Here is a 113,533-nt window from a genome sequence, read left to right on the forward strand (position 1 = left end):
GGAGCGTTGAGGACGCGGTAGTCGGTACCTTCGCTGCTCACCGTGGACAAACCCGGTTGGGTCGGCAATGCCTGGGGGAGGTTCGTTGAACTGTCATACCAGCGCTTGCCGTCGCTGCCGGTGATTCGCAGCGACAGGTCAGCCTGTCGGCTCAATTCATCGGCCAGTCTGACTTCACTTTCACTCGACTGAATGTCATGAAGTGCCCGACGCAAACCAATCAACTTGCCGTCCAGCAACTGCTGATCAAGTTCAACGAAATGCGCTTCACTGGCCCGGCTGAACAACACCCCGGCAAACAGCGACACCACGGCGGTGCACGCCGCAAACAGCAGCGCCAGGCGGCTGCTTAACGAAAGTCGACGCATCAGGCGGGGCGCTCTTCAAGGACGTAACCCATGCCACGCACGGTGTGAATCAACTTGTTGGGGAATTCATCGTCGATCTTCAGGCGCAAACGACGGATTGCCACTTCGATGACATTGGTGTCGCTGTCGAAATTCATGTCCCAGACCTGGGAAGCGATCAACGATTTGGGCAGGACTTCGCCTTGCCTGCGCAGGAGCATTTCCAGCAGGGCGAATTCCTTGGCCGTCAGATCGATGCGCTGACCGCTGCGCTCGACCCGCCGGCGGATCAGGTCCAGACGCAAGTCCGCCAGTTGCAGGCTGGTTTCCTGAGGTGTGGCGTTACCACGGCGCAACAGGCTGCGGACCCGGGCCAGCAGTTCGGAGAAGGCGAAGGGCTTGACCAGGTAGTCGTCGGCGCCCAGTTCGAGGCCGTGGACCCTGTCCTCCACCGCGTCTCGCGCTGTCAGAAACAGTACCGGCGTGTCGAGGCCGGCGCCGCGCACCGCTTGCAGAATCTGCCAGCCATCGCGACCGGGCAGCATCACATCAAGAATCAACAGCGCGTAATCGCCGGTCAGCGCCAGTTGCTGGCCGGTGCTGCCGTCCGCCACCAGTTCAGTATTGAAACCGGCCTCGGTCAGGCCCTGGCGCAGGTAGTGGCCAGTTTTCGGTTGGTCTTCGACGATCAGCAGTTTCATGGGCGACTCGAGGTAAATGGAACGAACGCTTTATACCGTGGGCAGCGTGAATACAGGTCAACCTGACAAAGTTGTAATCTGGCTGTCAGGTTATGGGCAGTCGCAGCAGTTTAGAGTTTTCCACAGGCTGAACCTTATCTTGTTGGAGTACGACTATGTTTTTGCGCAAATCACTGATGCGCGTCGCGTGTTTGCTGGCGCTGAGCTCGCCGGCGTGGGCTGCCCCGGCGCATACCTACGACTTTGGCCAACCGGCCCCGGCGACCCAAGCGACTCGCAGCGTTGAATTCGTCATGGGCGACATGTCGTTCACGCCCAAGGCGATTGATATCAAGGCCGGTGAGACGGTTCGTTTTGTGTTGGTGAATAAAGGGCAGTTGTTGCACGAGTTCAACCTCGGTGACGCGGCAATGCACGCCAAACATCAGCAGGAAATGATGAAGATGCAGCAGAGCGGCATGCTGATGCCTACAGGCATGAAGGATATGGACCACGGCGCCATGGCCGGTATGGAGCATGGAATGAAACACGACGACCCCAATAGCGTGCTCGTCGAGCCGGGCAAAACCGCCGAGCTGACCTGGACCTTCACCAAGGCCACCAACCTGGAATTTGCCTGCAATATCCCCGGTCATTACCAGGCCGGCATGGTCGGCAAGTTGACTGTCAGTCAGTAAGCACTCAAAGGCGGGAGCAAAGGCTGGTAGAATCCGCTGATTCTTCAGTCAGGTTTCCGCCATGCATCCCGCAGCCGAACACTCGCCGCTGGGCAAATCCAGCGAATACATCGCCACCTATACGCCGTCCTTGCTGTTCCCGATTCCGCGCACCGCGAAATGGGCCGAGCTGGGTCTGACGGCTGAAACCTTGCCGTACAAGGGCGTGGATTTCTGGAATTGCTTCGAGCTGTCGTGGCTGTTGCCGTCCGGCAAGCCAGTGGTGGCGATTGGCGAATTCAGTATCCCGGCGGATTCGCCGAATATCATCGAATCGAAGTCGTTCAAGCTGTACCTCAACTCCCTGAACCAGACTCCATTTGCCGACACTGCGAGCCTTGAAGCGACGTTGGCCAAAGACCTGTCGGCCGCTGCCGGTAAACCGGTCGGCGTGCGGATTCGCAGCCTGAAAGACGTCGAGGCCGAAGGCGTCGTGGCGTTGCCGGGTGTGTGCATTGATGATCTGGATATCAGCGTCAGCAACTATGAGCATCCGCGCCCGGAGCTGCTGCGTTGCGATGAATCGCGCATCGTGGAGGAGAGCGTGCACAGTCATTTGCTCAAATCCAACTGCCCGGTCACCAGTCAGCCGGACTGGGGCAGTGTGGCGGTGGAATACCGTGGCGCGGCACTGGATCACGCGAGTTTGCTGGAATACATCGTGAGCTTCCGTCAGCACTCGGACTTTCATGAACAGTGCGTGGAGCGGATCTTTCTCGACCTGCAACGGTTGTTGAAACCGGAGAAATTGACGGTGTATGCGCGGTATGTGCGCCGAGGTGGGTTGGACATCAACCCGTATCGCAGTACTGAAGACGTGCAGTTGCCGAACCATCGGCTGGTCCGCCAGTAAGAAAAAAGCCCCGCTATCACTAGCGGGGCTTTTTTGTATCTGACGGGTTCAGATCCCCATGTTGGCCAAGGCTTGCACGATGTTGCGCAAGGTGCCAGCAAGGGTCGGGTGTTCGATTTCGAAGCGTTCGACGGCCAGGTTCACATTGTCGGCGAGGCTGGAGTCCTGGGTTTTGGTTTCGAGCTCCAGTTCCAGTTCGATCTGTTGCATCAGCGCGTGCAGGTCTTCGCGCTCGGCTTCGGTCAGCGGTGGATTCTGTTCCAATTGCTCGCGCAGAGTATTGAGCTGTTGTTGCAGTTCGCGGGCAGGCATGGCGTTCTTCCTTTTATCGATAGGCACTGGCATAGACCGCAGCAGCATGCCAAAGGTCTATGGCTTGACCTTTAGATTAATCCACTCGCGCGCAACCTGCATGATCTCGATCAGGGCTTTTCGCCCTTGAGTCGGCGCAGGCTGATGTCGGCCAGGCAGGTGTCGAGTTCACCGAGGTGATCGATCACCGAATGCACACCCAGACCAAACAGTTGCATCGTTGCCTTGCCGCGTTTGAATTCCCGTTCCTGCTGAGTCAGCGCCTGCCATTCGTTGGGCGCCAGGCCGCAGAGTGAGCCGCAGGACGCCAGCCCAATCGTCCATAATCCGGCATTGAGCCCTGCTTGCAGCAATCGCGGTTCGCCGCTGACCAGCACGCAACCTTCCAGTCGTTCAACATTCAACGTCATCAAGGCTTGCCAGCAGGCGTGCGGTGCCGGCCATGGATTGTTTGTTTCGGATTGTTGCGAGGGTTTGATCCATGAAGGCAAGGCAGCGGCCAGGGAATGGCTGAGGGCAGGGGGGAGTTCATCGAGCCAGGCACAGGGAATCTGCTGATGCTGCAAGCTGCGCAGGCTATCCAGCGCACCGGGCGTGGCCTCGGCGTGCAGGGCAGAGGGGGCGCCATGTGCGCGTGTGCGGGCACCGAAATCCACCAGGCAACCACTGAGGCCGAACAGGACGGCGGTCAGGCTGGGCGCAATGTGGGGCAAGGTTTCGGCGTGCGGCATATCAACGTCCCTGAAATAGCCTCAAGGCTAGGCGGCGAAGGTGACAGTTGGGTGACACTGATGTGAATCCACACGAATGAACTGCAGGCTGCCTTGCACGGTGCTGCCTAAAGCGGCTTTTCCGTCTTATACTAGTCCGCTTAACGCTTGGGCCAAGGGCCCGTGCCAGTACAATCCAAGGAGTTTTTCTATGCGCTGGAGCAATCATCTAGCTCAGTTTTGTGTGTTTACCAGCGTTTTGCTGGTTCCGTTCGTTGCCCAGGCAGCCTCGGAAGACGACCCTTGGGAAAGCATCAACCGCCCGATCTACAAGTTCAACGATGTGCTCGACACCTATGCGCTGAAGCCTTTGGCCCAGGGCTATCAGTTCGTGACGCCGCAATTCCTTGAAGACGGCATCCACAACATGTTTCGCAACGTCGGTGAAGTCACCAACCTTGCCAACGATATCCTGCAGGCCAAACCGGCCGCCGCTGGCGTCGACACCGCACGCTTGATCTTCAACACCACCTTCGGCCTGCTGGGCTTCTTCGATGTGGGCACCAAGATGGGCCTGCAACGCAATGACGAAGACTTCGGCCAGACCCTCGGCTACTGGGGCGTAGGCAGCGGCCCATACGTGATGCTGCCGCTTCTGGGCCCAAGCACCCTGCGTGACGCGCCTTCCAAGTATGTCGACGGCTACACCGGCCCGTACCCGTACATCAACGACGTGCCTGTGCGTAACTCGATCTTTGGCCTGAACATCATCGACACCCGCGCCAGTCTGCTGTCGAGCGAAAAGCTGATCACCGGCGACAAGTACACCTTCATCCGCAATGCGTACTTGCAGAACCGCGAATTCAAAGTAAAAGACGGCAAGGTCGAAGACGATTTTTGATTTCGACCGGTAAAACGATGAAGGCGGCCAGTGGGCCGCCTTCTTTCGTTTGGCTTCCGGGACCGGTTTGGCTCATGGGTTTGAACCTTCCATTACGTTACGGTTTTGCCTGTTCTTATAACTCCCGGTGATTTGAAATCGAAAGACGTCAAGCGACCATCGGCGTGAGCTTGAAACGCCCCGCGGATGGGAGTACCGTCTGCGCCTTAGAAGGGCACCTCTGGTGTACCTGTGTGTAGGGCAAATGCTCGAAAACAGTGCAGTAGAGAGGCTAGAAAGCGAATCCAGTAGTGTGAGCCGGGACAAAGCCCCTGCCTGCTACGCCAACCTAATTCTGGCGCCGTTTGCCCACATGCCAAAAACCAGTGCCACGCTGCTGATAATCGATGATGACGAAGTAGTGCGCGCGAGCCTCGCCGCCTATTTGGAAGACAGTGGTTTCAGCGTCTTGCAGGCCAGCAATGGCCAGCAGGGTCTTCAGGTATTCGAGCAAGACAAGCCCGACTTGGTCATCTGCGATCTGCGCATGCCACAGATGGGCGGACTCGAACTCATTCGCCAGATCACCGAGCTGTCGCCACAAACCCCGGTGATCGTGGTTTCGGGCGCCGGCGTGATGAACGACGCGGTCGAGGCCCTGCGCCTGGGCGCGGCGGACTACCTGATCAAGCCTCTCGAAGATCTGGCTGTGCTCGAGCACTCTGTGCGCCGGGCCCTGGATCGTGCGCGCCTGCTGCTGGAAAACCAGCGCTACCGCGAGAAGCTGGAAAAGGCCAACCGCGAGCTCGCCGCCAGCCTGAACCTGCTCCAGGAAGACCAGAACGCCGGTCGCCAGGTGCAGATGAACATGCTGCCGGTCAGCCCCTGGACCATCGACGAGTTCCAGTTTGCCCACCAGATCATCCCGTCGCTGTACCTGTCGGGTGATTTCGTCGACTACTTTCGGGTCGACGAGCGTCGGGTAGCCTTCTACCTGGCGGACGTTTCCGGTCATGGCGCCTCTTCAGCCTTCGTTACCGTGCTGCTGAAGTTCATGACCACGCGTTTGCTGTTCGAATCCAAGCGCAGCGGTACATTGCCGGAATTCAAGCCTTCAGAGGTCCTTGGTCATATCAACCGAGGCCTGATCAGTTGTAAGCTGGGCAAACACGTCACAATGGTCGGTGGAGTCATCGACGAGGAGACAGGTTTGTTGACCTATAGCATCGGTGGTCATTTGCCGTTGCCTGTGTTGTACACGCCAGACAGTGTTCGTTATCTGGAAGGGCGTGGTCTGCCGGTGGGCCTCTTCAATGAAGCTACCTACGAAGACCACGTGCTGGAGCTGCCGCCGACGTTCAGCCTGACGCTGATGTCCGATGGCATTCTGGACCTTTTGCCAGAACCTACACTCAAAGAAAAAGAAGCGGCTTTGCCCCAACGGGTCAAGGCAGCGGGCGGCAGCCTGGATGGTCTGCGGCAGGTTTTTGGATTGGCCACGCTAGGGGAGATGCCGGATGATATCGCCCTGTTGGTGTTGAGCAGGAATCTTTAATGAGTACCGGTAGAATCCAGTTCGCCGAGCAGGATGGCACCTTCGTCCTGAAGTTCGTCGGTGAAGTTCGCCTGACCCTGTGTTCGGCGTTGGATGCGACTATTGAGCGGATCTTCACGGCGTTGAACTTCAACGCAATCGTGATCGACCTGACCGAAACCCGCAGCATCGACAGCACCACCCTTGGCCTTTTGGCCAAGCTGTCGATCCTGTCGCGGCAAAAGGTCGGCTTGCTGCCGACCGTCGTCACCACCCACGAAGACATCACCCGTCTGCTGCAGTCCATGGGCTTCGAGCAAGTGTTCAACATCGTTGACCGCCCGATCCCGTGCCCTGAGTGCCTGACCGACCTGCCAGACCAGGATCAGTCCGAAGAAGTGGTACGGATCAAAGTGCTCGAAGCGCACAAGATCCTTATGGGCCTGAACGACTCCAATCGTGAAGCGTTCCATGATCTGGTGAACGCCCTCGAGCGCCACTGATTCACTGCATACCTGTGGCGAGGGAGCTTGCTCCCGCTGGGTTGCGAAGCAGCCCCAAAATCGACATATAAAAAAGGGCGAACCCGGTAAGGTTCGCCCTTTTTGCGTTTGCTCTTACTGGATCAGAGCTTGGCTTGCAGCAATGCCTCAAGCTTTTCCTGGTCACGAGCAAACTGACGAATACCTTCAGCCAGTTTCTCGGTCGCCATCGCGTCCTCGTTGGACAACCAACGGAACTGCGCTTCATTCAAGCTCAAACGCGCTTCACCGGCATGACCCGGGGCCAATTTGCGCTCCAGCTTGCCAGTATCCGCCGCCAGCTTATCAATCAGATCCGGGCTGATGGTCAGGCGGTCGCAACCGGCCAGTTGCTCGATCTGATTCAGGTTACGGAAGCTCGCGCCCATGACCACAGTCTTGTAGTCATTGGCCTTGTAGTAGTTGTAGATACGCGTCACCGACTGCACGCCCGGATCATCCGCGCCGGTGTAGTCGTTGCCGTTGGCCTTCTTGTACCAGTCGTAGATACGACCCACGAACGGCGAAATCAGGAACACCCCGGCGTCAGCACACGCCGCAGCCTGAGCGAAGGAGAACAGCAACGTCAGGTTGGTCTGAATGCCTTCTTTTTCCAGGATTTCGGCAGCGCGGATGCCTTCCCAGGTTGAAGCGATCTTGATCAGCACGCGGTCACGGCCAATGCCGGCCTTGTCGTACAGGTCGATCAGACGGTGCGCCCGCTTCAATACGGCGTCAGTGTCGAACGACAGGCGCGCATCCACTTCGGTGGAAATACGGCCAGGGATCACTTTCAGAATTTTCTTGCCCTACCGCGACGCCAAAACGGTCGCTGGCCAGGCCCACATCGCCCTTGCAGTCGCTGACGCAAGCGTTCAGCAACTCGGCATAACCGGGAATGGCCGCCGCTTTCAGCAGCAGGGAAGGGTTGGTGGTAGCGTCCACGGGTTTAACGCGAGCGATAGCTTCGAAGTCGCCGGTGTCGGCAACCACGGTGGTCATTTGTTTGAGTTGTTCCAGCTTGGAAGTCATGGGCGTGCTCTGTCCTATGGGTCTAATGACATTACCCGAGCGCTGACAGCCACTCAAGGGTGCGTGTACGTATCGAGGGCCCCAGCGGCAACAACGTGAAAACGGCTGTTTGAATGGCGGGGCGCGGTATCGGTAAATACGATGCCAAATTCGGGCGCAGGTTCAACCCGGGTGACCGTTAGTACCCAGAAGATCCACAGTCATGACTTCAATTCGCCAATACGTCTCGGAAAACGTCAGGGCGAATAGCGGCGATATGAAGGAGCGATCGTGCAGCCCCGGAAGGGGACCGTCGTCCTTGTTCCCACTCCTGCAGAGTGCGTACGGAAACGCCCAGCAGCTCCGCAAACTTCGGTTGCGATAGACCGGTTTTGCTTCGGGCCTCTGCGGCCTCGGTTACTTCAACTTTGTGAACGTCGCCGTGTAGGCCGGCTTTGACTTCAAGAATCGACGCCAACAGTTCTTCGCCAATATTGCGTTTGGCATCCCGTTCCATCAGTTCTTTTTCAGTCAGGGGCATGATTTAGCTCCTTTGCGATTTTGCGCAGTATATGCGCGGGGATGTTCTCTGTGGCGCCTTTGCCGTAGATCAGCAATGTGACCAAGGCGCCGCTGGCAAGTTGCGCGATGTAGATAATTCTAACCGCGCCACTTTTACCGCGCCCATCCATGCTCCAGCGCACTTTTCGGCATCCTTCCGAGCCGGGGATCACTGCGCCTGTGTCCGGATTGTTCGCCAGATAGGACATGAAGGCACCACGTTCTTCTTCAGTCCAGTAATCCGGCCAGAGTTTTGTAAAAAGCTTGGATTCAATGATTGTCAGCATGGTTACGATCATACGTCTTTGACGTAGTGGCTGACAATTGGAGACTAATTGCCTTTTATTAGATCCGGCGACAGGTTCGGGCTCACAACTCTGATCGTCTTGGACCGCTTGAGATAAGACCTTTGAGTGCATGAACCGAGCCCGTCTTGGCCAAAAATTCAACGCTGCCGTCTCGCAACGTTACAAATTCGACGTGATCACCTGCGGCCAACCCGAGTGAGGTGCGAACCTGCGCCGGAATGGTAATTCGTCCTTGCGTCGTTAGCCTCGCAGTTGCCATCAATGACACTCCATCAACGTAGCTGGGGATTTTCCGGTTACCGCCCCTCCAACAACTCCGCCGCCTGATCCAGCAACACCAAAGGCTCTTTAGCCTTATGAATATCCACCGACAACAACTGCCGAAACTTGCGCGCCCCCGGAAACCCGGTGCCCAGCCCCAACACATGCCGAGTGATGTGGTGCATCGAGCCGCCCGCATCGATGTGCGCGGCTATATACGGCCGCAACTGCGCCAGCGCCTCGGCCCGGCTGATCACCGGTGCCGTGCTGCCGAACAGCTGCTGATCCACCTCAGCCATCACATAAGGATTGTGATAAGCCTCACGACCCAACATCACACCGTCGAACGTCTGCAAATGCTCGTGACAGGCTTCCAGCGTCTTGATCCCGCCGTTGAGAATAATCTCCAACTCCGGGAAATCCGTCTTCAACCGCGCCGCCACGTCATAGCGCAGAGGCGGAATGTCGCGGTTCTCCTTCGGCGACAACCCCTCCAGAATCGCAATCCGCGCATGCACCGTAAAACTCGTGCACCCGGCATCCCGAACCGTGCCGACGAAATCACACAACTCCTCGTAACTGTCCCGCCCATTAATCCCGATCCGATGCTTCACCGTCACCGGAATCGCCACCGCATCGCGCATCGCCTTCACACAATCGGCCACCAACTGCGGATGCCCCATCAGGCACGCACCGATCATATTGTTCTGCACCCGATCACTCGGGCACCCGACATTCAGATTCACCTCGTCGTAACCGTGCTCCTGCGCCATGCGCGCGCACATCGCCAGGTCCAGCGGCACACTGCCGCCGAGTTGCAGCGCGAGCGGGTGCTCGGCTTCGTTGTGACGCAGGAAGCGGTCGTGATCACCGTTGAGCAGCGCGCCGGTGGTGACCATTTCTGTGTAGAGGAGCGCGTGCTTGGAGAGTAGGCGTAGGAAAAAACGGCAATGCCTATCAGTCCAATCCATCATCGGGGCGACGGAGAAGCGGCGGGAGAGCGGGGCGGGTGTGGCGGTGATTGGGGGCATTGGCGGTTCTGAGATGGGTGGGGCTGGGAGGTGGGGAGTTTATCAGGATTGGGGTTGCGGGTTTAGGTGAGGCTTACTGTGATTGTTCAGGAAATCTGAGCAACGGCATGTGAGGAAATCGACTGGATCGGTACGAGTAAATAAGTCTGTCCCCATTTTTCAGTGGAGGCGCCAGCCAGGGTCATCAGAAACGGACAACATTGATCCCGATTCGCGGAAAACGATCTGCCATCATTCAACGCACCTTACCAGAGCGGTTATCATTCACCTCATCAATGACATGGAGCAGGGAATCGAGGGTGGCTTTTAGGAGTTTCCTTACAGTCAGCACCTGGACTTCCCTGTAATGTGAAGCTGCCCCCAGCCTCAGGCCGGGATTCAAAGATGTATCAAGGACGACGAATGATCTCTTCTGCACGACTGGGCGATAAGCATGTCTGCCCATTGCCGGGACACGGCACTACGCCAATTGCCTCCGCCAGCGCTAACACGAACATTAACCTCATGGGCTCGGCCCGTGTTGGTGATACCTGTGGCTGTGGCGCTGTTATTACTACAGGGTTTCCTTCCATTCAAGTGAATGGGCGCCCCATGGCGCACTTGGGTAGCCCTACCAGCCATGGTGGAACCATCATCACCGGGTCAGGCGATGTCGGCGGTGGTTTTGTCATGGGGGCCGCTCCTGGTGCATCAATCATCAACTTTGCCGTCATGGGAGCAATCCGCCCTGATGGCTCCGTGGATGAAGAACGCATGGCAACCCTGCTGGCTGATCCGAAGCTGACAGAGAAGGCCTCTGCTGCGAATGCTTTGGTAGATCCAGCTGCTCAGGCAACCCCATCTCCCGGACCTAAGACAGAAGGGAAGAAACCGGAGCCCGTCGTTTGCAAAGATCCTGACTTAATGGAAGAGGTCGCGATTTACATTGCTGGTGAAATGAACCGCAACATTACTCACCCGTCAGTGGTGAAGATGAAGAAGCTCAACAGCTTTGACGCTGCTACTGAATATAAGAAGCTTCAGCAAAAGGCTTGGTATGCCCGCTTGTCTCCGCCCAACTTCGAAGCCATGGAACTGGGGAACAAGGGCGCCGCGATGGCCCTTTGGGCAGAGCGGGTTGGCCAGAACAGACCGTGGGATCACAAAGTTACGATAGGAGAACAGTTTGGCGGGCCTTGGCAGAAACAGGGCAAGTTTGATTATTTCTATGACATCTGGTCGAACGTACATTACGGATTCGTCGGCATGGCGGGAGGACTTTCCGAAGGCGTTCTGCTGGATGGCGCCGGCGTTGAGCAGATCGCCTCGGACTCGATTCGCAAAATTCAAAAGTGGGATAAAAGACAGGGGCCGCACCGGTCAGCAGACATCGAAGGGATGCGGGCGTGGGATGATGTTGGAGACAGAGTGTCTATCAGCATCGGCGTCAAACTCTACAGGCAGCACCCAAACGGCGGGATAACAGCGAAAATGTTGATGAACGAAGTGTTAGCTCTACCGCGCTCAAGCTGGGGGGATGGCATCCGTGACCACATCTGTAAGTAAATCCCCCCCGCGGCATATCTGGCGCTGGCTGATCATGCTGTTCCTGGCGCCCATCATCTTTTGGCATTTCGCTACGCCTCAGGTGAATTTCTACTTTTCCGAGAAAGGCCAGGGTCGGCTTGGATACATCTTGAATGTCCAGCACGACATCTCCAAGGGCGAAATTTACCCCGGTGAAGTGACTGGAGGTCCCGGTCACATCTTCCCTGATAAGAAGTTTTTCATGGAGTTTGACTGGAACAACGGAGGCAAATCGCACTGCATCCGCGTCAAACCGACATGGCCTAATACTGACATTTACATCGGTCCACAGGGTGAGATTGATAGCCGGACGGACAGTCGCCGCATTGAGCCGTGTGGGCCATTGCCGAAGGGCTAACAATTCTTGTAGAGTGCCAACTATCTCAGGGGCTTATGCCCCTGATTTATCTCCATGCTGCGATGTTCCTCGCAACTCAGCCTTACCATCAGTCATTCTTCGTCTGATGGGTCAGGAGCCGAAAGTACAGGCCAGTTTAAAAGACGTGTTAATTGTTTTCCGATATTTACATTGGCAAGCATAGTAGATAGCTGTTTCTCTAATGCCGCTTTGTCATTGCAATATATAGCTTGATCTCCATAGCTTAGATGGCAAGGGTAACCGTGACTCGCTCGTTCAAATACGGCAAGATCTTCTTCCTTTCCACCGGCAGCTTCGTTGACAGCCACGATATAAGTTTTGAATTTCATCGGTTCTTGGAAACTGTTTGAAATAAAGCCAGCTAACGCTCCCAAGCTATCTCTTTTACGTTTAAAAACGATGCTGATTTTTCCGTCGCTTGCGGATTTTATTTGATCATCCAAGTCTTTGAAAATCAAATCAATTTCCATATTGACTTTTGTGGCTGCCTCCGCGGCCTCTAATCCTTTCTTGAACGAATTTTCGAAATTAATGGCCATTAGGCTACCTCTTTTTCAATTGTCGCATACACCGGGATGTGGTCAAACTCTGACTTAGAATCAATAACCAGCGCGGTTAGATCCGCAATATTAGCGAAGTGCTCTCCATTCTCCAGCAAACTCCAATCGTCACCGCGTGTGAGGGAGGAGGAGAACATGATCTGATCAAATGTAAACCATTTGGAAACTGTTCCACCTTTCCAATAATGACTTCCTAGTGGTCGTTTAAGGTCAGTATTTCTTTGACCTAAAAACCCCCAAAATGGATTGTAAATTAAATGTTCTTTGCGACTCACGAACTCGCGATGCCTACTTGCCTTCAGTTGTACACTGAGGGCTCTACTAAATGGCTCCTCGTTATAATCGCCTAACAGAATTATGTTTGGCTGAGATCCGTCAGGTGTTGTGATATTTCTAGTTGTATCGCGTAAACGAATGCCAAGCTCGTCACGTACCGGGTCGTGCTCTCCAACGTTCAGTCTACTAGGCCAGTGGGAGGCTAAAATAAAGATGGGCTTGCCAGACAATTTCTCGATTAGGGTCAGTTGTTGCGCCACCTTTAAAGTACTGCCTCCGTCAGAGGATGATATGTCCTCGATCCTTATAAGTTCGAATATCTCAGTGTCGTATATGTAGCAGGTGTCGTACTTGGCTCGTCCGGCAGAAGTAATGCCAGATTCAAATTTCATGTTTTTTATTGAGATTAATTGTTCTAGGTGGTTCATGTCTTCAAGCGACATTTCACCTAATGCCAGAAAGGAAACTCTATTGTTTATTAGTAATAGTTTGATAACGCTGGCAGCAGCAGTCCGAAGCCCTTCGCTGGCACGAGTCAGGGCACGCGGTGCAAGACTGGTATTCCACCATGCGACGGTGATTTGATGCTTTTCCTTGAGGGCCGGATCTGCCATACATTTCCTGTGATATTTAGATTGAGAGGAATTCCCTTCAAATCCGCTGTAATCAACGCTTAGCAATGCGCCCTGTCACGGATGACTGCGCTACCTATCCGGAGCAGGAGCACCTGGCAAAGCGTAGTAGCGCCTGCAAATTTCAATCCGAAGAATCAGGCCTGCTTCTCAAATCTACTGCTCAACGTAACCTGAGCGCACCAAAATCTCTTGCAGCTTATCGAAGACCTCTTTGATCAGATAGGCTTCATCTTCACTTCCAGCATTACTCGTAAATTCGAACCAACCCACACGCTTTACAAATTGAGCGAGAGCCAAGGTTTCAGCGTCGGTCAAAAACTCGCTTTCAGCGGCTCCCGATGAGGTAGTGATGGTCAGCTAAGGCTCAAACTGACACGTCTGGAACCCTTGAAAACAGTGGAGCGGGTGGCGGGAATCGAACTCGCGTGATCAGCTTGGAAAGCTCATAACGATCTGTTTGGATGAAAGGAAGGGGGACTGGAAATAAGGTAGGGCTAGTTCGAACGACCGCATTCGACTCAGCCCGTCCGATCGTCGCATCTCGAAAACAACAACCGATTAGAACCCTGCGTCTTCAACGCTGGCTCAGGCACCATTGATTAAGGGAGATGCCAAGAGTAACAATTTCGTTGTGCATCTCGACTGTGCCCTCCAAGACCTCACTTACCCAAAAGCTTTCGAATTTTCGCCGCCCATGCTCAAAGCCTGCTACTTCCGCGCCTCCGCCAAGGTATTCGCCGGTATCCGCTTTGTGCTTCTGCGAGGGTTTGTGTGATATGAGCTGTCGATGCTTGATCGTGTTGCTGAATCCAGCGAGATAGCGAAACCAAGGAAGCCTGGTGACGCGCGTTATCTCCTCCTTCAACTTGCCTTCGGGAAGCCCGTCACGCGCCTTGCCAATAGTGCAGTGTTCGATACATAAGGGCTGGGAGAGTACTAAGGCATTAACTATCTGAGCGAAGATATCAAAGGTATTGCGGGTGATATTAACCGCAGCAATCAGGTTTGCCTCGCTGGCTAGCTTGGCCTCCTCAAACGTCTCATCGGTTCCCATCATCATGACACCGGCAAACAACTTGATTCCATCAGGGTCCTGGTCAATGTGGTAGCTAGCGAAAGCATCTCGAGCCAGATTCTTGTGGTACTGATAGATGTAGAGAGAGTGAGCTACGGAATCAACCGTACTGAGAAGCCAGACCTTCTCCGGCTTGACCGTGTTGATATATCCCTTCAGTGCGACTAAGTCCCATTTTCTGCCCATCATTGCTCCGCGCTAGGTAAATTCATGAGAATGGCTGGGGGTTGTGTGAGGTCTAACGCCTTCAGTCGAGCTAGACCTTGTTTGATATGACCCGCGTTTTCGCCAATTGTGTGAAGTGCCCCCCGCACGTTCTCGCTACCTCTGCAGCGTTTTGCCGCTCTGCCCACAGAGTTACTTCCATCACGGCTGCTTCCAAGGCTAGTTGATTGTGATAAATCCTTTCCAGAACTTCCGCCAGTGAGTACTCGCTTGCCACGGTTGCCGACTCCTTTCGAAAGAACTCAAGCATAGCAGCGACAGTGCTGGTGATTGGCGCCGAAATCGGTTGCTTAATTTTTGCTACAGAGAAGGCGGCAGGCGGAAAGCGGCGGGGGGCGTTTTATCAGGTTGGGTTTGCGGGGGCTTAGACGAATCTTGCAGCAGTTCTTTAGCGCGTGTGAGTGAAGGAAGTCGAGGATTCAGAGAAATTGGCCAATGGGGCGTCCGAGGAGGGCGCCCCTTTGTGACGTCAGGACGGTTCAGCATCCATACGTCTGGCAATGACATCCAGCACATCACACCCATCGCGCAAGGGGATGCAGCAAAGCATTGCGAAGTCGCTGAGTATCACCGAATCCGTGGTGATGTCGCCGCGCATCGCGAGGTTTTCCAGGATCTGCGTTACCGCACCAATTCGGTAGCGGGCGGTGCTAAGCAGTGAGTGCAGCGGTTGGGTGGTGTTTACATACAGCGAGGGAAGGTCGTCGGCGTTGCTGGTTAAAGCCATATATTCTTTCATGAGTGATTACCTTGAAGTGAAGTGAGATCACCTACCACTCGTTGTCGCCAAACAAAGGGTGGTAGCTGTACGCGGGTTGGCGAACCGGACAAGGCACAAACCGGCAGACCCGAAGATCTCCCACGCACAGCCACCAAAAAAGGTAGCCAAGTGCGTTTAGAAACTCTCCGAACTGGCTCGGAGGTTTCTGTGCCTTATCATCGAGTCGCCAAACCCGATACGTCATATGGACGCGGACCGGACTATAGGCCTCGTGACAAAAGCACAGCAATGCGCAAGTGTACGGACAATTCCCAGAGTCGTGTAGGACGTTGCTATTTCGACAGTTTGTCCGGGGAACACTGTAGTGGTCTAATGAAACCGGACACCCATTTAGGCGAGAATGCTCGCCAGATCGAGGTGTCAGATGACCAAACAACGCCGCTCCTTTACTCCTGAATTCAAGCGCGAGGCTGCCGACCTCGTGCTCAAACAAAACTACAGCTACATCGAAGCCAGCCGTTCACTCGGCATTGGTGAGTCAGCATTGCGCCGCTGGGTTGACCAGATTCAGAAAGAACATAAAGGCATCACCCCGCAGAGCAAGGCGCTGACGCCGGAACAGCAAAAAATTCAGGAGCTGGAGGCCCGGATCGCTCGGCTTGAGCGAGAGAAATCCATATTAAAAAAGGCTACCGCGCTCTTGATGTCGGAAGATCACGAGCGTTCGCGCTGATTGACCAGTTGAGTGCCCATGAACCGGTTGATTGGCTGTGCAAGGTGTTGGACGTCACTCGCTCGTGTTACTACGCCCAGCGCCTGCGGCGCCGCACGCCCGATGTTGAACGGCTTCGATTACGTAGTCGCGTCAGTGAGCTGTTCTCGCAAAGTCGCAGCTCTGCGGGCAGTCGCAGCATTCTGTCGCTGATGCGTGAAGACGGTGAGCAGATCGGTCGATTCAAAGTGCGCAGCTTGATGCGCGAGCTTGATTTAGTCAGCAAACAACCCGGCTCCCATGCCTACAAACGAGCAACAGTAGAAAGACTGGATATCCCGAACACATTGAACCGCGAGTTCGACGTGCCAGCGCCCAATCAAGTCTGGTGCGGCGATATCACCTACATTTGGGCGCAAGGAAAGTGGCATTACCTGGCTGTTGTCCTGGATCTTTGTACGCGTCGGATCGTGGGCTGGGCGCTGTCGGAAAAGCCAGATGCTGAGCTGGTGATCAAAGCGCTGGATATGGCTTACGAGCAGCGTGGCAGGCCTTCGGATCTGCTATTCCACTCGGACCAGGGATCGCAATATGCAAGCCGACTCTTTCGCCAGCGGTTGTGGCGATACCGCATGCGCCAGAGCATGAGTCGACGAGGAAACTGCTGGGATAACGCACCGATGGAACGCGTATTTCGCAGCTTGAAAACAGAATGGATACCGACCGTGGGCTATCGAACTGCGCAGGAAGCAAAGCGCGATATCAGCCATTTTTTGATGCATCGTTACAACTGGATTCGGCCTCATCAATTCAACGATGGGTTGGCACCAGCGCAGGCCGAGGAAAAACTTAACGTCGTGTCCGGGATTAGTTGACCACTACACACCCTTTTTTGCATCAGGAAACCGAAGTACCTGAACAATCGCTGTCACCCAACAAAGTTTCATAATTCCCGGCGGGCTTGCGGTATAGGATGACTCCCTAAGGTCACCGCGCTTCCAACCCACAGGAAACTGAAAAATGATCTCGAACCTCGTCAAAGTCGCTCTGGTCGCCGGTGCATTGCTGTTAAGCGCCTGTTCGGGTGCAAGCACCCATAGCGAATATTCGGAAGCCACCCTGCCGTCTGCCGGTTTTGGTCCGGGGCCTACCAACAACCCCAATAAGATGAGTTTCCATGGCAGTGCGCTCGGCAACAGCTTCGGCGAGTACAGTTCGGGGTTGTTGCACGACGATTAACGGCGGAAGTGTTTCCGCCGTTTTGCGTTTTGCCTGATGTGCCGTGTGCGTTGGGTTGGCGACTGCTTCGCAGCCGGACGCAGGCTTCGCCAGCTGCTATGTATGGACTCGCCCCCCACATTCAACCTGCTTTTGAACACTGCTACCCGGTTGCATCTATGTATGAGGCCTGTTCGAGGAAGTCTTGAGCGGCTTCTGGCCAACATTGGGTAAGCTCGCGGTATGCCGATTACAGTAAGGCCTCGAGGGCCAGTAGCAGCTCAGGCATCAATCCGCGACGGTCTGACCTGGGGTCAATGTTCTTAGCATGGGTTGGAGCGCTTAACGCCCCGGTGGCAGAACTCAGTGATCAGTGACTCATCGCAGCCTCCGGCTCAGCGCCCGGCTGGCGACGATAAGTCTGGTCGTTTTGCAGTAGCACCCAGAGGATGCGCAGGTTGCGGTTGGCCAATCGCACCGCCGCTTCCTTGCGACCCAGACGAGAGATCCAGCGCTGGAGACGTTGGTCGTCCGGCTGCTGTGAATCGGGTCGTAGCTGTTTCAAGACGGCGTGGGCACCCTGGATCGTTAGACTGCGCAAGTAAGCATCGCCATGTTTGCTCATCTTGCCCAGTCGAACCTTCTCGCCAGTGCTGTGCTGGCTGGGCACCAACCCGAAGTAGGCGGCGAACAAGCGGGCGTTGGCAAAGCGCTCAGGCTGGGTCTGCTTGGCCAACAGCGCCGTGGCGATGATCGGACCAACGCCGCGCACCGTCATCAGCCGCCTTGCCGTCTCGTCCTCCTTCGCGGCCGTTTCCAGCCGACCGGTCAGCACGTTGACGCGCTCGCCCAGTTGGCTCCATTCGCCCAACAGTTCGGCGATCAGTTCGCGCAGCAAATCGGGCAACGGTTGGGAGGCATCTTCCAGTATCCGAGGCACGAGCTGGCTGACAGCTGTTTCGCCCTGCGCCAGGGCCACGCCATGTTCCAGCAGTAACCCGCGCATCTGATTGCCGACCGCCGTGCGTCGCCGCACATAACCCTGCCGAGCCCGATGCAAAGCCTGCATCGCCAGCGCCGCCGCACTCTTGAGCGGCACGGCCGAAATCTTGATATCGCGGCCTGCGCGCAAGATCGCCAATGCATCGTTGCGATCATTTTTCGGGCCGCTGCGATGATTGGCAACCAGCTGGGCCGGGAGGATGCGGACTGGATTGCCCTGCGTTTGCAGCAATCGTCCCCAGGCCTGAGCGCCTGACCCGGTTTCCACCAACACCGTCACGCTCGCGGGAAGTTTATGAAGAAATGCCTGGAAGGCCTCGCGTGACTTGATTCGATCCTCGAACAACACCCGACCGAGGGCATCCTCCCCGGCCAGCTGAAAGACCCTTTTGGCAAGATCCACCGCAACGGTGGTGCATGCCACCACATCGGCTGACAAAGACTGATTGATCGTCGTATGCTTTTTCATGGCCTCGCCCTCGCTGTCGTTGGCTTCTATAAGAATGCCACCGTGGCGCACAGACGCCTCGGCTTGGGCGAGTCCATTCAATTACAGGGGTTGTGTGCGTGGCGGTTATTTGGGGGCGGGCGTTGCTATCCATTGGCCCAGAACTTTTTGGTAGTTGCCTGTGACTTTGGCCAGGTGCAACCACTGATCGACGTACAACTTCCAGGTCATGTCGTCACGCGGTAGCAAGTAAGCCTTTTCGCCGTACTGCATGAATTGCTTCGGGTTCACCGCGCACAATCCAGGTTTCAGTTTCTGCTGATACAGCGCTTCCGAAGCATCGGTGATCATCACGTCAGCCTTCTTGTCCAGCAGCTCCTGGAAGATGGTCACGTTGTCGTGAAGGCGCAATTGCGCCTTGGGCAGGAAGGCGTGAACAAAGGCTTCGTTGGTGCCGCCGGCCGGTTCGACCAGGCGAACCGAAGGCTGGTTGATTTGCTCGACGGTCTGGTACAGCGCCTGATCTTCGCAGCGCACCAGCGGGATTTTGCCGTCGACGTCGAGCGTGGTGCTGAAGAAGGCCTTTTTCTGGCGTTCCAGGGTGACCGATATGCCGCCGACGCCGATGTCGCATTTGCCCGCGAGCATGTCGGGCATCAGGGTTTTCCAGGTGGTCTGCACCCACTCGACCTTGACGCCCAGGCTGTCGGCCAGCGAGCGGGCCATGGCGATGTCGATGCCCGAGTATTCGCCGTCCTCGGCTTTGACGGTGTAGGGTTTGTAGTCGCCCGTTGTGCACACGCGCAGTTGGCCCTGTTGGATGACGCTGTCCAAGTGCAATGGCTCTGCCTGAGCGGTAAACGATAGTGCGAGCAGGCCACCGAGCATCATTGTGCTTTTCAGGTTGTTCATTGTTATCCGGCTTCCATGATGGAGTGGGGGCTGAGAGTACTGACTTTCTGCTGCCCCGCTCAACATCATCCTGGGTTTTCAACTCGGTCTCGATTCGCGAGCGCTATTGCCCCGCCACCTCTATTTCCGGACTCAACGTCCCCAACCAAGCCACCAACCCCACAATCAATACCGCCGCCGCCAATTCAACCACCACGCTGCGCCGCAACGTATTCGCTGCCACGCGATACTGACCCTCACGCAACGACCGCTGCAAAAACGGCCCCAGGTGAAACCGGTTCAACGCGGCGAGCACCAGCATCCCGGCAAACAGCGCGATTTTGATGGACAGTAAAATTCCGTAGGTACTGAGCAATACATCGTCGAGCGTTGGGCCCACGATGAACAGGTAGTTCACGACGCCCGTGAGCGTGATGACGGCCACGATCACCGCACCTACCCATTCAAATCGGCTGACTGCCCGAGCCAGCAATCTGATGCGTTCCTCGGTTTGCAGATCGTTGATCTTTGCCATCAAGGCAAGCGCGACCAGCGCACCGAACCAGGCTCCCGATGCCAGCAGATGCAAGATGTCAGTGATGAAATGCCAGTAACGACGGTCACCTTCATCCATCGCCCCATGACCGCTCCAGGCCAGGCTGGCCAAGGCGATAGCGCCGGCAAAAGAGGCGATCAGCAGGCTGAATCCGGGCGCTCGGTGATTGAGCATCACCGCCAGGCTGGCGATAACCAGTGCGACGATGCGCACGACCCAGGCCAACCCGACATCGGTCTCAAGCACCATCATCTCGATATGCGGGCGCAGCTCGGCAAAGTCCGTCTCACCGCTCATGGCGCTCGCCATCATCACCATGCTGGCGACAGAAAGCAGCACACCCAGCAATGCCGACCCCGTCAACATCGACCGAAACGGCAGCGCCACCCCTGACACCCGTTCCTGTTCTTTCAGGCTGTACAGCCCAAATAGAGCGAGCCCAAACAGCAGCATCAAATCCACATACAACCCAAAGCGCAGTGCAATGCTGACCGAGTCGCTCATCAATCACTTCACTTTGAACGTGACGTTGCCGGTGATCGGGTGAGTGTCCGAAGACACGGCGCGCCATTCGACTTTGTAGCTGCCGGCAGGCAGTGGCGAAAGCGGTGTGATGACCATGGTTTTCGGATCGCTACCACCGGCGACTTTGGCTTTCATGGGCATGGGGGAGTGCGCCATGCCGGGCATTTCGGTCATGACCAGTTTTGCGCCTGAGAACTGGGTCATGAGGCTTTCGGAAAAGTGCAGTTCGATTTTTCCGGGTGATGCGCCATCCGCGCCTTCGGCCGGGGTGGAGGACAGCAGTTTCGGGTGGGCTTGAGCGAGCGCGCTCATGAGCAGCCCAATGGCAACAGCGGTAGTTTTAATCATGTGCATGCAAGGCCTCTTGCCGCTTTAAGCGGCTGTTTTTTTGGTTGTTGAGTTAATGCGTTTAGAACCACATCCGAACGCCAAGAACGAGGCGTGCTTCGCTGCGATCCTCACCTTCATCGTTGGCGTAGTCGGCGGTTTTGCCGTAGGTGCGGTTCCAGGTCACGCCGATGTAAGGCGCGAATTCCCGGCGGATTTCATAGCGCAATCTAAGGCCGGCTTCGGTGTTGGATAACCCGGAACCGATGCCCCGTTGCGGATCGTTTTTGCCGTAGACGTTGAGCTCGGCGGTCGGCTGCAGGATGAGCCGGTTGGTCAGCAGGATGTCGTAGTCGCCTTCCAGTCGCGCGGCGGTTTGGCCGCCTTCGCCGATGAAAGCGGTGGCTTCGGTTTCGAAGTTGTACAGCGCCATGCCTTGCACGCCGAGCGCGGCCCAGGTTTGCGGGTCGCCGGGTTTGAAGTCCTGACGAACGCCGGTCACCACGTCCCACCACGGGGAGATCGCGTGGCCCCACAGGGCCTGGACTTCGGCGTCTTCGGTTTTGCCGTTGGTGCGTTCGCCTTCGGAGCGCAGCCACAGGCGATCGATGTCGCCGCCGATCCAGCCGGAGAGATCCCAGGCCAGGGTGCTGCCGTCGTCAGCGTCCTGCCATTCGAGTTTTTCGGCGAGCAAGTAATGGTTGAGCGCGGTGTCATGCACCTTGTGGCCGGACGGAGTGGCATACACGGCGGCGCGGTCGGCATCGGTCAGCGCCGGGATCGGCGTGCGGCTTTCGGTCGGCGCGGCGGGCTGCATCTGGCCGTCGTCCATGCTTTGCATTTGGCCAGGGTCCATACCCTGCATCTGGCTATGATCCATGCCCTGCATCTGGCTATGGTCCATACCCTGCATTTGGCTGTGATCCATGTTCTGTATGTCGTTGGTGGCGGCCATCGCCGAAGAGAGAGTCAAGCTCGCGGTCACGAGTGCCAATGAGATTGGAGTGAGTCTGGTCATGGTTAGGCGCCTCATTCTTCCACCCGAACTTCACGGAACATGCCCATTTCCATGTGGTACAGGAGATGGCAGTGATAGGCCCAACGGCCGAGTGCATCGGCGGTCACCCGATAGCTGCGTCGGGAACCGGGCGGCATGTCGATGGTGTGTTTGCGCACCATGAAGTCGCCGTTCTCGTCTTCGAGGTCGCTCCACATGCCGTGCAGATGGATCGGGTGGGTCATCATCGTGTCGTTGACCAGCACCACCCGAACCCGCTCGCCATATTTGAGGCGCACAGGTTCGGCATCGGAGAACTTCACGCCGTTGAACGACCAGGCGAATTTCTCCATGTGGCCGGTGAGGTGCAGTTCAATGGTGCGGCCCGGCTCGCGGCCGTCCGGGTCTTCGAAGGTGCTGCGCAGGTCGGAATAGGTCAGGACGCGGCGGCCGTTGTTGCGCAGGCCCAGGCCGGGATCGTCGAGTTTGGGGGCGGTGGTCATGGCTTGCATGTCCACCAGCGGGTTGTCTTTTTCCGTCTCGGGATGGGACTGCATGCCGGGCATGGCCATGGCGCTGTGATCCATGCCCGCCATGCTGCCGTGGTCCATTCCGCCCATGCCCATGTCATCCATGGTCACCAGCGGTCGAGGGTCCAGCGGCGGTACCGGCGCGGATAAACCGGCTTTCGCTGCAAGCGTGCCGCGTGCAAAGCCAGTCCGATCCATCGATTGGGCGAAGAGGGTGTAAGCCGCTTCGGTCGGCTCGACAATCACATCGAAGGTCTCCGCCACCGCAATGCGAAACTCATCAACGCTCACCGGTTTGACGTGCAGCCCATCCGCAGCGACCACCGTCATTTTCAGCCCGGGAATGCGCACGTCGAAGTACGTCATGCCGGAGCCATTGATGAAGCGCAGGCGCAGCTTCTCGCCCGGCCGGAACACGCCCGTCCAGTTCGCGTTCGGCGCCTGGCCGTTCATCAAGTAGGTGTACGTTGCGCCGCTGACGTCGGCCAGGTCGGTGGGGTTCATCTTCATTTCGGCCCACATCTTTCGATCGGCGACCGTGGAACCCCAACCTTTCTCGCTGACGTCGTGGATGAAATCACCCACGGTGCGCTTGTTGTAGTTGTAGTAATCGGACTGTTTTTTCAGTGTCTTCATCAGGCTGACCGGATCTTCATCGGTCCAGTCGGTCAGCATCACCACGTAATCGCGGTCGTACTGGAACGGCTCCGGCTCCTTGGCATCAATCACCAACGGCCCGTAAACGCCGGACTGCTCCTGAAAACCCGAATGGCTGTGGTACCAGTAAGTGCCGTTCTGCCGGACCTTGAACTGGTAGACGTACATGCCATCCGGCTCGATGCCGTGAAAGCTCAGCCCCGGCACGCCGTCCATGTTGGCCGGCAGCAAGATGCCGTGCCAGTGAATGGAGGTGTCGGCGTTGAGTTTGTTCTTCACCCGCAGCGTCACCGTGTCGCCTTCGCGCCAGCGCAGCAGGGGCCCGGGAATACCGCCGTTGATGGTCATCGCGGTGCGCGGGGTGCCGGTGATGTTGACCGGGGTTTCACCGATGAGCAGGTCGAAATCGGTGCCCGCCAGCACCTGAGGCTCGCCGGGACTGGTGACCGCCCAGACAGGCGTGCGCCATAACCCGAGGCCGCTGAGGAGCCCGCCCGCGGCGAGCCCCTTCACGAAGGTGCGTCTTGATGTGTTGGAATGCATGCCGTGTTCCCGGTCCGTCAGCGAGAGAGCTTGACGACGAGGCTAACGGGCGGTGCCTTTCAGCAGGCTGAGGCGCAGATTACAGTTTTGACAGTTTCAAACTGTGGCTATTGGCGTGAATTGGGCGTTGACGCCGCGGCGACAGTGCCGCCGCCGCAATTGATATACGAAGACGACTTCAACCAGCGTTGGTCCGGATAGTAAGAAAACAACAACTGCCCATCCTTCATCGAATCAATCAACTGATGCGCAATCGCCGGCCGCACAGCAGGACAACCCAGGCTTCTACCGATCCGGCCATTCGCACGGGCAAGAACCGGGCTGACATAAGGCGCGCCGTGAATAACGATCGCCCGCTCATATGCGTTGTCGTTGAAACCCGGCTCCAGCCCTTCCATGCGCAAGGAATAACCGTTCTGGCCGACATAGCTCGACTGGGTGCGGTACAAACCGAGGCTGGTGGCAAAGCTTTCATTCTGGTTGGAGAACTTGACCGCCATGTTCTCGCCGCTGTTGCGACCATGGGCAACCAGTTCGTGGAACAGCAATTTACGTTTCTTCAGATCGAACACCCATAACCGTTGTTCGGTCGAAGGCAATGAGTAGTCGATGACAGCAAGTCTTTGGACAGGTGCTTGACCTTGGGCCAAGCTGCATTGGGTAGCGCGTACGGCCAGCCCGATGACTTTGGCGTTGGCGCCTGGTGCTGCTTTGAGCAGCGCGGCTTCAAGCGAATCGGCGTAGGCTGCCGGTACTGAAACTAACGTCAGCAGCAAGGCCGAGAATAGGAAACCAAAGCGGTCTAGCGCCATATGTAAGTCTCACATTAATGTTTCGAGTCTAGCAGTGTGCAGGATGCTAGCCGTTGAATACGGGGCGATTAAGGATTATCCATGGGGCAGTTATCAAGGTTATTCGTCATAAGCCGCATCTTTTTTATGGGCTTTCTGATCAGCGGCGCAGCGATTGCAGAAACTTCGTCGATTGAGACGGTATCTGCCGTCATCAGCAGAACTGGCGCAGCACCTGACGATTACGTCGCTCAAACGATTCAGGCGGCACTTGAGCCATTGAGTTCATCGTTTCCCCCCTTGCTCACTTCTCGTGGCCATCAACGGGTGGATCCGAGTCGCGTGGTCATGGATTTTTACATGCATCGCAGTTATCGCTCGGCCTGGGCGAACGACAGCGATGTCATCCAGTTATTGAAAAGCCTGAGCGAGATCCAGGCCGATGGGTTGGACCCTGCGGACTTTCATATCGATGAGTTGGCGAAGGCCAGAGCCTCGATGCAGGCCGCAGAACCGACAGTGGCGCAACGGGCGGCGTTCGATATCGCGGCCACCCGGACCTTTGTCACGGCGCTGCTGCAATTGCGGCGCGGCAAGGTTGACCCTTCGCGTCTGGACATCCATTGGAATTTCGACCCAGTCGGCGCCGATCCTCGTGGCGACATGAATAACTTGTTCGCCGCGCTCGATGCTCATGACGTTGCACGCGCCTTTGCGCAGGCGCCACCACAAGAGGCGGTTTACCGCAGCCTGCGCGTGGGCCTGGCACAACTGCGCAAGGTTCTGGATGCGGGCGGCTGGCCGAAGATTGCCGAAGGCCAATCGCTCAAGCCAGGCATGGACGACGCCGCGGTCGCGCAGTTGCGAGCACGTTTGGTGGCGGGTGGTTATCTGGCCCCCTCAAAGAAGCCACGCACTGATTACGACGACAGCGTCGCGGCGGCGGTGAAAAAGTATCAAGCGGAGCAATACCTGGGGGCGGATGGCGTGGCGGGGGCCGCGACACTGGCGGCGTTGAATGTGCCCGTGGAGGCACGGATAGATCAGGTTCGGGTGAACATGGAGCGTGCGCGTTGGTTGTTGTACAAACTTCAGGGCACTTTTGTCGTCGTTGATATTGCGGGTTACAAGGTGGCGCTCTATCGCGACGGTAAAGCGATATGGCGTTCCCGGGTTCAGGTCGGTAAGCCGTTCCGCAGTACGCCGGTGTTTCAATCCGAGATTACTTATGTAACGTTCAACCCCACTTGGACCGTGCCACCGACCATCCTTGTCAAAGACATGCTGCCCAAGATTCAACGAAATCCTGGCTACCTTGCCGCCAACCGTATAAGAGCCCTTGATCGAGAGGGGAATGTGCTCGATCCGGCGACCATCGACTGGGATAACGCGCGCGGTATCACGCTGCGACAGGATGCCGGGCCGGATAACTCGCTGGGGCAGGTGGTCATTCGGTTTCCCAATGAATATTCGATCTACCTCCACGACACGCCGCATCGCGAGTTGTTTGCGCAATCACGCCGTGCCACCAGTTCAGGCTGCATACGGGTGGAGAACCCGCTGCAGTTAGTAGAGCTACTGTTCAACGACCCGGTTCGTTGGAACAGTGCCGGGATACAGGCCCAGTTGGCTAACGGCAAGACCGAAAACATCAGGCTGCCCGTCAAGGTGCCGGTGCTGTTGGCTTACTGGACGGTGGACCTGAGTAACGATGGTCGAGTGATGTTTAAACCTGATGTCTACGGGTACGATTCCGCAGTACTACGGGGACTGAATCTGCCTTCGGAACTGCCCGTTCTGGATGTGCGACGAGCAGGAACTTCCGTTGTCGCGACGGGGCAAAACCGGCAATGGCCGTAAAGGAAGCGGGACTTGCTATCCATATGTAACGAGCTGCTCATCGATGCAAGCGCTCTGCGTCAACCTTTGCGCTCCGTCGCAGATTCAGGGGTTGGTGAAGCCAAAAGGTTGGCTCACCCGTTGAAAACTATCACAATACAAAATAGTCACCGATCATCGAAGTAAAGGGATAGGAAATTGAAGATGGATGTTGCGCAAAAAAAACCGTCACTCCACACGGGTATGCTTGATGTGCATGACCTCGATGAGTGCCGCAACATTCGAAAAGGTGCCGTGTTTATCATTGCCTCGGGGGCGTCCGCTAAAGATTTTCCGCTGGAAAAGTTTGCGGACGTTCCGATGATCACGATGAACGGCGCCATTTCCATGTTCTCCGGGACAGGCATCAAGCCATTCTTTTATGCCTGTACGGATCAAGGCTTTTCCCGGGAGCAACCCAAACTGTTTTCAGAGGCGATGCGCATCAGTCCGCGGGTTGCACTGTGGCAAGAGCACATCTGGCATACGACGGTAGCGCCTGAGGGCGAACTGTATTTGCTTGGCCGAGCACCCAAACTCTCCTGGACAGACCTGGTTTTCAGGGCCGATAAAGAACTCATCAGAAGTCGCAAACTCGGAACTGGCCGTAATAGAACCCTGGGTTTTAGCAAGAACCTTAAACGCGGTTTTTTTGATGCCCGTACGGTGGCCTATCTGGCGGTACAGATTGCCTATCACGTGGGGTTTACCAAAGTGTTTCTGGTCGGCGTCGACTTGAATCAGTCGGTAAGCCGTTTTTACGAAGGGGACGATAATACGTTAGCGTCACCATGCCTGCTCGATCAGCATTTTAATACGAGAATTCTGCCGTCGTTCGAGATCTTGTCGAAGTACGTCGTGAATGATGATTTTCAGGTCTACAACTTGTCTGACTCCTCAAGGATTCCGGGTGAACTCATTCCCCGAGTGACGCTGGATGAGATCGACAAGTTGATCTAAAGGTTGTTCGTGCATTATTGAAATGGGCGCCCGCGAGGCGCCCATTTTTTTTGTGGGCGCGTCGATCCTGGTGGTCTGTTTGGCAGGCTGCGCAACCAGCAGCAGACTCCACCGGTTCCAACATCAGCGATGATGCTGGACGATGAGTAAATGCGCCTGGGGGATGCAGAAAGTGCCCGGGCGCATTTGCACAGTGCGATGCGGCGGCTGGCCAAAGGACATTTGCCGCATACCCCCCCGTAGACTAAGCTCACAAAAAATAAGGGTTTTGGGGTGTTACCCATGCCTTACCCTTACAGGACGCGCTTTTGCCTATCCCTCTTCACGATCCGAACAACGCCACCGGCGTTACGTTGAAACGGTTACCTCTGCGCAAAGCAGCGGTACTGTTTATCGCGGTCGTGTGCCTGAGCCTGTGCGGTTTGCTCTACCTGCAACTGGAGCAGTCGCGCCGGCATGACCTGGCATTGGCGCAAGTGGCGTCATCAAACCTGACGCGGGCCATGGCGCAACAAGCCGAAGACACCTTCATGCAAGCCGATCTGGTACTGACCAGTCTGGTCGACTGGATTCAGGCTGACGGTTTCGGCGCGCCCCAAAAGGCGCGCCTGCAGAAAACATTCGCCCGGCGGGTGCAGGCGCTGAATCAATTGCACGGGATATTTCTGTTCGACCAAAAGGGGCAATGGATTGTTAGCTCCTTCGAAAATCTGCCGCGCGGCCCGGGTGTGGCGGATCGCGAGTACTTCAAGTTCCACCAGCAGAACGCCTCGTCCCTGGCGCACATCGGGCCGGCGATTCGCAGTCGGGAAAATGGCGAGTGGATCATCCCGATATCCAAACGGGTGAACGACAAGAATGGCAATTTCGAGGGCGTCTTGTTGGCCGGTATCAAGATGGCGTACTTCGATCAGTTCTTCAAAAGCTTCAGCATTGATGACAACGGTTCGATGTTTTTGGGGTTGACCGACGGAACGCTGCTGGCACGACGGCCGTTTGTGGAGTCGCTGATTGGCACATCACTGGCCAAGAGCGAGATCTTCGAGAAATTGCTGCCCAACGCGCCTTCCGGTAACGCGATGTTCCGCTCGCTGGTCGATGGTGTTGTGCGGTTGTATGGCTACCGTCAGCTCGACACTTATCCGCTGGTCGTGTCTGCCGCCTCGTCCAGGGATTCGATTCTCAAGGATTGGAACGACACGGCGTTTCGCTCCACGGTCATCGTTGCCCTGGTGGTGTTGGGCGTGGGGCTGTTCGGTTGGATGTTCCTTTATCAGGTGCGTGTCGGCGAACAGGTCGAGGCGGATTTGCGCAAGGCAAAGGAAGCGCTGAAGCTGATCGCGACCCACGACAGCCTGACCGGCCTGGCCAATCGCCGGCTGTTCGAGGGCGCGCTGGACATCGAGTTCGGCCGGGGCGCGCGGAAGTCGAGTTCGCTGAGCCTGATCATGCTCGATATCGATTACTTCAAACGCTACAACGACGCTTACGGCCACGTGGCGGGGGACCATTGCCTGGCTGAAGTGGCGCGGGCGGTGAAGGGGTGCTGCCATCGAAAAGCTGATTTGGCCGTGCGCTACGGCGGTGAGGAGTTTGCGGTATTGCTGCCCGACACGGACATTCACGGTGCAATGGTGATTGCCGAGCAGATCCGCCGCAGTGTCATGGACAAGAACATTATCCACAGCGGTTCGCCTTCGGGCTTCGTGACGGTCAGTCTGGGTTGTTATTCGTTTGTGCCGACGGGGCGGGACAGCATGGAAGTGTTCATCGAACGTGCGGATGCGGCGCTGTATCAAGCCAAGCATTCGGGGCGAAACCGCTCGGCGGTGCTGTCGATGGAGGGCGGTGTCGAGGCGCTGCTGCGTTCGGATCGTTGAGGTGTCTCTGGATGTTGTTTCACCCGCGCAACACCCCGGCCAGCCGGCTGTCTGCCTGTCAGATCCTCTTCAATTGATCGTCTAGAGTTGCGGTAACTCTGCCAATCCCGGCAGGTCTCGCCACCGCACGGATGATCGTCAAAATGTTGATTACTCAAGCATTGACAGCCGTTGCTCTAACCGTTGCAGCCTGCGCCGTCTTTCCGCTCGCGAGCCAGGCTCAATCGAAAGTCACAGCCCAGGAAGCACACGCCATCGGTGTGGATGCCTACGTTTATTTTTACCCGCTGTTGACCATGGACATCACCCGCAAGCAATTCACCAACATCGAATCGGGCAAGGAGTTCGGTAAAGGTCCGATGAATACCTTTGTCAGCGTGCCGCAGTATCCACCTGCCGATTTCAAAGGGGTGGTGCGCTCGAATTTCGACACCTTGTATTCCATTGCCTGGCTGGATTTGACCAAAGAACCGCTGGTGATCGCAGCGCCCGATACGGCCGGGCGTTTTTACTTGCTGCCGATGCTCGACATGTGGACCGATGTCTTCGCCTCACCGGGCTGGCGCACCACGGGCACCGACGCGGGGCAGTTTCTGGTGACGCCGCCGGACTGGAGCGGAACGGTGCCTGCCGGATTGAACCACCTGCCGGCGCCTACGCCCTTTGTCTGGGTCATTGGCCGCACCAAGACCGACGGCGCTGCGGACTACGCGGCCGTGCACAAAATTCAGGCTGGCTATACCGTGACACCGCTGTCCCGACTGGGTAAAAGCCCCGAGCCGGTCAGCGTGAACATTGACCCGGCCGTGGACATGAAGACCCCGCCCAAGATCCAGGTGGACTCAATGTCGGCGGCCGACTACTTCGCCTACGCCGCCGAATTGCTCAAAGTGCACCCTGCGCACATCACCGATCAACCGATCCTGGCGCAGATGAAGCGTATCGGTATCGAGCCCGGAAAATCCTTCAACATGGATGCGCTGGACGCTGAAATCAAAACAGCGCTTCAGACCGTGCCCGAGGACGCGCAGACGCTGATGACGTGGAAGGTTCCAACCCTCGCTCGCGTGGTCAACGGCTGGTCAATGAACACCGACACCATGGGCGTCTATGGTAACTACTACCTCAAGCGCGCGATCGTTGCGCAGATGGGGCTCGGCGCCAACTTGCCCGAGGATGCGATTTATCCGCTGAACATCGGCGATGTCGAAGGCAAGCCGCTCAATGGCGCGAACAAGTACGTGCTGCATTTCGACAAGGGTGAAACGCCGCCGGTAAACGCTTTCTGGTCGATCACCTTGTACGACCCCGAGGGTTTCCAGGTCGGCAATGCGCTCAACCGCTTTGCTGTCAGTAGCTGGATGCCGTTCAAGACGAACGCCGACGGTTCGCTGGACATCTACTTCCAGCACGAAAACCCCGGCAAGGACCTGGAAGCCAATTGGCTGCCGGCACCGAAGGGCGGGTTCAACCTGACCATGCGTTTGTATGGGCCCAAGCCCGAGGTTTTGAACGGCAAGTGGAACCCGCCACCGGTCAAGCCAGCCTAGTCCCACGCTTCAGGCCCAAAAGCAGCCGACGATCATCGGCTGCTTTTACGCGTCCAACTGCCCGTCCCGCCACCGGCACCGCCCGTTCCACCGCCCGCAGCACCCGTGCCACCCCCCGCGCCAGAGCCGCTGTTCCCGGCATTGCCACCATTTCCGCTACCCGACGAGCCCGATCCGCTATTGCCGCTGTTAGCGTTATGGTCGCTCGAGGGGTGGCCAGGATTGTTGTTGGGCACCATGGTCGAGCCGCTGGTTGATCCTGGCTGGGTTCCGGTCGCATCTGCGCCATCGCCAGAGGCTGCAAAAAAACCGACGGACATGGCGGACAGCACTCCAGCCAGTAACAGCGAAGTCATTTTGGTGGTCATCATGGCGCGTCTCCAGGATGAGTCGTTACCTGGCATTCTCGGTATCAAAAAGGTACGCGGGCGATCCATGTAATTACAGGGCAGCGGCCATCGATTGGCAATGGTTGTGTCAACGGTTCTTCAATTGCGGCAATGGCTTGCGTATTCCAGGCGCCAGGGCCCAGCATGGCTGCTATGTTCAATGAACGTTCGGCGAGTGCCCTGGTAAAAAGCATTGCGAGCGTCGCATCCCGATCAGGCAATCGATTGACAGGATCAAGTGCATGGATATGACCGCCGTTACCACCGTCGCCGCTCCCCGTCATACGCCGATAACCCGCAACCTGGTGTTGGTCGTCGGCCTGCTGTTTGTGCTGGGCGTGCTGATCGCCCTGTTGGCTTTGTTCAACATTGCCGGGCGGCTGGACGCCCAGGACCTGGCCAAGACCACGTTCTACACCCAGCGTGCGCTGGAAAACCGCATCACCGCCTCGAAAAGCTACGTCGCCAGTTATGCAAACTGGACGTCCGCCTACGACCATTTGAACGGCGAGGTCGATGTGCAATGGGCCTACGTCGAGCAGAACCTGGGCAAAACCTTGTTCAGCATCGATCACTACGATGGCGTCTTCGTGGTCGATCATCAGCAAACCAAATACGCATTGGTGCGCGGGGTTCAGGTGCAGGAGGCGGCGACCACTTATCTTTCAGCCTCGATGGCGACGCTGATACAGGCAGTCCAGAGTCAGGAAAGCCTCATTGATCCCGTCAGCCAGTTCACGCTGTTCGAGGGCAAACCGGCATTGCTGACGGCCGCCGCGATCGTCCCCAATGACGAAAGGCCGGCGGTCGATCCCCAAAGCACCTCGGTGCTGGTGTTCGTCGACCAATTAAGCCCTGACAAGCTCAGCGCCTTGAGCGCCGATTACGGTTTGCATGATTTAAACCTGGCGCCTGATAACACCCTCTCGCCCGGCAGGCCAGCGGTGGCGCTGGCGGGCACCGGCTACAGCCTGGTTTCCCGACTTGAGCAACCGGGTCACCAGCTACTCTGGTCGCTGCTACCGCCATTGGGCGGCGCGCTGTTGGTGCTGGCGTTGTTAACGGCTTATTTCTTCCGGTATGTCTTGCGCACGTCCGGGCACGTGGATGCCAGCTACACCAGCCTCGATTTATCGAACCAGGCGCTAGAGGCCAGTGAAGAACGTTTTCGTGCCGTGGCTGAGGCCGCGTCCGACTGGATCTGGGAAATCGACGACAAGCATTGCATCTCTTATCTGTCAGGACGTTTCGCCACCGTCACCGGTTTTTCCGATCAGCAATGGATCGGACAGGACATCGAGCAACTGCTCAATTGCGATACGCTGTCCTTGTCGCTGTGGCTGCATAAGCTCAATGAAGAACAGCCCGTCAGCCATCTGCGCTGCTCCTATCGCGATCAGTCGGGGCAACAGCGTATTTGCCGGGTTTCGGCGCGGCCGATCCAACGCAAGGGCGCGGTGCTGGGCTATCGCGGAACGGCCAGCGACATCACCGATGAAGTCGCCGCCCATGCCCAGATCCAGCATCTGTCGTTGCACGATGCCCTGACGGGGCTGCCGAATCGCAACAAACTGGCGCGTTTCCTCGACGAGGCCCTGGCGCAGAAAGAACATTCGGCAGCGCTGGTGCTGTTGATGATCGATCTGGATAACTTCAAACCGATCAACGATTCCCTCGGTCACCCGGCTGGCGACGCCGTACTGCTGGAAGTGGCCACCCGATTGCGCGAGTGCACGCGGGACATCGATCTGGTCGCCCGGCTTGGTGGTGATGAGTTTGTGCTGGTGCTCAACGGCATGGACAGCCACACCGAAATCGACCGGTTCTGCGAGCGTTTGCTCGAGAGCCTGCAACAGCCGATTCATTACGAACATCACGCGCTGCACATTGGCGCGAGCATCGGTGTCGCCTTGAGTCGGCGTCAGGGTCACATTCCCAATGAGCTGATCCGGTGCGCCGACATTGCGCTGTACCAGGCTAAATCCAACGGCAAGAAGACCTGGTGCTACTTTGCGCCGCACATGAACGATCAAATCCAGCACCGCCGGCAGTTGGAAAACGACCTGCGCCGCGCGATCAAGAACAACGAGTTCGTGATGCATTACCAGCCGCGCTACAACATGAGCGGCAAGCAGGTGGTTTCGGTGGAAGCGTTGCTGCGCTGGCAGCATCCGGAGCAGGGGCTGCTGAGCCCCGACGAGTTTATCCCTTTGGCTGAGCGGACTGACCTGATCGTGCCTTTGGGGCGCTGGGTGTTGCGTGAAGCCTGTGAAACGGCCCTGACCTGGCCCGGTGCGTTGATGGTGTCGGTCAATTTGTCGCCTGTTCAATTTGCCCGCAGCGATGTGGTGGAGGACGTCAGGGAGGCATTGATCCAGAGCCGTTTGCCGGCCAGTCGTCTGGAGCTGGAAATCACCGAAAACGTGATGCTCATCGATGTAGATGGCGCGTTGGCGACCATGAATGCGCTCAAGGAACTGGGCGTGCGATTGAACATGGACGACTTCGGTACTGGCTATTCGTCCCTGGGTTACTTGCGCACATACCCGTTCGACGGGATCAAGATCGACAAGCGTTTCATCTCGTCCATGAGCGGCGGCGGCAATGACCGCGCCGTTGTGCAGGCGATCATCAACCTGGGCAAAGCCATGGGCCTGACCGTGACGGCAGAGGGCGTCGAGACCCTGGAGCAACTGGACTTCCTGGTCTCGGACCAATGCAATGAGGTACAGGGTTTCTACTTGAGTCGGCCTATGGAAAAGCAGGCGTTGCTGCCATTGCTCAAGGCGTCGCATGACGAGTTTCCAGTGTAGGGGCGAGCGTTGGAACATGAAGAACCTGAAAATCGCGACATTCAACGTCAACGGCATGCGCGCCCGACTGCCGAACTTGCTGGCCTGGCTTGCGCGAGAGCAACCGGACATTGCGTGTTTGCAAGAGCTCAAGTCAGTCGACAGTGCTTTCCCCGCCGCCGAGCTTGAGGCCGCGGGCTACGGCGCGATCTGGCAAGGTCAGTCTTCGTGGAACGGCGTGGCGATTCTGGCGCGGGATGCGCAGCCGCTGGAGAGTCGTCGAGGCCTGCCGGGTGATGACAGCGACACCCATAGCCGGTATCTGGAGGCCGCCGTGCACGGGATTCTGGTGGGCTGCCTGTACCTGCCCAACGGCAACCCGCAGCCGGGGCCGAAGTTCGATTACAAGCTGGCGTGGTTCGAACGGCTGATCCACTACGCGCAGACGCTTCAGGCCAGTAAGCATCCCGTGGTGCTGGCCGGTGACTACAACGTGGTGCCCACCGACCTCGACATCTACAACCCGCGATCCTGGCTGAAGGACGCGTTGCTGCAACCTGAAAGCCGCGAGTGTTATCAGCGCCTGCTGGCCCAGGGCTGGACCGATTCCTTGCGCCATCTGTATCCGGAGGATCGGCTCTATACCTTCTGGGATTATTTCCGCCAGCACTGGCAAAAGAACTCAGGGCTGCGCATCGATCATCTGTTGCTTAACCCGGCGCTGAGTCCTTATCTACACGAGTCCGGAGTCGATGCCTGGGTTCGCAACGAGCCCCACGCGAGTGATCATGCACCGACGTGGATTCGATTGAGTTCGCGCAAACAGCGTTGATTTTCAGGTGTGTGGCGATTGGCTAAATCAATTGTCAGTCGAACCGCTTTTTCCTTTATACATGGCGCCCATCGGCGGAGAAATCCGGCCCCCTGCATAAGGACTGAGCAATGAGCGAGCCACACCTGAGCAATCTTGCGTTGTACCTGCAACGGCTGGGCTTCGACGCGCCTCCGGCGCCGACCCTGGAAACCCTGCGCCAGCTTCAACTGCGTCACACCGGCGCCTTCGCGTTCGAAAACCTCAGCACGTTGTCGGGCCAGCCGGTGCTCATCGACCTGCCGTCCATCGAGCAAAAGGTCCTGCACGATGGACGCGGTGGTTACTGCTACGAACTCAATAACCTGTTCCTGGCCTTGCTCCAGACGCTTGGCTTTGATGCTCGCGGTATCTCCGGCCGTGTGGTCATGGGCCAACCCGAAGGCGCGTGGACCGCCCGTACACACCGCTTGAGCGTGGTGACCCTGGACGGCGTGCGCTACATCACCGACGTCGGCTTCGGCGGCATGGTGCCTACCGCACCGCTGATGCTCGATACCCCGGCTGAACAGCGCACACCTCACGAGCCCTATCGCATCGAGCAGCACCAGGATGGCTACACCCTGCGCGCCAACGTCGGCGGCGAATGGCGGGCGATGTACATTTTCGATTTGCAGCGCCAGGAAGACATCGATTACGCCGTCGGCAACTGGTACGTCTCGACCCACCCCGAATCGTCGTTCACCCGGCAGCTGATGGTGGCGCGCACCGGCGACGGGTGGCGCCGCACGCTGAACAACGGCAGTTTTGCGATTCATCGAATCGGCCGTGAGACTGAACGTCGGCAGGTTTCTGATGTGGATGAATTGATGGGTTTGTTGCGCAGCGAATTCGACATTCGGGTGCCGCGGGAGACGGCATTGCGCCGGGTTATTGAAGGGCTGATTCAACAACCCTGAGGCACATTTCGCCCCTGAACCTCACAGCTGCAGGCCCTCCTGCACCACCGAAAGCAGAGTGTCTTCGGTCATGGCGATCGCATCCGGCTGTTGCCCGGATTGATCGATCGCCTGCAGCCACCACTGTGTCTCGCCGTGTTCGCTCACGGTTCGCAGCATCGAGAGTGCTTTCCCTTGGGTGCGGATCTCGACCCGCCCGGCACCGTCCTCAGTGAAACGAGCGACGGGGTCGAAGGTGATGCTGTGGTGGTTGCCTTCAATCAGTAACTGGTCGATGGCGTAGTCGTAGGTCGCCCCATCGAGATGGCGCTCGAAGACGTGCGTCGGCACTCGCCGGATGTTCAGCCCGGCCTCGCTGAGCGGCGCCAGCCAGGCTTCGATGAGGTGGTACAGCTCGTAAACCTGTGCAGGCCAGCTGTCTATCTGCTGATCGGCGCAGTGTGTCGTGTCGGCGCTGGAGTGCTGGGTCTGCTTCAGTTTCGCGGCGAGTTGGTCAGCCTTGCTCATGTCGATGTCCTATCGTGGTCTCAATGAGAGCGTACCTCTAACAAGGTAGTGCAGGTCTTGCCTTGCGTCATGTTGCCGGGAGGTTTTGGCTTCATAACAGGGAAGGTACAGCGCAAATATCAGGTGTGGAATGGCCATGTGTCCATCATCTGACTGATTAGTTGTATACAACTCTATAGACATTTGTCCTGAGTCTTGCATACAGTGTGCGCACAACAAAAACCAGGGAACCCCCCAAACCATGAAAACGCCCCATGTTTCACACCAACGGCCTGAGGACGAAAATCTCGGGATCGGCGCGAATATGGCTTACGGCCTGCAACACGTTCTGACCATGTACGGCGGCATCGTCGCGGTGCCTTTGATCATCGGCCAGGCGGCCGGGCTCTCGCCAGCGGACATCGGTTTGTTGATTGCTGCTTCATTGTTTGCAGGGGGGCTGGCGACATTGCTGCAAACCCTGGGTTTACCGTTTTTCGGCTGCCAATTGCCGCTGGTACAGGGCGTGTCGTTCTCTGGTGTCGCGACGATGGTGGCGATTGTCAGCAGTGGCGGGGAGGGCGGGTTTCAATCGATTCTCGGAGCGGTGATTGCCGCGTCGTTGATCGGCCTGCTGATCACGCCGGTGTTCTCACGAATCACCCGATTTTTCCCGCCGCTGGTCACGGGGATTGTGATCACCACCATCGGCCTGACGCTAATGCCAGTGGCCGCACGCTGGGCCATGGGCGGCAACAGCCATGCCCCGGACTTCGGCAGCATGGCGAACATCGGTCTGGCGGCAGTGACGCTGGTGCTGGTTCTGCTGTTGAGCAAGATTGGCAGCGCGACCATCTCGCGTTTGTCGATCCTGTTGGCGATGGTTATCGGCACAGTGATCGCGGTGTTCCTCGGCATGGCGGATTTCTCGTCCGTCACTCAAGGCCCGATGTTCGGCTTCCCGACGCCGTTCCACTTTGGCATGCCGACCTTCCACTTCGCCGCGATCCTGTCGATGTGCATCGTGGTCATGGTGACCCTGGTGGAAACCTCGGCTGACATCTTGGCTGTGGGTGAAATCATCGGCACCAAGGTTGACTCCAAACGCTTGGGCAACGGCCTGCGCGCCGACATGCTGTCGAGCATGATCGCGCCGATCTTCGGCTCCTTCACCCAAAGTGCCTTCGCCCAGAACGTCGGGCTGGTGGCGGTGACCGGCATCAAGAGCCGCTTCGTGGTGGCTACCGGCGGTTTGTTTCTGGTGATCCTCGGTTTGCTGCCGTTTATGGGCCGCGTCATCGCCGCTGTACCGACTTCGGTTCTCGGCGGCGCCGGTATCGTGCTGTTCGGCACCGTGGCGGCCAGCGGTATTCGTACGCTGTCCAAGGTCGACTACCGCAACAACGTCAACCTCATCATCGTCGCCACCTCCATCGGCTTCGGCATGATCCCCATCGCTGCACCGAACTTCTACGACCACTTCCCAAGCTGGTTCGCCACGATCTTCCACTCGGGCATCAGCTCTTCGGCGATCATGGCCATCGTGCTGAACCTGACCTTCAACCACCTCACTGCCGGTAACTCCGATCAGCAGTCGGTGTTCGCGGCGGGCACTGAACGCGTCCTGCGTTATCAGGATCTGGCAGCGTTGCGCGAAGGGGATTACTTCAGCGAAGGCAAACTGCGTGACTGCGACGGGAATGAGATTCCAGTGGTGGAGGCAGAGCATGGACAGGCAGAGCAAAGGGCGGTGCATGCGAAAAACAGCGAGCATGTCTGACTGCACTCAAGGGCGGATCGAGAGTCAGGTTGACACTCGCTCCAATCTTGATTGAAAATCGGACTTGAGGTCTGCAATTGCGCATCCTTGGGCTTGGCCTCCAGTATTGGCCCCCCATCTTGTTGGCAGCAGAGAAGCTGGCTCCCTCTGAAGTAGTGACGACTGGCATGCTGGTCGGATTCTGAACCCAAGGCCTTTCGTGGTCTGGAGCTAAAGAATCGCTGCGACTACTCCTCGAAATATTCAAAAGGCGTCCTTTGGGGCGCCTTTTTTATTGCCTGGAATCTGGTTTGGCAATGGTGCCGACCAAGGTGCCTTCAGCACGCCTCTTGGGATACCAGGTCACGACGTAGTAACCGAAACCACGACGCTCGTTCCTTGGCTCGAGAATGAGTGAACCGGTGGGGTTTTTGAGTACGGCGACTCTGTGATCTCCTCGCATTTCCTTGAATTCGCAGTAGATGGGAGCGCCAGGTACGACCATTTTGGCTATGTGAGTCGCGACATCGTCGATGGTGTGGCAGCCATACTTTGCCAAGTCGACTTTGTGGGCTTCCCAAACATGCCGGACGCCGAACCCTTTGTTGATTCCTTTGTGTATCCCGACCCTCAGGAAAATCTCGCCTCCCCGTAAATCGAACTTGGGTATGTTGGGGAGAGTGCCAAAGCTCAACGAGCCTGAAGGGTGAGGGACAAGGACGTTCTCCTTGAGTTTGAGTAACTCTGACACGCGAACAATCCAAGGCTATCGGTAGGCGAAAGGCGCTATTCATAACGTACAAAATGGCTGATTCACAGGCCGCATCTGGCCATCACCGAAGTCGTTGCTGGCGCTCTGGGCCAAGGTTTACGGGGGTAAAAGAAAAGTAGAAATCTTGGCTACAGAAAGTTAGGAGATTTCCTACTTTCAAGGGCGGGATGATTTGAAGGATTGCGTGTTTATGGCGGCCACAAAAAAGCCCCTGAACCTTTCGATTCAGGGGCTTTTCGATATTGCTGTCTGGCTCCACGACCTGGACTCGAACCAGGGACCCAGTGATTAACAGTCACTTGCTCTACCAACTGAGCTATCGCGGAATGGCGTGTATGTTACTGATTCAAAAAGAGAAGTCAAGCACCTGTTGGTGATTTGGCGGATTCATGGGGACGGACGGTGGTTTATCGACCGTGGGCGGTTACCAGAATCGCTTCAGAGGTCTACCATGGCCGCCCGGAAGTGGTTACACGCGCTGCCGGCCATTCGCCGAAAAGGTACGCGCCATGAATCACCCAACCGCCACACCTCGCCACAACGGGGTGTTCGCATGAGCATCGCTCAGATCATCCTGCCCAAAGGCGTCGGCCCGCACGCCGAAAAACTGTTCGACGCAATCACTCAGGCCAGCACCGCTGACGAATTGAACCGTGCCGGTGGCAAGGCTGAAGGTTTTGTATTGGGCCTGGAAAGCGCCAAGGCCATCAAAAGCCAGGTCGCCGAATCGCTTTACGTCGCCTATGACGACGCTGCCAGCCAGCGCGCAACCGAACTGGTCTAACCGCCGAAGGTGACGGTGGCGAGCATCAGTTTGGCGTACAGCATCGTTGCGGCCAGTTGCACCAGCCACAAGGCCAGGCCACCGAGAAACACGCCGGCAGCGACTTGCATCACCAGGTTGTTACCGCGTTTGGCTGGGGTGCGAGGGACGAAGTGGTCCAGCTCATCGCGGTCAGCGCGTAGGTCATCGTTTTTCATATCGGCTCTCACCAGTTGATAGGTATGCAGTCTAGAGCGCCCGGTCGTCGGGTTGAGAATTTTCTGAGGCAATTAAAAAACGGGAGGCCCAAGGGCTTCCCGTTTTTTTACCACTCGACGACTCAGATCACCGCAACGATGGCCTTGGTCACAACGTCGATGTTGCTCTGGTTCAACGCGGCGACGCAAATGCGGCCGGTGTCCAGGGCGTAGATACCGAACTCGCTGCGCAGGCGGGTCACTTGCTCAACCGTCAGGCCGGAGTAGGAGAACATGCCGCGCTGACGACCGACGAAGCTGAAATCACGCTGTGGAGCTTGCTTCGCCAACTGCTCAACCATCTGGATGCGCATGCCGCGAATCCGCAGACGCATTTCAGCCAGTTCTTCTTCCCACTGAGCGCGCAGTTCCGGGCTGTTCAGTACAGCGGCGACGATGCTTGCGCCGTGGGTCGGTGGGTTGGAGTAGTTGGTGCGGATCACGCGTTTGACCTGCGACAGCACGCGCGCGCTTTCTTCTTTCGATTCGCTGACGATCGACAGGGCGCCCACGCGCTCGCCGTACAACGAGAAGGATTTGGAGAACGAGCTGGAGACGAAGAAAGTCAGGCCCGATTCAGCGAACAGACGCACGGCAGCGGCGTCTTCGTCGATGCCATCGCCAAAGCCCTGGTAGGCCATGTCGAGGAACGGTACGTGACCTTTGGCTTTCACCACGTCCAGGACGTTGCTCCAGTCCGCCGGGCTCAGGTCCACGCCGGTCGGGTTATGGCAGCAAGCGTGCAGGACAACGATGGAGCCGGACGGCAGGGCGTTCAAGTCTTCCAGCAAGCCAGCACGGTTCACGTCGTGGGTTGCGGCGTCGTAGTAGCGATAGTTCTGTACCGGGAAACCGGCCGTTTCGAACAGTGCGCGGTGGTTTTCCCAGCTCGGGTCGCTGATTGCCACGACGGCGTTCGGCAGCAGTTGCTTGAGGAAGTCGGCACCGATTTTCAGTGCGCCAGTACCGCCAACGGCTTGGGTGGTGATGACGCGGCCAGCGGCGATCAGTGGCGAGTCATTGCCAAACAGCAATTTCTGCACGGCCTGGTCGTAGGCCGCAATGCCGTCGATTGGCAAGTAACCACGGGAAGCGTGTTGAGCGACGCGAATCGTCTCGGCTTCGACAACGGCGCGCAGGAGTGGAATTCGCCCCTCCTCGTTGCAGTAAACACCGACCCCCAGGTTGACCTTGTTGGTACGGGTGTCGGCGTTGAATGCTTCGTTGAGGCCCAGGATTGGATCACGTGGTGCCATTTCGACAGCGGAGAACAGGCTCATTTTGCGGCGGCTCTGAATGGAAAGTGGAGGGACGTGTCGCGCTCCAGCCGAATGCACTAGAGCGGTGCACAAACGGGGAGCTAGTATAGAGGCCATCTGCGATTGATGGCGACAGACGATTCGGCTTTTACGGTAAGTTTTTCCGATTATTTCTCGACCGTTAGTCGATTGGCATCGTCAAAGGTTTTACCCGATGTAGGACGTTTGCCTTGAAAGCGAGGGCAATCGGCTCCACATTGAGCACAATCCAGTTTTTTCCTCGGGCGACATCGGTCGTTTGCGGTCTTTCCCGTTGCTGCCCGGTTCGCCCGGTCAGGCGCGAACCCAGAGGTTTTTTCATGTCTGAATTCCAGCTAGTCACCCGCTTCGAGCCCGCCGGCGATCAGCCGGAAGCCATCCGCCTGATGGTCGAGGGCATCGAAGCCGGGCTGGCGCACCAGACGTTGCTCGGTGTGACCGGCTCGGGCAAGACCTTCAGCATCGCCAACGTGATCGCCCAGATTCAGCGTCCGACCCTGGTGCTGGCGCCGAACAAGACTCTGGCCGCGCAGTTGTACGGTGAGTTCAAGGCGTTCTTCCCGAACAACGCCGTCGAATACTTCGTTTCGTACTACGACTACTACCAGCCCGAAGCCTACGTGCCGTCATCGGATACGTTCATCGAGAAAGACGCCTCGATCAACGACCACATCGAGCAAATGCGGCTGTCCGCGACCAAGGCACTGCTGGAGCGCAAAGACGCGATCATCGTCACCACGGTGTCGTGCATCTACGGTCTGGGCAGTCCGGAAACCTATTTGAAAATGGTGCTGCACGTGGATCGCGGCGACAAGCTCGATCAGCGTGCGTTGCTGCGTCGCCTGGCAGACCTGCAATACACCCGCAACGACATGGAGTTCGCCCGCGCGACCTTCCGGGTCCGCGGCGATGTAATCGATATCCACCCGGCGGAATCCGATTTTGAAGCGATCCGCATCGAGCTGTTCGATGACGAAGTCGAGAGCCTGTCCGCCTTCGATCCGCTGACCGGCGAAGTGATCCGCAAGCTGCCGCGTTTCACGTTCTATCCGAAAAGCCACTACGTGACCCCGCGAGAAACCCTGCTGGGTGCCGTCGAAGGGATCAAAGTCGAGTTGCAGGAGCGCCTGGACTACCTGCGCTCCAACAATAAACTCGTTGAGGCCCAGCGCTTGGAGCAGCGCACCCGTTTCGACCTGGAGATGATCCTCGAGCTGGGTTACTGCAACGGCATCGAAAACTACTCGCGCTACCTGTCGGGCCGTGAATCCGGCCAGGCGCCGCCCACTTTGTTTGACTACCTGCCGGCTGACGCCTTGCTGGTGATCGACGAATCCCACGTCAGCGTGCCGCAGGTCGGCGCCATGTATAAGGGCGACCGTTCGCGTAAAGAGACGTTGGTGGAATACGGTTTCCGTCTGCCGTCCGCGCTGGATAACCGGCCGATGCGCTTCGACGAGTTCGAAAGCATCAGCCCGCAGACAATCTTTGTCTCGGCCACACCGGGCAATTACGAGGCGGAACACGCCGGTCGCGTGGTCGAGCAACTGGTCCGCCCAACTGGACTTGTAGACCCGCAAATCGAAATCCGCCCGGCGTTGACCCAAGTCGACGATTTGCTCTCGGAAATCGGCAAGCGTGTGGCGCTGGAAGAGCGGGTGCTGGTCACCACGCTGACCAAGCGCATGTCCGAAGATTTGACCGATTACCTGGCCGACCACGGCGTGCGGGTGCGTTATCTGCACTCGGACATCGACACCGTTGAACGGGTGGAAATCATCCGCGATCTGCGTCTGGGCACCTTTGATGTGCTGGTGGGGATCAACCTGCTGCGTGAAGGCCTGGACATGCCGGAAGTCTCGCTGGTGGCGATCCTCGATGCAGACAAGGAAGGCTTCCTGCGTTCCGAGCGCTCGCTGATCCAGACCATCGGCCGGGCGGCGCGCAACCTCAATGGTCGGGCGATTCTCTACGCGGATCGCATCACCGGTTCCATGGAGCGGGCGATTGGCGAAACCGAGCGTCGTCGCGACAAGCAGATCGCCTTTAACCTGGCCAATGGCATCACCCCCAAAGGTGTGTTCAAGGACGTTGCCGACATCATGGAAGGCGCCACCGTGCCGGGTTCGCGCAGCAAGAAGCGCAAAGGCATGGCCAAGGCCGCCGAGGAAAACGCCAAGTACGAAGCCGAATTGCGCTCACCGGGCGAAGTCGCCAAGCGTATCAAGGCGCTGGAAGAGAAAATGTACCAACTCGCCCGCGACCTGGAGTTCGAGGCAGCGGCGCAGATGCGCGACGAGATCAGCAAGCTGCGGGAGCGGTTGATCACTGTTTGAGTTTGCGGTGCCTGGACGGGCCTCATCGCGGGCAAGTCGGATCGCCGCACCGCCGCTCCCACAAGGATTGAGGGTGTTCACATAATTTGTGTCCACCCACAAACCCTGTGGGAGCGGGCTTGCCCGCGATTGGGGCGCCTCGGTCTCAATGTGCTTCGCCAGCTTTCAATCCCGCCGGCAACGCCTTGGTCAGCAACACCGCCAGCATGCTGATCCCTAGCGCAATCCCGACAAAGTGAAACGCATCGTTGTAAGCCATGATCGAGGCCTGCTGATGCGCGATTTCACTGAGCTTGCCCAGCGCGGCCGTCTCACTGCCAAACCGATCCGTCAGCGACGCCATGCGGTCGGCCACCTGCGGGTTGGTCGGCACAATCGCTTCACGTAAATAATCAAAGTAAGTCTTGGTTCGCGCATCCAGCAGGGTGGCGAGGAGGGCGATGCCAATCGCGCCGCCCAGGTTGCGCAGGATGTTGAACAGGCTCGACGCCGACCCCGCGTCCTGCGGCAGGATGTAGGCGGTAGCGATCAACGAGATGGTCACCATGATCAGCGGCTGGCCCAGCGCGCGGATGATCTGGATTTGATTGAACTGCGGCCCGGCGAAGTCCGGGTTCAACACCCCCGATGAAAAGCTCGCCAATCCAAACAACCCGAAACCCAACGTGCACAGCCATTTCGGCGAGACGTACTTCATCAGCTTCGGCACCAGCGGAATCAGAAACAGCTGCGGCACACCCATCCACATGATCACTTCGCCGATCTGCAGGGCGTTGTAGTTCTGGATCTGCGCCAGGTACAGCGGCAACAGGTAGATCGAGCCGTACAATCCGACACCCATCCCGACACTGGAAATACTCGATAAACCAAAGTTTCGATTGCGCAGGATGCCGAGGTTAATCAGCGGATTGGGCTTGGACGTCTGCACGATCACAAAGGTGATCAGGCTGACCAGCGCAATGCTGCCCAGGGTCACGATCAGGCTCGATTCCAGCCAGTCCTTGCGATGGCCTTCCTCCAAAAACACCTGCAAACAACCGAGGCCGACGCCCAGCGTGAGAATGCCCAGGTAGTCGGTGCTTTTCAGCAGTTCCCAGTGGGCTTCTTTCTTCTCCAGGCCGTACATCAGGCCGGCGATCATGATCAGGCCCGGTGGAATGTTGATGTAGAAGATGTATTCCCAGCCCCAGTTCTCGGTCAGCCAGCCGCCGAGGGTCGGGCCGATGGAAGGGGCGAACGTCGCGGTCATGGCGAACATCGCCATGCCTTTGGCGCGGTGGTGTTCCGGGAGTTTGATCAGGGTGAGGGTGAACGCCAGCGGGATCAGCGCGCCGCCGGTGAAACCCTGTAGCGCACGAAAGACGATCATGCTCTCCAGGCTCCAGGCCATGGAGCAGAGCAGGGAAGCAGCAAGAAACCCGAGAGACACCCACACCGCCAGCCGCCGCGCCGAGAGCAACTGCACCAGCCACGCCGTCAGCGGGATCATGATGATTTCCGCCACCAGGTACGAGGTGGAAATCCACGAGCATTCTTCCAGGGTGGCCGACAGCGCGCCCTGAATATCCTTGAGCGACGAGTTGGTGATCTGGATGTCGAGCACCGCCATGAAGGCGCCGAGCATCACGCTCATCACCGCGATCCAGTCCCGCCGGGTCGGCTCGCCGACCGGGCGGATCAGTTGATCACCGGCCATCGTCAGGCGTGTCTTTGATGTTCACTTTGGCGGTGACTGACATCCCCGGACGAATCTTGCCTTGCAGCGGATTGTTCGCGGCGAAGGTCAGTTTTACCGGAATCCGTTGTACGACTTTGGTGAAGTTGCCGGTGGCATTGTCTGGCGGCAACAGGCTGAACTGCGCACCCGAAGCGGCAAACAGGCTGTCGACTCGTGCTTCGATGGGCGTGTTGCTGTAGGCATCGAACGTCAGCTCGGCTGTTTGGCCGGGCTGCATGTGGCCGATCTGGGTTTCCTTGAAGTTGGCCTGAATCCAGATGTCCTGATCCGGGACGATCGACATCAGGTAAGCGCCGGCCTGCACGTACTGGCCTTCGCGAGCCGCGCGCTGGCCGACCAGGCCGCTGATGGGCGCGTGGATTTCGCTGCGGGTCAGGTTCAGTTCGGCCTGGGCCAGATCGGTTTTGGCGTTGGCGATCATGGCGTCGAGGCGTTTGATTTCGGCGGCCAGGGAGTTGATTTGTTGGCGCTGACTTTGTGCGTCCGCCTGCGCCTTGGTCACTTGCGAACGGGCGATGTGGTTGTCGGCGGAGAGGGTGGTCACCCGTTCTTCCGAGACATAGCCGGGTTTGCGCAGGGTTTGCGCGCGAGACAAGTCGATCTGCGAACGCCCGAGACTCGCCTGGCTGGACGCGACTTGCGCCTCGCTGGCGGCGATCAGGCTGGCTTGCTGAGTCAGTTTGCTTCGGGCTTGCAGGCGTTCGGCTTCACGGGTGGCGAGGGCGGCATTGGCGCGGTCGACTGCAAGGTGGAAGTCATCGCCTTCAAGCTTGATCAGCAACTGGCCTTTCTCGACGTGCTGGTTGTCCTGCACCAGCACCTGATCGATGCGCGCGCCCAATTGACTCGACACGCGGGTGATCTCGCCCTGGACATAAGCGTTGTCGGTGCTTTCATAGAATCGCCCCTTGAAGAACCATTGGGCGAAAAAGCCTCCGGCAATCAGCAGGACGAGCAGCAGGAAAATAAACAGGCGACGCTTGAGTTGGGCAGGCATGGGCAGACTGTAGTCGAGAATTTGTAAGGAAAGTTATCAGTGGTCGAATCTGGCACACAGCGAATGATGGGTAAATGCCATCGGCTGATAATCGGCCATTCACCGAGGCTAGAGCCCGTTGTAGACGCAACCTTGGCTTAAATGCCCTGCTCACTGGAGCCGGGCGGGCAACGCCTGTTACCATTCGCCCTTTGTTTTATCTTCATTTCGAGACTTGCCATGACCACCGTCCGCACTCGCATCGCGCCATCGCCTACCGGGGATCCCCACGTAGGTACCGCTTACATCGCTTTGTTCAACTACTGCTTTGCCAAGCAGCACGGCGGTGAGTTCATCCTGCGGATCGAAGACACCGACCAATTGCGTTCGACCCGCGAGTCCGAACAACAGATTTTCGACGCCCTGCGCTGGTTGGGTATCGACTGGAGCGAAGGCCCGGACGTTGGCGGCCCGCACGGTCCTTACCGTCAGAGCGAGCGTGGCGACATCTATCAGAAGTACTGCCAGCAGTTGGTTGAAATGGGTCATGCCTTCCCGTGCTTCTGCACCGCTGAAGAGCTGGACCAGATGCGCGCCGAGCAAATGGCTCGCGGCGAAACCCCGCGTTACGACGGCCGTGCGCTGTTGCTGTCCAAGGAAGAAGTCGCGCGTCGCCTGGCTGCTGGCGAACCACACGTGATCCGCATGAAAGTGCCGAGCGAAGGCGTTTGCGTGGTGCCGGACATGCTGCGTGGTGACGTCGAGATCCCGTGGGATCGCATGGACATGCAAGTGCTGATGAAGACCGACGGCCTGCCGACGTACTTCCTGGCCAACGTCGTCGATGACCACCTGATGGGCATCACCCACGTTCTGCGCGGCGAAGAGTGGCTGCCATCGGCACCGAAACTGATCCTGCTGTACGAATACTTCGGCTGGGAACAACCGGAACTGTGCTACATGCCGCTGCTGCGTAACCCGGACAAGAGCAAGCTGTCCAAACGCAAGAACCCGACCTCGGTGACGTTCTACGAGCGCATGGGCTTCATGCCGGAAGCGATGCTCAACTACCTCGGTCGCATGGGCTGGTCGATGCCGGACGAGCGCGAGAAGTTCTCGTTGCAGGAAATGGTCGATAACTTCGACCTGAGCCGCGTCTCCCTCGGCGGGCCGATTTTCGACATCGAGAAGCTGTCGTGGCTCAACGGCCAATGGCTGCGCGACTTGCCGGTGGAAGAGTTCGCTTCGCGCCTGCAAACCTGGGCGCTGAACCCGGAATACATGATGAAGATCGCGCCACACGTGCAGGGTCGGGTTGAAACCTTCAGCCAGGTTGCACCGCTGGCCGGTTTCTTCTTTGCCGGTGGCGTGAACCCGGACGCCAAGCTGTTTGAATCGAAAAAGCTGTCGGGCGATCAGGTGCGTCAGTTGATGCAGTTGATCCTGTGGAAGCTGGAAAGCCTGCGTCAGTGGGAGAAGGACAGCATCACCGCAACGATTCAAGCGGTGGTCGAATCCCTGGAGCTGAAGCTGCGTGATGCCATGCCGCTGATGTTCGCTGCGATCACTGGCCAGGCCAGTTCGGTATCGGTGCTCGATGCGATGGAAATCCTTGGCCCGGACCTGACCCGTTTCCGTCTGCGCCAGGCGATCGACTTGCTCGGTGGCGTGTCGAAGAAAGAAAACAAGGAGTGGGAAAAACTGCTGGGCAATATTGCCTAAACGGCATTTGACTCTGTAGGAGCTGCCGAAGGCTGCGATCTTTTGATCTCGATCTTCGGCGCTTCCCCCGAATTTACGGGGGGAGGGCGGTAAGTGATTGTTATGTCGGCAAAAAACTTTGAAATATTTTAAAAATAAGTTTGACAGCTTTCCGATGCGCCATTAAGATTCGCCCCGTCCTCAGCGATGAGGGGCTATAGCTCAGCTGGGAGAGCGCTTGCATGGCATGCAAGAGGTCGACGGTTCGATCCCGTCTAGCTCCACCAATTTACACTTCAAGGTCTGGCCACACCGGCCTTGAAGCGATCAACACTCAGCGTTGATCTGTTGTATAGAAGGGTTTGCGTCCCCTTCGTCTAGTGGCCTAGGACACCGCCCTTTCACGGCGGTAACAGGGGTTCGAGTCCCCTAGGGGACGCCAGTTTTACAGAAGCGATGTTGCAAGATGTCGCTCCGCCGCGAGGCGAAAAATCCGGGGCTATAGCTCAGCTGGGAGAGCGCCTGCATGGCATGCAGGAGGTCAGCGGTTCGATCCCGCTTAGCTCCACCAATTTTACAGTTCAAGGTCTGGCCACACCGGCCTTGAATCGATCAGCTCTCAGCACTGATCAGTTGTATAGAAGGTTTTGCGTCCCCTTCGTCTAGTGGCCTAGGACACCGCCCTTTCACGGCGGTAACAGGGGTTCGAGTCCCCTAGGGGACGCCACGATTACCCGCTCTGCGGGATTTTATAAGGGTCATTCAATTATTGAATGGCCCTTTTGTTTGTCTGGCGTTTGGCCAAATCCCCTATTTCTTTCAAACTGTTCTTCAGACCAGCGGTCACATCCACGACTTGCGTAAAATTATTATGAGAATAATATTCTAGTCGTAATATTCGGAGGCAACGATGAACGATAAAAAAGCTCAAACCCGCGAACGCATCCTCAAGGCTGCCAGCGCAGCGCTCATTCAGCGCGGCCCGGCCGAACCGAGCGTGGGCGAAGTGATGGGCGCGGCCGGCCTGACCGTCGGCGGCTTCTATGCGCACTTCGAAAGCAAGGACGCGATGATGCTGGAAGCGTTCAAGCAACTGCTCGGTCATCGCCGTGGCTTGATCGCCGACATGGACGCCGAATTGACCGGTGAAGAGCGTCGCGCGTTGGTTGCTGCGTTTTATCTGTCACGCAAACACCGTGATTCCTCTGATTCAGCGTGCCCGATTCCGGCTTCTGTCGGTGAGTTGGGGCGCCTGCCGGACGCGTTTCGCGTGGCACTGAATGAGCATGTGGAAATGATGGTCGCGCAATTGGCGGCCAGCCCGGAAGACACCGACAAAGCCTTGGCCGACATGGCCTTGATGGTTGGTGGTTTGGCTTTGGCTCGCGCGTTGGGGCCAGGAGAATTGTCCGATCGATTGCTGCGCGCCGCCAAGTCTGCGGTGCTGTGACCTAAAGGCGTTTGCCTGAGGAGTGAGAGCGATGAGCGCGTTAAAGTGGGTTCGTGGCGTTAATGGCACCTTGGGCTGGTTCGCACCGAAACTGGTCGCGAGCAAAATGCGACTGGCTTTTATGACGCCGCGGGAACTGCCGCCGCGTGATTGGGAATTGCCGCTGCTGGCGAAGTCCGAGCGAATTACTCTGCGTTTCGGCCTCTCTGCGCTGCGTTGGGGGCAAGGCCCCGCGGTGTTGCTGATGCACGGTTGGGAAGGCCGGCCGACTCAGTTTGCCAGTCTTATCACCGCGCTGGTCGATGCCGGTTACACCGTGGTTGCGCTGGACGGTCCGGCCCACGGTCGCTCGCCAGGTCGCGAAGCCAATGTGGTGCTGTTCGCCCGAGCCATGCTTGAAGCCGCTGCCGAGTTGCCGCCGCTGCAAGCCGTCATCGGCCACTCCATGGGCGGCGCCAGTGCCATGCTCGCCGTTCAGTTGGGTTTGCGTACCGAAACCCTGGTCACTATCGCGGCCCCGGCGCGAATTCTCGGCGTGTTGCGCGGTTTCGCCCGCTACGTGCGGCTGCCGCCGAAAGCCCGTTCGGCGTTCATTCGTCAGGTCGAAAGAGACGTCGGCATGCGCGCTGCGGCGCTGGATGTCGCGCACTATCAACTCGACATGCCCGGCCTGATCGTTCACGCCGAAGATGACTGCTATGTTCCGGTCAAGGAATCGCAACTGATCAACGAAGCCTGGTTCGACAGCCGTCTGCTGCGCCTCAAAGAAGGCGGCCATCAGCGGGTGTTGGCAGATCCTCGGGTGATTGATGGCGTTCTCTCGTTGCTCGCCGGTCGCAGTCTGCAATCGCGCCAATCGGCCTGAGCATCCGTTACACTGCCCCGGTGAAAATTTTCTGACCGGGAGTGGGGCATGGGCTGGGATCGGGCAACGCCATTTATCATTGATCTGGAAGTCGGCGCAGAGGACATCGATGGGTTGGGTCACGCGAACAACGCGGTGTACGTGACCTGGCTCGAACGCTGTGCCTGGCGCCACTCCCAGCGCCTTGGCCTGGACCTGGTCGAGTATCGTCGGCTGGATCGGGCGATGGCGGTGGTGCGGCACGAGATCGATTACCTGGCGGCTGCCTATGAAGGCGATGAGTTGCAATTGGCGACCTGGATCGTCGATTGGGACCAGCGTCTGAAAATGACCCGACACTTCCAGTTGAAGCGCCCCAGCGACAACACCACGTTGCTGCGGGCCCAAACCACCTTCGTCTGCATCGAACTGTCGACCGGCAAGCCCAAGCGCATGCCCGCGGAATTCATCGAGGGCTACGGCCCGGCCCTGGAAGTTCTTGTCTGACACAATCTTGTGGCGAGGGAGCTTGCTCCCGCTGGAGCGCGAAGCGGTCCCCTGCAATAGAGAGTGCTGCGCACTCTAACGGGAGCAAGCTCCCTCGCCACAGAGGTATGCGCAAGTCTTTCGCCTGAGAATCCAGTAAACTGCCGCACGTTTTTCGTTGAGTGTGTTTTTCATGCAAATTGCTTTGGCGCCCATGGAGGGGTTGGTCGACAACATCCTGCGGGACGTGCTGACCCGTGTGGGCGGTATCGATTGGTGCGTGACCGAGTTCATTCGGATCAACGATCAGCTGCTCACGCCTGCCTACTACCACAAGTTCGGCCCGGAGCTGTTGACCGGCGCCCGCACCGCATCCGGCGTGCCGCTACGGGTACAGCTGCTCGGTTCCGATCCGGTATGCCTGGCGGAAAACGCCGCGCTGGCCTGCGAACTGGGTTCCGAAGTCATCGACCTGAACTTCGGCTGCCCGGCCAAGACTGTGAACAAGTCCCGTGGTGGTGCAGTGCTGCTCAAAGAGCCTGAGCTGCTGAACCAGATCGTCGAACATGTCCGTCGTGCCGTTCCTTCGCACATTCCAGTGACCGCCAAGATGCGCCTCGGTTTCGACAGCCCGGACGGTGCGCTGGTGTGTGCCACGGCCCTGGCCGAAGGTGGCGCGGCGCACATCGTGGTTCACGCGCGGACCAAAACTGACGGTTACAAGCCGCCGGCCCATTGGGAATGGATCCCCCGGGTGCAGGATGTGGTCAAGGTTCCGGTGTTCGCCAATGGCGATATCTGGAGCGTCGAAGACTGGCGTCGTTGCCGCGAAATCAGCGGCGTCGAGGACATCATGCTCGGCCGCGGGCTGGTTTCGCGCCCGGACCTGGCACGGCAAATCGCGATGGCGCGAGCCGGTGAGGATGTCGTCGAGATGACCTGGGCCGAGCTGCTGCCATTGATTCAGGACTTCTGGCTACAAGCCAAGGCGCAAATGACGCCACGCCAATCGCCGGGTCGCTTGAAGCAGTGGCTGGCGATGCTGACCCGTAATTACCCGGAAGCGGTCGAGCTGTTCACCGTGCTGCGTCGCGAGACCGAACTGGATCAGGTCTCGCGTTTACTGGGTCTTCAGGTGTCCGAGGCAGCCTGAATCCAACTGAAAAAAAATCTGTAAATAATCTCTTGAAAAGTAATCAGCGGTCCTTATTTAAGGATTACGCGATGCCGAATTCGGGTCGCGGAGACAAAAAAACTTGCTGATATGTTTTCAGGAGATTTGAATCATGAGCACTGCATTTTCGATGGCACCACTGTTCCGTTCCTCGGTAGGTTTCGATCGTTTTAATGACCTGTTCGAAACCGCTCTGCGCAACGAGCCAGGCAGCACCTACCCACCCTACAACGTGGAAAAACACGGCGACGACCAATACCGCATCGTCGTCGCAGCCGCCGGCTTCCAGGAAGAAGACCTGGAGCTGCAAGTGGAAAAAGGTGTGCTGACCATCAGTGGCGGCGGCAAGCGTGACGCGACTGAAACCGTCACTTATCTGTACCAAGGCATCGCACAACGTGCTTTCAAACTGTCCTTCCGTCTGGCGGACCATATCGAAATCAAGGCCGCCGGCCTGAGCAACGGTTTGTTGAGCATCGACCTGTTGCGGGTAATTCCGGAAGAGGCGAAAGCCAAACGCATCCCGATCAACGGGACGCAAAAGCCGGCTCTGCAGCACTAAGGCGGAGCAATGAAAAGGGCGCCACTGGCGCCCTTTTTTGTACCCGTCACTTGAGCAATTTCAGAAAATCCTCCACCGGCAGCGGCGGGCTGTGCAAATACCCCTGATAAAAATGGCAGCCCAGCCCCTGCAAGAATTCCAGCTGCTCCGGCGTCTCTACCCCTTCGGCAATCACTTTCAATTCCAGGCTGCGGGCCATGGCAACGATGGCGCGGATGATCTCGGCGTCGTTGGGGTCGGTGGTGGCGTCGCGGATGAACGATTGGTCGATTTTCAGAGTGTCGACCGGCAGGCGCTTGAGGTAGGTCAGCGAGGAATAACCGGTGCCGAAATCGTCCATGGCGAAACTCACGCCGAGTTTTTTCAGGCTGCGCATTTTGTTGATGGTGTCTTCCAGGTTCTGGATCACGATGCCTTCGGTGATTTCCAGTTTCAGCAGCGAGCAGGGCAGACCGTGGCTGAGGAGGCTGTGTTCGATGCGTTCGACAAAGTCATTCTGACGAAATTGCCGTGGGCTGATGTTGACGCACAGGCTGAAATCGAGCGGGTCTATCAGGCCCGTGGCGATCAGTTGTTTGAAGGCGCTGCAGGCTTCGTCGACGATCCAGGTACCCACTTCCAGAATCAGTCCGCTGTCCTCCAGCACCTTGATGAACTCGGTGGGCGATTGCGCGCCGAGGTCCGGGTGGTTCCAGCGCACCAGCGCCTCGGCGCCGACGATGCGGTCGTTCCGGGCGTCCACCTGAGGCTGGTAGTGCACGCGGAACTCACCCCGGGAAAGGGCCAGGCGCAGGTCGGTTTCCATGCGCAGGCGTTCGCTCGCCGCCTTCTGCATGGTGTTGTGGTACATCTGCGCGGTGTTGCGGCCCGAATCCTTGGCCCGGTAGAGGGCGATGTCGGCGCGTTTGAGCAGGTCGGTCGGGGTCGAACCGTGATCGGGAATCAGCGCGATGCCGATGCTCGGGGTCACTTGCAGGCGTTGTCCGTCGAGGAACATCGGCTCCGACAGGAGTTCACGCAAGGTGTCCGCCAGTTGCAGGACTTGCTCGCTGACCTCGTTGCGCGAGCCTTCGAGCCCGCTGAGCAGCACCACGAATTCGTCACCGCCCAAACGCGCGACGGTGTCTTCCATGCGCACGCTGGCTTCGAGGCGCGCAGTAATGATTTTCAGCACGGTATCGCCCACCGGATGGCCGAGCGAATCATTGATGTGCTTGAAGTGATCAAGGTCGAGAAACATCAGGGCGCCGCGCAGGTTGTGGCGCTTGAGCAGGGCAATCTGCTGACTCAGGCGATCCATCAGCAGGGCGCGGTTGGGCAGGTTGGTCAACGGGTCGTGGTAGGCCAGGTGACGGATCTGCGCTTCGGCGTTTTTCAGCAGGCTGACATCCCGCGCGGTCAGCAGCAGGCAGGCGGTTTCGTTGAGGGTGATCGGTTCTACCGAGACTTCGACGGTCAGCAATTCACCACGTTTATTGCGCCCGAGCATTTCCTGGTGATGCACCCGGCCCTTGATCTGGAGTTCGGCGAGCAGCGCCGAACGTTGTTTTTCCTCGGCCCAGATGCCGACCTGATACACCGTACGACCCACCACTTCATCGGCGCGGTAGCCGGTCAGGCGGCAGAAGCCATCGTTAACCTCCAGGTAACGGCCGGTGTCGCGCTCGGTGATGGTGATGGCGTCGGGGCTGGAGTGGAAGGCCTTGGCGAACTTCTCTTCGCTGGCCTTGAGCGCGGCTTCCGAGCGTTGCTGCTGAGTGATATCGCGCAAGTTGGTGACGATGCACGGCTGGTCGCCGACGCTGATCTGGCGGCTGGAAATCACGCAGGTCAGGGCTTGCCCGTCTTTGTGCTGAACGAGGATCGCCACGTTGTTCAGGCCCTGTTCGCGGATGACCTGCTCGATGCGTCGCAGGCTTTGCGCCGAAGCGTCCCATAGGCCGATTTCGTCGGCGCTGCGGCCAATCACGTCGGCGGCGCTCCAGCCGAAGGTCTGGGTGAAGCTGGAGTTGATCTCGATAAATTGGCCGGTGTCCTGACGGGTCACGCAAATCGGGTCCGGGCTGACCTGGAACAGGGTGGCGAACTTCTCTTCGGACGCCACCAGCAGTTGCTCCCGCTCCACCTGATCGGTGATGTCGAGCAGCGTACCGGCCATGCGCAGCGGGGCACCGTTTTCATCGCGATAGAGCCGGGCGCGGCTTTCCAGGTAGCGCGAGCTACCGTCCGGCAGTTGCACGCGGTAGGTCAGTTGATAATTGCCGGCAGGGCCTTCTCGCAGGCTGCGATAGGCATCGCGCATGGTGTCGCGCTCTTCGCCGGGCACGCCTTCGAAAAAGTCGTCGAAGGATTCATGGAAAGGTATGGGGTCCAGCCCGTGCAGCTGGGCGGCGCGTGCCGAGCCGTACAGCATGCCACTGGGAATGTGCCAGTCCCAAGTGCCGAGTTGCGCTGAATCCAGCGCCAGGTCGAGGCGCTCCTGGCTGTCTTTCAGGGCATGTTCGGCGGCTTTGCGTTCGGTGGTGTCAAGGAACGTACTCAGCAGATAAGGCTGGCCTTCGAGTTCGACCTTTTGCGCGCTGAGGATGCCGTCGTGGATCTGGCCGTTGCTGGCACGAAATTGCACCTCCATGCTGACCAGTTCGCCCTTGGCCTTGGTGGCTTTGACGAGTTGCGCCCGTTGCTCCGGATGCACCCAGAGGCCCAGTTCCAGGGTGGTGCGACCAATAGCGTTCTGCACTGGCCAGCCAAACAGGCTTTCGAAATACTGGTTGGCTTCGCTGATCAGGCCGTCTTCCTGGCGTGTCAGCAACACCATGTTCGGACACAGGTGGAACAGCGTGGCGAAGCGTTTTTCCGAACTGCTCAACGCCTGTTCGCGCTGGCGCTGGTGGGTGATTTCACGGATGACGCCAATCATCCGTGGTCGACCGTGTTTGTCCGGCAGCAGGCTGCCGTTGATCTCCAGCCAGTGCAGGCTGCCGTCGGGCCAGCGGATGCGGTGGTGCATCGCCTGTTCCAGCGGGGCGCCGGCGATCACCGCATCGAAGGCGCGAATGGTTTTCGCCCGATCCTCTGGCGGCAGCAAGTCGAGGTATTCCAGATCCGCCGGCAGCGGTTGCCGCGGATCGAAGCCGAACAGCGCCTGGGTACCCCGCGACCAGCTGATCTGCCCACGTTCGATGTCCCAATACCAGGCGCCCAAACGTGCACCGTTGAGGGCTGCAAGCAATTGTGGGGCGCTTTCCCAGCTCTGCTCCGACCGTTTCGGGTCAAGCGCCTGTATACGCGGCATCGTCGGAATACGGTCAACAGATTTCGGCATTGGCAAGCCTTGGCTGAGTGGGGTGTCAGGGACAGTGACTCGATGCTCTATAGAAGTAGCACAGCTTAGCCGAGAGTCCCTGGCAGATCGATTTGTGCATCCAGCAAGGCCATGAAGGCCCGTGCCGCATTCGACAGCGTCCTTTCTGTGTGCAGGATATAGCCTAGCTGGCGAGTGAGTTGTATGCCTGGTAAAGGTATTCGCGCAACCTGATCATCCAGCATTGTGCGCGGCAACACGCTCCAGGCCAGGCCGATAGAGACCATCATCTTGATGGTTTCCAGATAATTCGTGCTCATGGCGATGTTCGGCGTCAGGCCTTGAGCTTCGAACAGGCGCCGGACGATGTGGTGAGTAAAGGTGTTGCCGCCAGGGAAAACCGCCGGGTGCAGGGCAATGTCCGCCAGGCTGACCGGGCCGTGGCTGATCAGCGAGTGCTCCGGGGCGACCACGAAGTCCAGCGGGTCGTCCCACACCGGCGTGGCCTTGACCAGTGCGTGGGGCTCCGGCGCCAGGGTGATGACCGCCAGTTCAGCGCGGCCATGGAGGATTTCTTCGTAGGCCACTTCCGAATCGAGGAACTGAATATCCAGCGCCACTTGCGGGTAACGTCGGGTGAACTCCCTTAATAAGGGGGGGAGGCGGTGCAGGCCGATGTGGTGGCTGGTGGCCAGGGTCAGGCGGCCGCTCACTTCGCCGGTCAGGTTGGTCAGGGCGCGGCGGGTGTCATCCAGCACATTCAGAATCTGATAAGCCCGCGGCAGCAAGGCGCGACCGGCCTCGGTCAGGCTCACTTCACGGCCCAGGCGATCGAACAGGCGCACCTTCAATTGCTGCTCAAGCCCTGCAATGCGCTTGCTGATGGCCGGTTGCGTCAGGTGCAGCCGTTCGCCAGCGCCGGAGAAGCTGCCGGTCTCGGCAATCGCGATAAAAGCATTGAGGTTGGCGAGGTCCATTGCAGTATTCCAGTTGGTTATCCAAAGCATAAAAAATATGAATTTGAGTTATTTAATGTAACCCCCTAGGATCGACCTCACAAGCCAAGGGGTTATTGAATTGTTCAAAGCCCAGGGCATAGAAATACGCTGATGAGGACCGTCTGATGGCCGGCAAAACGCTTTACGACAAGCTTTGGGATTCCCATGAAGTGAAACGGCGCGACGATGGGTCGTCGCTGATCTATATCGACCGCCACATCATCCATGAAGTGACTTCGCCCCAAGCTTTCGAAGGCCTGCGACTGGCCGGGCGCAAGCCTTGGCGCGTCGACTCGATCATCGCCACCCCGGACCACAACGTACCGACCACGCCTGATCGCAAGGGCGGCATCGAAGCGATTACCGACCAGGTCTCGCGTCTGCAGGTTCAGACCCTCGATGACTACTGCGACGAATATGGCATCACTGAATTCAAAATGAATGACGTGCGTCAGGGCATCGTTCACGTGATCGGTCCGGAGCAGGGCGCCACCTTGCCGGGCATGACCGTGGTCTGCGGCGACTCGCACACCTCGACTCACGGCGCGTTTGGCGCATTGGCCCACGGCATCGGGACGTCCGAGGTCGAGCACGTGTTCGCCACGCAGTGCCTGGTCGCCAAGAAAATGAAAAACATGCTGGTGTCGGTCGAAGGCAAATTGCCGTTCGGCGTGACCGCCAAGGACATCGTGCTCGCGGTGATTGGCAAGATCGGCACCGCCGGCGGTAACGGCCACGCCATCGAGTTCGCCGGCAGCGCCATTCGCGACTTGTCCGTCGAAGGCCGCATGACCATCTGCAACATGTCCATCGAAGCCGGTGCTCGTGTTGGCCTGGTGGCTGCCGACGAAAAAACCGTGGCTTACGTCAAGGGCCGTCCATTTGCTCCGAAAGGCGCGGAATGGGACATGGCGGTCGAAGCCTGGAAAGACCTGGTTTCCGACGCCGACGCGGTGTTCGACACCGTGGTCGAGCTCGACGCTACTCAGATCAAGCCGCAAGTCAGCTGGGGCACTTCGCCCGAGATGGTCCTGGCGGTTGATCAGAACGTGCCGGACCCGGCGAAGGAAATGGACCTGGTCAAACGCGGTTCCATCGAGCGCGCCTTGAAATACATGGGTTTGAGCGCCAATCAGGCGATCACCGACATTCAACTGGACCGCGTATTTATCGGCTCCTGCACCAACTCGCGGATCGAAGACTTGCGCGCTGCGGCGGTGATCGCCAAGGGCCGTAAAGTCGCTTCGACCATCAAGCAAGCCATCGTGGTGCCGGGCTCGGGCCTGGTGAAGGCGCAAGCCGAAGCCGAAGGCCTGGACAAGATTTTCCTCGAAGCCGGTTTCGAGTGGCGTGAACCGGGTTGCTCGATGTGCCTGGCGATGAACCCGGACCGCTTGGAGTCGGGCGAGCATTGCGCCTCGACCTCCAACCGCAACTTCGAAGGGCGTCAGGGCGCCGGTGGCCGTACGCACCTGGTCAGCCCGGCCATGGCCGCGGCGGCTGCCGTCCACGGTCGTTTCATCGACGTTCGCGAACTGATCTGAGGAACCGCACATGAGAGCTTTTACCCAACACACCGGTTTGGTCGCGCCATTGGACCGTGCCAACGTCGACACCGACCAGATCATTCCGAAGCAGTTCTTGAAGTCGATCAAGCGCACCGGTTTTGGTCCGAACCTGTTCGACGAATGGCGTTACCTGGACGTGGGCTATGCCTACCAGGACAACTCCAAGCGTCCGCTGAACAAGGATTTCGTGCTCAACGCCGAGCGTTATCAAGGCGCCAGCGTGCTGCTGGCCCGCGAGAACTTCGGTTGCGGCTCCAGCCGCGAACACGCGCCGTGGGCGCTGGAAGAGTACGGTTTTCGCAGCATCATCGCGCCGAGCTACGCCGACATTTTCTACAACAACAGCTTCAAGAACGGCTTGCTGCCGATCATCTTGACCGACGCAGAAGTGGATGAGCTGTTCCAGCAAGTCGAGGCGAATCCTGGCTACGAGTTGACGGTCGACCTGCAAGCCCAGACCGTGACCCGGCCTGATGGCAAGGTCTACAGCTTCGAACTTGACGAGTTCCGCAAGCATTGCCTGGTCAACGGCCTGGACGACATCGGCCTGACCTTGCAGGACCACGAAGCGATCGCGGCATTTGAAGCCAAACACCGTGCGAGCCAGCCGTGGTTGTTTCGCGACGCCTGATTTTGCGTTAAGGCATGACCGCGCCATCGCGAGCAGGCTCACTCCTACATTTGAAATGCGTTCTCCTGTAGGAGCGAGCCTGCTCGCGATGAGGCCAGAATAGACACCCCAAGACTCACCCCAAAAAGGAAGTCCCCATGACCCGCAATGCCCAGCACAGCCAAGTCGTACAAAAGCAATTCGGTGAACAAGCCTCGGCCTATCTGAGCAGCGCCGTTCACGCGCAAGGCACCGAATTCGCGCTGCTACAGGCTGAGCTGGCAGGGCAGGGCGATGCCCGTGTGCTGGACCTGGGCTGCGGCGCCGGTCACGTGAGTTTTCAAGTGGCCTCACTGGTCAAGGAAGTGGTGGCCTACGATTTGTCGCAGCAGATGCTCGACGTGGTAGCCGGTGCAGCCGTCGATCGCGGTCTGACCAACGTCTCCACCGTGCTGGGCGCCGCCGAGCGCCTGCCATTCGCCGACGGCGAATTCGATTTCGTCTTCAGCCGCTATTCGGCGCACCATTGGAACGATCTCGGCCTGGCCCTGCGAGAAGTTCGCCGGGTGCTGAAGCCGGGCGGTGTTGCGGCGTTCGTCGACGTGTTGTCACCGGGCAGTCCATTGTTCGACACTTACCTGCAAAGCGTCGAAGTGCTGCGCGACACCAGCCATGTGCGCGATTATTCCGCCGGCGAGTGGTTGCGTCAGGTCAGCGAAGCGGGGTTGCATACCCGCACCACCGCCCGTCAACGGCTGCGACTGGAGTACACCTCCTGGGTCGAGCGTATGCGCACACCCGAGGTGATGCGCGCGGCAATCCTCGAGTTGCAGCAATCGATGGGTAATGAAGTACGCGAATATTTTGAGATTGAGGCCGATGGTTCGTTCAGCACCGATGTGCTGGTGCTGATGGCCGAGCGATAGCCTCCAGGCGATAGACTTTTTCCGGGTGCGCTCAAGGGCGCACCGACTGATGACATGAGGAAAGCATGAGCAAGCAGATTCTGATTCTCCCAGGTGACGGTATTGGCCCGGAAATCATGGCCGAAGCGGTCAAGGTGCTGGAGCTGGCGAACGACAAGTACAGCCTGGGCTTCGAGCTGAGCCATGACGTGATCGGTGGTGCCGCCATCGACAAGCACGGTGTGCCGCTGGCTGACGAAACCCTGGACCGTGCACGCGCAGCCGACGCCGTACTGCTGGGCGCTGTGGGCGGCCCGAAATGGGACACCATCGAACGTGACATCCGTCCTGAGCGCGGCCTGCTGAAAATCCGTGCGCAACTGGGCCTGTTCGGCAACCTGCGTCCGGCGATCCTGTACCCGCAACTGGCCGAGGCTTCGAGCCTGAAGCCTGAAATCGTTGCTGGCCTGGACATCCTGATCGTCCGTGAACTGACCGGCGGCATCTACTTCGGCGCACCACGTGGCGTTCGCACCCTGGAAAACGGCGAGCGTCAGGCGTACGACACCCTGCCGTACAGCGAAAGCGAAATCCGCCGCATCGCCCGTGTCGGTTTCGACATGGCCATGGTGCGCGGCAAGAAGCTGTGCTCGGTGGACAAGGCCAACGTGCTGGCCTCCAGCCAACTGTGGCGTGAAATCGTCGAGCAGGTGGCCAAGGATTACCCTGAAGTCGAACTGAGCCACATGTACGTCGACAACGCTGCCATGCAGCTGGTGCGCGCACCGAAGCAATTCGACGTGATCGTTACCGACAACCTGTTCGGCGATATTCTTTCCGACCAAGCGTCGATGCTGACTGGTTCCATCGGCATGCTGCCGTCGGCATCCCTGGATACCAACAACAAAGGCATGTACGAGCCGTGCCATGGTTCGGCGCCGGACATCGCTGGCAAGGGCATTGCCAACCCGTTGGCGACCATTTTGTCGGTGTCGATGATGTTGCGTTACAGCTTCAATCTGCAGGATGCGGCCGATGCAATCGAGAAGGCCGTCAGTCTGGTATTGGACCAAGGCCTGCGTACTGGCGACATCTGGTCGACCGGTTGCACTAAAGTCGGTACGCAGGAAATGGGCAACGCAGTAGTCGCCGCGCTGCGGAATCTGTAATCTCTCGGGCCCGCTGCAACTTTCACTTTGAAAGCAGCGGCCCACTTTTTAAAGAAGGTGTAGTTGCGATGAAACGTGTAGGTCTGATCGGTTGGCGCGGTATGGTCGGTTCCGTGCTCATGCAGCGGATGCTGGAAGAGCAGGATTTCGATCTTATTGAGCCGGTGTTTTTCACCACTTCCAATGTCGGTGGCCAAGGCCCGTCCGTGGGCAAGGACATTGCTCCGCTCAAGGACGCTTACAGCATTGATGAGCTGAAAACCCTCGACGTGATTCTGACCTGCCAGGGTGGCGACTACACCAGCGAAGTCTTCCCGAAGCTGCGCGAAGCCGGCTGGCAGGGTTACTGGATCGACGCCGCTTCCAGCCTGCGTATGCAGGATGACGCGGTGATCGTGCTGGACCCGGTGAACCGCAAGGTCATCGACCAGCAGCTCGACGCGGGCACCAAGAACTACATCGGCGGCAACTGCACCGTCAGCCTGATGCTGATGGGCCTGGGCGGTCTGTTTGAAGCCGGTCTGGTCGAGTGGATGAGCGCCATGACTTATCAGGCGGCCTCCGGTGCCGGCGCGCAGAACATGCGTGAGCTGATCAAGCAAATGGGCGCGACCCACGCCGCTGTCGCCGATCAACTGGCCGACCCGGCCAGCGCGATCCTCGACATCGACCGCCGTGTGGCCGAAGCCATGCGCAGCGACGCATACCCGACCGAAAACTTCGGCGTACCGCTGGCCGGCAGCCTGATCCCGTGGATCGACAAGGAACTGCCGAACGGTCAGAGCCGTGAAGAGTGGAAGGCCCAGGCCGAGACCAACAAGATCCTCGGTCGCTTCAAGAGCCCGATCCCGGTGGATGGCATCTGCGTGCGCATCGGCGCCATGCGCTGCCACAGCCAGGCGCTGACCATCAAACTGAACAAAGACGTGCCGATCGCCGATATCGAAGGGCTGATCAGCCAGCACAACCCATGGGTCAAACTGGTGCCGAACAGCCGCGAAGCCAGCATTCAGGAGCTGAGCCCGACGAAAGTCACCGGCACCCTGAACGTACCGGTCGGCCGTCTGCGCAAGCTGAACATGGGCACGCAGTACGTCGGCGCGTTCACCGTCGGCGACCAACTGCTGTGGGGCGCGGCCGAACCACTGCGTCGCATGCTGCGGATCCTGCTTGAGCGTTGATCGGTTGAAGTAATAAAAGAACCCGTGCCTTGCGAAAGGCGCGGGTTTTTTATGCCTGTGATTTATCGGTTGTCTGGTCTGACCTCATCGCGAGCAGGCTCACTCCTACAGGGGTGAGGGTGTACACATGATTTCTGTTCGACATCGACCATTGTAGGAGTGAGCCTGCTCGCGATGGGGCCGGGTCGACCACCGCAAATCCCAGTCAGAATTGCCTGCATCCCAACCACCCGGTAAAGTGCCGCTCCCCCCGTTTCGCCAGAGGTAGAACCATGAGCCAGTCCTTTGATATCGCCGTGATCGGCGCCACCGGTACTGTCGGCGAAACGCTCGTGCAGATTCTCGAGGAGCGCGACTTCCCGGTCGGCAATCTGCACCTGCTCGCCAGCAGCGAATCGGCCGGGCATTCGGTGCCGTTTCGCGGCAAGAACGTGCGGGTGCGGGAAGTCGATGAGTTCGACTTCAGTAAAGTCCAGCTGGTGTTCTTCGCGGCCGGCCCGGCGGTAACCCTGAGTTTCGCTTCGCGTGCCACGGCCGCCGGTTGCTCGCTGATCGACTTGTCCGGCGCCTTGCCGGCTGATCAGGCGCCGCAAGTGGTGCCGGAAGCTAACGCTGAAATTCTCGCCGGTTTGAAAAAGCCGTTCCAGGTCAGCAGTCCAAGCCCTTCGGCCACCACACTGGCGGTGGTGCTGGCGCCGTTGCTCGGTTTGCTCGATCTGCAACGCATCAATCTGACCGCCAGCCTGGCCGTCTCCGCCCAGGGCCGCGAAGCGGTCACCGAGCTGGCACGGCAAACCGCCGAGCTGCTCAATGTGCGTCCGCTGGAGCCGACTTTCTTCGATCGGCAGATGGCTTTCAACCTGCTGGCGCAAGTAGGCAAGCCTGATGAGCAGGGTCACACGCTGCTGGAAAAACGCCTGGTACGCGAGCTGCGTCAGGTCATGGCGCTACCTTTATTAAAGATTTCCGTCACTTGCATTCAAGCCCCGGTGTTTTTTGGCGATAGCTTTAACGTGACCTTGCAGTCTTCGAGCGATATCGACCTGGCAAAAGTCAACGCCGCCCTGGAAGACGCGCCCGGTATCGAGCTGGTGGAAGCCGGCGATTACCCGACACCGGTAGGCGATGCGGTAGGGCAGGACGTGGTCTACGTTGGTCGGGTTCGGAGCGGGATCGACGACCTGTCGGAACTTAATTTGTGGCTGACGTCAGATAACGTACGCAAAGGCGCAGCGCTCAATGCTGTGCAGGTGGCCGAATTGTTGATAAAAGACCTCCTGTAAAAGATACTTGGCAACAATTTGTCGAATGAATCCGGCCGGGCGCTATGCTTGGTCGGACAGCTGAAAGCAGGCTCCCTCCGGGGCTTTGCGTGGCATGAATGAAATGATCGCGCGCGACGACTCTTCGCCGCCGCACGCAATGCCTTACGGCAGCGACTATCAACACCTTCTCGCTGGCCGAGGAATGTTCAAACAAAGGATGAGGCTATGGTTCAAGTTCGCAAACTGGTGTTAGCAATAGCGGCCGCCTCGGCGCTGTCCTCCGGTATGGCGCATGCCCTCGGGCTCGGGGAATTGACCCTGAAGTCGACGCTGAACCAGCCCCTGGTGGCAGAAATCGAGTTGCTCGACGTCAAGGACCTCACCGCTGCCGAATTGGTGCCGAGCCTGGCTTCGCCCGAAGATTTCGCCAAGGCCGGTGTCGATCGCCAGGCGTTTCTCAATGACCTGACCTTCACCCCGGTGCTCAACGCCAGCGGCAAAAGCATCCTGCGTGTGACATCCAGCAAACCCCTCTCCGAACCCATGGTGAAATTCCTGGTTCAGGTGATGTGGCCCAGCGGTCGCCTGCTGCGCGATTACAGCGTGCTGCTCGATCCGTCCAAATTCTCGCCGCAGACCGCTGATGCGGCTGCGCAGCCTGCACCGACGCAAACCGTCACCGCACCGGTGACCGGTGGCACCAACCCAACCCAATACACCACCGCGCCGCGCGATACCCTGTGGGAAATCGCTGCGAAGACGCGCACTGGCGGCTCGGTCCAGCAAACCATGCTGGCCATCCAGGCGTTGAACCCGGATGCCTTTATCGACGGCAACATCAACCGGTTGAAAGCCGGTCAGGTGCTGCGCATGCCGGATCAGGCGCAGAGCACCAGCCTGCCGCAACCGAAGGCCATTGCTGAAGTTTCCGCACAGAACACTGCGTGGCGTCAGGGCCGTCGTTATGTAGCGAAGCCCGGGGCCGGACAGCAGCAGCTCGATGCCACCAAACGCGCTCGCGGTGAAGGCCCTTCGTCGCAAGCGACGACAGACAAGCTGAGCCTGGTCTCCGCCGAGTCCGGCAAGGCCGGTGGCAAAGGCGCTGCGGGCGACGCCAAGAACTTGAGCAACAAGCTGGCCGTGACCAAGGAAAACCTCGACACGAGCCGTCGTGACAACGCTGAACTGAAAAGCCGCATGACCGATCTGCAAAGTCAGATGGACAAGCTGCAACGCCTGATCGAGCTGAAAAACAATCAGCTGGCCAAGTTGCAGGCTGAAGGCGCGGCGGGTGCGCCGGCACCAGAAGCGGCTGCTCCGGCAATGTCAGCCGAACTGGCGGCCAACCCTGCGCCAGCGCCTACGCAAGCGGCTCCGACAACACCTGCACCTGAGGCTGCTGCGCCCGAGGCCACTCCGGCTCCGGCCGAGACGCCAGTCGAGCCGACGCCGGCAGCATCCGACGATCAGCAATTCAAAGAGCTGCTGACCAATCCGTGGCTGCTGGGTCTGGCAGGTGGCGGGGCGGTGGTGGCGCTGTTGCTACTGCTGTTGCTGGCGCGTCGCCGCAAAGCCCAGCAAGAAGCCGAGAAGCATTTGCGTATGGCCCGTGACTTGGCCGAGGAGCAGGCGTTCTCCACTGAACTCGACCTGCCAAAAAGCATCTTCGATGACCTGGACGTGCCGCCGCCGAGCGTGAAGCTCGCTACTGCGCCAACCCCGACGCCACCGCCTGCACCAGCCCCGGCCCCCGCGCCGGCGCCGGTAATTGCTCCGGTTGTGGTAACGCCGCCGATCGCCGCGCCATTGGTTTCGCCTGCTGGCGAGCGCAATGACGACGTACTGACCAAGGCGCAGTCGCACATCACGGCCGGTCGTCTGAATCAGGCGGCTGCCTTGCTGGAAGACGGGATCAAGCAAGAGCCACAACGCAGTGACCTGCGCCTCAAGCTGATGGAAGTCTACGGTCAGCAAGGCGACCGCGATGCATTCGTTGCCCAGGAACGCCAACTGGTGGCCAATGGTGACAACTATGCACAGGTCGAAAAACTCAAGAGCCGTTTCCCGGCCATGGTGATTGCCGCCGCCGGTGGTATCGCCGCTGCTGCGATCGCTGCCGAACTGGACGCGCAATACGTCAAGGATCTGTTGCAGGATGAGCCTGAAGTGCCGGCGCCGGCAGTGCCTGATGACTTCGACAATGCCTTCGATTTGAGCTTCGATGATCTTGAAACATCCACTCCAGCGGTGGTTGAGCCAGAACCAGCACCAGAGTCCGATGACCTCGACAGTGCCTTCGATTTGAGCCTGGATGATCTGGAAGCTGCCGCTCCGGCGGTGGTTGCAGCAGAACCAGAACCAGCGTCCGATGACCTCGACAGTGCTTTCGATTTGAGCCTGGATGATCTGGAGGCTGCCTCTCCGGCAGTGGTTGCACCAGAGCCAGCGCCAGAACCAGAGCCTGTGTCTGCGACCGAGCTGGACGAGTTCCCGTTGGACGACGACCTGAGCTTCGAGTCGGTGTTGCAGCAGCAGACCGACATCAAGGAAAACCTCGATGACCTGTCGGACTTCGACCTGGATATGGATCTTGGTGGGGATGCCTCGCCGGCGACCCTGGCCGAAGACGACTTCCTGTTGAGCCTGGATGAAGGCGTCAAGGACCTGGATTTACCGGTCGCTGAAGCGCCGGCTGTTCCCGAGGTTGCGCTGGACGATCTGGAGCTGCCAGCCGATTTCGACCTGTCGCTGGCTGATGAAATGGACGCGCCAGACGCTCCGGACGCATTCGCAGCCGAACTGGATGACGTCAACGCCGAGCTGGATCGTCTGTCCCAGAGCCTTGGCGAGCCAAGTTTCACGGCGGAAGACGCCATGGCCTCCGCAGCTGACGAGCCGGAATTCGATTTCCTTTCCGGCACTGACGAAGTCGCCACCAAACTCGATCTGGCCCAGGCCTACATCGACATGGGCGACGCCGACGGCGCCCGGGACATCCTCAATGAAGTGGTGACCGAGGGTGATGCAGGTCAGAAGAGCGAAGCCAAGGAAATGCTTTCGCGCCTGGCTTGATTGATCGGTAAGGCGTAAACAAAACGGCAGCCCATTGAGGCTGCCGTTTTTGTTTCAGTCGACGACAGATCGCTCCTGGCAGGCCACAAACAGCACGCGCCTCTGGCGTCCCGGTCCTGCGGCCTTATAATGCCCGCCTTTGCGTATATCAGCAGGCTGTCACTCCTTGGCAAATATAGATAATCCGGCCGCCGAAATGGTGGCCGACGGCTTTTTCCGGATCGCGTTGGGCGTTGAATACAAAGGCTCGCGCTATCGCGGCTGGCAGCGCCAGGCCTCTGGCGTGCTGACGGTGCAGGAAACGCTCGAAAACGCCTTGTCCAAAGTCGCTGACTCACCGGTGTCGCTGCTCTGCGCCGGGCGTACGGATGCCGGTGTGCATGCGTGCGGTCAGGTGGTGCATTTCGATACCCAGGTCGAGCGTTCGATGAAAGCCTGGGTCATGGGCGCCAATATCAATTTGCCTCACGACGTCAGTGTCAGCTGGGCCAAGGTCATGCCGGCGCATTTTCATGCGCGGTTCAAGGCGATTGCCCGGCGCTATCGCTACGTGATCTACAACGATCAGATCCGCCCGGCGCACCTGAACGAAGAAATCACCTGGAACCACCGTCCGCTGGACGTCGAGCGCATGGCCGAGGCGGCGCAGTACCTGGTCGGCACCCACGATTTCAGCGCTTTCCGTGCCGGCCAGTGTCAGGCCAAGTCGCCGATCAAGGAGCTGCATCACCTGCGCGTCACGCGCCACGGCAAGATGATCGTGCTGGACATCCGCGCCAGCGCCTTCCTGCATCACATGGTGCGCAACATTGCGGGCGTGCTGATGACCATCGGTGCCGGCGAGCGCCCGGTGGAGTGGATGAAAGAGGTGCTGGAGAGCCGCATTCGCCGGTCCGGCGGGGTGACGGCGCATCCGTACGGCCTGTACCTGGTGCAGGTCGAGTACCGCGACGAGTTCGAATTGCCCGAGCGTTACATTGGGCCGCACTTCTTGACCGGTTTCTCGGAACTTGACGGCTGACGCCCTCGAACGCTTTTGTTACCATCCGGGACTTTCTCGGATTTACCTTGGGGTTCTATCGACATGTCGGCCGTTCGCAGCAAGATTTGTGGGATTACCCGCATAGAAGATGCGTTGGCGGCGGTTGAGGCCGGGGCTGATGCGATCGGATTTGTGTTCTACGCCAAAAGCCCTCGGGCCGTGACGTTTCAGCAGGCGCGCTCGATCATCAACGCGTTGCCGCCGTTCGTGACCACCGTGGGGTTGTTCGTCAACGCCAGCCGCTGCGAGTTGGGGGAAATCCTCGACGCCGTGCCGCTGGACCTGTTGCAGTTCCATGGCGACGAAACCGCGGCCGAGTGCGAAGAATGGAATCGTCCGTACATCAAGGCGCTGCGGGTCAAGGCCGGTGACGATATCGCGGCCGCATGCGATGCGTTTCCAGGCGCCAGCGGCATCCTGCTCGACGCCTACGTTGAAGGCGTGCCCGGCGGAACCGGTGAAGCGTTCGACTGGTCTCTGATACCGCAAGGCTTGAGCAAGCCGATCATCCTGGCGGGTGGTTTGACGCCGGACAACGTCGCCGAGGCGATTGCAAGGGTTCGGCCTTATGCCGTGGACGTCAGCGGTGGGGTGGAGGCGAGCAAGGGCATCAAGGATCACGCAAAGATTCAGGCATTCATTAAAGCGGTACGCACTAGCTGATGTGACGGCTGGCACACTGCCGCCGTCCACAGGCATGGCTGAGGGTTTTTGGGGTGTACGCAGGTCACGTTTCGCTGATCCGGCAACCCATCGATCATCGCCACACACATGAATTTAGCTCAAGGGCATACGCGGGGCTGCGAACCAGAGCGTTCGGGCCGCCGGTACTGGAGAAAGAAAGCATGAGCAACTGGTTAGTAGACAAACTGATCCCTTCGATCATGCGTTCCGAGGTCAAGAAGAGCTCGGTGCCTGAAGGTCTGTGGCACAAATGCCCGTCTTGCGAGGCTGTGCTGTATCGTCCGGAGCTGGAAAAGACCCTGGACGTTTGCCCCAAGTGCAACCACCACATGCGTATCGGCGCCCGCGCCCGTATCGACATCTTCCTCGACGCTGAAGGCCGTGCCGAACTGGGCGCTGACCTGGAGCCGGTTGACCGTCTGAAGTTCCGCGACGGCAAGAAGTACAAGGATCGCCTGACCGCTGCGCAGAAGCAGACCGGCGAAAAAGACGCACTGATCTCCATGAGCGGCTCCCTGCTGGGCATGCCGGTAGTGGTGTCGGCCTTCGAATTCTCCTTCATGGGTGGTTCGATGGGCGCGATCGTTGGTGAGCGTTTTGTTCGCGCTGCCAACTACGCGCTGGAAAACCGTTGCCCGATGATCTGTTTCGCCGCTTCTGGCGGTGCGCGGATGCAGGAAGCCCTGATCTCCCTGATGCAAATGGCCAAGACCTCTGCGGTACTGGCGCGTCTGCGTGAAGAAGGCATTCCGTTCATCTCCGTACTGACCGACCCGGTCTACGGTGGTGTTTCCGCCAGTCTGGCGATGCTCGGCGACGTGATCGTCGGTGAGCCGAAAGCCTTGATCGGCTTCGCTGGTCCGCGCGTTATTGAACAAACCGTGCGTGAAAAACTGCCGGAAGGCTTCCAGCGCAGCGAGTTCCTGCTGGAACACGGTGCGATCGACATGATCATTCACCGTCAGGAACTGCGTCCGCGCCTGGGCAATCTGCTGGCACAAATGATGGGCCTGCCGACGCCAAAATTCGTCGCCGCGCCAATCGAACCAATCGTAGTTCCACCGGTACCCGCCAACATATGATCGAACGTACCCTTGGCGAGTGGCTCGCCTACCTTGAGCAGTTGCACCCTTCGGCCATCGACATGGGCCTGGAGCGCTCGCAACAGGTAGCGTCCCGCATGGGACTGGGCAAACCGGCGCCTCGGGTGATCACGGTCACCGGCACCAACGGCAAAGGTTCTACCTGCGCATTCGTGGCTTCGTTGCTGCGGGCGCAGGGCCTGAACGTCGGTGTCTACAATTCTCCGCACCTGCTGCGTTACAACGAGCGGGTGCAGGTCAATGGCGTCGAAGCCACTGACGCCGAGCTGTGCGAAGCCTTTGCAGCGGTCGAGGCGGGCCGTGGCGACACTTCCCTGACGTACTTCGAAATGGGCACCCTCGCGGCGTTCTGGCTGTTTCAGCACGCCAGTCTCGATGCGGTGGTGCTGGAAGTCGGTCTGGGCGGGCGTCTGGACACGGTCAATGTGGTCGATGCCGACATGGCACTGGTCACCAGCATCGGTGTCGATCACGCGGACTATCTGGGCGATACCCGCGAGTCCGTAGCGTTCGAAAAGGCCGGCATTTTCCGCCAAGGCGCGCCTGCGCTGTGTGGCGACCTGAATCCTCCACAACCTCTGCTGGATAAAGCGCGCGAGCTCAATTGCCCGTTTTTCCTGCGTGGGCGCGATTTCGACCTCGGCATCACCGATCACAACTGGCAATGGCGCGGTCTTGACGCTCAAGGGCGTGTGGTCGAGCTGCACGATTTGCCGTTGCTCGATCTGCCGATGGAAAACGCCGCGCTGGCGTTGCAGGCTTACCTGTTGCTCGGGTTGCCTTGGGCGGATGCACACATTATTGCTGCGCTGAAGGCCACTCGGGTGGTCGGTCGCCTCGATCGCCGTCAGTTCGACTGGCAGGGCAAGCGCCTGAGCCTGTTGCTGGACGTGGGGCATAACCCGCACGCGGCAGAGTATCTGGCTCGCCGCCTGGCCAGCCGACCACCAGCCGGCAAGCGTCTGGCGGTGTTCGGATTGCTGGCGGACAAGGATCTGGATGGTGTTGTCGGTGAATTGAATGCTAGTGTCCAGCAATGGGCCGTCGCGCCGCTGGATTCACCGCGAGCACGCCCGGTTGCCGATTTGCACGCGGCGTTGCAGAACCTTGGCGCCTCGGTGACATCCTATGACAGTGTGGCCGCCGCCCTGGAAGGGCAGTGCGCGCTGGCGACGAACGACGACGAGATTCTGTTGTTCGGATCATTTTATTGTGTCGCCGAGGCCCTTGAATGGCTGGCCCGGCGCTCCACGGAGGAAGCGGCAAATGGCATTGCTGGATAAGGCATACAAACAGCGCATGGTTGGCGCCCTGGTTCTGGTGGCGCTGGCGGTGATTTTCCTGCCGATGCTGTTTTCCCGTCAGGATGAACAGCGTCAAGTGACGGTTGAAGCCCCGGCTGCGCCGCAAGCGCCTGCGGTGCCGCAAGTTCAGGTCGAGCCGGTGGTGGTGCCTGAGCCGCAAGCGCTACCTCAGGAGCCTGTGCCGAGTGATGATGAAATCGCTCAGCAAGAAGCACCTTCTGCTCCGATTGCCCCGGTTGCGCCTGCACCTGCCGCCAAACCGGTCGCGCCAGCTCCGGCGCCGGTCAACAAACCAACGGTTGCACCTAGCCAGCCCATCACGGCTGCACCGGGCAAACCGGACACGACGCAAAGCCGCGTCGATGCCAATGGCCTGTCGGTCAGCTGGTCGGTGCAACTGGCCAGCCTGTCGAGCCGTGCAAGTGCAGAAAGCCTGCAGAAATCCCTGCGCAGCCAAGGCTACAACGCCTATATTCGGACTGCCGACGGCAAGAATCGGGTGTTTGTCGGACCGCTGATCGAGCGTGCAGAAGCCGATCGTCTGCGTGACTTGTTGAGTCGCCAACAGAACCTCAAGGGTTTTGTGGTGCGTTTCCAGCCTGAGCGTGGCTAAAACTATCGCCCCGATATGAAATGCACTGACAATCGCAGCTTACCGATAGCCATGCGCTCTGCTAAAATGCGCCGCCTTATCCGTCTGTAGGCTGCACTGTGCCATTTACCTGGGTTGACTGGGCGATCGTTGCAATCGTCGCCATCTCCGCATTGATCAGTCTGAGCCGCGGCTTCGTCAAAGAAGCACTGTCGCTGGTGACCTGGATCATCGCAGGAGTCGTCGCCTGGATGTTCGGTGGTTCATTGTCCGAGTACCTCGCCGGATACATCCAAACGCCGTCGGCCCGTGTGATCACGGGCTGTGCCATCATGTTTGTCGCCACGTTAATCGTAGGCGCGATGATCAATTATCTTATCGGCGAATTGGTTCGCGTCACCGGGCTGTCCGGGACCGATCGATTCCTCGGCATGGCCTTCGGCGCCGCGCGTGGCGTGTTGCTGGTGGTCGTGGCGGTCGGGCTGTTGAGCCTGGGGCCGGTACAGCAGGACGGGTGGTGGCAAGAGTCACAGCTCGTGCCAAAATTTCTTTTGGTCGCAGACTGGTCCAAAAACCTGATTCTCGGGTGGAGCAGTCAGTGGCTTGCCAGCGGTATCAGCATACCCGCTGAGATACCGTTCAAGGAGCACCTCTTGCCGATGGCCAAAACGCCTCAGTGAGTTGTGTTCAGTTCAGATCCATTAAGTAGGGGTTGCGTCGCATGTGTGGCATCGTCGGTATCGTCGGTAAGTCGAACGTCAATCAGGCGCTGTATGACGCGCTAACCGTCCTCCAGCACCGCGGCCAGGACGCTGCCGGTATCGTGACCAGCCATGATGGCCGGTTATTCCTGCGCAAGGACAATGGCCTGGTGCGTGACGTGTTCCATCAACGTCACATGCAGCGCCTGGTCGGCCACATGGGTATTGGTCATGTGCGTTACCCGACCGCGGGCAGTTCGACCTCGGCCGAAGCCCAACCGTTTTACGTCAACTCGCCTTACGGCATCACCTTGGCGCACAACGGTAACCTGACCAACGTTGAACAGCTGGCCAAGGAGATTTACGAATCTGACCTGCGCCACGTCAACACCAATTCCGATTCGGAAGTGCTGCTCAACGTGTTCGCTCACGAACTGGCCCAGCGGGGCAAGTTGCAGCCAACCGAAGAAGACGTGTTCGCGGCTGTCACTGACGTACACAACCGTTGCGTCGGTGGTTACGCGGTCGTGGCGATGGTGACCGGTTACGGCATCGTCGGTTTCCGCGACCCGCACGGCATCCGTCCGATCGTCTTCGGTCAGCGTCACACCGACGAAGGCGTCGAGTACATGATCGCCTCCGAAAGCGTCTCCCTGGACGTGCTCGGTTTCACCCTGATTCGCGACCTGGCACCAGGCGAAGCGGTCTACATCACTGAAGACGGCAAGCTGCACACCCGTCAGTGTGCGACCAACCCGTCCCTGACCCCGTGCATCTTCGAACACGTCTACCTGGCGCGTCCGGACTCGATCATCGACGGCGTGTCGGTCTATAAAGCCCGTCTGCGCATGGGTGAGAAACTCGCCGAGAAGATTCTGCGCGAGCGTCCGGATCACGACATCGACGTGGTCATCCCGATTCCGGATACCAGCCGTACCGCGGCCCTGGAGCTGGCGAACCACTTGGGCGTCAAGTTCCGCGAAGGCTTCGTGAAGAACCGTTATATCGGCCGGACCTTCATCATGCCGGGCCAGGCCGCACGGAAAAAATCCGTACGCCAGAAGCTCAACGCCATCGAGCTGGAATTCCGCGGCAAGAACGTGATGCTGGTGGACGACTCCATCGTTCGCGGCACCACCTGCAAGCAGATCATCCAGATGGCCCGCGAAGCCGGCGCCAAAAACGTCTACTTCTGCTCCGCGGCACCGGCCGTTCGCTACCCGAACGTCTACGGCATCGACATGCCGAGCGCGCACGAGCTGATCGCGCATAACCGTTCGACCCAGGACGTGGCTGATCTGATCGGCGCTGACTGGTTGATCTATCAGGACCTGCCTGACTTGATCGAAGCGGTCGGTGGCGGCAAGATCAAGATCGAGAAGTTCGATTGCGCGGTGTTCGACGGCCAGTACGTCACCGGCGACGTTGATGAGGCTTACCTGAACAAGATCGAGCAGGCACGTAATGATGCCTCCAAGGTCAAGACGCAGGCAGTCAGTGCGATCATTGATCTGTATAACAACTGAGTAACTACCGGCCCTGAGGGGCCGGTTTTGTATCTACTAAAAGAATTCCTATTTATAAAAATCGGGGCAAGGAGTGACAGCATGAGTCAGGATTGGGATGCCGGTCGGTTGGACAGCGACCTCGAAGGCGTAGCGTTCGACACCCTGGCCGTACGCGCCGGTCAGCACCGCACGCCGGAAGGCGAACACGGTGATCCGATGTTCTTCACTTCCAGCTACGTATTCCGTACCGCTGCTGATGCGGCGGCACGCTTTGCCGGTGAAGTGCCGGGTAACGTTTACTCGCGCTACACCAACCCGACCGTACGTGCGTTCGAAGAGCGCATTGCCGCGCTGGAAAGCGCCGAGCAAGCCGTGGCCACGGCGACCGGCATGGCCGCAATCATGGCGGTGGTGATGAGCCTGTGCAGCGCCGGCGATCACGTGCTGGTGTCGCGCAGCGTGTTCGGTTCGACCATCAGCCTGTTCGAGAAGTACTTCAAGCGCTTCGGCATCGAAGTCGATTACGTGCCCCTGGCGGACTTGTCCGGCTGGGATGCGGCGATCAAGGCCAATACCAAACTGCTGTTCGTCGAATCGCCGTCCAATCCACTGGCTGAACTGGTCGATATCGCCGAGCTGTCGAAAATCGCTCACGCCAAGGGCGCGATGCTGGTGGTCGATAACTGCTTCTGCACCCCGGCGTTGCAGCAGCCGCTGAAGATGGGCGCGGACATCGTCGTGCATTCGGCGACCAAGTTCATCGACGGTCAGGGCCGTTGCATGGGCGGTGTTGTGGCCGGTCGCAGCGAGCAGATGAAAGAAGTCGTCGGTTTCCTGCGCACTGCCGGGCCGACTCTGAGCCCGTTCAACGCCTGGATCTTCCTCAAGGGCCTGGAAACCCTGAGCCTGCGCATGAAGGCGCACTGTGCCAATGCCCAGCAACTGGCCGAATGGCTGGAGCAGCAGGACGGTATCGAGAAAGTCCATTACGCCGGTCTCAAAAGCCATCCGCAGCACGAGTTGGCCCTGCGTCAGCAGAAAGGCTTTGGTGCGGTCGTGAGTTTCGAGGTCAAGGGCGGCAAAGAGGGCGCCTGGCGCTTTATCGATGCGACTCGCCTGATTTCCATCACCGCCAACCTCGGTGACAGCAAAACCACCATTACGCACCCAAGCACCACCTCTCACGGCCGTCTGGCGCCGCAAGAGCGTGAAGCTGCGGGCATTCGTGACAGCCTGATCCGCATCGCGGTCGGTCTGGAAGACGTGGCAGACCTGCAAGCCGATCTGGCGCGCGGGTTGGCTGCCTTGTGATCGAGTTGTCCGCGCCGGGCACTGGCACCAATGGCCGCGTTGCACTGGTCACGGGTGCTGCGCGGGGCATTGGTCTGGGGATCTCGGCCTGGCTGATCAGCGAAGGCTGGCAGGTGGTGCTGACTGATCTTGATCGGGTGCGCGGTTCGAAAGTGGCGAAGGTGCTCGGCGACAACGCCTGGTTCATCGCCATGGACGTCTCGAACGAAGGGCAGGTGGCGTTGGGTGTCGCTGAGGTGCTGGGGCAGTTCGGACGTCTGGATGCACTGGTGTGCAACGCGGCGGTTACCGATCCGCACAACATCACCCTTGAAAGCCTTGATCTGGCGTACTGGAATCGGGTGCTGGCGGTGAATCTCAGTGGGCCGATGCTGTTGGCCAAGCACTGTGCGCCGTACCTGCGTGCTCACAGCGGCGCGATCGTCAACCTGGCCTCGACCCGCGCCGGGCAGTCGGAACCCGACACAGAGGCTTATGCGGCGAGCAAGGGTGGCCTGCTGGCCCTGACTCATGCCTTGGCGATCAGCCTTGGGCCGGAAATCCGCGTCAATGCGGTTAGTCCGGGCTGGATTGATGCGCGGGATCCTTCCGCACGCCGTGCCGAACCACTGACCGATGCCGATCATGCCCAGCATCCGGCGGGCAGGGTAGGGACGGTCGAGGACGTGGCAGCGATGGTCGCCTGGCTGTTGTCGAAGAACGCCGGTTTTGTCACGGGCCAGGAGTTCGTGGTCGATGGCGGCATGACCAAGAAGATGATTTACAGCGAGTAATTCGGGCAGGGGCCGCGACAGCGGCGGTTTGAGGTTGCAGGCGGCCGTGGGCAGCGCTGCGGGAAATGACATGATTTTGTCTTTTTCAGAAAAACTTCAAGCGGGGTATTGACTTAGCTTCGGTACCTGCGTAAATTTCGCGGCCTCGGAGATGCAAACGGGTGATTAGCTCAGCTGGGAGAGCGTCTGCCTTACAAGCAGAATGTCGGCGGTTCGATCCCGTCATCACCCACCACTTCCGAGAGTCTTGCGAAAGCAAGATGGAAGCTTTTAAAAGCCTCCACCGACGCGCAGCGGTAGTTCAGTCGGTTAGAATACCGGCCTGTCACGCCGGGGGTCGCGGGTTCGAGTCCCGTCCGCTGCGCCATATTTTCCGAGTCAGAATTTATTCTGGTTCGAGATTGAAAGCCTCGAAGCTTTCAGTCAGACGAGTTACTTGGACGAAAGTCCAAAGCGATACGCAGCGGTAGTTCAGTCGGTTAGAATACCGGCCTGTCACGCCGGGGGTCGCGGGTTCGAGTCCCGTCCGCTGCGCCATATCTGCCTCAAGGCCCACTGAACGCCTTGGAGCTACGAAGTTAGCCGCTGGCTACTTCGAGTCGATAGCAAAGACCCTGGTCGAAAGACCGGGGTTTTTTGTGCCTGCGATTTGGCTTTTTCTCCTTTCCCCCGCAACCATGGGTATTCGCATCTGCCGGCCAAATGCGGCCGTGCATCGAATTCTTCCTCCTCTCGACGATTCCCCTCAATAACGCTCAGCCCTGATCAACCGGTGGCTGCGTGGCAGAAACACCTGTCTTTCATTCGCGTATCCAGGTTTTTCCTTGGGGCGAAACACATAAAGCGCTTGGTTTGACGTATCAACACTAATTAGAATGAGTCGCATTTAAAATATTTCTTCGCGCAGGGTTCCTTTAGATGAGTGATGCAGCGATGCCGGCGGCGCAAACCTTCCACGACCTGTACCGCGACCATCGTGGCTGGCTCGAAAGCTGGTTGAGACGACGCATGAGCAATGGCCATGATGCGGCGGACTTGAGCCAGGATACGTTCGTGCGTTTACTCGCCAGCTCCCAGCACATCGCCGACCTGCAAGAACCCCGCGCCTATCTGGCGACAGTCGGCAAGCGGCTGCTGAGCAACTTCTATAAGCGCCGCAGCCTGGAGCAGGCCTACCTCGACGCCTTGGCGCTGCTGCCCGAGGACTGCGTGCCGTCCCCCGAGCAACGTTGGTTACTGCTGGAAACCCTGCAAGCCCTGGACGAATTGCTCGATGGATTGCCGACCGCGGTGCGCCGGGCGTTTCTCTGGAGTCAGCTGGAAGGCCTGGGTTATCACGAAATTGCCGAACGCCTGCAAGTCTCGGAGCGCACGATCAAGCGCTACATGGCGCAAGCCTATGAGCATTGCCTGCTGGTGGAATTGTGATCGGTTCGCCGCCTTCGGCTGAAGCCCGGCAAGTCGTGCGGGCTGCCGCTCAATGGCTGGCGCTCATGGAATCAGGCGCCGCCAATGATCGCGACCGTGCCAATCTGCAGCACTGGCGTGACAGCCATCCCAGTCACGAACAGGCCTGGCAGAAAGCCCAGCTCTTGCGCCAACGCTTTACCGACCTGCCGTCGGCACTGGCCATGGCCAGCCTGGATCGGCCGCAGACGAGTCGGCGCACGGTGCTCAAACGCGCCGTCGGGGCGGTGGCGCTGGTGCCAACCGCCTGGCTGATCAGCCGGCAGCTACCTCTGGATGTCTGGCGCGCTGACCTGCGAACGGCGACCGGGGAGGGCAAAAAGGTCCAGTTGGCCGATGGCAGCTCGCTGCAATTGAATACCGCAAGTGCCGTCGATATCGACCTGAAGAACCGGCGACTGACACTCGTGGAAGGCGAAATAGCGCTCAATGTTCCCAGCACATCGCCGCTGACGATTCAGACGCGTTTCGGGCAAGTGGTCGCCAGTCAGAGCGAAGTGTGCGTTCGTCAGGGGCAGACGGGGTGCAAGGTGTCAGTGCTTAAAGGTGCGGTGCAGTTGCAGCCTTTGCGCGGACCGGTCTTTTCATTGCGCGCAGGCCAGCAAGTCAGCCTTCAGGCGATGGGTGCCGGACGCGTCGAACCTTTCGATGTACTTGCGCCTGGCTGGCGCGACGGCGTGTTGATGGCACAGAACCAGCCCCTGGGCGATTTTTTGCGCGAACTCAGCACCTATCGTCCGGGATTGTTGCGCTGGGAACCGGAACTCGAATCCCTGCGCGTCACCGGCAGTTTCCGTCTGGAAGACACCGATCGCATCCTGACGTTGCTGGCGGCCAGCTTGCCGCTGGAAGTGCAGAGGCGAACCCGCTACTGGGTCACGTTGCTGCCGCGCAAAAATAGTGTTTGAGGTGTGTCCCCTTTTTTCGCGTCGCTTGTCATTCAAGGTAAGTGAAACGAAATCAGAGAGATTCTCAATGCCTGTAGTGATGCCCTGCAGTACGCGTCTGGGTTCTTCCAGACTGCGCCCGTTGTTGCACTTGAGTCTGATGCTGAGTCTGAGTGCCTGTCCGTTGTTCATCACTGCCGGTTGGGCCGAAGACGCGCCTCGACGCAGTTACCAGGTGCCGGCAGGCAGCCTCAGTGCAGCGCTGACCCGTTTCGCCGGGCTGGCCGGGGTCAATCTGTCAGTCGACCCGGCACTGGTGGGCGGTCGCACCAGCCCTGGACTTTCCGGCGAGTACGCGGTGGAGGAGGGCTTTGCCCGTCTGTTGCAGGGTTCCGGTCTGCAACTGCAACCGGTAGGCGAAGAGGCGTACATCCTGACCCCGGCGCCAGAAAGCGGCAGCCTGCAACTGGGGGCCACCTCGATTGTCGGTGCCACTGACTCGGAGCACGGCGATCCATATGCCGGCGGTCAGGTCGCGCGTCGCGGTTCACAGGGCCTGCTGGGCTCGAAAGACTTTATGGAAACGCCGTTCAGCATGACCACCTACACCAGTGAGGTGGTCAAAAACCAGCAGGCGCGTACTTTGGGCGACGTGATCGCCAACGATCCCTCGGTTCGCGCCACCAACCCGGCGGGTGGGCGCTATGAGCAGTTCACCATTCGCGGGCTGAGCCTGTTCAACAGTGATGTGTCCTACAACGGTCTCTACGGCGTCCTGCCGACCTATACGATCGACATGGAGATGGCCGACCGCGTCGACGTCCTCAAAGGCCCCAGCCAGCTCATCAACGGCATCTCGCCGCGGGGCAGCGTGGGTGGCGGGATCAACGTGGTGCCCAAGCGCGCGACCGACAAGCCCATCACTTCATTCACCGGCAGCTACGCGTCCGACAGCCAGGTCGGTGGTGCCGTGGATGTCGGCCGGCGCTTCGGTGAAGACAATAAGTTTGGCCTTCGTTTCAACGGCGTGAAGCAGTCCGGCGACACTGAATGGGATCACCAGAATGTCGACCGCGAGATGGCTGTGCTGGGCCTGGATTTTCGCGGTGAACGCCTGCGACTCTCGACGGACATCGGGCGCACCGAACGTGATACCGACGCACCGCAGGAGCGCGTACAGGTTGGCCCTAACGCGCAGGTTCCGCATGCCAGCGATGTGCGCCGCAACTATGCGCAGCCCTGGAGCAAGGCGAGTACCAACGACACTTTCGGCATGGTGAACGGCGAATTCGATGTCAACGATTCCGTGATGCTGTACGGCGGTGTGGGCGCGCGCAAAAGTAACCATGACTTTCTCCGTCATGCTGTTTCGGTTATCAACAATGCTGGCAATTTCAGCGTTCTACCCCGTGACTTCACCCGTGACGAAAATGTCCGGACGGGCACGGCGGGGGTGCGCAACTGGTTTCATACCGGCCCGGTGAGCCATGAAGTCAACCTGGCTGCCAGCTATTACTACATGGACTTCGAAAATGGTGGCGCCCGTTATGCCGCAGGCAACAGCAACCTCTACAACCCCGTGACAACACCAACGCCTGTCAGAGCCACGCGACAGGATTCGAAGGTCTACACCGAGAACCGCTCCACCGGTGTGGCGTTGTCCGACACCCTGGGTTTCTTCGATGACCGTCTGCTGCTGACCCTCGGCGCCCGCTGGCAGCGCGTGAAGGTTGACGACTGGACCGATAACGTCAGAGGCGACACCGGCTACGACGAGGAAAAGGTTTCGCCGTCAGGCGGCATCCTGTTCAAGGCAACCGATAAGCTGTCGCTGTATGCCAACTACATGGAAGGCCTGAGCCAGGGCAAGATCGCGCCGTCGACCTCGGTGAACGAGGACGAGATTTTCCCGCCGTTCATCAGCCGCCAGGTCGAGGTCGGCGCCAAGTATGACGCCGGTGCGTTCGCCGTCACCGCCGCCGTGTTCCGGATTAAGCAGCCGGCTTACGAGACCAACGCGACGACGCGCGTCTTCGGCCCGAACGGCAAGCGTGAGAACACCGGTATGGAACTGAGTGTGTTCGGTGAACCGCTCGATGGTTTCCGTCTGCTCGGCGGTGTCATGTACATCGACAGCGAGTTGAGCAACACCACCAATGGCACCTTCGACGGCAACCGGGCGCCGGCTACGCCGAAATACAACGTCAACCTGGGTGCCGAGTGGGACGTGCCAACCGTACAGGGCCTGACCCTGACCAGCCGCGGTATCTATTCCAGCTCGCAGTACCTGGACCAGTCCAACAACAAGGAAATCGACTCCTGGGAGCGTTTCGACGTGGGCGCACGCTATGCGTTCAAGGTCGAGGAAAAGAACATCACCCTGCGTGCCAATGTCGAGAACGTGGCGGACAAGCGCTACTGGAGTTCGGCCGGTGCCTCGGATGACAGCGAGCCTGGCTTGACGCTGTCGACCCCGCGCACCTACCTCCTTTCTGCGACTGTTGACTTCTGATCCACCCGTGTCATGCGCCCCAGGGATCGGGGCGTCTTTGTTGGACCATGACCTGATTCGTATAGAGGAAGGACCTATGCACCCCATCAGTTAATGAACATTCAAGGCACTTGCGTATAAGTCGCTATCTATCGGTAGCCTATTGCGAAGTTGTCAGTTGTATTAAAAGTTCATGGCTAGATCATGGCACTTCCGCAGTTCATACCAGGTTTATTAACTTGGTTTTTTGCGTGCCTGATAGTTTTTAAAGTAGTTGAAATCGCTATATGTAAATTTCCAAATAGGTTGTAAGAATTAGTTGCAACAACTCGGTAATGAGAATAAGTTGCATATCGACTTTAACGAGGGTGAAGCGATGTTGAATGATGGCGTATTGCACTCTACTACTTTGCAAAAAACCAATGCCGACTATTTGGCTCGACAAAGCAAGTTCGAATCTAATGTACGCAGTTATCCACGCAAGTTGCCGCTGGCCATTGCCAAGGCGCACGGGCTCTGGGTGACCGATGTCGAGGGCAATACTTACCTCGACTGCCTGGCCGGCGCCGGTACTTTGGCCCTGGGGCACAATCATCCGGCCGTCATGGCCAGCCTCGACAGCTTCCTCGCGTCAGGCTTGCCGATGCATACCCTGGACCTGACCACCGCGGTCAAGGACGCTTTCAGCGAAACCCTGCTCAGCCTGTTGCCGAACAAGGGTCGTGATTACTGCCTGCAATTTTGCGGGCCGTCCGGGGCGGATGCGGTGGAAGCCGCGCTTAAACTGGCCAAGACCTACACCGGGCGCAACAACATTATCAGTTTCTCCGGGGCCTACCATGGCATGACCCACGGCGCCCTGGCCCTGACCGGCAACACGGCGCCGAAAAATGCCATCGCCAGCCTGATGCCCGGGGTGCAGTTCATGCCGTATCCCCACCAATACCGTTGCCCGCTGGGCATCGGCGGTGAGGCCGGGGTCGAGGCCTTGACTCACTATTTCACCCAGTTCATCGAAGACGTCGAAAGCGGCGTGTCACTGCCGGCGGCGGTGATCCTTGAAGCGGTGCAGGGTGAAGGCGGTGTCAACTGTGCGCCCGCGAGCTGGCTGCGGGCGATCCGCGAGGTGACGCGCAAGCACGGCATCCTGCTGATCCTCGACGAAGTGCAGACCGGTTTCGGCCGCACCGGCAAGATGTTTGCCTTTGAACACGCCGATATCGAGCCAGACCTGATCGTCATGTCCAAAGCGGTCGGTGGCGGTTTGCCCATGGCAGTGCTGGGCATCCGTCGTGAATTCGACGCCTGGGAGCCAGGCAATCACGCCGGGACTTTCCGCGGCAACCAGATGGCCATGGCCGCCGGGCTGGCCACGTTGCAGGTGCTGCAACAGCAAAACCTCGCCAACCAGGCCGAACGCCGTGGCCAGTGGCTCAAGGACCGACTGGTCGAGTTGCAAGCGCATTATCCAGCCCTCGGCCAGGTGCGTGGTCGCGGCCTGATGCTGGGCATCGAGATCGTCGACGAGCGCCAGCCGGCGGATCGCCACGGACATTTCCCGATGGACCCGGCGCTGGCCGTGGCCATTCAGCAACAGTGCTTCAAACAAGGCCTGTTGCTGGAACGCGGCGGACGTAAGGGCAATGTCATCCGCTTGTTGCCGCCATTGATTATCGACGATGAACAATGCCAGCAAGTTATCCAGCGTTTCGATAACGCGATGGCTGCAGCGTTATTGCAGTTACGCCCTTGAATGAATCAATCGAAGTTGCATTAGCAGTCCGCTGAGTTGCAGTTTGATGGCAGGGCTGAAAATAACTTTGATGGTCGTCTGATTGTTTAAAAAGGTTCAGTGACGTGATGTCGTTACGTGGGGTTTCGTTGGCCGTAAAACAGGTCGATCAGCAACTAATTTTTTCGCCATATAACGTGTCCAGTGGCCTCGCGGGCTATTGTGGAGCACCCATGAATCATCCAGATCGCAGTGTTTTATCGAATATGGTCAGTGAGTTGGCAACGACGCGTGCGTTGCTTAATTGTTTGATCAAAGAGTTCGCCTTGCCGGAAAACTGCCTCAGTTACAGTTGGCCGGCGCAGATGCAAGGCATCGCCCCGGGCAGTTACCTCGAGGGGCTGGAATGGAAGGGCATTCCCCTGACCATCAGCCTGCCCAACCAGCAGCAGTTCTTTGTGATGGTGGACCGCCGTGATGGTCTGGGCAGTCACCGTTACCTGTCGGATGTTTATGCCCGGCGTGGCGAGGGCGACTGGTCGTGCCTGAGGTTTACCGAGTTCGTCGAGCAGTTGCTCGCGGCGTGCGAACACATGACCCGCGCCAGCAACGACGAGTTGCTGGATCAGGTGTTGCAAAGCCAGTTGCTGACCGCGGCCATCGTCGGCCACAACATGGACGGCCAGCATCCGGCACCCCTCAGCGGTTACCTCGCCAGCGAGCAGGGCTTGTGGTTCGGTCATCCGAACCATCCGGCACCCAAGGCGCGCCTGTGGCCAGCTCATCTGGCTCAGGAAACCTATGCCCCGGAATTCCAGGCCCGCACGCCATTGCACCTGTTCGAGGTGCCGCTGGAAGGATTGAACGTCGGAGCCAACGGCCTGAGCAAAGCCCAAGTGCTGGCCGGTTTTGCCGATCAGGCGCAGGCGCGGCCGGGGCACGCGGTTATTTGCATGCATCCGGTACAGGCCCAGCTGTTCATGCAGGATGGCCGGGTTCAGCGTTTGTTGAAATCCGCGTCCATCGTCGACCTTGGCGCCACAGGGCTGATGGCCAACCCCACAGCGTCCATCCGCACCTGGTACATCGAGGGCCATGAGTTCTTCATCAAGGGCTCGCTGAATGTGCGCATCACCAACTGCGTCAGGAAAAACGCCTGGTACGAATTGGAAAGCGCACTGATGATCGACCGAGTCTTTCGTAACCTCCAACTGACCCGGCCCGAAACCCTTGGCGGGCTCTCGGTGGTGGCCGAACCGGGCAATCTGAGCTGGGCGCCGCAACAGGCCAGCGAAGCCGATAACCACTGGTTCCGCGAACAGACCGGGGCGATCCTGCGGGAGAACTTCTGCCTCGACACCGGCACCGACTGCAGCATCATGGCCGGTACGCTGTTCGCGCGCGGCCTGCATTTGCCGCCGTTGGTGCATGAGTTTCTGAGCCGGTTCAACGGCAACGACATCGACGATCAAACGCTGTTGAGCTGGTTCGACGACTATCAGGCGCTGCTGCTGCGGCCGGTGCTGGCGCTGTTCTTCAACCACGGCATCGTGATGGAACCGCACCTGCAGAACAGCGTGCTGGTGCATGACAACGGTCGTCCACAACGCTTGCTGTTGCGGGATTTCGAAGGGGTCAAACTGACCGACGAACTGGGTGCTTCCCGGATCGACGCAGACGTTCATCCACGGGTGCGTGAGTCGCTGCTTTATTCCCGCCAGCAAGGCTGGAATCGCATCGTCTATTGCCTGTTCGTCAACAACTTGTCCGAGGCGGTACTGGCCTTGAGTTGGGAGCGTCCGCACCTGGCGCCGCTGATGTGGCAACGGGTGGAGCAGCAATTGATCAGCATCCGCGCCGAATTGACCCGCGCTGCGCCGGAGTTGGACGCACTGATTGCCGGTCAGCCGATTGCCTGCAAAACCAACCTTAAGGTCCGCTTGGCCGCCAAGGCCGATCGCCAGGCCAGCTACGTCAGTCTGGTGTCCCCGTGGGGCAAGGAGGCCAAGCGTGGATAAGCTGCCCGCAGCGGTATTGGCCGCCATCGACGAAGCCCGCACGCAGTACGAAGATCCGCTGGCGCTGTTCATCTATGACCTCGATGCGTTGAAACAGCACGTGACGCAGGTGATGGCGACGCTGCCCGAAGGCGTGGAGCTTTACTACGCGATCAAGGCCAACAGTGAACCGCAGATCCTCGCTGCCATCGCGCCGTTGGTGCATGGGTTCGAGATTTCCTCCGGCGGCGAGATCGATCGTCTCCAGGCCTGCCCGACGCGCAAGCCATTCATCTTCTCCGGCCCCGGCAAACTGGATTCTGACCTGCGTTCGGCGCTGCAACACCAGGTCGAAGCGATTCACATTGAAAGCCTGAATGAAATTGTCCGCCTGCAACGTCTGGCACTGGAAACGGGGCGCGTGCAAGACGTCTTGCTGCGGATCAACCCCGAACTGCCGTCGCCGCTCTCCAGCAAACTGGCGATGGCTGGCACGGCCACACCGTTCGGGATCGATGAGTCGGAACTGGCCCAAGCGGTGAGCTGGGTCGATAACGCCAGCCACCTGCGGCTCAAGGGTTTCCATGTGCATGCGATGTCCCATCAGTCGCTGGTGGAGCGCCATGAACAATTGCTTGATCTGTACCTGCAGCGCTGGCCGCAATGGAAAGCGTTGTCGGCCGATCCTGCGGCGATCACTCATCTCAATGTGGGCGGTGGCATCGGCGTTAACTACCTCGGGCCGCAGCAATTCGATTGGCAGCGCTTGTGTACGCATTTGGGCCAGAGCCTTGCAGCGTGTGCCGATGCGCCCATCGTGCGCTTTGAGCCCGGTCGTTTCATCAGCGCCTTTTGCGGCTACTACGCCATTGAAGTGCTGGACAAGAAAACCAGTCACGGCAAGCACTTCCTGGTCTGTCGGGGCGGCACCCATCAGTTCCGTCTGCCGGTTGCCCAGGGGCATGATCACCCGGTCATTCATCTGCCCCGGCATCGCGTAACGCCAACAGCGCCACAACAGGAGTGGACCGTCGTGGGGCAACTCTGCACGCCCAAGGATGTGCTGAGCCGCGATTGCCCGCTCACGGAAGTGGAGATCGGCGACATGCTGGTGCTGCCGCTGGCGGGTGCCTATGGCTACAACATCTCCCATGCCGACTTCCTCTGTCATCCGCGACCGCCGCAGGTGTTTGTGCAACAGGCCGGAGTCGCCCCGTGGGATTGACGTTTGCCGTGCCGCGCTGGTTGGTGGTGGTCAATGTGTTGTTGGGCACGCTGACGGTCAGCCTGAACAACAGCTCGCTGAATCCGGCGTTGCCGGCGTTCATGGAAGCCTTTGATATCGGCCCGCTGTTGGCCACCTGGATCGTGGCCGCATTCATGGTGAGCATGGGCATGACCATGCCTCTCACCAGTTTTCTCAGTCAGCGGATGGGGCGCAAATCCCTGTATTTGTGGGGCGTGGCGTTGTTTGTCTGCGGTTCGCTGCTGGGGGCGTTGGCCAACTCCATCGCGCTGGTGATTGCCGCGCGCGTGGTGCAAGGGATCGCCAGCGGGCTGATGATTCCGCTGTCGCTGGCGATCATCTTTTCGGTGTACGCGAAGGGCGAGCGGGGCAGGGTTACTGGCCTGTGGGGCGCGGCAGTCATGCTGGCGCCGGCATTGGGGCCCTTGTGCGGGAGCCTGATGCTGGAGTGGTTCAGTTGGCGCTCGCTGTTCCTGATGAATGTGCCGATTGGCCTGCTGGCGCTGATCCTTGGCGTCGGCGTTTTGCCGGCTTCTGAAGCATCGGAACGCAAACCTTTCGACCTGGCGGGTTACCTGCTGATCGCGACGGGCATCGGTCTGCTGATGATTGCTGTTGGCCGTCTGCGCCATGCCGAGGCCCTCACTGATCCGCTCAACCTCGGCATGTTGCTGGCGGCCATTCTGTGTCTGGTTGCGTTTGTACGACTGGAACTGAACCGGACTTCGCCGCTGCTCAACCTGCGCATCTTTGCCCTGCGCGGATATCGCTTGAGCGTGATCATCGCGGTGGTGCAGTCGGTCGGAATGTTCGAATGTCTGGTCCTGCTGCCGCTGCTGGTGCAGGTGGTGATGGGCTACAGCGCTATCTGGACCGGTCTGTCGCTGCTGTGCACGGCGATGTTCGCCAGCCTGTTCGGGCATCTCGGCGGCAAGTGGCTGGACCGTCACGGCCCGCGTGGCGTGGTGCTCTGGGGGCTGCTGCTGACCGGGGGCGCCACATTGGGACTGGGCATGCTGGGGGCTGGCGCTTCAATCGGTGTGGTGTTTTTCCTGATGATGGTCCGCGGCGCCGGGCTGGGCCTGTCCTATATCCCGATCACCACCGCCGGACTCGATGCGCTGCCTGAACCGATGGTCACTCAAGGCGCGGCGATGAACAACATTTCCCGTCGTCTCGTCTCGTCACTGGCCATCGTGATTGCCTCGCTCTGGCTCGAGTTTCGCCTGGCCGCCGATTCGGCGGGCGGCATTGTTTCGGTGGCAACCCCGGGAGCGATCAGCGAGGTCTTCATGGCCACCGGCATCCTAATCCTGCTGGCATTGCCCTGTGCCTGGCGTTTTCCCGTTCACGCATCCGACGAGCCGGCCGAGGCATTGCCCTCAGCCCTCGAACACCGTTAATTCTTTCACGGACAAGGTTATGACTATGGCGACTTCTTCACAGGCAACACCTCAGGCTGCGGATTCAGCACCAGGCGTCTGGCTGGCGACGGCCGATCCGCGCCACTATCAGCAAGTGGAACAGCGCGTGGTGGGCCAGCTGCTGCAAACGCTGCTGTATGAAAACGTCCTGCCGTATCGCCATTCGCCGCTCGATGGCGGCCAGTATCGTTTTGTCGTCAGTGGCGTCGATGCGCAGCAACAACCGGTGGAGTACCACTGCAGCGGATTGCTCAGCGAAAGCTTCGAGCTGATCCGCCTCGACTATGCCAGTCTCGAACGCGTTGATGCGTTGGGCGCGCGCCGTCAGCCGTACCTTCATCAAGCATTGGCGGAGCTGCTGAGCGAACTTCAGGACAGCCCGCACCTGCCACGCTTCACCCATGAGCTTGAACAAACGATGCTCAAGGATCTGCAATCGCGCAGCCAGGGTTACCAAGCGGCCAAGCCAGCCCATCAACTGGATGTCGATGCGCTGGAACAGCACTTCATGGATGCCCACAGCTATCACCCTTGCTACAAATCGCGCATCGGTTTCTCGCTCAAAGACAACGCCCATTACGGGCCGGAATTTGCCGCGCCCATCGCGATTGTCTGGCTGGCCGTGGCCAAATCCTGCGGGGCGATGAACATCTCGCAGCACCTGGATTACGACGGATTTATCCAGCAGGAGTTCGGACTTCAGCGCTGGCAGCAACTCGCTGAAAGTCTCACCGACCAAGGCAAGGCGATGGGCGATTACTGGCTGATGCCGGTGCACCCGTGGCAGTGGGAAAACATCATCGTTCCTGTGTTCTACCCCGAGCTGGTCAGCGGTGAAGTGATCTATCTGGGCACTACGGATGACCGTTATCAGGCGCAACAGTCGATCCGCACCCTGGCCAACGTCACTGAGAAAAAGCGGCCTTACGTCAAACTCGCGCTGAGCATGACCAATACCTCAAGCACCCGAATTCTGGCCCGGCACACAGTGATGAACGGCCCGATCATCACCGACTGGTTGCAGCAATTGATCGGCAGCGACAGCACTGCCCGCGACCTAGGCTTTGTGATTCTCGGTGAGGTGGTTGGCGTCAGCTTTGACTACGATCACCTGCCCGCCACGCGGATGTCCCAGGCCTACGGCACGATGGGCACGCTGTGGCGCGAGAGCATTCACCAGTACCTGCAAGACGACGAGCAAGCTGTGCCGTTCAATGGTTTGAGTTCCGTGGACAACCGCTACGGCTCGGGTGAACAGACCCCGTTCATCGATGCCTGGATCGCTCAATACGGCCTGCACGCCTGGACGCGCCAACTGTTGCAGGTGGCGGTGTCGCCGATCATTCACATGCTGTACGCCGAAGGCATCGGCATGGAATCCCATGGGCAGAACATCGTCCTGATCGTGAAGCAGGGCTGGCCGCAACGTATTGCCCTGAAAGACTTCCACGACGGCGTGCGCTATTCGCCGCAGCACCTGGGACGCCCCGATTTGTGCCCGACCCTGGTGCCGCTGCCCGCCAGCCACGCCAAGCTCAATCGCAATTCGTTCATCCTCACCGACGACCTGGATGCGGTCCGGGATTTTTCCTGTGATTCGTTCTTTTTCATCGCCCTGGCCGAGATGGCGATCTTCCTGCATCAGCACTATCAGCTGGAAGAAACCTTGTTCTGGCAGATGACCGCCGAGGTGATCACCGCTTACCAGACCGAGCATCCGCAACACCGTCCGCGTTATGCAGCGTTTGATGTCTTCGCGCCGTTCTACGAAGTGGAAGAACTGACCAAGCGCCGCCTGCTGGGCGACGGCGAGCGTCGTTTCAAATCGGTTCCCAATCCGCTGCACGCATTCCGGCCGCAATCATGCTGAGGACCAATCTGCTCAAGCAGAAGCTCAGAACAGGTGAGCCGGTCTACGGCCTGATCAGCTCGATTCCGTCGCCAGCGGCCGTCGAACTGATTGCCGAGGCGGGTTTCGATTTCGTGATCATCGATATGGAACACGTGCTGATCAATCCCGAGACCGTGGAGAACATGATCCGCACCGCCGAGAGTTACGCGCTGACCCCGCTGGTGCGGGTGGCGGACCTCAACCCGAAAACCCTGCTGCGCCTGCTCGATGGGGGCGCCCAGGGCATTGTCTTGCCGATGATCGAAAGCCCCGAGCCTTTGGCCGAAAGCATTCGTGCCTGCAAATACCACCCGCAGGGCACCCGCAGCCTGAATGCCGGCCGCCCCGGTGCCTTTGGCAAACACAGCCTGGCGGAATACGTCGCGCTGGCCAACGAGCAAATCATGGTCGTGGCGATGATCGAGAGTGCCGAAGGTGTGCGGCGGGCGGCGGAAATTGCTGCCGTGCCCGGCCTCGACATGATCCTCGAAGGGGCCGCCGACTTGTCGCAATCGATGGGCATGCCCTGGCAGATCGACCGGCCCGAGGTGCAGCAAGCGCTGCTCGCCAGCTGGCAAGCGGCGAGTGCCGCGGGCGTTATGTATTGCGCGATTCCACGTCAGCCGGGCGACCACGAACGGTGGTTGAGCCGGGGCGTAAAAAGCTTTGTTTTGGGTGACGAGCGTGGCATCGCTTTTCGTGCCCTCCAGGCCAAATTGGCCGCCACTTCAGCAGAAGGAAAATAATCGGATGAACTTCACCACAATGGCCGCCGACAAGGTGATGCAGGATCTGGTCGATTGTTTGCTGGCCGAACATTTTTTCGGCACCGAACCGCTGAACCTGGTGGCGCCCTCGTCATCGGCCGATCAGCCGTTTACCGGGTTGAGCGCCGAACAACGGATCTGGGAATGGCCCAGCGATCCCCAGGGTTGCATCGTTATTGCCCTGCGTCCCGGCATTACCCAGCAATGGGAGAAAGTACCGGGCACGCTGGTTTGGGCGCGACAGAATGACCAACTGACCGCGCTGTCACCCGAGGCTTTCACGACCCAGGTGTTGGCAGGGATGACCGATCGCTACCCGGACAATGAGAAAGGCTTCGCCCTGTTTCTGGATGTGCTGCGCACCAGCGTTCGGCAAACCGAGTTGTCCCTGGCCCATCGGGTCAACAGCGAACGCTTGCTGGAAAAGAGCAACGCGGACTTTTTCCTGGCAATGGAGCAGTGGGCTTCGCTGCGTGATCGTCCCTACCATCCGCTGGCCAAGGCCAAGCAGGGTTTGGACGACGCGGAATATCAGCAGTATCAGGCGGAGTTCGCCCGTCCGGTAGCGCTCAATTGGGTCGCGGTCGATCGCACGTTGCTGCAATGCGGCGTCGGTGTGACGGACCTGGCGCAGAGCTATCCCGCTCAATACCTGTTGCCGCCGCTGCTGCAGGCTAACTTGCAACAAGAGTTGCAACAGCGGGGCATTGCCCAGAGCCACATCGCGCTGCCGGTGCACCCGTGGCAGTTCGAGCACGTATTGGAGGCGCAACTCGGCGACGCGTTCGCCAAGGGTGATTGCCAGCGACTGGACTTCACCGACGGTGATTTCTTCGCCACCTCGTCGTTGCGCTCGATGACCCCGTGCTTCAACAGCGCCGATTACCTCAAGTTGCCGATGGCGATCTATTCGCTGGGCGCTTCGCGTTATCTGCCCGCAGTAAAAATGATCAACGGCGGCTTGAGCGAGGCGCTGCTGCGTCAGGCACTGAGCAAGGATCAAACGCTGCAGCAGTCGCTGCACCTGTGCGACGAAACCAAATGGTGGGCGTTCATGCCACCAGACGCGACGCTGTTCGACGAAGCGCCGCGTCACCTGTCGGCCATGGTGCGCGGCTATCCACTTGCGCTGCTGGAAGACCCGGACACCCGACTGGTGCCCATGGCCGCGTTGGGCACGCCACTGCCGGGTAGCAATCAGCACTTCTTCGATGACTGGATGGGCTACCGTCAACTGCCGGCCAACGCCGCGTCGGTGATGACGCTGTTCCGCGAGCTGTGCCACAGCTTCTTCGATATCAACCTGCGGATGTTCCGCATCGGCATGCTGGGGGAAATTCACGGGCAGAACGCGGTGCTGGTGTGGAAGGCCGGTTATGCACAGGGCTTGCTGTTGCGCGATCACGATTCGTTGCGCATCTTCGTACCTTGGCTGGAACGCAACGGCCTGGCCGACCCGGCTTACCGGCTGAAGAAGGGGCATGCCAACACGCTGTACCACGATCGCCCTGAAGACCTGCTGTTCTGGTTACAGACCCTGGGTATTCAGGTCAACCTCCGCGCGATCATCGATACGCTGGCTGAGGTCTACGCATTGCCGGCGACCGGGTTGTGGACGGCGATGGGCGAGGTGCTCAACGAGTTGATCGACACCATCGAGTTTGACGCCGAGGCGCGGATCATGATCAAGCACCAGTTGTTCGAAGCGCCACATTGGCCGCAGAAATTGCTGCTCACCCCGATGATCGAACGCGCGGGCGGCCCTGGCAGCATGCCGTTTGGCAAAGGGCAGGTGGTCAACCCGTTTCACAGGCTCGATCGTAATGCCTGAACCGCGATGTGAACCCTCCAGGCGCACGCTGTTGCGCCTGTCCCTGGGGGCGCTCGCCCTCAGGTTTTCTGCGCCAGCGTGGGCCGAGGCTGGCGCCGCGCCGTTGCGGGTGATCACCCTGTTTCAGGGCGCCACCGACTGCGCCGTGGTGTTGGGCGTGACCCCGTGTGGCGTGGTTGATTCCTGGAGCGAAAAACCCACCTTTCACTATTTGCGTTGGGCTCTGGATCAGGTGCCCCATGTCGGCCTGGAAACCCAGCCCAGTCTTGAAGACATCGCGTTGCTCAAGCCGGACCTGATTGTAGCCTCGCGCTTTCGCCACGAACGCATTGCACCGTTGCTCAGGCAGATCGCTCCGGTGCTGATGCTGGAGGAGGTGTTTGAATTCAAGAAGACCCTGGCACTGATGGGCGCTGCTTTACACCAGCAACAGAGGGCCGACGAGATTCTGAACCGATGGCAGCAACGCGTGGCACAGGTGGGTCAGCAATTGCAGCAGACATTTGCCGGACGCTGGCCACCGACGGTGTCGATTCTGGACATCCGCGAGGACCACATCCGCAGTTACTTGCCGGCGAGTTTTCCGGGCTCGGTGCTCACCGAACTGGGATTCAACTGGAGTGACAGCAGCCGGGAGGCGAGCGGGGTATCGATCAAACTCACCAGCAAGGAAAGCCTTGCCGTGGTGAATGCCGACATCTTTTTTGTGTTCCTGCGCGCGCAGAACGCGGCGGTGCAGCGCAACTACGAGAGCCTGGTGCAACACCCGCTGTGGAAGCAGATGCGTGCCCCGCAGCAAGGACAGGTGTGGCAGGTCGATGGCGTCGCGTGGAGTCTGTCGGGCGGGATGTTGGGGGCGAACCTGATGCTCGACGACGTGGCCCGCGTGGCCGCCGCGCAGGTGGCCTCATGAGCCCGGGAGTAAAACTGTGCAGCGCGGGTGTCGTGTTGCTGCTGTGCTGCGTGTTGAGCCTGGCGGTCGGTGCCACCTGGATTCCACTGCCACAGATTGCCGCAGCGTTTGTCGATCCCGACCCGCTGAGTATCAATCATGTACTGGTGACCACCACGCGCCTGTCGCGCACCCTGATGGCGATTTCCGTAGGTGCCAGTCTGGCGGTCGCGGGTGCCCTGATGCAGGCACTGACGCGCAATCCTTTGGCATCCCCCGGATTGTTCGGGATCAACGCTGGTGCGACCTTTTTTATCATCCTGTTTTCCTCGATCTTCTCGCTCTCATCCCCGGATGCCTGGCTATGGTCGGCGTTCCTTGGCGCTGCCGTGGCAGGTTGTCTGGTATGGCTGATCGGCAACATGGGGCAGGGCAGTCTCAGTCCGCTGCGCATCGTGCTGGCGGGCGCGGCGATCGCCGCGTTGTTCTCCGCCTTCAGCCAGGCGCTGCTGGTGGTGAATCAGGATGGATTGGACACAGTGCTGTTCTGGCTGGCCGGTTCGTTGTCCGAACGCAACCTGTCGAGCGCCGCCCCCTTGTTGCTGACTGATGTGTTCGGGTTGTCGGGGGCGCTGATGCTGGCCGGGCAGGTCAACGTGCTGAACGCGGGGGAAGAGATTGCTACGGGGCTGGGGCAGAGAACCGGCCTGATCCGGCTGCTGATGAGCGTGCTGGTGATTTGTCTCGCGGGCAGCGCGGTGGCGTTGGCCGGCAGCATTGGTTTCATCGGTCTTCTGGTGCCGCACATGGTGCGCAAGGGGTTGTCCATCGACCATCGCTGGTTGTTGCCCGGTTGCGCGCTGCTCGGTGCGATTCTCCTGCTGTTGGCGGATACGCTGTCGCGGGTTTTGATCCTGCCTCAAGAAGTGCCGGTGGGGGTGATGACGGCGCTGTTTGGCGCGCCGTTTTTCATCATGCTGGCCCGGCGTGGAGGTCGTTATGGATAGGGTAGTGACCTGGCGCCGGGGCGGGTATTCCCGGCAGGTGAACCTTTCCACGTGGTTGCGGTTGGCAGCGGCGCTGGTGCTGACGGTGCTGGTGATGCTCGCCTCGTTGTCGCTGGGCAAAGTCATCCTCTCGCCCCTCGAGGTCATGCGAATCCTGTTTTCCAATCAGGACGCCAGCCTGACGTTGATCGTCGAGCAACTGCGCTTTCCACGCATTGTGCTGGCGGCGCTGGTGGGCGCTGCGTTGTCGGTGTCCGGGCTGATCCTGCAAAGCATCATCCGCAACCCGCTGGCATCGCCGGACCTGCTGGGCATCACCAGCGGTGCCAGTGCCGCCGCCGTGCTTTACCTGTCGTTCTTGTCCGCGACGCTCGGGCAACAATTTCTGCCCCTGGCCGCGATGCTCGGTGCGGCGCTGGCGACATTGGCCATTTATCTACTGGCCTGGAAGCAGGGGGCCTCACCGCTGCGGCTGGTGCTGATCGGCGTGGGCGTTTCGGCGATGTTGACGGCCGCGACCACCTTCATTCTGGTGTTCAGTCCGCTGACCACCACCCTGTCGGCCTACGTCTGGTTGACCGGCAGCGTATACGGCGCCAGTTGGCCCGAACCGCTGGCGCTTGCGAGCTGGTTGTTGGGCATTTGTCCGCTGCTGGTGCTGCTGGCCCGTCAGGTGATGGTGCAACAGCTGGATGACCACCTGGCCCAGGGCATCGGCGTGCGCGTGCAATGGCTGCGGGCCGGTTTGTTGTTGGTGAGTGTGGCGTTGGCCGGTGCGGCCATTGCCTGGGGTGGGGCGATCGCGTTTGTCGGGCTTATCGCGCCGCATATTGCCAAACGCTTGGTGGCCCCGGGTTTCGCTGGACAAGCCGTGATGGCAGCCCTGATTGGCGCAATCCTGGTGATGCTGGCCGACCTGGTCGGGCGCACGCTGTTTTTGCCCCTGGATCTTCCGGCCGGGATCTTTGTCGCGGTGCTGGGCACACCCTTTTTTCTCTATTTATTGATTAAACAGCGTCATTAAGGAATTCAACGTATGACGTCGATTGCAAGTCGGGGCCTGACCCTGAGTTATCAGCGCCAGGTGATTATTGACGCGCTGGACATGCAACTGCCCAAGGGCAAGATCTCGGTGCTGATTGGCAGTAACGGCTGCGGCAAAAGTACCTTGCTCAAATCCTTTGCCCGACTGCTGAAACCGCAGCAAGGCTCGGTGATTCTCAACGGTGTGGATATCCAGCAAAAATCCACGGCGGCGGTGGCGCGTGAACTGGCCATCCTGCCCCAGACACCGACGGCGCCCGAGGGCATTACCGTTCGCCAACTCGTGGCCCTGGGTCGATACCCTTATCAGAGCTGGATGCAGCAGTGGTCGACCGAGGATGAAACCATGGTCAATCGCGCACTGACGCAGACCAGTTTGCAGGCGCTGGCGGATCGGCCGGTGGATGCCTTGTCCGGTGGGCAGCGTCAGCGCGCGTGGATCGCCATGACCTTGGCCCAGGACACCGGCATTGTGCTGCTGGACGAGCCGACGACCTTCCTCGACCTGGCTCACCAGATTGAAGTGCTGGACCTGCTGCGCGACCTCAACCGGCTCGAGAACAAAACCATCATCATGGTGCTTCACGACCTCAACCTGGCCTGTCGTTATGCCGATCATATGGTCGCGGTGCATGAGCGTACGGCATTTGCCCAGGGCCGGCCTGAGGACGTCTTGACTCAGGCGCTGGTCAAAACCGTGTTCGATCTCAACTGCAGGATTATTCCTGACCCGTTCTTCGGTACGCCGATGTGCATCCCGTTTGGTCGGGAATTGCCGCAATGAGTCTGGCTCATCACTTCACCGCGCAAGAGTGGAACGTGTTGGGCGGTGGGTTGCGGTTGAAGGACTACGCCGAGCGCGATCCATTACGCTCGCTGATGGCGCGTGACCTGTTGCAGGAAGAGGTGTGCGAGCGTTTGCTGGACACATTGAGCCCGGTCATTGGCTCACCGTCGCGGGCGATCACCGCCTCGCTGCTGGGCAAGCGCCTGTCGTTCCTGGCCACCGGTGCCTGTTTGTACGCCATGTCGGTGTACGACAAAGGACTGCTGCTGTCGCTGGACAACACGGTGATCGAGTACGGCCACGATGAAGGGCTGTGGACGTCTTCGATGCCGCTGATTCATTCCCTGCCGCTGACGTACGGGGCAGGTGAGCGCGAGGCCTGGCGGGAAAACCTGGTGCAGTCACTGTTTGCCGGGCTGCTGAAACCGCTGTGGCAAACCTTCAACCGTGTGAGTGGCGTTTCACGGCGCATCTTGTGGGAAAACTCCGCAGTGCGCGTGTATTCGTTGTATGAAAAACGCATGGCGAAAGTCGACGAGCCGGCAGTGCGCGAGCGCTATGAAGCCGACTTCAACTGGTTGCTGACTCAGGCAGAACCTGCGCTGTTCGGCCTCGATTACAACCCGCTGAGCCATTTCCGTCGACCGCCGACACTGGTCGACGAGGGGCAGCGCAGCATTCGCTTTCGGCGAACGTGCTGCTTCTACTATTTGGCTACCGAGCCCGCTGAATATTGTTCAACCTGCCCACTATTGCGTCCGGGGAAATGCCGATGAGTTATCAGATCAATCCGCGCCAGCAGAAGGTCGCCCCGGAGTTGCTCAGCGCCTACCGGTCGATCCCTTCGTCAACCATCGGCCATTTCTCCGATAGAGGTTTCCTGCGGGGGATCAAGCCGCTGTTCAACGACATCCGCATGGTTGGCAATGTCGTCACCGTCAAAGTCTTCCCACCGGATGGCAGCATTTTGCGTGAAGCGCTGTTGCTGAGTGAGCCGGGCGACGTGCTGGTGATCGAATGTGTGGGCGACGAGGAGTGTGGTTGCTGGGGCGAACTGCGCACCCTGGCCGGGCTGATCAAAGGGTTGGCCGGGGTGGTGGTGTCGGGTGCGGTCACGGATGTCAGCGCATTGCGTCTTCATGGGTTGCCGATCTTTTGCCGAGACGTCAGTGCGTACACGACTCGCGGCATTGGCGCCGATGGGGAAGTCAATCAATCGATCAATGTGGGCGAGGTTCGGGTGCGGCCGGGGGACTTGGCCATTGGTGATGATGACGGGGTCTTCATCCTCGATGCCCGGCGTGCGGCCGAGCTGCTTCCCGAGCTCTTGGCCAAAGAGGAAATGGACCAGCAGCGCAGGGCCGAATTCTTGCAGAGGCTCAATCAGCGAAGGGCTGACTTCCCGAGCTGAAATGAAAAGGGGCAACTGTGCAGTTGCCCCTTTTTTGCGTCTGGTCGGTCAGAAGCCGAGCTTGTCGCGCAGTCCGTAATACCAGGCGCCCAACGCAGCGAACGGCGTACGCAGCAGTTGTCCGCCGGGGAACGGGTAGTGAGGCAGGTCGGCAAACGCGTCGAAACGCTCGGCCTGGCCACGCAACGCTTCGGCCAGGACCTTGCCCGCCAGATGGGTGTACGTCACGCCGTGGCCGCTGCAACCCTGGGAATAGTAGATGTTGTCGCCCAGGCGTCCGACTTGAGGAAGACGCGACAAGGTCAGCAGGAAATTGCCGGTCCAGGCGTAATCGATCTTCACGTCCTTGAGCTGCGGAAAGGCCTTGATCATCTTCGGCCGAATAATCGCCTCGATGTTCGCCGGATCCCGCGCGCCGTACACCACACCACCGCCGAAGACCAGGCGCTTGTCGGCGGTCAAACGGTAGTAGTCGAGCAGATAGTTGCAGTCCTCGACACAGTAATCCTGCGGCAACAGGCTCTTGGCCAACGCGTCGCCCAGGGGTTCAGTGGTGATCACCTGAGTCCCGCAGGGCATCGATTTGGCGGCCAGTTCCGGCACCAGATTACCGAGGTACGCGTTGCCCGCAACGATGATGAACTTGGCCCTGACCTTGCCCTGAGGCGTATGCACCACCGGACTCGCGCCGCGCTCGATGCGTACCGCCGGCGATTGCTCATAAAGGGTGCCGCCCAGCGACTCGACCGCTGCTGCTTCGCCCAACACCAGGTTCAGCGGATGAATGTGCCCGCCGCTCATGTCGAGCATGCCGCCAATGTACTGATCGCAAGCGACCACTTCACGGATGCGACGCTGATCCATCAATTCAAGCTGCGTGTGACCGAACCGCTCCCACAGACGCTTCTGGGATTCCAAATGGCCCATCTGCTTGGCGGTAATGGCGGCGAATACGCCACCGTCCTTCAAGTCGCACTGGATATTATATTTGGCAACCCGCTCACGAATGATCCGCCCACCTTCGAACGCCATCTGCCCCAGCAACTGAGCCTGCTTGGGACCGACACTGCGCTCGATCACATCGATATCGCGGCTATAACTGTTAACGATCTGGCCACCGTTACGCCCCGACGCACCAAAACCTACCTTCGCCGCTTCAAGCACCGTGACCCGGAAACCGTTTTCCAGCAGAAACAGGGCAGAGGACAGACCGGTGTAACCGGCACCGATCACACAGACATCAGTCTCCACGTCATCCTGCAAAGCCGGGCGCGGCGGAGCCGCATTGGCCGATGCGGCGTAATAGGATTCCGGGTAGGGGGTGTTCGCCATCCTGCAGCCTCTGTTTAATATATTTTACGAGTGCATCGATCCTACCCGAGATAAAAATCGACCGCCAGCCACCGCAAAATCTTCTTTGCAGCGGCGAAATTAAATATTTTGCATATTCATAGGGTTAGCTCGAAAAAAGGTGTTGACACCCCTCCGGAATTCCGTAGAATGCCGCCTCACAGCAGGCACGTAGCTCAGTTGGTTAGAGCACCACCTTGACATGGTGGGGGTCGTTGGTTCGAGTCCAATCGCGCCTACCAAACAAAATCCGCTCTGCTGGGCGGTCTAGAAGGGCTCACCGAAAGGTGGGCCCTTTTTTGTTGTCTGTGTCTCGTCCTGAATAAGGTTTACACCTTCTGACCCATTCTCAGGAGGGAGTAATGAATACAGGAAAAAGGCGCAGTCAGCGTGACTACACGCGGACCTTTAAATTGTCGGTCGTCGATCAGGTCGAAAAAGGCGAGTTGAGTTATAAAGAGGCTCAAGAGCGCTATGGCATTCAGGGTAAATCGACCGTACTGAACTGGTTACGCAGGCATGGTCGGCAGGACTGGAGTCAAGGCGCGTCCATTCGCTCCAAGAGACCCCGTTCCATGGATGAGCCCGATAAACCACTGACACCCGAACAGCGAATCAAAGAGCTTGAAGAAAAGCTGGCCCAAGCCAACCAGAAAGCTCAGTTTTTCGAAGCTGTCGTTGATGTTTTGAAGAACGACTTCGGTGTTTCTGTCGTAAAAAAGCGATCCGGCAAGTCCTCTCCCAAGGGCAGATCCAAGACCTGAGCATCAGTCGGGCTTGCCAGTTCATGGGAATTTCCCGTCAGGCTTATTACAAGCGCAACCGGGCGTGTGATGCCCGGGCCCGTCATGCCCAGGAAGTGATGGGATTCGTGAGGGAAAAACGACTTAGGCAACCGCGCCTTGGCACCCGAAAACTTCACAATCTGATGCGCACTGAGCCAGAAGTGTCCGTAAAGGTCGGTCGAGACCGGTTATTCGATATCTTGCGAGATCGGCGCGAGCTGGTTCCCCGCAGACGGGCCTATCACAAAACGACAGACAGCCATCATCGCTTTCGCCGGCATCCAAACCTGCTCAAAGATGGGCCGATTCAGGTAGTTGCCAAGGCGCCAGAGCAAGTATGGGTTGCGGACATCACCTACTTACCGACGCAAACGGGTGTGGCTTATCTGAGTTTGATCACCGATGCGTACTCCCGAAAAATCGTGGGGCACCATGTCCATGAAAGCTTGCACACCGAATCGGTGATCCAGGCGTTCAACAAAGCCCTCAAGCAGCGGACAACGAAGCAATGTTTGGTGCATCACTCGGATAGAGGCGTCCAATACTGCTCCGAGCTTTATCAGCGGCTGCATGCCAAATACGGCATCACCTGCTCAATGACCGATGGCTACGACTGCTACCAAAACGCGTTGGCTGAGCGTGTGAACGGGATTTTGAAAAACGAGTTATTGCTGCATCGCCCCAAAAATTTTGCAGAGGCCATCCGGATGGTGGACGAGTCGGTGCAGATCTATAACAACGAGCGGCCTCATCTATCGCTGAAATACAAAACGCCCGATGCGGTGCATCGGGCGTTTTGAGGCTGAAACAGGTGTAAACCTATTTCAGGACTAGACACTGCGATTTGCAAAACTTTTGCAAAACTCCCACCTCGGAACGCCAATTCGGCTTTTACCTTCATGTAAACCATTCGAGGGGGTGGGGAGCTTTGCAGCTGGAATGGCTGACAACAAAAAGCCCGCGCATGGCGGGCTCTCTGTATGGGGTCAAATCCTTTTGTCTGCTCAATCTGCGCTGCGTTCTGTGAGTGCTTCGTGAAAAGCATGTCGAAGGAACGAAAAAAACCCGGCATTTGGCCGGGCTCTCTGTAGATGGGGCCAAATCCTTTTGGCTGGCTGCATTGTGCAGGGTGGGTGTGACGAAGGCGTGACAGGGCAGATACCAAAAGCCCGACTCTGGGCCTAACTCGATGACGGATGCCTATATTGATACCGCCAAGGCATCACGCCTCACAACTAGTTGGACCTTCATAAGTTTCGCGCTCCGCAGTCTTCATTAGCGGCTTGCACTCCGCGTCAAGCTTCCCCCTCAGCTTGGCAGCGCTAGCCGAGGTCATCGGCCCTGGCATCTCCTCGCCTATGTCCACCATTTTTTGCGCTTTGGCGTTCTGGACTTCGATGTATCTGACCAATGAATCATTGAGCGGCCTCACGGTCATATCGCTGACCTTTGCATTCAGGACGTTCAAATGAAGCGTGCAGTAATAATGTTCATGGCCATTTCGGGTTCTCTGCTGCTGGGAGGCTGCGGGCCTCACTGGGACGACGGAGAAAGGTACGGTCGAGATCGTGATCGAGGCCATGATTACCGTCGTGGATACGACCGCGGCTATGACGATGATCGCGAGTATGACCGCAGATATGATCGTCGTGACGATGATCAGGGGTATGAACGCAAACACCGCCGCGATCGTGATGACGACGATAGAGACGACTGAATGCGCTGGCCATCGGCTGGCGAGAAACGGCGGTGACAGGCTCTCCTCGAGCCGGTCAATGATCACCCGGTTTGCCGATTAGCTTCAGCGGCACGGCTTGCCAGTGATTCAGGCGTAAGATAGCGGTGCTACCTCATCAAAAGGAGCCGCATATGATCGCCGACCAAGTGAACAAGCAGGTATCTGTGGACAGAGCTGTTTGGGATCAATACTTCTGCGCTGCGTTAATTGCGGAAAGCAATTTGACGGCACCGGTCGTAGGAGGGGCTACTCATGAAGACAGGCAGAACCTGTTGATTGAAAGGGCCAAAGCTCTCGCCGACAAGATGATGGATAACAGAAAATAACCAGAGCCCAGCCATCGCGCTGGGCTCTTCATATCTGGATCTCGGCATGGATGGAGCGCTTGCTGTCCGACCGCCTCTTCAGGCGCAACCTGAAGCAGACAGTGCGGTGCTTCGATTTCAATGATTCGTGTATCACGGTTCATTGAAGAGACCAACGTGCGAATGTGCGGCATAGAGAGTTGATCGATTCATGGGTTCCGTCCTTGCCTGCGAATCGTTGGCACCGGCCGGTCAATCGCGTTCTGGATAACCACAAGCCTGGGTGGTCGCCAGGTACTGTAACGAGGAGATTGCCCCCTCGTTACAAATGTTGCTTGAAGAGCATGAATCACGACTGGCGTGGTTCATCTCAACAGCGTCGGACCTGCGTGGTAGGTCCAACCAACTAAAACCAATCTTACCTGGCGTTCAACTTCTTCAGTTCTTCATAAGTCGCCGACTGTACAAACCAGAAGCCGGAGATGATGCACCACGTCAGGGTGCCGGTAATGAAAACGCCTGCTCCGGACCAGAAGCCCTGAACGAAGATCATGACCACTGCGGCGATCCAGATAACGGCCAGTGCGACGTACAGAACTACGTTGTTTACGCCAATTACGAACTCTTTCACGTCTATTCCCTTTTGAATGTTTATCCTCTGACGCCTTACGCAAGGGCCAGTGGGCGGCATGATAGGGAGATAGCTGGCTCTTCGCCAGTCATGTAGCGGTCTGTTACTCAAATCGGCCAATTAGCAAAATCATCCTTTCAGCACCCGCGCCGAAAAGAACAACTCAAAACACTTCACCCCGTCCTCACTGGTGACGTCATACCGCCCGCGATGCAATTGCATGATCTTTACCACAATCGACGTGCCTGGCAGGCAGATTTGCAGGTTTTGGACTACTACTGACAAGCCCATTTCCTTACCCCTGTCAGGAGCATCCCTATGCTGTTTCACTGGTTTCTTGCGGCGATCCACCTCTTGGCTGTTGCCTTGGGCCTCTGGGCGGTGCTCACCCGAGGGACGGCGTTAAGCCGCCTGGCTGTCGGTACGGCGCAGGTTCGCAGCGTGCTGGTTGCCGATAACGTATGGGGCATCTGTGCGGGTATTTTGCTGGTCACGGGTTTGATGCGGGCCTTCGGTGGGTACGAAAAAGGTACCGACTATTACCTTCATCAGCCGTTGTTCCATCTGAAGATGACGCTGTTCGTGATCATTCTGCTGCTTGAAGTGGCACCCATGATCACCTTGATCAAGTGGCGGATCGCCTTGGGCAGGGGCGCTTCGATTGACCAGGGCCGAGCCAGGCTGTTTGCACGCATCAGTCATATCGAAGCGCTGTTGTTGATGTTGATGGTGATTGCGGCCACCGGCATGGCGCGCGGTGTGACCTTCGGCTAATAACGGCGTGATTCGTCGGGGTTAAAGCGAATGATCTGACAGCCACGGCGTGGCCGAAGCCAGTAGCATCGGCTTCACGTAATGGGGGAGGAAGCGAGTGCTCAGCAAAATGCCGAGCATGAATCTTTAGCCAGCCATTGCGCTGTAACGAACGAGCTGGCTACTGACTGCAACAGAATTCAGGGAGTCTGCGGTTTGTCTGGAGCGGTGAGGCCAGCCTGAATGCGCTGATAGATTTCTTCGCGATGAACCGCAACGTCTTTCGGGGCATTGATGCCAATTCTGACTTGCTGGCCGCTAACGCCCAGAATGGTGATCGTAATGTCATCACCAATATTTATGCTTTCACCGACTTTGCGGGTGAGTATCAGCATGGTCTTCTCCTTGATTGCTTTGTAGGGCACCTGATTCGGACAGTGCAGAGGTCGGTGGTATGTATAGATTAGTGCGAAGTCTCACGGTTTGGGTGCCTCTTTCTGACGCGCAGATGCTGCATTAATTCCCAAGGCGTAACTATACAGAGGCCGCAACCATCATTCTCGTTGTTTTGAGCCCATTTTGCGGCACTCGGGAAGTATTCATGGATGCTAAAATCGCCGCTTTAAGCATTCTGAGGGAAGCGTTGTGCGCAAAATGGTCTTGGTATTCGCGGTACTGGCGCTGGCGGGATGCGGTGAGGGCAAGAGTGTTGAGGCGCAAAAGCCGCAACCGGCAGCTGCGACTACAGCCTCGGTGGTATCCGCACCACAATGGGATCTCGAAGTTCGAGGCGAAACACCTCAGGCGGTCAGCGATTTGAGCGGCTGGCTGATTGAGCACAGTTTCGTTTCCAATATCGTCAAGGAAAATGGAAAGACCCGGATCCTGCTCGGGCCATTCAGTTCGAAAGCCGAGGCCGAGGCCAAACAGACAGAAGTGCGCGCGTCGCTCACCCGGGCGAAGAAACAGAACATCGAATTGCTGGTTGTCGAACATCCAGTGACCCAGTAACGGTCTTTTCAGGGTGCTTTCGACGGAATGCCTTAAAGGGGATCCACATTGACTCGTTTCTAGACGTAGTCACTGTTGATTCCCAGTAGGCGTTCCGCCCCATGGCCTCCGCCACCCCTTACAAAATATTCGACGCAGTCCCATCACTCTGAGTCTGCGCAAATACTTAATCAAGGAATGCGGGATTGCCAAGCAGTCACTCAACCTGATGGGCTACTGGCGTTACAACAAAGTGGGCGGGTAGAAACGAAAAAAGGCCTCGGGTGTTAAACCCGAGGCCTTTGTGTTTTCAGCGAGCGCTTAACCGCAGGCTTTCATGTCGACCGGGCCGACAAATTCGTTGCCGCGTCCCATGACGCACGCCACGCTTTGGTTGCGCTGACGTTCCCAGGTCTCTACCGGATAGGTTTTGTTCCAGGCATCGTAGAGCTGCCGATCCTGTTTCGACAGGCGCAGACCGTACTGCTTGCTCATGTAGAAATACGTTCGGGCGATCATGCCGCGAATGGACGGGCGAGGCATGACCTTCTTTGCCTTGAAGTCGACCTGGGTCAGGCATGAGCCATATTGGCCCGACTGCACCGGCAACCAGCCGAAACTGAAGTTGCTGCGATCGCCATTCACTTCACCAATGCTCGGCACCAGGTTGTGCAGGTCGGCTTCGGCCTTCTGGTAGGTCGGATCGTAACGCGTGCAGTTCTTGCGCCCACCTTCTTGCCAGCACTGACGCTGATGGCCGATCTGCCAGGCCGGAACAATGTGCTCCCACTCGATGCGGGAGGCGCGCTTGGCGTTTTTGCGCGGTACATAACCGCAGGCTGCGAGGTTGACCTTGTTGCCGGTGTATTTGCACCCACAATAGAACTCTGTGGATTGCGGTGCGTAGAGCTTCCAGGCAACTTTCTTCGCTTCGTTGAAAGTGCGTGGGGCGCCAGCCTGGGCGCCGAGGGCGATGAACAAAAACAGCAAAGCAAACCAGCGGACACTCATTGACTCAATCTTCCTTCGGCACAACCCAAAAAATCTGTACGCCGCCATCGTCGCGATAGGCGAGGGTGACGTTGTCGTTCTCGTCGATTTCTTCGAGTAATTGTTCCCACTCATCCACGGGTTCGTCCGGTAGGCGGAAGATCAAGGCTGCTTTGGATTTTTGGGCGGTGGGCGAATTGATGATTTTTTGAACGCGCATACCCATGCGTGCATAGGAGTCAGGAGAGGCAGAGGTGTTGGCCACGGAATTATCCTTATTAAGCTGTACGTGCATACAGTATTTAACTGTAAGCATTTTCGCAACTGCTTAAAATTCAAGAAAATCCTCTGACAGCAAATTTTTCCGTTTGGTGTAGGACGAAGGGAAGTTTTTTATCGAAGTATCGAAAGGGGTTGTGAGCCACTCGCCTGGGCTGGCGAGTGGTGAAAGCAGTGCCCGACCGGAGTCGGTCGGGCGAGGGCGAATCAGTATTCCCAGAACATCCGTTGCAGCTCTTTGCTGTCGTTGGTCTTGGTCAGTGCGACCATGGCCAGGATGCGGGCCTTTTGCGGGTTCAGGTCATGCGCCACAACCCAGTCGTACTTGTCGTCTGGCTGTTCAGCGTTACGCAGCACGAAACCGCCGGCGTTGACGTGGGACGAGCGAATGATTTGCACGCCGTCCTTGCGCAGGGCTTGCAGCGATGGGACTACACGGGACGAGACAGAGCCATTGCCGGTACCGGCGTGAATGATGGCTTTGGCGCCAGACTGAGCCAACGCTTTGTAGGCGGTATCGCTGACATTGCCGTAGGAATAGGCGATTTCTACGTCAGGCAGGCTCTTGATGGTTTTGATGTCAAATTCCGAATCCATGGTGTGACGCTTGGCCGGCAGACGGAACCAGTAGGATTTACCTTCGACCACCATGCCCAGTGGACCCCAGGCACTTTTAAACGCCTCGGTCTTGATGTTGATCATTTTGCTGACGTCGCGACCCGACTGGATTTCATCGTTCATGGTCACCAGTACGCCTTTGCCACGTGCCTCTTTGCTGCTGGCCACTGCCACTGCGTTGTACAGGTTCAGCATGCCATCGGCCGACATCGCGGTGCCTGGGCGCATGGAGCCGACAACGATGATTGGCTTGTCGGTTTTTTCCACCAGGTTCAGGAAGTAGGCAGTTTCTTCCAGGGTGTCGGTGCCGTGGGTGATAACGATGCCGTCGACGTCTTTGCTGTCGGCCAGTTCAGCCACGCGACGACCCAGTTGCAGCAGGTTGTCGTTGGTGATGCTTTCGGACGCGATCTGCATGACCTGTTCGCCACGAACGTTTGCCAGTTGGCTGAGTTCCGGAACCCCGGCGATCAATTGTTCAATGCCGACTTTTGCCGCTTGATAGGTAGCGCTGTTAGCGGCGCTGGCGCCCGCGCCGGCAATGGTGCCGCCGGTGGCCAGGACCACAACGTTCGCCAGTTTCTGTTGGGTTTCGACTTCTTTTGCCTGAAGGGCAGTTGGCAGGAGCAGCAAGAGGGCTAAAGCGCCCGGAACGAAGGTCTTGAAAGCAGATGTCATTATTTTTCTCTCTAGTAGTGACGGTGCTGATGCAGGTTCATCTAGATGCGCCCCAGGCGGATCTGAACGCTTGGGGTGAGTGAGATGAGCAGGATCTGTACCAGTCGTACTTTTAATGAGAAAAACTTTTAACTTGATGATTTGTATCAGTATTTATCTGATGGGTCAGAATGGTTACACAGTCTGTTGTCCGGGTTTCCGAACGCGTTGAGCATTTCTGTTCGGCTCTCCGAAAAGTACTACGACCTCTGTAGACCAAATCCGCTTGCAGAATTGCGAATCACTGCTAAAGAAACCCGCGCTTCGGTCGATGTTCCTTGAAAGGATCTTTCTACTCAGGAGTTCACATGTCGTTATCCATTGGTATCCCAAACGCCGCAGGCATCACCATCGGCGGCAAGTCCGCCGCTACGATTCAAGCGTTGAGCGATCAGACGACCGATGCCGCGAATCAAGCGTTGGGTACGAAGGAAAGCGACAGCAAGCAAGTCAGAACTGGTGCTGTGGGCCTGGATAAAAGTGCGCAGGCGTCGACTGAAGCGGGTGGCGCCGATAATGCCTCGGTGGCGGAAAAGGTTTTGCTCAAGCGTCTGAAAGAGCTTCAAGAGCAGTTGCGTGAACAACAGCAACAATTGGCGGCGGCCCAATCGGCGTCTTACCCAACACCTGAAGCCAAGGCCACCGTGGTGATGGCGATTCAGGGGCAAATGGCCGATACCACTGCCGCCATACTGGAAACGGCCAACAGCCTTTACAAGGAAATGGCCAAAGGCTCCAGCACCGGTTCGGTGGTCAATACGACGGCATGACATGAATGCCGGCATTTGCGGTTTCCCTCTCAAAACGGTTTTTCTGGTCGTTGACAAATGTCGGCAGGGTTCGCATAGTTCGGTCTACGCAAACGTTTGCGCGGTGCTCGCGGTGGTAATCCATCAGTGAGCGCAATGAAGCCTCTGCCAGCGCAAGCGTTGCTCACAATAATCATAAGATCGGAGTGAACCCATGAAGCTGCCATTCGCTGGACGTCTTCTCGCTGTCGCTATGCTGGCTGCCGCATCCGTCGCGTTACCTGTCTCTTCGGCGTTCGCCGAGACTGAAAAACCCAAAGTCGCGCTGGTCATGAAATCCCTGGCCAATGAATTCTTCCTGACCATGGAAGACGGCGCCAAGGCTTATCAGAAAGACCACTCCGGCGATTTCGAGCTGATCTCCAACGGCATCAAAGACGAAACCGACACGGCTGGCCAGACGCGCATCGTCGAGCAAATGATTCTGGCCAAGGTCAATGCGCTAGTCATCGCGCCGGCAGACTCCAAGGCCATGGTTCCAGTGATCAAGAAAGCCATCGATGCCGGTATTACCGTGATCAACATCGACAATCAGCTGGACCCGGCTGTGGTCAAAAGCAAAAACATCACCGTACCGTTCGTAGGCCCGGATAACCGCAAAGGCGCGCGTCTGGTGGGTGAGTACCTGGCCAAGCAACTGAAGGCCGGTGACGAAGTCGGCATCATCGAAGGTGTTTCAACCACGACCAACGCACAGCAAAGAACCGCAGGCTTCAAGGATGCAATGGAAGCGGCGCAGATCAAGGTCGTCTCTTTGCAGTCCGGTGACTGGGAAATCGACAAAGGCAACAAGGTGGCTGCCTCGATCCTCAGCGAATACCCGCAAGTCAAAGCCCTGCTGGCTGGCAACGACAGCATGGCCGTCGGCGCAGTATCCGCGGTGCGTGCAGCGGGCAAAGCCGGCAAGGTGCAAGTGGTCGGATACGACAACATCAACGCCATCAAGCCAATGCTCAAGGATGGTCGCGTTCTGGCCACCGCTGACCAGTTTGCAGCCCGGCAAGCCGTGTTTGGCATCGAGACTGCGCTGAAAATCATCAAGGGTGAGAAAGTCGACAGCGGCGCCAATGGCGTGATCGAAACTCCGGTAGAGCTGGTCACCAAGTAGTCCTTCTGGCGACACAATGGTGCTCGCCCGTCCGGGCGAGCGCATGGAGAGTTTTTATGTCAGTTTCCGCCCCGAACGCTGTCCTCTCGGTCAGCGGTATCGGTAAGACCTACGCCCAACCGGTCCTGACCGGCATCGACCTGACGCTGATGCGCGGTGAAGTGCTGGCGCTGACCGGCGAAAACGGCGCGGGGAAAAGCACGCTGTCGAAGATCATCGGCGGGCTGGTCACACCGACCACCGGCCACATGCAATTCCAGGGGCAGGATTACCGCCCCTCCAGCCGCACCCAGGCCGAAGAGCTCGGCATTCGCATGGTGATGCAAGAACTCAATCTGTTGCCGACCCTGTCGGTGGCGGAAAACCTGTTTCTCGACAACCTGCCCAGCAAGGGCGGCTGGATCAGTCGCAGGCAATTGCGCAAGGCTGCGATCGAAGCCATGGCCCAGGTCGGCCTCGACGCGATTGACCCGGACACGCTGGTGGGCGAATTGGGCATCGGTCACCAGCAAATGGTGGAGATCGCCCGCAACCTGATCGGCGATTGCCACGTGCTGATCCTCGACGAACCGACCGCGATGTTGACGAATCGTGAAGTCGAGATGCTGTTCGAGCAGATCACTCGCCTGCAAGCTCGCGGCGTGTCGATCATCTATATCTCGCACCGTCTCGAAGAACTGGCGCGGGTCGCCCAGCGCATTGCGGTACTGCGCGATGGCAACCTGGTTTGCGTCGAGCCGATGGCCAATTACAACAGCGAGCAACTGGTGACGCTGATGGTCGGTCGTGAACTCGGCGAACACATCGACATGGGCCCGCGCAAGATCGGCGCTCCAGCCTTGACGGTCAAAGGGCTGACCCGTTCCGACAAGGTTCGCGACGTGTCCTTCGAGGTACGTGCCGGCGAGATCTACGGGATTTCCGGTTTGATCGGGGCAGGGCGCACCGAGTTGCTGCGCTTGATCTTCGGTGCTGATACAGCGGACAGCGGCACGGTTGCACTCGGTTCGCCAGCACAGGTCGTCAGTATCCGCTCACCGGCTGACGCAGTCGGTCATGGCATCGCCCTGATCACTGAAGACCGCAAGGGTGAAGGCTTGCTGCTGACCCAATCGATCAGCGCGAATATTGCCTTGGGCAATATGCCGGTGATTTCCAGCGCAGGCATCGTCAACAACGGTGACGAGGTGGCCTTGGCCCAGCGTCAGATCGACGCCATGCACATCCGTAGCTCCAGCCCGACGCAATTGGTGTCGGAACTGTCCGGCGGCAACCAGCAGAAAGTCGTGATCGGCCGGTGGCTTGAGCGTGATTGCTCGGTGATGCTGTTCGACGAGCCAACGCGTGGCATCGACGTCGGCGCCAAGTTTGACATTTATGCCTTGCTCGGCGAGCTGACCCGTCAAGGCAAAGCGCTGGTGGTGGTGTCCAGCGACCTGCGTGAACTGATGTTGATCTGTGACCGCATCGGCGTGCTCTCGGCGGGACGTCTGATCGACACCTTTGAGCGTGACAGCTGGACTCAGGATGATTTGCTTGCCGCCGCGTTCGCCGGCTACCAAAAACGTGATGCGTTGCTCAACGAAGCAGCGCCTAGGGATCTCGCATGAATACTGCAGTGACTGCCAGCAAACGCAGTGGCAACTTTTACGGCCTCGGTACCTATTTGGGGCTGGCCGGTGCCTTGCTGGCAATGGTCGCGCTGTTCTCGGTTCTGAGCAGCCATTTCCTGTCCTATGACACCTTCAGCACCCTGGCCAACCAGATTCCGGACTTGATGGTGCTGGCGGTCGGCATGACGTTCGTATTGATCATCGGCGGCATCGACCTGTCGGTGGGTTCGGTGCTCGCGCTCGCGGCGTCAATGGTCAGCGTGGCCATTCTCGGTTGGGGCTGGAGCGTGTTGCCTGCGGCGTTGCTTGGAATGGCGGCGGCCGCACTGGCTGGCACCATCACCGGTTCGATCACCGTGGCGTGGAGGATTCCGTCGTTCATCGTGTCCCTCGGCGTGCTGGAAATGGCCCGCGGTGTGGCCTATCAAATGACCGGATCGCGCACGGCCTACATCGGTGATGCCTTTGCCTGGTTATCCAACCCGATCGCCTTCGGCATCTCGCCGTCGTTCATCATTGCCTTGCTGATCATCTTCATCGCCCAGGCCGTGCTGACGCGTACCGTGTTTGGTCGTTACCTGATCGGCATCGGCACCAACGAAGAGGCGGTGCGTCTGGCAGGGATCAATCCGAAGCCCTACAAGATCCTGGTATTCAGTCTGATGGGGCTGCTGGCCGGTATTGCTGCGCTGTTCCAGATTTCCCGTCTGGAAGCGGCGGATCCGAATGCCGGCTCCGGGCTGGAGTTGCAAGTGATCGCCGCGGTCGTGATTGGCGGCACCAGCTTGATGGGGGGCCGCGGTTCGGTCATCAGTACGTTCTTCGGGGTTCTGATCATTTCCGTATTGGCGGCCGGTCTCGCGCAGATCGGCGCAACTGAACCCACCAAACGCATCATCACCGGCGCGGTGATTGTGGTGGCGGTGGTGCTTGATACTTATCGCAGTCAGCGCGCAAGCCGGCGGACCTGAGTCATGGCAACAATCAAGGATGTGGCAGCGCTCGCGGGGATTTCCTACACCACGGTTTCCCACGTAGTGAACAAGACCCGGCCGGTGAGCGAAGAGGTGCGGGTCAAGGTTGAGGCAGCAATCAAAACCCTCGACTACGTGCCCAGCGCCGTGGCCCGGTCCCTCAAGGCCAAAACCACGGCGACCATCGGTTTGCTGGTACCTAACAGTCTCAACCCGTACTTCGCCGAACTGGCGCGCGGCATCGAGGATTACTGCGAGCGTAATGGCTACTGCGTGATTCTCTGTAACTCCGATGACAACCCGGACAAGCAGCGCAGTTACCTGCGCGTACTGCTGGAAAAGCGCATCGACGGGCTGATCGTCGCTTCGGCTGGCGGTGACGCGGGGTTGGCGGAGGGCCTGGCAGGCGTGCGTACGCCGATGGTGATCGTAGACCGGGGACTGGAAGGTGTGAATGCCGACCTCGTGCGGATCGATCACGAATACGGCGCCTATCTGGCGACCCGCCACCTACTGGAATTGGGGCACCGGGACATCGCCACCATTGGCGGCCCGGCGAGTACCAGCGTGGCGCAGATGCGTCTGGCCGGTTATTGCCGTGCCCTGAAAGAGGCGGGTGTCGAAGTGTCCCGCGAGCGCATGCTGGAAAGCGACTTCACCAGTACCGGCGGCTACAACGCTGCCTCGATCCTGCTGGAAAAGAACCCGCCGAGCGCGATATTCGCCGGTAACGACATGATTGGCATCGGTGTGCTGCGAGCGGCGGCCGAGCGCAATATTCGTGTACCGACAGAGCTGTCGGTGATCGGCTTCGACGATATTCAGATGAGCCGCTATGTGTACCCGGCGCTGACGACCGTGGGGCAGTCGATCCTGCAACTCGGCGAGATGGCGGCTGAAGTGCTGTTAAGAAGAATCGCCACACCGGATATGGCCACCGATCAACGGATCGTGACGCCCAGTATTGTCCTGCGGGAGTCGACTGCGCCGCTGGCCGGCGTGTTCGCCCAGTTCCGTTGAAATAGAACACCGCTGAATCAAAAGCACCGCTGAAACAGAATCGATGAGTAGTGACGTATGCCAGCAAAAGTAGTGGTAATAGGCAGTCTGAACATGGACCTGGTCACCCGGGCACCACGGCTGCCCCGTGGTGGTGAAACGCTGATCGGCGAGTCGTTTGCCACGGTTTCCGGTGGCAAGGGCGCGAATCAGGCGGTCGCCGCGGCGAGGCTGGGCGCGCAAGTGTCGATGGTCGGTTGTGTGGGCAGCGATGCCTATGGCGAAGAACTGCGCGAGGCGCTGCTGGCTGAGCAGATCGATTGCCAGGCGGTCAGCATCGTCGACGATTCCAGCGGCGTTGCGTTGATCGTGGTCGATGACAACAGCCAGAACGCCATTGTGATCGTTGCCGGTGCCAACGGAGCGCTGACGCCAGCGGTGATTGACCGTTTTGATACAGTCTTACAGGCTGCGGACGTGATCATCTGCCAGCTGGAAGTGCCGGATGCCACAGTCGGTCATGCGCTCAAGCGCGGCCGTGAGTTGGGTAAGACCGTGATCCTCAACCCGGCACCGGCCAGCCGCCCACTGCCGGCGGACTGGTATGCGTCCATCGATTACCTGATTCCCAACGAAAGCGAGGCCTCGGCGCTGAGTGGTTTGCCAGTGGATTCTCTGGCCTCTGCCGAAACCGCTGCATCCCGGTTGATTTCCTTGGGTGCCGGCAAAGTCATCATCACCCTTGGTGCTCAAGGTTCGCTGTTTGCCAACGGCAAAGGCTTCGAGCATTTCCCTGCGCCAAAGGTCAAGGCTGTCGATACCACGGCGGCTGGCGACACCTTCGTCGGTGGTTTTGCCGCCGCACTGGCGGCCGGCAAAAGCGAAGCCGAAGCGATCCGTTTCGGCCAGGTCGCCGCGGCGCTGTCGGTGACCCGCGCTGGCGCGCAACCCTCGATTCCCACCTTGTCCGACGTACAGGCCTTTAAAGCACCATGAAAAAGACACCTTTGCTCAACGTTGCGTTGTCGCGGCTGATCGCATCCCTGGGCCATGGCGACATCGTGGTAATCGGCGATGCAGGTTTGCCAGTGCCACCCGGCGTTGAACTGATCGACCTGGCACTGACCCACGGTATCCCGGATTTCGTCAGCACGTTGAAGGTTGTGCTCAGCGAAATGCAGGTCGAGAGCCATGTATTGGCCCAGGAGATCATGGACAAAAAACCTTCGGCATTGGCGACGCTTGATGAGCTGAATGCCGAAGGTGCGCTGGGTCGACGTGAGCTGCTCAGTCATGACCAATTCAAAGTCCTCAGCCGACAGGCGCGGGCGATTGTTCGCACAGGCGAATGTCAGCCGTACTGCAACATCGTGCTGCTGGCAGGGGTTACGTTCTAACTCGTTGTTGTCTTTTTGCTGTCCCACGCACAAGGAGTGCGCTATGCAACGCTATGCTCAGAAACTGCACCATCTGCTCCGGAGTCTGCTGCTTTTGTCCCTGATTACCGCAACAAGCGCCCAGGCGGCGGAAAAGATCGACTTGATCATCGACACCGACCCTGGTGCCGATGACGTGGTTGCCTTGCTGTTTGCTCTGGCGTCGCCGCAAGAGCTGAACATTCGTGCGCTGACCACCGTCGCCGGCAATGTGCGTCTGGACAAGACGTCGCGTAATGCGCGGCTGGCCCGCGAGTGGGCAGGGCGTGAGGAGGTGCCGGTCTACGCGGGCGCTCCGAAGCCGCTGATGCGCACGCCGATCTATGCCGAGAACATCCATGGCAAGGAAGGCCTGTCGGGCGTCACCGTACATGAGCCGAAGAAAGGCCTGGCCCAGGGCAGTGCGGTCAACTACCTGATCGACACCTTGAAAGCCGCCAAGCCTCACAGCATCACCATCGCCATGCTCGGCCCACAGACCAACCTGGCACTGGCGCTGATCCAGGACCCTGAGATCGTTCAGGGTATCAAGGAGGTGGTGATCATGGGCGGGGCACACTTCAATGGCGGCAACATCACCCCGGTGGCGGAGTTCAACCTGTTCGCCGACCCGCAGGCTGCGGAAGTGGTATTGAAAAGCGGTGTGAAGCTGACCTACCTGCCGCTGGACGTGACCCACAAGATCCTCACCAGTGAAGCGCGCCTGAAGCAGATCGCAGCGATCAACAACAATGCCAGCAAGCTGGTGGGCGATATTCTCAATGAATACGTCAAAGGCGACATGGAGCACTACGGTATTCCGGGTGGCCCGGTGCATGACGCGACGGTCATCGCCTATCTGCTCAAGCCTGAGTTGTTCACCGGTCGTGCGGTCAATGTGGTGGTTGATAGTCGCGAAGGTCCGACGTTCGGCCAAACCATCGTCGACTGGTATGACGGTCTGAAAGCACCGAAGAACGCTTTCTGGGTAGAAAGCGGCGACGCCCAGGGCTTCTTTGACCTGCTGACCGAGCGTCTGGCTCGTCTGAAGTAAGCTTCACACCCGCAGGTGCCAGCCTGCGGGTTTCACTCCCTTTCGTTATATTCAGCGCCCTTGTAGTCGGCCGGGTATTTCTCGAATACCTGCGCGATGAAGGATTGCGCCGATTCAGTCCCCAGCTCCTTGACCAATAGATCGATACCAATGATTGCCAACTCTTCCGGGCTGCCCGGGCTGTAAGAGCTGTGGCCCTGTGGCCACTTGGCTTTGATGTCGGCGTCGATACTTACGGTG

109 protein-coding genes, 9 tRNA genes and 3 pseudogenes (2 of these 121 only partly in view) are annotated in these 113,533 nt (G+C 58.7%); 80 read left to right on the forward strand and 41 right to left on the reverse strand.

The features are described 5' to 3' along the window. Window positions 1-368: the 5' portion of a heavy metal sensor histidine kinase gene (locus tag ABH912_RS30735; RefSeq protein WP_429512594.1), read on the reverse strand. 982 nt of this gene lie to the left of the window's left edge; the window shows 368 of its 1,350 coding nt (coding positions 1-368); the start codon lies at window positions 366-368; its stop codon lies beyond the left edge, outside the window. Further along, the gene (locus ABH912_RS30740) at window positions 368-1,048 is read right to left on the reverse strand and encodes a heavy metal response regulator transcription factor (protein ID WP_008151374.1); all 681 of its coding nucleotides are present in this window, start codon (window positions 1,046-1,048) and stop codon (window positions 368-370) included. Before ABH912_RS30740 ends, ABH912_RS30735 begins: the two co-directional genes overlap by 1 nt. Window positions 1,049-1,203: 155 nt before the next feature. Here ABH912_RS30740 and ABH912_RS30745 point away from each other — a divergent pair, with 155 nt between their 5' ends. Both ABH912_RS30745 and queF read left to right on the forward strand, forming a co-directional pair. Then, window positions 1,204-1,725 (forward strand): cupredoxin domain-containing protein, encoded by a 522-nt coding sequence (locus ABH912_RS30745; protein WP_033061899.1) that lies wholly within the window; start codon window positions 1,204-1,206, stop codon window positions 1,723-1,725. Between the two features lie 61 nt (window positions 1,726-1,786). Next, entirely contained in the window at window positions 1,787-2,617 is an 831-nt protein-coding gene (queF, locus tag ABH912_RS30750; RefSeq protein ID WP_429512597.1) for an NADPH-dependent 7-cyano-7-deazaguanine reductase QueF, read from the forward strand. 48 nt (window positions 2,618-2,665) lie between these two features. Here the strand turns inward: queF and ABH912_RS30755 are convergent, their stop codons facing one another. Both ABH912_RS30755 and ABH912_RS30760 read right to left on the reverse strand, forming a co-directional pair. Continuing rightward, entirely contained in the window at window positions 2,666-2,929 is a 264-nt protein-coding gene (locus ABH912_RS30755; protein WP_008151367.1) for a DUF4404 family protein, read from the reverse strand. Between the two features lie 110 nt (window positions 2,930-3,039). After that, the gene (locus ABH912_RS30760; protein WP_033061897.1) at window positions 3,040-3,660 is read right to left on the reverse strand and encodes a phosphatase; all 621 of its coding nucleotides are present in this window, start codon (window positions 3,658-3,660) and stop codon (window positions 3,040-3,042) included. Window positions 3,661-3,850: 190 nt separating this feature from the next. Here ABH912_RS30760 and ABH912_RS30765 point away from each other — a divergent pair, with 190 nt between their 5' ends. The 3 genes from ABH912_RS30765 (at window position 3,851) to rssC (ending at window position 6,556) form a co-directional block, all read left to right on the forward strand. Beyond that, on the forward strand, window positions 3,851-4,540 hold the full coding sequence (locus ABH912_RS30765) for an MlaA family lipoprotein (protein WP_033061896.1): 690 nt from the start codon (window positions 3,851-3,853) through the stop codon (window positions 4,538-4,540). Window positions 4,541-4,892: 352 nt separating this feature from the next. Continuing rightward, window positions 4,893-6,074: a two-component system response regulator RssB gene (gene rssB / locus ABH912_RS30770; protein WP_429512600.1), complete on the forward strand. Its 1,182-nt coding sequence runs from the start codon at window positions 4,893-4,895 to the stop codon at window positions 6,072-6,074. Beyond that, the gene (gene rssC / locus ABH912_RS30775) at window positions 6,074-6,556 is read left to right on the forward strand and encodes an anti-sigma factor antagonist RssC (protein WP_007935262.1); all 483 of its coding nucleotides are present in this window, start codon (window positions 6,074-6,076) and stop codon (window positions 6,554-6,556) included. The genes rssB and rssC overlap by 1 nt, the downstream gene beginning before the upstream one ends. Before the next feature lie 122 nt (window positions 6,557-6,678). Here the strand turns inward: rssC and tal are convergent. From tal to dusA, 5 genes and pseudogenes are all read right to left on the reverse strand, one after another. After that, window positions 6,679-7,606 (reverse strand): annotated as a pseudogene (gene tal / locus ABH912_RS30780) (transaldolase). 208 nt (window positions 7,607-7,814) lie between these two features. Further along, on the reverse strand, window positions 7,815-8,126 hold the full coding sequence (locus tag ABH912_RS30785; RefSeq protein ID WP_033061895.1) for a helix-turn-helix domain-containing protein: 312 nt from the start codon (window positions 8,124-8,126) through the stop codon (window positions 7,815-7,817). Beyond that, window positions 8,113-8,433 (reverse strand): transcriptional regulator, encoded by a 321-nt coding sequence (locus ABH912_RS30790; protein WP_429512602.1) that lies wholly within the window; start codon window positions 8,431-8,433, stop codon window positions 8,113-8,115. The genes ABH912_RS30785 and ABH912_RS30790 overlap by 14 nt, the downstream gene beginning before the upstream one ends. Window positions 8,434-8,515: 82 nt before the next feature. Next, window positions 8,516-8,713, reverse strand: coding sequence for an AbrB/MazE/SpoVT family DNA-binding domain-containing protein (locus tag ABH912_RS30795; protein WP_429512604.1), 198 nt, complete (start codon window positions 8,711-8,713; stop codon window positions 8,516-8,518). A 37-nt stretch (window positions 8,714-8,750) separates the two neighbouring features. Further along, window positions 8,751-9,746: a tRNA dihydrouridine(20/20a) synthase DusA gene (gene dusA, locus ABH912_RS30800; RefSeq protein ID WP_429512605.1), complete on the reverse strand. Its 996-nt coding sequence runs from the start codon at window positions 9,744-9,746 to the stop codon at window positions 8,751-8,753. Between the two features lie 402 nt (window positions 9,747-10,148). Between dusA and ABH912_RS30805 the strand changes: the two genes are divergently transcribed. Together ABH912_RS30805 and ABH912_RS30810 are read left to right on the forward strand one after the other, a co-directional pair. Further along, complete coding sequence (locus tag ABH912_RS30805) at window positions 10,149-11,291, forward strand: polymorphic toxin type 44 domain-containing protein (protein ID WP_429512606.1); 1,143 nt, start codon at window positions 10,149-10,151, stop codon at window positions 11,289-11,291. After that, on the forward strand, window positions 11,272-11,670 hold the full coding sequence (locus tag ABH912_RS30810; protein WP_429512608.1) for a hypothetical protein: 399 nt from the start codon (window positions 11,272-11,274) through the stop codon (window positions 11,668-11,670). Before ABH912_RS30805 ends, ABH912_RS30810 begins: the two co-directional genes overlap by 20 nt. Before the next feature lie 92 nt (window positions 11,671-11,762). Here ABH912_RS30810 and ABH912_RS30815 read toward each other — a convergent pair whose 3' ends face one another. The 6 genes and pseudogenes from ABH912_RS30815 to ABH912_RS30840 form a co-directional block, all read right to left on the reverse strand. Continuing rightward, the gene (locus ABH912_RS30815; protein ID WP_429512610.1) at window positions 11,763-12,230 is read right to left on the reverse strand and encodes a hypothetical protein; all 468 of its coding nucleotides are present in this window, start codon (window positions 12,228-12,230) and stop codon (window positions 11,763-11,765) included. After that, window positions 12,230-13,141: an endonuclease/exonuclease/phosphatase family protein gene (locus tag ABH912_RS30820; protein WP_429512612.1), complete on the reverse strand. Its 912-nt coding sequence runs from the start codon at window positions 13,139-13,141 to the stop codon at window positions 12,230-12,232. Before ABH912_RS30820 ends, ABH912_RS30815 begins: the two co-directional genes overlap by 1 nt. A 174-nt stretch (window positions 13,142-13,315) precedes the next feature. Then, a complete protein-coding gene (locus ABH912_RS30825) occupies window positions 13,316-13,477 on the reverse strand; it encodes a DUF7706 family protein (protein WP_429512614.1) in 162 nt (53 codons plus the stop codon). 259 nt (window positions 13,478-13,736) lie between these two features. After that, window positions 13,737-14,423 carry a hypothetical protein gene (locus tag ABH912_RS30830; RefSeq protein WP_429512615.1) on the reverse strand — a complete coding sequence of 229 codons (687 nt, stop codon included), beginning with the start codon at window positions 14,421-14,423 and terminating at the stop codon, window positions 13,737-13,739. Further along, window positions 14,423-14,679, reverse strand: a pseudogene (locus tag ABH912_RS30835) (hypothetical protein). Before ABH912_RS30835 ends, ABH912_RS30830 begins: the two are co-directional and overlap by 1 nt. Before the next feature lie 252 nt (window positions 14,680-14,931). Continuing rightward, a complete protein-coding gene (locus ABH912_RS30840; protein ID WP_046047769.1) occupies window positions 14,932-15,201 on the reverse strand; it encodes a hypothetical protein in 270 nt (89 codons plus the stop codon). 406 nt (window positions 15,202-15,607) lie between these two features. Here ABH912_RS30840 and ABH912_RS30845 point away from each other — a divergent pair. Together ABH912_RS30845 and ABH912_RS30850 are read left to right on the forward strand one after the other, a co-directional pair. After that, window positions 15,608-16,770, forward strand: a protein-coding gene (locus ABH912_RS30845; protein WP_429509521.1) for an IS3 family transposase whose coding sequence is annotated in 2 segments (ribosomal slippage) — window positions 15,608-15,863 and window positions 15,863-16,770 — 1,164 coding nt in all. Because the reading frame shifts where the segments join, the coding sequence is not laid out codon by codon here. A 145-nt stretch (window positions 16,771-16,915) separates the two neighbouring features. After that, entirely contained in the window at window positions 16,916-17,134 is a 219-nt protein-coding gene (locus ABH912_RS30850) for a hypothetical protein (protein ID WP_429512617.1), read from the forward strand. A gap of 349 nt (window positions 17,135-17,483) precedes the next feature. Here ABH912_RS30850 and ABH912_RS30855 read toward each other — a convergent pair whose 3' ends face one another. The 7 genes from ABH912_RS30855 to ABH912_RS30885 form a co-directional block, all read right to left on the reverse strand. Continuing rightward, entirely contained in the window at window positions 17,484-18,584 is a 1,101-nt protein-coding gene (locus tag ABH912_RS30855) for an IS110 family transposase (protein ID WP_429512619.1), read from the reverse strand. Between the two features lie 105 nt (window positions 18,585-18,689). Next, window positions 18,690-19,475 carry a transporter substrate-binding domain-containing protein gene (locus ABH912_RS30860; RefSeq protein WP_429512620.1) on the reverse strand — a complete coding sequence of 262 codons (786 nt, stop codon included), beginning with the start codon at window positions 19,473-19,475 and terminating at the stop codon, window positions 18,690-18,692. A gap of 103 nt (window positions 19,476-19,578) precedes the next feature. Continuing rightward, a complete protein-coding gene (gene copD / locus ABH912_RS30865) occupies window positions 19,579-20,514 on the reverse strand; it encodes a copper homeostasis membrane protein CopD (RefSeq protein WP_429512622.1) in 936 nt (311 codons plus the stop codon). Window positions 20,515-20,517: 3 nt separating this feature from the next. After that, the gene (copC, locus tag ABH912_RS30870; RefSeq protein ID WP_033061887.1) at window positions 20,518-20,889 is read right to left on the reverse strand and encodes a copper homeostasis periplasmic binding protein CopC; all 372 of its coding nucleotides are present in this window, start codon (window positions 20,887-20,889) and stop codon (window positions 20,518-20,520) included. A gap of 55 nt (window positions 20,890-20,944) precedes the next feature. Further along, window positions 20,945-21,880: a copper resistance protein B gene (locus tag ABH912_RS30875; protein ID WP_429512624.1), complete on the reverse strand. Its 936-nt coding sequence runs from the start codon at window positions 21,878-21,880 to the stop codon at window positions 20,945-20,947. 11 nt (window positions 21,881-21,891) lie between these two features. Then, window positions 21,892-23,589, reverse strand: a complete 1,698-nt coding sequence (locus ABH912_RS30880; RefSeq protein ID WP_429512626.1) for a copper resistance system multicopper oxidase — start codon at window positions 23,587-23,589, stop codon at window positions 21,892-21,894. Between the two features lie 107 nt (window positions 23,590-23,696). Beyond that, window positions 23,697-24,401, reverse strand: coding sequence for a murein L,D-transpeptidase catalytic domain family protein (locus ABH912_RS30885; protein WP_429512627.1), 705 nt, complete (start codon window positions 24,399-24,401; stop codon window positions 23,697-23,699). Window positions 24,402-24,482: 81 nt separating this feature from the next. Here ABH912_RS30885 and ABH912_RS30890 point away from each other — a divergent pair, with 81 nt between their 5' ends. From ABH912_RS30890 to ABH912_RS30905, 4 genes are all read left to right on the forward strand, one after another. Next, window positions 24,483-26,240, forward strand: a complete 1,758-nt coding sequence (locus tag ABH912_RS30890; RefSeq protein ID WP_429512628.1) for a L,D-transpeptidase family protein — start codon at window positions 24,483-24,485, stop codon at window positions 26,238-26,240. Window positions 26,241-26,423: 183 nt separating this feature from the next. After that, a complete protein-coding gene (locus ABH912_RS30895) occupies window positions 26,424-27,218 on the forward strand; it encodes an LPS biosynthesis protein (protein WP_033061880.1) in 795 nt (264 codons plus the stop codon). Between the two features lie 308 nt (window positions 27,219-27,526). Next, window positions 27,527-29,098, forward strand: a complete 1,572-nt coding sequence (locus ABH912_RS30900) for a sensor domain-containing diguanylate cyclase (RefSeq protein WP_033061879.1) — start codon at window positions 27,527-27,529, stop codon at window positions 29,096-29,098. Between the two features lie 143 nt (window positions 29,099-29,241). Further along, window positions 29,242-30,648, forward strand: a complete 1,407-nt coding sequence (locus ABH912_RS30905) for a DUF1254 domain-containing protein (RefSeq protein WP_429512630.1) — start codon at window positions 29,242-29,244, stop codon at window positions 30,646-30,648. 32 nt (window positions 30,649-30,680) lie between these two features. Here the strand turns inward: ABH912_RS30905 and ABH912_RS30910 are convergent, their stop codons facing one another. Continuing rightward, entirely contained in the window at window positions 30,681-30,968 is a 288-nt protein-coding gene (locus tag ABH912_RS30910; RefSeq protein WP_231670602.1) for a hypothetical protein, read from the reverse strand. On the opposite strand from ABH912_RS30910, the gene ABH912_RS30915 reads away from it, so the two are divergent. The 4 genes from ABH912_RS30915 (at window position 30,877) to ABH912_RS30930 (ending at window position 35,599) form a co-directional block, all read left to right on the forward strand. After that, window positions 30,877-31,089: a hypothetical protein gene (locus ABH912_RS30915; protein ID WP_033061877.1), complete on the forward strand. Its 213-nt coding sequence runs from the start codon at window positions 30,877-30,879 to the stop codon at window positions 31,087-31,089. The two genes, ABH912_RS30910 and ABH912_RS30915, sit on opposite strands and share 92 nt — an antisense overlap. 190 nt (window positions 31,090-31,279) lie before the next feature. Further along, window positions 31,280-33,850 (forward strand): bifunctional diguanylate cyclase/phosphodiesterase, encoded by a 2,571-nt coding sequence (locus ABH912_RS30920; protein ID WP_033061876.1) that lies wholly within the window; start codon window positions 31,280-31,282, stop codon window positions 33,848-33,850. Window positions 33,851-33,866: 16 nt separating this feature from the next. Further along, entirely contained in the window at window positions 33,867-34,661 is a 795-nt protein-coding gene (locus tag ABH912_RS30925) for an exodeoxyribonuclease III (RefSeq protein ID WP_429512633.1), read from the forward strand. Window positions 34,662-34,771: 110 nt separating this feature from the next. Further along, the gene (locus tag ABH912_RS30930) at window positions 34,772-35,599 is read left to right on the forward strand and encodes an arylamine N-acetyltransferase family protein (RefSeq protein WP_033061873.1); all 828 of its coding nucleotides are present in this window, start codon (window positions 34,772-34,774) and stop codon (window positions 35,597-35,599) included. A gap of 21 nt (window positions 35,600-35,620) precedes the next feature. Here the strand turns inward: ABH912_RS30930 and ABH912_RS30935 are convergent, their stop codons facing one another. Then, window positions 35,621-36,106: a hypothetical protein gene (locus tag ABH912_RS30935; protein WP_429512635.1), complete on the reverse strand. Its 486-nt coding sequence runs from the start codon at window positions 36,104-36,106 to the stop codon at window positions 35,621-35,623. A gap of 241 nt (window positions 36,107-36,347) precedes the next feature. On the opposite strand from ABH912_RS30935, the gene ABH912_RS30940 reads away from it, so the two are divergent. Continuing rightward, window positions 36,348-37,865, forward strand: a complete 1,518-nt coding sequence (locus ABH912_RS30940; protein WP_429512636.1) for a nucleobase:cation symporter-2 family protein — start codon at window positions 36,348-36,350, stop codon at window positions 37,863-37,865. Window positions 37,866-38,136: 271 nt separating this feature from the next. On the opposite strand, the gene ABH912_RS30945 is transcribed toward ABH912_RS30940, so the two are convergent. Next, window positions 38,137-38,595, reverse strand: coding sequence for a hypothetical protein (locus ABH912_RS30945; protein ID WP_429512638.1), 459 nt, complete (start codon window positions 38,593-38,595; stop codon window positions 38,137-38,139). Between the two features lie 271 nt (window positions 38,596-38,866). Further along, a tRNA-Asn gene (locus ABH912_RS30950) sits at window positions 38,867-38,942 on the reverse strand. Between the two features lie 227 nt (window positions 38,943-39,169). On the opposite strand from ABH912_RS30950, the gene ABH912_RS30955 reads away from it, so the two are divergent. Then, window positions 39,170-39,400 carry a hypothetical protein gene (locus tag ABH912_RS30955; RefSeq protein WP_429513183.1) on the forward strand — a complete coding sequence of 77 codons (231 nt, stop codon included), beginning with the start codon at window positions 39,170-39,172 and terminating at the stop codon, window positions 39,398-39,400. On the opposite strand, the gene ABH912_RS30960 is transcribed toward ABH912_RS30955, so the two are convergent. The 3 genes from ABH912_RS30960 to ABH912_RS30970 all read right to left on the reverse strand — a co-directional run bounded on the left by ABH912_RS30960 (window position 39,397) and on the right by ABH912_RS30970 (window position 41,256). Continuing rightward, on the reverse strand, window positions 39,397-39,597 hold the full coding sequence (locus tag ABH912_RS30960) for a hypothetical protein (protein WP_008151298.1): 201 nt from the start codon (window positions 39,595-39,597) through the stop codon (window positions 39,397-39,399). The two genes, ABH912_RS30955 and ABH912_RS30960, sit on opposite strands and share 4 nt — an antisense overlap. 122 nt (window positions 39,598-39,719) lie before the next feature. After that, the gene (locus tag ABH912_RS30965) at window positions 39,720-40,916 is read right to left on the reverse strand and encodes an amino acid aminotransferase (RefSeq protein WP_429512640.1); all 1,197 of its coding nucleotides are present in this window, start codon (window positions 40,914-40,916) and stop codon (window positions 39,720-39,722) included. Between the two features lie 160 nt (window positions 40,917-41,076). Further along, entirely contained in the window at window positions 41,077-41,256 is a 180-nt protein-coding gene (locus ABH912_RS30970) for a hypothetical protein (protein ID WP_429512641.1), read from the reverse strand. Here ABH912_RS30970 and uvrB point away from each other — a divergent pair. Continuing rightward, complete coding sequence (gene uvrB / locus ABH912_RS30975) at window positions 41,255-43,270, forward strand: excinuclease ABC subunit UvrB (protein ID WP_033061866.1); 2,016 nt, start codon at window positions 41,255-41,257, stop codon at window positions 43,268-43,270. The genes ABH912_RS30970 and uvrB overlap by 2 nt on opposite strands. Window positions 43,271-43,415: 145 nt before the next feature. Here uvrB and ABH912_RS30980 read toward each other — a convergent pair whose 3' ends face one another. Both ABH912_RS30980 and ABH912_RS30985 read right to left on the reverse strand, forming a co-directional pair. Next, window positions 43,416-44,906: an MDR family MFS transporter gene (locus ABH912_RS30980; protein ID WP_429513185.1), complete on the reverse strand. Its 1,491-nt coding sequence runs from the start codon at window positions 44,904-44,906 to the stop codon at window positions 43,416-43,418. Between the two features lie 49 nt (window positions 44,907-44,955). Continuing rightward, the gene (locus ABH912_RS30985) at window positions 44,956-46,005 is read right to left on the reverse strand and encodes an HlyD family secretion protein (protein ID WP_429512643.1); all 1,050 of its coding nucleotides are present in this window, start codon (window positions 46,003-46,005) and stop codon (window positions 44,956-44,958) included. A 219-nt stretch (window positions 46,006-46,224) separates the two neighbouring features. Between ABH912_RS30985 and gltX the strand changes: the two genes are divergently transcribed. The 10 genes from gltX to ABH912_RS31035 all read left to right on the forward strand — a co-directional run bounded on the left by gltX (window position 46,225) and on the right by ABH912_RS31035 (window position 52,201). After that, a complete protein-coding gene (gene gltX / locus ABH912_RS30990; protein ID WP_008037650.1) occupies window positions 46,225-47,706 on the forward strand; it encodes a glutamate--tRNA ligase in 1,482 nt (493 codons plus the stop codon). A gap of 190 nt (window positions 47,707-47,896) precedes the next feature. After that, window positions 47,897-47,972 (forward strand) — tRNA-Ala (locus ABH912_RS30995). A gap of 79 nt (window positions 47,973-48,051) precedes the next feature. After that, window positions 48,052-48,127, forward strand: a tRNA-Glu gene (locus ABH912_RS31000). Window positions 48,128-48,180: 53 nt separating this feature from the next. Beyond that, window positions 48,181-48,256, forward strand: a tRNA-Ala gene (locus tag ABH912_RS31005). Between the two features lie 80 nt (window positions 48,257-48,336). Further along, a tRNA-Glu gene (locus tag ABH912_RS31010) sits at window positions 48,337-48,412 on the forward strand. A gap of 183 nt (window positions 48,413-48,595) precedes the next feature. Further along, window positions 48,596-49,135: a TetR/AcrR family transcriptional regulator gene (locus ABH912_RS31015; RefSeq protein ID WP_008151286.1), complete on the forward strand. Its 540-nt coding sequence runs from the start codon at window positions 48,596-48,598 to the stop codon at window positions 49,133-49,135. Between the two features lie 31 nt (window positions 49,136-49,166). Next, window positions 49,167-50,000, forward strand: a complete 834-nt coding sequence (locus ABH912_RS31020; RefSeq protein WP_033061862.1) for an alpha/beta fold hydrolase — start codon at window positions 49,167-49,169, stop codon at window positions 49,998-50,000. A 48-nt stretch (window positions 50,001-50,048) separates the two neighbouring features. Beyond that, a complete protein-coding gene (locus tag ABH912_RS31025; RefSeq protein ID WP_033061861.1) occupies window positions 50,049-50,486 on the forward strand; it encodes an acyl-CoA thioesterase in 438 nt (145 codons plus the stop codon). A gap of 172 nt (window positions 50,487-50,658) precedes the next feature. Then, entirely contained in the window at window positions 50,659-51,618 is a 960-nt protein-coding gene (locus tag ABH912_RS31030; RefSeq protein ID WP_429512646.1) for a tRNA dihydrouridine synthase, read from the forward strand. 133 nt (window positions 51,619-51,751) lie between these two features. Further along, window positions 51,752-52,201 (forward strand): Hsp20 family protein, encoded by a 450-nt coding sequence (locus tag ABH912_RS31035; protein WP_429512650.1) that lies wholly within the window; start codon window positions 51,752-51,754, stop codon window positions 52,199-52,201. Window positions 52,202-52,247: 46 nt separating this feature from the next. On the opposite strand, the gene ABH912_RS31040 is transcribed toward ABH912_RS31035, so the two are convergent. Both ABH912_RS31040 and ABH912_RS31045 read right to left on the reverse strand, forming a co-directional pair. Then, window positions 52,248-55,526, reverse strand: coding sequence for an EAL domain-containing protein (locus ABH912_RS31040; protein WP_429512652.1), 3,279 nt, complete (start codon window positions 55,524-55,526; stop codon window positions 52,248-52,250). A 65-nt stretch (window positions 55,527-55,591) separates the two neighbouring features. Continuing rightward, window positions 55,592-56,482, reverse strand: a complete 891-nt coding sequence (locus ABH912_RS31045; protein ID WP_111450539.1) for a LysR family transcriptional regulator — start codon at window positions 56,480-56,482, stop codon at window positions 55,592-55,594. A gap of 146 nt (window positions 56,483-56,628) precedes the next feature. Here ABH912_RS31045 and leuC point away from each other — a divergent pair, with 146 nt between their 5' ends. The 35 genes from leuC to ABH912_RS31220 all read left to right on the forward strand — a co-directional run bounded on the left by leuC (window position 56,629) and on the right by ABH912_RS31220 (window position 96,165). Next, window positions 56,629-58,047, forward strand: coding sequence for a 3-isopropylmalate dehydratase large subunit (gene leuC, locus ABH912_RS31050; protein ID WP_008151269.1), 1,419 nt, complete (start codon window positions 56,629-56,631; stop codon window positions 58,045-58,047). Window positions 58,048-58,057: 10 nt separating this feature from the next. After that, window positions 58,058-58,702, forward strand: a complete 645-nt coding sequence (gene leuD, locus ABH912_RS31055; protein WP_033061857.1) for a 3-isopropylmalate dehydratase small subunit — start codon at window positions 58,058-58,060, stop codon at window positions 58,700-58,702. A gap of 137 nt (window positions 58,703-58,839) precedes the next feature. Next, a complete protein-coding gene (locus ABH912_RS31060) occupies window positions 58,840-59,607 on the forward strand; it encodes a class I SAM-dependent methyltransferase (RefSeq protein ID WP_033061855.1) in 768 nt (255 codons plus the stop codon). Between the two features lie 65 nt (window positions 59,608-59,672). Next, window positions 59,673-60,755 carry a 3-isopropylmalate dehydrogenase gene (gene leuB, locus ABH912_RS31065; RefSeq protein WP_033061854.1) on the forward strand — a complete coding sequence of 361 codons (1,083 nt, stop codon included), beginning with the start codon at window positions 59,673-59,675 and terminating at the stop codon, window positions 60,753-60,755. Between the two features lie 68 nt (window positions 60,756-60,823). Beyond that, complete coding sequence (asd, locus tag ABH912_RS31070; protein WP_033061853.1) at window positions 60,824-61,936, forward strand: aspartate-semialdehyde dehydrogenase; 1,113 nt, start codon at window positions 60,824-60,826, stop codon at window positions 61,934-61,936. 272 nt (window positions 61,937-62,208) lie between these two features. Further along, on the forward strand, window positions 62,209-63,219 hold the full coding sequence (locus ABH912_RS31075; protein ID WP_429512656.1) for an aspartate-semialdehyde dehydrogenase: 1,011 nt from the start codon (window positions 62,209-62,211) through the stop codon (window positions 63,217-63,219). Between the two features lie 207 nt (window positions 63,220-63,426). Further along, entirely contained in the window at window positions 63,427-66,273 is a 2,847-nt protein-coding gene (locus ABH912_RS31080) for a FimV/HubP family polar landmark protein (RefSeq protein WP_429512658.1), read from the forward strand. Between the two features lie 196 nt (window positions 66,274-66,469). Then, window positions 66,470-67,294 carry a tRNA pseudouridine(38-40) synthase TruA gene (gene truA, locus ABH912_RS31085; protein WP_033061849.1) on the forward strand — a complete coding sequence of 275 codons (825 nt, stop codon included), beginning with the start codon at window positions 66,470-66,472 and terminating at the stop codon, window positions 67,292-67,294. Between the two features lie 63 nt (window positions 67,295-67,357). Next, complete coding sequence (locus ABH912_RS31090; protein WP_429512660.1) at window positions 67,358-67,978, forward strand: phosphoribosylanthranilate isomerase; 621 nt, start codon at window positions 67,358-67,360, stop codon at window positions 67,976-67,978. Window positions 67,979-68,160: 182 nt separating this feature from the next. Continuing rightward, window positions 68,161-69,081, forward strand: a complete 921-nt coding sequence (gene accD, locus ABH912_RS31095) for an acetyl-CoA carboxylase, carboxyltransferase subunit beta (RefSeq protein ID WP_033061847.1) — start codon at window positions 68,161-68,163, stop codon at window positions 69,079-69,081. After that, the gene (folC, locus tag ABH912_RS31100; RefSeq protein ID WP_429512663.1) at window positions 69,078-70,385 is read left to right on the forward strand and encodes a bifunctional tetrahydrofolate synthase/dihydrofolate synthase; all 1,308 of its coding nucleotides are present in this window, start codon (window positions 69,078-69,080) and stop codon (window positions 70,383-70,385) included. Before accD ends, folC begins: the two co-directional genes overlap by 4 nt. Then, window positions 70,369-71,019: an SPOR domain-containing protein gene (locus ABH912_RS31105; protein WP_033061845.1), complete on the forward strand. Its 651-nt coding sequence runs from the start codon at window positions 70,369-70,371 to the stop codon at window positions 71,017-71,019. The genes folC and ABH912_RS31105 overlap by 17 nt, the downstream gene beginning before the upstream one ends. Window positions 71,020-71,117: 98 nt before the next feature. After that, the gene (locus tag ABH912_RS31110; RefSeq protein WP_033061843.1) at window positions 71,118-71,678 is read left to right on the forward strand and encodes a CvpA family protein; all 561 of its coding nucleotides are present in this window, start codon (window positions 71,118-71,120) and stop codon (window positions 71,676-71,678) included. Window positions 71,679-71,719: 41 nt separating this feature from the next. Further along, window positions 71,720-73,225, forward strand: coding sequence for an amidophosphoribosyltransferase (gene purF, locus ABH912_RS31115; protein ID WP_007905939.1), 1,506 nt, complete (start codon window positions 71,720-71,722; stop codon window positions 73,223-73,225). Between the two features lie 81 nt (window positions 73,226-73,306). Beyond that, the gene (locus tag ABH912_RS31120) at window positions 73,307-74,518 is read left to right on the forward strand and encodes an O-succinylhomoserine sulfhydrylase (RefSeq protein WP_429512665.1); all 1,212 of its coding nucleotides are present in this window, start codon (window positions 73,307-73,309) and stop codon (window positions 74,516-74,518) included. Next, a complete protein-coding gene (locus ABH912_RS31125; protein ID WP_033061840.1) occupies window positions 74,515-75,291 on the forward strand; it encodes an SDR family oxidoreductase in 777 nt (258 codons plus the stop codon). Before ABH912_RS31120 ends, ABH912_RS31125 begins: the two co-directional genes overlap by 4 nt. Window positions 75,292-75,450: 159 nt before the next feature. Next, window positions 75,451-75,526: transfer RNA gene (locus tag ABH912_RS31130), tRNA-Val, on the forward strand. Between the two features lie 55 nt (window positions 75,527-75,581). Beyond that, window positions 75,582-75,658, forward strand: a tRNA-Asp gene (locus tag ABH912_RS31135). Between the two features lie 93 nt (window positions 75,659-75,751). After that, window positions 75,752-75,828: transfer RNA gene (locus ABH912_RS31140), tRNA-Asp, on the forward strand. A 381-nt stretch (window positions 75,829-76,209) separates the two neighbouring features. Further along, a complete protein-coding gene (locus tag ABH912_RS31145; protein ID WP_033061839.1) occupies window positions 76,210-76,719 on the forward strand; it encodes a sigma-70 family RNA polymerase sigma factor in 510 nt (169 codons plus the stop codon). Further along, window positions 76,716-77,666, forward strand: coding sequence for a FecR domain-containing protein (locus ABH912_RS31150; protein ID WP_429512668.1), 951 nt, complete (start codon window positions 76,716-76,718; stop codon window positions 77,664-77,666). Before ABH912_RS31145 ends, ABH912_RS31150 begins: the two co-directional genes overlap by 4 nt. Before the next feature lie 67 nt (window positions 77,667-77,733). Then, complete coding sequence (locus tag ABH912_RS31155; RefSeq protein WP_429512670.1) at window positions 77,734-80,157, forward strand: TonB-dependent siderophore receptor; 2,424 nt, start codon at window positions 77,734-77,736, stop codon at window positions 80,155-80,157. Between the two features lie 355 nt (window positions 80,158-80,512). Further along, window positions 80,513-81,889, forward strand: a complete 1,377-nt coding sequence (locus ABH912_RS31160) for a diaminobutyrate--2-oxoglutarate transaminase (protein ID WP_429513188.1) — start codon at window positions 80,513-80,515, stop codon at window positions 81,887-81,889. Window positions 81,890-82,101: 212 nt separating this feature from the next. Continuing rightward, entirely contained in the window at window positions 82,102-83,886 is a 1,785-nt protein-coding gene (locus ABH912_RS31165; RefSeq protein WP_429512672.1) for an IucA/IucC family protein, read from the forward strand. Further along, on the forward strand, window positions 83,879-85,090 hold the full coding sequence (locus tag ABH912_RS31170; protein ID WP_429512674.1) for a type III PLP-dependent enzyme: 1,212 nt from the start codon (window positions 83,879-83,881) through the stop codon (window positions 85,088-85,090). The genes ABH912_RS31165 and ABH912_RS31170 overlap by 8 nt, the downstream gene beginning before the upstream one ends. Further along, complete coding sequence (locus tag ABH912_RS31175) at window positions 85,087-86,514, forward strand: DHA2 family efflux MFS transporter permease subunit (RefSeq protein ID WP_429513190.1); 1,428 nt, start codon at window positions 85,087-85,089, stop codon at window positions 86,512-86,514. Before ABH912_RS31170 ends, ABH912_RS31175 begins: the two co-directional genes overlap by 4 nt. A 19-nt stretch (window positions 86,515-86,533) precedes the next feature. Further along, window positions 86,534-88,405 carry an IucA/IucC family protein gene (locus ABH912_RS31180; protein ID WP_429512676.1) on the forward strand — a complete coding sequence of 624 codons (1,872 nt, stop codon included), beginning with the start codon at window positions 86,534-86,536 and terminating at the stop codon, window positions 88,403-88,405. Continuing rightward, window positions 88,399-89,172: an HpcH/HpaI aldolase family protein gene (locus tag ABH912_RS31185; RefSeq protein WP_429512678.1), complete on the forward strand. Its 774-nt coding sequence runs from the start codon at window positions 88,399-88,401 to the stop codon at window positions 89,170-89,172. The genes ABH912_RS31180 and ABH912_RS31185 overlap by 7 nt, the downstream gene beginning before the upstream one ends. Before the next feature lie 4 nt (window positions 89,173-89,176). Then, window positions 89,177-91,024: an IucA/IucC family protein gene (locus ABH912_RS31190; RefSeq protein ID WP_429512680.1), complete on the forward strand. Its 1,848-nt coding sequence runs from the start codon at window positions 89,177-89,179 to the stop codon at window positions 91,022-91,024. Continuing rightward, window positions 91,017-91,937: an ABC transporter substrate-binding protein gene (locus ABH912_RS31195; protein ID WP_429512682.1), complete on the forward strand. Its 921-nt coding sequence runs from the start codon at window positions 91,017-91,019 to the stop codon at window positions 91,935-91,937. Before ABH912_RS31190 ends, ABH912_RS31195 begins: the two co-directional genes overlap by 8 nt. After that, entirely contained in the window at window positions 91,934-92,923 is a 990-nt protein-coding gene (locus ABH912_RS31200; RefSeq protein WP_033061830.1) for a FecCD family ABC transporter permease, read from the forward strand. Before ABH912_RS31195 ends, ABH912_RS31200 begins: the two co-directional genes overlap by 4 nt. Further along, window positions 92,916-93,947 (forward strand): FecCD family ABC transporter permease, encoded by a 1,032-nt coding sequence (locus ABH912_RS31205; RefSeq protein ID WP_429512685.1) that lies wholly within the window; start codon window positions 92,916-92,918, stop codon window positions 93,945-93,947. The genes ABH912_RS31200 and ABH912_RS31205 overlap by 8 nt, the downstream gene beginning before the upstream one ends. 12 nt (window positions 93,948-93,959) lie before the next feature. Next, window positions 93,960-94,751: an ABC transporter ATP-binding protein gene (locus ABH912_RS31210; protein WP_033061828.1), complete on the forward strand. Its 792-nt coding sequence runs from the start codon at window positions 93,960-93,962 to the stop codon at window positions 94,749-94,751. Further along, the gene (locus ABH912_RS31215; RefSeq protein WP_429512687.1) at window positions 94,748-95,530 is read left to right on the forward strand and encodes an IucA/IucC family C-terminal-domain containing protein; all 783 of its coding nucleotides are present in this window, start codon (window positions 94,748-94,750) and stop codon (window positions 95,528-95,530) included. The genes ABH912_RS31210 and ABH912_RS31215 overlap by 4 nt, the downstream gene beginning before the upstream one ends. Then, window positions 95,527-96,165 (forward strand): RraA family protein, encoded by a 639-nt coding sequence (locus ABH912_RS31220; RefSeq protein ID WP_429512689.1) that lies wholly within the window; start codon window positions 95,527-95,529, stop codon window positions 96,163-96,165. The genes ABH912_RS31215 and ABH912_RS31220 overlap by 4 nt, the downstream gene beginning before the upstream one ends. A gap of 48 nt (window positions 96,166-96,213) precedes the next feature. Here the strand turns inward: ABH912_RS31220 and ABH912_RS31225 are convergent, their stop codons facing one another. Next, a complete protein-coding gene (locus tag ABH912_RS31225; RefSeq protein ID WP_429512691.1) occupies window positions 96,214-97,497 on the reverse strand; it encodes an NAD(P)/FAD-dependent oxidoreductase in 1,284 nt (427 codons plus the stop codon). Window positions 97,498-97,680: 183 nt separating this feature from the next. Here ABH912_RS31225 and ABH912_RS31230 point away from each other — a divergent pair. The 4 genes from ABH912_RS31230 (at window position 97,681) to ABH912_RS31245 (ending at window position 100,364) form a co-directional block, all read left to right on the forward strand. Next, window positions 97,681-97,757, forward strand: a tRNA-Val gene (locus ABH912_RS31230). Between the two features lie 120 nt (window positions 97,758-97,877). Continuing rightward, window positions 97,878-99,100, forward strand: a protein-coding gene (locus ABH912_RS31235; RefSeq protein ID WP_429510628.1) for an IS3 family transposase whose coding sequence is annotated in 2 segments (ribosomal slippage) — window positions 97,878-98,229 and window positions 98,229-99,100 — 1,224 coding nt in all. Because the reading frame shifts where the segments join, the coding sequence is not laid out codon by codon here. A 668-nt stretch (window positions 99,101-99,768) separates the two neighbouring features. Continuing rightward, window positions 99,769-100,017: a hypothetical protein gene (locus ABH912_RS31240; protein WP_082459288.1), complete on the forward strand. Its 249-nt coding sequence runs from the start codon at window positions 99,769-99,771 to the stop codon at window positions 100,015-100,017. A 152-nt stretch (window positions 100,018-100,169) separates the two neighbouring features. After that, a complete protein-coding gene (locus tag ABH912_RS31245) occupies window positions 100,170-100,364 on the forward strand; it encodes a hypothetical protein (RefSeq protein ID WP_033061822.1) in 195 nt (64 codons plus the stop codon). A 397-nt stretch (window positions 100,365-100,761) separates the two neighbouring features. On the opposite strand, the gene ABH912_RS31250 is transcribed toward ABH912_RS31245, so the two are convergent. Together ABH912_RS31250 and ABH912_RS31255 are read right to left on the reverse strand one after the other, a co-directional pair. Further along, entirely contained in the window at window positions 100,762-100,974 is a 213-nt protein-coding gene (locus ABH912_RS31250; RefSeq protein WP_033061943.1) for a hypothetical protein, read from the reverse strand. A gap of 129 nt (window positions 100,975-101,103) precedes the next feature. After that, complete coding sequence (locus ABH912_RS31255) at window positions 101,104-101,259, reverse strand: hypothetical protein (RefSeq protein ID WP_429513200.1); 156 nt, start codon at window positions 101,257-101,259, stop codon at window positions 101,104-101,106. A gap of 33 nt (window positions 101,260-101,292) precedes the next feature. Between ABH912_RS31255 and ABH912_RS31260 the strand changes: the two genes are divergently transcribed. Beyond that, the gene (locus ABH912_RS31260; protein ID WP_033061821.1) at window positions 101,293-101,748 is read left to right on the forward strand and encodes a DUF2214 family protein; all 456 of its coding nucleotides are present in this window, start codon (window positions 101,293-101,295) and stop codon (window positions 101,746-101,748) included. A 179-nt stretch (window positions 101,749-101,927) separates the two neighbouring features. Here the strand turns inward: ABH912_RS31260 and csrA are convergent, their stop codons facing one another. Then, the gene (csrA, locus tag ABH912_RS31265; protein WP_007938114.1) at window positions 101,928-102,122 is read right to left on the reverse strand and encodes a carbon storage regulator CsrA; all 195 of its coding nucleotides are present in this window, start codon (window positions 102,120-102,122) and stop codon (window positions 101,928-101,930) included. Between the two features lie 250 nt (window positions 102,123-102,372). Here csrA and ABH912_RS31270 point away from each other — a divergent pair, with 250 nt between their 5' ends. Continuing rightward, a complete protein-coding gene (locus tag ABH912_RS31270) occupies window positions 102,373-102,738 on the forward strand; it encodes an SPOR domain-containing protein (RefSeq protein ID WP_429512694.1) in 366 nt (121 codons plus the stop codon). Between the two features lie 148 nt (window positions 102,739-102,886). Next, window positions 102,887-102,982, forward strand: a pseudogene (locus ABH912_RS31275) (siderophore-interacting protein); the annotation flags it as partial. A 56-nt stretch (window positions 102,983-103,038) separates the two neighbouring features. Here the strand turns inward: ABH912_RS31275 and ABH912_RS31280 are convergent. The 3 genes from ABH912_RS31280 to ABH912_RS31290 form a co-directional block, all read right to left on the reverse strand. Then, window positions 103,039-103,728 (reverse strand): endonuclease, encoded by a 690-nt coding sequence (locus tag ABH912_RS31280; RefSeq protein WP_429512696.1) that lies wholly within the window; start codon window positions 103,726-103,728, stop codon window positions 103,039-103,041. Between the two features lie 4 nt (window positions 103,729-103,732). Then, window positions 103,733-104,023, reverse strand: coding sequence for a DUF1654 domain-containing protein (locus ABH912_RS31285; protein ID WP_033061816.1), 291 nt, complete (start codon window positions 104,021-104,023; stop codon window positions 103,733-103,735). Between the two features lie 170 nt (window positions 104,024-104,193). Next, a complete protein-coding gene (locus ABH912_RS31290; protein WP_033061815.1) occupies window positions 104,194-105,282 on the reverse strand; it encodes an asparaginase in 1,089 nt (362 codons plus the stop codon). 347 nt (window positions 105,283-105,629) lie between these two features. Here ABH912_RS31290 and ABH912_RS31295 point away from each other — a divergent pair, with 347 nt between their 5' ends. The 8 genes from ABH912_RS31295 (at window position 105,630) to ABH912_RS31330 (ending at window position 113,293) form a co-directional block, all read left to right on the forward strand. Then, complete coding sequence (locus tag ABH912_RS31295; protein WP_033061814.1) at window positions 105,630-106,091, forward strand: hypothetical protein; 462 nt, start codon at window positions 105,630-105,632, stop codon at window positions 106,089-106,091. Window positions 106,092-106,284: 193 nt separating this feature from the next. Further along, the gene (locus tag ABH912_RS31300) at window positions 106,285-107,238 is read left to right on the forward strand and encodes a sugar ABC transporter substrate-binding protein (RefSeq protein WP_033061812.1); all 954 of its coding nucleotides are present in this window, start codon (window positions 106,285-106,287) and stop codon (window positions 107,236-107,238) included. A 56-nt stretch (window positions 107,239-107,294) separates the two neighbouring features. Continuing rightward, the gene (locus ABH912_RS31305; protein WP_429512698.1) at window positions 107,295-108,848 is read left to right on the forward strand and encodes a sugar ABC transporter ATP-binding protein; all 1,554 of its coding nucleotides are present in this window, start codon (window positions 107,295-107,297) and stop codon (window positions 108,846-108,848) included. After that, entirely contained in the window at window positions 108,845-109,822 is a 978-nt protein-coding gene (locus ABH912_RS31310) for an ABC transporter permease (RefSeq protein WP_429512700.1), read from the forward strand. The genes ABH912_RS31305 and ABH912_RS31310 overlap by 4 nt, the downstream gene beginning before the upstream one ends. Before the next feature lie 3 nt (window positions 109,823-109,825). Beyond that, window positions 109,826-110,845: a LacI family DNA-binding transcriptional regulator gene (locus ABH912_RS31315; protein WP_033061810.1), complete on the forward strand. Its 1,020-nt coding sequence runs from the start codon at window positions 109,826-109,828 to the stop codon at window positions 110,843-110,845. A gap of 57 nt (window positions 110,846-110,902) precedes the next feature. Next, window positions 110,903-111,820: a ribokinase gene (rbsK, locus tag ABH912_RS31320; protein ID WP_429512701.1), complete on the forward strand. Its 918-nt coding sequence runs from the start codon at window positions 110,903-110,905 to the stop codon at window positions 111,818-111,820. Continuing rightward, entirely contained in the window at window positions 111,817-112,221 is a 405-nt protein-coding gene (gene rbsD, locus ABH912_RS31325) for a D-ribose pyranase (RefSeq protein WP_429512703.1), read from the forward strand. The genes rbsK and rbsD overlap by 4 nt, the downstream gene beginning before the upstream one ends. Window positions 112,222-112,264: 43 nt before the next feature. After that, complete coding sequence (locus tag ABH912_RS31330) at window positions 112,265-113,293, forward strand: nucleoside hydrolase (protein ID WP_429512705.1); 1,029 nt, start codon at window positions 112,265-112,267, stop codon at window positions 113,291-113,293. 32 nt (window positions 113,294-113,325) lie between these two features. Here ABH912_RS31330 and ABH912_RS31335 read toward each other — a convergent pair whose 3' ends face one another. Continuing rightward, on the reverse strand, window positions 113,326-113,533 hold the 3' portion of the coding sequence (locus tag ABH912_RS31335; RefSeq protein WP_429512706.1) for a hypothetical protein. Its footprint extends 5 nt past the window's final position; only the last 208 of its 213 coding nucleotides appear in the window; its start codon lies beyond the right edge, outside the window; its stop codon occupies window positions 113,326-113,328.

The organism is Pseudomonas sp. BT76 TE3572 (assembly GCF_050435365.1).
Lineage (GTDB): Bacteria > Pseudomonadota > Gammaproteobacteria > Pseudomonadales > Pseudomonadaceae > Aquipseudomonas > Aquipseudomonas fluorescens_W.

Coding starts and splice junctions, on each gene's coding strand:
- ABH912_RS30740 (WP_008151374.1), bottom strand. CDS start 1,048: ATGAAACTGCTGATCGTCGAAGACCAACCGAAAACTGGCCACTACCTG.
- ABH912_RS30795 (WP_429512604.1), bottom strand. CDS start 8,713: ATGGCAACTGCGAGGCTAACGACGCAAGGACGAATTACCATTCCGGCG.
- ABH912_RS31165 (WP_429512672.1), top strand. CDS start 82,102: ATGAATCATCCAGATCGCAGTGTTTTATCGAATATGGTCAGTGAGTTG.
- ABH912_RS31295 (WP_033061814.1), top strand. CDS start 105,630: ATGTCGTTATCCATTGGTATCCCAAACGCCGCAGGCATCACCATCGGC.
- ABH912_RS31035 (WP_429512650.1), top strand. CDS start 51,752: ATGAGCACTGCATTTTCGATGGCACCACTGTTCCGTTCCTCGGTAGGT.
- ABH912_RS31030 (WP_429512646.1), top strand. CDS start 50,659: ATGCAAATTGCTTTGGCGCCCATGGAGGGGTTGGTCGACAACATCCTG.
- leuB (WP_033061854.1), top strand. CDS start 59,673: ATGAGCAAGCAGATTCTGATTCTCCCAGGTGACGGTATTGGCCCGGAA.
- ABH912_RS31240 (WP_082459288.1), top strand. CDS start 99,769: ATGAAGCGTGCAGTAATAATGTTCATGGCCATTTCGGGTTCTCTGCTG.
- ABH912_RS31285 (WP_033061816.1), bottom strand. CDS start 104,023: ATGCTTACAGTTAAATACTGTATGCACGTACAGCTTAATAAGGATAAT.
- ABH912_RS30925 (WP_429512633.1), top strand. CDS start 33,867: ATGAAGAACCTGAAAATCGCGACATTCAACGTCAACGGCATGCGCGCC.
- ABH912_RS31060 (WP_033061855.1), top strand. CDS start 58,840: ATGACCCGCAATGCCCAGCACAGCCAAGTCGTACAAAAGCAATTCGGT.
- ABH912_RS31195 (WP_429512682.1), top strand. CDS start 91,017: ATGCCTGAACCGCGATGTGAACCCTCCAGGCGCACGCTGTTGCGCCTG.
- ABH912_RS31040 (WP_429512652.1), bottom strand. CDS start 55,526: ATGCCGAAATCTGTTGACCGTATTCCGACGATGCCGCGTATACAGGCG.
- ABH912_RS30765 (WP_033061896.1), top strand. CDS start 3,851: ATGCGCTGGAGCAATCATCTAGCTCAGTTTTGTGTGTTTACCAGCGTT.
- ABH912_RS30955 (WP_429513183.1), top strand. CDS start 39,170: ATGAGCATCGCTCAGATCATCCTGCCCAAAGGCGTCGGCCCGCACGCC.
- ABH912_RS30965 (WP_429512640.1), bottom strand. CDS start 40,916: ATGAGCCTGTTCTCCGCTGTCGAAATGGCACCACGTGATCCAATCCTG.
- ABH912_RS30910 (WP_231670602.1), bottom strand. CDS start 30,968: ATGTCCGTCGGTTTTTTTGCAGCCTCTGGCGATGGCGCAGATGCGACC.
- rssC (WP_007935262.1), top strand. CDS start 6,074: ATGAGTACCGGTAGAATCCAGTTCGCCGAGCAGGATGGCACCTTCGTC.
- ABH912_RS31210 (WP_033061828.1), top strand. CDS start 93,960: ATGACGTCGATTGCAAGTCGGGGCCTGACCCTGAGTTATCAGCGCCAG.
- ABH912_RS30885 (WP_429512627.1), bottom strand. CDS start 24,401: ATGGCGCTAGACCGCTTTGGTTTCCTATTCTCGGCCTTGCTGCTGACG.
- folC (WP_429512663.1), top strand. CDS start 69,078: ATGATCGAACGTACCCTTGGCGAGTGGCTCGCCTACCTTGAGCAGTTG.
- copC (WP_033061887.1), bottom strand. CDS start 20,889: ATGCACATGATTAAAACTACCGCTGTTGCCATTGGGCTGCTCATGAGC.
- ABH912_RS31160 (WP_429513188.1), top strand. CDS start 80,513: ATGTTGAATGATGGCGTATTGCACTCTACTACTTTGCAAAAAACCAAT.
- accD (WP_033061847.1), top strand. CDS start 68,161: ATGAGCAACTGGTTAGTAGACAAACTGATCCCTTCGATCATGCGTTCC.
- ABH912_RS31215 (WP_429512687.1), top strand. CDS start 94,748: ATGAGTCTGGCTCATCACTTCACCGCGCAAGAGTGGAACGTGTTGGGC.
- ABH912_RS30830 (WP_429512615.1), bottom strand. CDS start 14,423: ATGGGCAGAAAATGGGACTTAGTCGCACTGAAGGGATATATCAACACG.
- ABH912_RS30790 (WP_429512602.1), bottom strand. CDS start 8,433: ATGCTGACAATCATTGAATCCAAGCTTTTTACAAAACTCTGGCCGGAT.
- ABH912_RS30890 (WP_429512628.1), top strand. CDS start 24,483: ATGGGGCAGTTATCAAGGTTATTCGTCATAAGCCGCATCTTTTTTATG.
- ABH912_RS30970 (WP_429512641.1), bottom strand. CDS start 41,256: ATGAAAAAACCTCTGGGTTCGCGCCTGACCGGGCGAACCGGGCAGCAA.
- ABH912_RS31080 (WP_429512658.1), top strand. CDS start 63,427: ATGGTTCAAGTTCGCAAACTGGTGTTAGCAATAGCGGCCGCCTCGGCG.
- uvrB (WP_033061866.1), top strand. CDS start 41,255: ATGTCTGAATTCCAGCTAGTCACCCGCTTCGAGCCCGCCGGCGATCAG.
- ABH912_RS31290 (WP_033061815.1), bottom strand. CDS start 105,282: ATGACATCTGCTTTCAAGACCTTCGTTCCGGGCGCTTTAGCCCTCTTG.
- ABH912_RS31155 (WP_429512670.1), top strand. CDS start 77,734: ATGCCTGTAGTGATGCCCTGCAGTACGCGTCTGGGTTCTTCCAGACTG.
- ABH912_RS30745 (WP_033061899.1), top strand. CDS start 1,204: ATGTTTTTGCGCAAATCACTGATGCGCGTCGCGTGTTTGCTGGCGCTG.
- queF (WP_429512597.1), top strand. CDS start 1,787: ATGCATCCCGCAGCCGAACACTCGCCGCTGGGCAAATCCAGCGAATAC.
- csrA (WP_007938114.1), bottom strand. CDS start 102,122: ATGCTGATACTCACCCGCAAAGTCGGTGAAAGCATAAATATTGGTGAT.
- ABH912_RS31200 (WP_033061830.1), top strand. CDS start 91,934: ATGAGCCCGGGAGTAAAACTGTGCAGCGCGGGTGTCGTGTTGCTGCTG.
- ABH912_RS31145 (WP_033061839.1), top strand. CDS start 76,210: ATGAGTGATGCAGCGATGCCGGCGGCGCAAACCTTCCACGACCTGTAC.
- rssB (WP_429512600.1), top strand. CDS start 4,893: ATGCCAAAAACCAGTGCCACGCTGCTGATAATCGATGATGACGAAGTA.
- ABH912_RS31245 (WP_033061822.1), top strand. CDS start 100,170: ATGATCGCCGACCAAGTGAACAAGCAGGTATCTGTGGACAGAGCTGTT.
- ABH912_RS31300 (WP_033061812.1), top strand. CDS start 106,285: ATGAAGCTGCCATTCGCTGGACGTCTTCTCGCTGTCGCTATGCTGGCT.
- ABH912_RS30875 (WP_429512624.1), bottom strand. CDS start 21,880: ATGACCAGACTCACTCCAATCTCATTGGCACTCGTGACCGCGAGCTTG.
- truA (WP_033061849.1), top strand. CDS start 66,470: ATGGTGGCCGACGGCTTTTTCCGGATCGCGTTGGGCGTTGAATACAAA.
- ABH912_RS31015 (WP_008151286.1), top strand. CDS start 48,596: ATGAACGATAAAAAAGCTCAAACCCGCGAACGCATCCTCAAGGCTGCC.
- ABH912_RS30930 (WP_033061873.1), top strand. CDS start 34,772: ATGAGCGAGCCACACCTGAGCAATCTTGCGTTGTACCTGCAACGGCTG.
- ABH912_RS30860 (WP_429512620.1), bottom strand. CDS start 19,475: ATGAACAACCTGAAAAGCACAATGATGCTCGGTGGCCTGCTCGCACTA.
- dusA (WP_429512605.1), bottom strand. CDS start 9,746: ATGCCCCCAATCACCGCCACACCCGCCCCGCTCTCCCGCCGCTTCTCC.
- ABH912_RS31025 (WP_033061861.1), top strand. CDS start 50,049: ATGGGCTGGGATCGGGCAACGCCATTTATCATTGATCTGGAAGTCGGC.
- ABH912_RS31180 (WP_429512676.1), top strand. CDS start 86,534: ATGACTATGGCGACTTCTTCACAGGCAACACCTCAGGCTGCGGATTCA.
- rbsK (WP_429512701.1), top strand. CDS start 110,903: ATGCCAGCAAAAGTAGTGGTAATAGGCAGTCTGAACATGGACCTGGTC.
- ABH912_RS30940 (WP_429512636.1), top strand. CDS start 36,348: ATGAAAACGCCCCATGTTTCACACCAACGGCCTGAGGACGAAAATCTC.
- ABH912_RS30905 (WP_429512630.1), top strand. CDS start 29,242: ATGTTGATTACTCAAGCATTGACAGCCGTTGCTCTAACCGTTGCAGCC.
- ABH912_RS30935 (WP_429512635.1), bottom strand. CDS start 36,106: ATGAGCAAGGCTGACCAACTCGCCGCGAAACTGAAGCAGACCCAGCAC.
- purF (WP_007905939.1), top strand. CDS start 71,720: ATGTGTGGCATCGTCGGTATCGTCGGTAAGTCGAACGTCAATCAGGCG.
- ABH912_RS30895 (WP_033061880.1), top strand. CDS start 26,424: ATGGATGTTGCGCAAAAAAAACCGTCACTCCACACGGGTATGCTTGAT.
- ABH912_RS31330 (WP_429512705.1), top strand. CDS start 112,265: ATGCAACGCTATGCTCAGAAACTGCACCATCTGCTCCGGAGTCTGCTG.
- leuD (WP_033061857.1), top strand. CDS start 58,058: ATGAGAGCTTTTACCCAACACACCGGTTTGGTCGCGCCATTGGACCGT.
- leuC (WP_008151269.1), top strand. CDS start 56,629: ATGGCCGGCAAAACGCTTTACGACAAGCTTTGGGATTCCCATGAAGTG.
- asd (WP_033061853.1), top strand. CDS start 60,824: ATGAAACGTGTAGGTCTGATCGGTTGGCGCGGTATGGTCGGTTCCGTG.
- ABH912_RS31090 (WP_429512660.1), top strand. CDS start 67,358: ATGTCGGCCGTTCGCAGCAAGATTTGTGGGATTACCCGCATAGAAGAT.
- ABH912_RS31120 (WP_429512665.1), top strand. CDS start 73,307: ATGAGTCAGGATTGGGATGCCGGTCGGTTGGACAGCGACCTCGAAGGC.
- ABH912_RS30880 (WP_429512626.1), bottom strand. CDS start 23,589: ATGCATTCCAACACATCAAGACGCACCTTCGTGAAGGGGCTCGCCGCG.
- ABH912_RS30815 (WP_429512610.1), bottom strand. CDS start 12,230: ATGGCCATTAATTTCGAAAATTCGTTCAAGAAAGGATTAGAGGCCGCG.
- ABH912_RS30820 (WP_429512612.1), bottom strand. CDS start 13,141: ATGGCAGATCCGGCCCTCAAGGAAAAGCATCAAATCACCGTCGCATGG.
- copD (WP_429512622.1), bottom strand. CDS start 20,514: ATGAGCGACTCGGTCAGCATTGCACTGCGCTTTGGGTTGTATGTGGAT.
- gltX (WP_008037650.1), top strand. CDS start 46,225: ATGACCACCGTCCGCACTCGCATCGCGCCATCGCCTACCGGGGATCCC.
- ABH912_RS31310 (WP_429512700.1), top strand. CDS start 108,845: ATGAATACTGCAGTGACTGCCAGCAAACGCAGTGGCAACTTTTACGGC.
- ABH912_RS31045 (WP_111450539.1), bottom strand. CDS start 56,482: ATGGACCTCGCCAACCTCAATGCTTTTATCGCGATTGCCGAGACCGGC.
- ABH912_RS31220 (WP_429512689.1), top strand. CDS start 95,527: ATGAGTTATCAGATCAATCCGCGCCAGCAGAAGGTCGCCCCGGAGTTG.
- ABH912_RS30785 (WP_033061895.1), bottom strand. CDS start 8,126: ATGCCCCTGACTGAAAAAGAACTGATGGAACGGGATGCCAAACGCAAT.
- ABH912_RS31315 (WP_033061810.1), top strand. CDS start 109,826: ATGGCAACAATCAAGGATGTGGCAGCGCTCGCGGGGATTTCCTACACC.
- ABH912_RS30960 (WP_008151298.1), bottom strand. CDS start 39,597: ATGAAAAACGATGACCTACGCGCTGACCGCGATGAGCTGGACCACTTC.
- ABH912_RS30855 (WP_429512619.1), bottom strand. CDS start 18,584: ATGAAAAAGCATACGACGATCAATCAGTCTTTGTCAGCCGATGTGGTG.
- ABH912_RS31280 (WP_429512696.1), bottom strand. CDS start 103,728: ATGAGTGTCCGCTGGTTTGCTTTGCTGTTTTTGTTCATCGCCCTCGGC.
- ABH912_RS31105 (WP_033061845.1), top strand. CDS start 70,369: ATGGCATTGCTGGATAAGGCATACAAACAGCGCATGGTTGGCGCCCTG.
- ABH912_RS31205 (WP_429512685.1), top strand. CDS start 92,916: ATGGATAGGGTAGTGACCTGGCGCCGGGGCGGGTATTCCCGGCAGGTG.
- ABH912_RS31305 (WP_429512698.1), top strand. CDS start 107,295: ATGTCAGTTTCCGCCCCGAACGCTGTCCTCTCGGTCAGCGGTATCGGT.
- ABH912_RS30840 (WP_046047769.1), bottom strand. CDS start 15,201: ATGAAAGAATATATGGCTTTAACCAGCAACGCCGACGACCTTCCCTCG.
- ABH912_RS30805 (WP_429512606.1), top strand. CDS start 10,149: ATGATCTCTTCTGCACGACTGGGCGATAAGCATGTCTGCCCATTGCCG.
- ABH912_RS30755 (WP_008151367.1), bottom strand. CDS start 2,929: ATGCCTGCCCGCGAACTGCAACAACAGCTCAATACTCTGCGCGAGCAA.
- ABH912_RS30920 (WP_033061876.1), top strand. CDS start 31,280: ATGGATATGACCGCCGTTACCACCGTCGCCGCTCCCCGTCATACGCCG.
- ABH912_RS31185 (WP_429512678.1), top strand. CDS start 88,399: ATGCTGAGGACCAATCTGCTCAAGCAGAAGCTCAGAACAGGTGAGCCG.
- rbsD (WP_429512703.1), top strand. CDS start 111,817: ATGAAAAAGACACCTTTGCTCAACGTTGCGTTGTCGCGGCTGATCGCA.
- ABH912_RS31225 (WP_429512691.1), bottom strand. CDS start 97,497: ATGGCGAACACCCCCTACCCGGAATCCTATTACGCCGCATCGGCCAAT.
- ABH912_RS31075 (WP_429512656.1), top strand. CDS start 62,209: ATGAGCCAGTCCTTTGATATCGCCGTGATCGGCGCCACCGGTACTGTC.
- ABH912_RS30760 (WP_033061897.1), bottom strand. CDS start 3,660: ATGCCGCACGCCGAAACCTTGCCCCACATTGCGCCCAGCCTGACCGCC.
- ABH912_RS31260 (WP_033061821.1), top strand. CDS start 101,293: ATGCTGTTTCACTGGTTTCTTGCGGCGATCCACCTCTTGGCTGTTGCC.
- ABH912_RS31190 (WP_429512680.1), top strand. CDS start 89,177: ATGAACTTCACCACAATGGCCGCCGACAAGGTGATGCAGGATCTGGTC.
- ABH912_RS30850 (WP_429512617.1), top strand. CDS start 16,916: ATGATCTCGAACCTCGTCAAAGTCGCTCTGGTCGCCGGTGCATTGCTG.
- ABH912_RS30985 (WP_429512643.1), bottom strand. CDS start 46,005: ATGCCTGCCCAACTCAAGCGTCGCCTGTTTATTTTCCTGCTGCTCGTC.
- ABH912_RS31020 (WP_033061862.1), top strand. CDS start 49,167: ATGAGCGCGTTAAAGTGGGTTCGTGGCGTTAATGGCACCTTGGGCTGG.